General features: G+C 66.5%; 107 protein-coding genes, 1 tRNA gene and 2 riboswitches (2 of these 110 cut by a window edge). Of the genes, 46 read left to right on the top strand and 62 right to left on the bottom strand.

Annotated features, from left to right (window positions below):
* The 5 genes from WKB25_RS03860 to dtd all read right to left on the bottom strand — a co-directional run.
* Window positions 1-917 carry the 5' portion of a hypothetical protein gene (locus WKB25_RS03860; protein ID WP_340568811.1) on the bottom strand. The gene continues 46 nt to the left of window position 1, outside the view, so only the first 917 of its 963 coding nucleotides appear in the window; its start codon is at window positions 915-917; its stop codon lies beyond the left edge, outside the window.
* 614 nt (window positions 918-1,531) lie between these two features.
* Window positions 1,532-1,607 (bottom strand) — tRNA-Ile (locus WKB25_RS03855).
* Window positions 1,608-1,651: 44 nt separating this feature from the next.
* Entirely contained in the window at window positions 1,652-1,963 is a 312-nt protein-coding gene (locus WKB25_RS03850; RefSeq protein ID WP_340568851.1) for a hypothetical protein, read from the bottom strand.
* Window positions 1,964-2,256: 293 nt separating this feature from the next.
* Window positions 2,257-4,107, bottom strand: coding sequence for an RNA polymerase sigma factor RpoD (gene rpoD, locus WKB25_RS03845; protein WP_340568809.1), 1,851 nt, complete (start codon window positions 4,105-4,107; stop codon window positions 2,257-2,259).
* Window positions 4,108-4,197: 90 nt separating this feature from the next.
* Window positions 4,198-4,638 carry a D-aminoacyl-tRNA deacylase gene (gene dtd / locus WKB25_RS03840; protein ID WP_340568808.1) on the bottom strand — a complete coding sequence of 147 codons (441 nt, stop codon included), beginning with the start codon at window positions 4,636-4,638 and terminating at the stop codon, window positions 4,198-4,200.
* A gap of 60 nt (window positions 4,639-4,698) precedes the next feature.
* On the opposite strand from dtd, the gene WKB25_RS03835 reads away from it, so the two are divergent.
* From WKB25_RS03835 to WKB25_RS03820, 4 genes are all read left to right on the top strand, one after another.
* A complete protein-coding gene (locus WKB25_RS03835; RefSeq protein WP_340568807.1) occupies window positions 4,699-5,619 on the top strand; it encodes a lauroyl acyltransferase in 921 nt (306 codons plus the stop codon).
* A 75-nt stretch (window positions 5,620-5,694) separates the two neighbouring features.
* The gene (gene ribA / locus WKB25_RS03830) at window positions 5,695-6,828 is read left to right on the top strand and encodes a GTP cyclohydrolase II RibA (protein ID WP_340568806.1); all 1,134 of its coding nucleotides are present in this window, start codon (window positions 5,695-5,697) and stop codon (window positions 6,826-6,828) included.
* 76 nt (window positions 6,829-6,904) lie between these two features.
* Window positions 6,905-7,417, top strand: a complete 513-nt coding sequence (locus tag WKB25_RS03825) for a PH domain-containing protein (RefSeq protein WP_340568805.1) — start codon at window positions 6,905-6,907, stop codon at window positions 7,415-7,417.
* Window positions 7,414-8,955 (top strand): PH domain-containing protein, encoded by a 1,542-nt coding sequence (locus tag WKB25_RS03820; protein ID WP_340568804.1) that lies wholly within the window; start codon window positions 7,414-7,416, stop codon window positions 8,953-8,955. Before WKB25_RS03825 ends, WKB25_RS03820 begins: the two co-directional genes overlap by 4 nt.
* A 103-nt stretch (window positions 8,956-9,058) precedes the next feature.
* Here the strand turns inward: WKB25_RS03820 and WKB25_RS03815 are convergent, their stop codons facing one another.
* A complete protein-coding gene (locus WKB25_RS03815) occupies window positions 9,059-10,117 on the bottom strand; it encodes a CDP-glycerol glycerophosphotransferase family protein (RefSeq protein WP_340568850.1) in 1,059 nt (352 codons plus the stop codon).
* On the opposite strand from WKB25_RS03815, the gene WKB25_RS03810 reads away from it, so the two are divergent.
* Window positions 10,116-10,922, top strand: coding sequence for a glycosyltransferase family 2 protein (locus tag WKB25_RS03810; protein WP_340568803.1), 807 nt, complete (start codon window positions 10,116-10,118; stop codon window positions 10,920-10,922). The two genes, WKB25_RS03815 and WKB25_RS03810, sit on opposite strands and share 2 nt — an antisense overlap.
* 24 nt (window positions 10,923-10,946) lie before the next feature.
* Here WKB25_RS03810 and WKB25_RS03805 read toward each other — a convergent pair whose 3' ends face one another.
* The 5 genes from WKB25_RS03805 to def form a co-directional block, all read right to left on the bottom strand.
* Window positions 10,947-12,233 (bottom strand): O-antigen ligase, encoded by a 1,287-nt coding sequence (locus WKB25_RS03805; protein ID WP_340568802.1) that lies wholly within the window; start codon window positions 12,231-12,233, stop codon window positions 10,947-10,949.
* Window positions 12,234-12,355: 122 nt separating this feature from the next.
* Window positions 12,356-14,068: a glycosyltransferase family 39 protein gene (locus WKB25_RS03800; protein ID WP_340568801.1), complete on the bottom strand. Its 1,713-nt coding sequence runs from the start codon at window positions 14,066-14,068 to the stop codon at window positions 12,356-12,358.
* Window positions 14,069-14,090: 22 nt separating this feature from the next.
* Window positions 14,091-15,422: a 16S rRNA (cytosine(967)-C(5))-methyltransferase RsmB gene (gene rsmB / locus WKB25_RS03795; RefSeq protein ID WP_340568800.1), complete on the bottom strand. Its 1,332-nt coding sequence runs from the start codon at window positions 15,420-15,422 to the stop codon at window positions 14,091-14,093.
* A 3-nt stretch (window positions 15,423-15,425) separates the two neighbouring features.
* Window positions 15,426-16,349: a methionyl-tRNA formyltransferase gene (fmt, locus tag WKB25_RS03790; protein WP_340568799.1), complete on the bottom strand. Its 924-nt coding sequence runs from the start codon at window positions 16,347-16,349 to the stop codon at window positions 15,426-15,428.
* A 122-nt stretch (window positions 16,350-16,471) separates the two neighbouring features.
* Window positions 16,472-16,984 (bottom strand): peptide deformylase, encoded by a 513-nt coding sequence (gene def / locus WKB25_RS03785; RefSeq protein ID WP_025879059.1) that lies wholly within the window; start codon window positions 16,982-16,984, stop codon window positions 16,472-16,474.
* Between the two features lie 128 nt (window positions 16,985-17,112).
* On the opposite strand from def, the gene WKB25_RS03780 reads away from it, so the two are divergent.
* From WKB25_RS03780 to WKB25_RS03740, 9 genes are all read left to right on the top strand, one after another.
* Window positions 17,113-18,240, top strand: a complete 1,128-nt coding sequence (locus tag WKB25_RS03780) for a LysM peptidoglycan-binding domain-containing protein (protein WP_340568797.1) — start codon at window positions 17,113-17,115, stop codon at window positions 18,238-18,240.
* Between the two features lie 132 nt (window positions 18,241-18,372).
* Window positions 18,373-19,500, top strand: a complete 1,128-nt coding sequence (gene dprA / locus WKB25_RS03775; protein WP_340568796.1) for a DNA-processing protein DprA — start codon at window positions 18,373-18,375, stop codon at window positions 19,498-19,500.
* 43 nt (window positions 19,501-19,543) lie between these two features.
* A complete protein-coding gene (locus WKB25_RS03770; RefSeq protein WP_025879062.1) occupies window positions 19,544-20,017 on the top strand; it encodes a DUF494 family protein in 474 nt (157 codons plus the stop codon).
* A 40-nt stretch (window positions 20,018-20,057) separates the two neighbouring features.
* Window positions 20,058-20,792, top strand: a complete 735-nt coding sequence (locus WKB25_RS03765) for a GYF domain-containing protein (RefSeq protein WP_340568795.1) — start codon at window positions 20,058-20,060, stop codon at window positions 20,790-20,792.
* A 48-nt stretch (window positions 20,793-20,840) separates the two neighbouring features.
* Entirely contained in the window at window positions 20,841-21,770 is a 930-nt protein-coding gene (locus WKB25_RS03760) for an RDD family protein (RefSeq protein ID WP_265951936.1), read from the top strand.
* Window positions 21,771-21,992: 222 nt separating this feature from the next.
* A complete protein-coding gene (locus tag WKB25_RS03755) occupies window positions 21,993-24,470 on the top strand; it encodes a DNA topoisomerase I (protein ID WP_340568794.1) in 2,478 nt (825 codons plus the stop codon).
* 121 nt (window positions 24,471-24,591) lie between these two features.
* On the top strand, window positions 24,592-25,152 hold the full coding sequence (locus WKB25_RS03750; protein WP_340568792.1) for a Sua5/YciO/YrdC/YwlC family protein: 561 nt from the start codon (window positions 24,592-24,594) through the stop codon (window positions 25,150-25,152).
* 43 nt (window positions 25,153-25,195) lie between these two features.
* Window positions 25,196-25,903, top strand: a complete 708-nt coding sequence (locus tag WKB25_RS03745) for a DUF4124 domain-containing protein (protein ID WP_340568791.1) — start codon at window positions 25,196-25,198, stop codon at window positions 25,901-25,903.
* A 183-nt stretch (window positions 25,904-26,086) separates the two neighbouring features.
* Window positions 26,087-26,824, top strand: a complete 738-nt coding sequence (locus tag WKB25_RS03740; RefSeq protein WP_340568789.1) for a hypothetical protein — start codon at window positions 26,087-26,089, stop codon at window positions 26,822-26,824.
* 48 nt (window positions 26,825-26,872) lie between these two features.
* Here WKB25_RS03740 and WKB25_RS03735 read toward each other — a convergent pair whose 3' ends face one another.
* Window positions 26,873-27,649, bottom strand: coding sequence for an SDR family oxidoreductase (locus WKB25_RS03735; protein ID WP_340568788.1), 777 nt, complete (start codon window positions 27,647-27,649; stop codon window positions 26,873-26,875).
* 111 nt (window positions 27,650-27,760) lie between these two features.
* Here WKB25_RS03735 and WKB25_RS03730 point away from each other — a divergent pair, with 111 nt between their 5' ends.
* Window positions 27,761-27,964 carry a hypothetical protein gene (locus tag WKB25_RS03730; RefSeq protein WP_340568787.1) on the top strand — a complete coding sequence of 68 codons (204 nt, stop codon included), beginning with the start codon at window positions 27,761-27,763 and terminating at the stop codon, window positions 27,962-27,964.
* A gap of 107 nt (window positions 27,965-28,071) precedes the next feature.
* Here the strand turns inward: WKB25_RS03730 and sppA are convergent, their stop codons facing one another.
* The 4 genes from sppA to WKB25_RS03710 all read right to left on the bottom strand — a co-directional run bounded on the left by sppA (window position 28,072) and on the right by WKB25_RS03710 (window position 33,215).
* Window positions 28,072-29,994 (bottom strand): signal peptide peptidase SppA, encoded by a 1,923-nt coding sequence (sppA, locus tag WKB25_RS03725; protein WP_340568786.1) that lies wholly within the window; start codon window positions 29,992-29,994, stop codon window positions 28,072-28,074.
* Window positions 29,995-30,108: 114 nt separating this feature from the next.
* On the bottom strand, window positions 30,109-31,473 hold the full coding sequence (locus WKB25_RS03720) for an MATE family efflux transporter (RefSeq protein WP_032976478.1): 1,365 nt from the start codon (window positions 31,471-31,473) through the stop codon (window positions 30,109-30,111).
* A 181-nt stretch (window positions 31,474-31,654) separates the two neighbouring features.
* A complete protein-coding gene (locus WKB25_RS03715) occupies window positions 31,655-32,221 on the bottom strand; it encodes a DUF3106 domain-containing protein (protein ID WP_340568785.1) in 567 nt (188 codons plus the stop codon).
* Window positions 32,214-33,215 (bottom strand): hypothetical protein, encoded by a 1,002-nt coding sequence (locus WKB25_RS03710; protein WP_340568784.1) that lies wholly within the window; start codon window positions 33,213-33,215, stop codon window positions 32,214-32,216. The genes WKB25_RS03715 and WKB25_RS03710 overlap by 8 nt, the downstream gene beginning before the upstream one ends.
* Window positions 33,216-33,629: 414 nt before the next feature.
* Here WKB25_RS03710 and WKB25_RS03705 point away from each other — a divergent pair, with 414 nt between their 5' ends.
* Entirely contained in the window at window positions 33,630-35,819 is a 2,190-nt protein-coding gene (locus tag WKB25_RS03705) for a primosomal protein N' (RefSeq protein WP_340568783.1), read from the top strand.
* A gap of 84 nt (window positions 35,820-35,903) precedes the next feature.
* Here WKB25_RS03705 and WKB25_RS03700 read toward each other — a convergent pair whose 3' ends face one another.
* Complete coding sequence (locus WKB25_RS03700) at window positions 35,904-36,524, bottom strand: glutathione S-transferase family protein (RefSeq protein ID WP_340568782.1); 621 nt, start codon at window positions 36,522-36,524, stop codon at window positions 35,904-35,906.
* 165 nt (window positions 36,525-36,689) lie between these two features.
* On the bottom strand, window positions 36,690-37,484 hold the full coding sequence (locus WKB25_RS03695; RefSeq protein ID WP_340568781.1) for an NYN domain-containing protein: 795 nt from the start codon (window positions 37,482-37,484) through the stop codon (window positions 36,690-36,692).
* Window positions 37,485-37,605: 121 nt separating this feature from the next.
* On the opposite strand from WKB25_RS03695, the gene WKB25_RS03690 reads away from it, so the two are divergent.
* Together WKB25_RS03690 and WKB25_RS03685 are read left to right on the top strand one after the other, a co-directional pair.
* Window positions 37,606-38,886 carry an NAD(P)/FAD-dependent oxidoreductase gene (locus tag WKB25_RS03690; protein ID WP_340568780.1) on the top strand — a complete coding sequence of 427 codons (1,281 nt, stop codon included), beginning with the start codon at window positions 37,606-37,608 and terminating at the stop codon, window positions 38,884-38,886.
* Window positions 38,887-38,987: 101 nt separating this feature from the next.
* The gene (locus WKB25_RS03685) at window positions 38,988-39,308 is read left to right on the top strand and encodes a DUF2004 domain-containing protein (protein ID WP_340568779.1); all 321 of its coding nucleotides are present in this window, start codon (window positions 38,988-38,990) and stop codon (window positions 39,306-39,308) included.
* 81 nt (window positions 39,309-39,389) lie between these two features.
* Here the strand turns inward: WKB25_RS03685 and WKB25_RS03680 are convergent, their stop codons facing one another.
* Together WKB25_RS03680 and WKB25_RS03675 are read right to left on the bottom strand one after the other, a co-directional pair.
* Window positions 39,390-39,821 carry a nuclear transport factor 2 family protein gene (locus WKB25_RS03680; RefSeq protein WP_340568778.1) on the bottom strand — a complete coding sequence of 144 codons (432 nt, stop codon included), beginning with the start codon at window positions 39,819-39,821 and terminating at the stop codon, window positions 39,390-39,392.
* Between the two features lie 161 nt (window positions 39,822-39,982).
* Window positions 39,983-40,258: a GIY-YIG nuclease family protein gene (locus tag WKB25_RS03675; RefSeq protein ID WP_340568777.1), complete on the bottom strand. Its 276-nt coding sequence runs from the start codon at window positions 40,256-40,258 to the stop codon at window positions 39,983-39,985.
* A 40-nt stretch (window positions 40,259-40,298) separates the two neighbouring features.
* Window positions 40,299-40,388, top strand: a riboswitch (glycine riboswitch).
* A gap of 13 nt (window positions 40,389-40,401) precedes the next feature.
* Window positions 40,402-40,505: riboswitch (glycine riboswitch) on the top strand.
* Between the two features lie 83 nt (window positions 40,506-40,588).
* Here WKB25_RS03675 and WKB25_RS03670 point away from each other — a divergent pair.
* Window positions 40,589-41,206 (top strand): trimeric intracellular cation channel family protein, encoded by a 618-nt coding sequence (locus WKB25_RS03670; RefSeq protein ID WP_032952083.1) that lies wholly within the window; start codon window positions 40,589-40,591, stop codon window positions 41,204-41,206.
* Between the two features lie 170 nt (window positions 41,207-41,376).
* Here the strand turns inward: WKB25_RS03670 and WKB25_RS03665 are convergent, their stop codons facing one another.
* Together WKB25_RS03665 and WKB25_RS03660 are read right to left on the bottom strand one after the other, a co-directional pair.
* The gene (locus WKB25_RS03665) at window positions 41,377-42,450 is read right to left on the bottom strand and encodes a 3-deoxy-7-phosphoheptulonate synthase (protein WP_049467209.1); all 1,074 of its coding nucleotides are present in this window, start codon (window positions 42,448-42,450) and stop codon (window positions 41,377-41,379) included.
* A gap of 253 nt (window positions 42,451-42,703) precedes the next feature.
* Window positions 42,704-42,964, bottom strand: a complete 261-nt coding sequence (locus WKB25_RS03660) for a hypothetical protein (protein ID WP_340568776.1) — start codon at window positions 42,962-42,964, stop codon at window positions 42,704-42,706.
* A 1,092-nt stretch (window positions 42,965-44,056) separates the two neighbouring features.
* On the opposite strand from WKB25_RS03660, the gene WKB25_RS03655 reads away from it, so the two are divergent.
* The 3 genes from WKB25_RS03655 (at window position 44,057) to WKB25_RS03645 (ending at window position 46,005) form a co-directional block, all read left to right on the top strand.
* Window positions 44,057-44,416 carry a hypothetical protein gene (locus WKB25_RS03655; protein WP_340568775.1) on the top strand — a complete coding sequence of 120 codons (360 nt, stop codon included), beginning with the start codon at window positions 44,057-44,059 and terminating at the stop codon, window positions 44,414-44,416.
* Window positions 44,417-44,737: 321 nt separating this feature from the next.
* Window positions 44,738-45,481 carry a hypothetical protein gene (locus WKB25_RS03650; RefSeq protein WP_238379495.1) on the top strand — a complete coding sequence of 248 codons (744 nt, stop codon included), beginning with the start codon at window positions 44,738-44,740 and terminating at the stop codon, window positions 45,479-45,481.
* Window positions 45,482-45,510: 29 nt separating this feature from the next.
* Complete coding sequence (locus WKB25_RS03645; RefSeq protein WP_340568774.1) at window positions 45,511-46,005, top strand: hypothetical protein; 495 nt, start codon at window positions 45,511-45,513, stop codon at window positions 46,003-46,005.
* A gap of 488 nt (window positions 46,006-46,493) precedes the next feature.
* Here the strand turns inward: WKB25_RS03645 and WKB25_RS03640 are convergent, their stop codons facing one another.
* The 7 genes from WKB25_RS03640 to WKB25_RS03610 all read right to left on the bottom strand — a co-directional run bounded on the left by WKB25_RS03640 (window position 46,494) and on the right by WKB25_RS03610 (window position 51,611).
* Entirely contained in the window at window positions 46,494-46,835 is a 342-nt protein-coding gene (locus WKB25_RS03640; RefSeq protein ID WP_100462237.1) for a DUF6616 family protein, read from the bottom strand.
* A 119-nt stretch (window positions 46,836-46,954) separates the two neighbouring features.
* Window positions 46,955-47,692, bottom strand: coding sequence for a DNA alkylation repair protein (locus WKB25_RS03635; RefSeq protein WP_340568773.1), 738 nt, complete (start codon window positions 47,690-47,692; stop codon window positions 46,955-46,957).
* Window positions 47,689-48,189, bottom strand: coding sequence for a MarR family transcriptional regulator (locus WKB25_RS03630; RefSeq protein ID WP_340568849.1), 501 nt, complete (start codon window positions 48,187-48,189; stop codon window positions 47,689-47,691). The genes WKB25_RS03635 and WKB25_RS03630 overlap by 4 nt, the downstream gene beginning before the upstream one ends.
* A gap of 76 nt (window positions 48,190-48,265) precedes the next feature.
* Window positions 48,266-48,991 (bottom strand): Fic family protein, encoded by a 726-nt coding sequence (locus tag WKB25_RS03625; RefSeq protein WP_100462234.1) that lies wholly within the window; start codon window positions 48,989-48,991, stop codon window positions 48,266-48,268.
* Window positions 48,984-49,451, bottom strand: coding sequence for a hypothetical protein (locus tag WKB25_RS03620; RefSeq protein WP_100462233.1), 468 nt, complete (start codon window positions 49,449-49,451; stop codon window positions 48,984-48,986). The genes WKB25_RS03625 and WKB25_RS03620 overlap by 8 nt, the downstream gene beginning before the upstream one ends.
* 139 nt (window positions 49,452-49,590) lie before the next feature.
* A complete protein-coding gene (groL, locus tag WKB25_RS03615; RefSeq protein ID WP_025878650.1) occupies window positions 49,591-51,240 on the bottom strand; it encodes a chaperonin GroEL in 1,650 nt (549 codons plus the stop codon).
* 83 nt (window positions 51,241-51,323) lie between these two features.
* Window positions 51,324-51,611, bottom strand: a complete 288-nt coding sequence (locus WKB25_RS03610; RefSeq protein WP_089237231.1) for a co-chaperone GroES — start codon at window positions 51,609-51,611, stop codon at window positions 51,324-51,326.
* Window positions 51,612-51,964: 353 nt separating this feature from the next.
* Between WKB25_RS03610 and WKB25_RS03605 the strand changes: the two genes are divergently transcribed.
* From WKB25_RS03605 to WKB25_RS03585, 5 genes are all read left to right on the top strand, one after another.
* On the top strand, window positions 51,965-53,755 hold the full coding sequence (locus tag WKB25_RS03605; protein ID WP_340568772.1) for an endonuclease: 1,791 nt from the start codon (window positions 51,965-51,967) through the stop codon (window positions 53,753-53,755).
* A 68-nt stretch (window positions 53,756-53,823) separates the two neighbouring features.
* Window positions 53,824-54,162: a divalent-cation tolerance protein CutA gene (cutA, locus tag WKB25_RS03600; RefSeq protein ID WP_340568771.1), complete on the top strand. Its 339-nt coding sequence runs from the start codon at window positions 53,824-53,826 to the stop codon at window positions 54,160-54,162.
* The gene (locus WKB25_RS03595) at window positions 54,159-56,549 is read left to right on the top strand and encodes a protein-disulfide reductase DsbD domain-containing protein (RefSeq protein WP_340568770.1); all 2,391 of its coding nucleotides are present in this window, start codon (window positions 54,159-54,161) and stop codon (window positions 56,547-56,549) included. Before cutA ends, WKB25_RS03595 begins: the two co-directional genes overlap by 4 nt.
* The gene (locus WKB25_RS03590) at window positions 56,546-57,106 is read left to right on the top strand and encodes a TlpA disulfide reductase family protein (RefSeq protein ID WP_340568769.1); all 561 of its coding nucleotides are present in this window, start codon (window positions 56,546-56,548) and stop codon (window positions 57,104-57,106) included. The genes WKB25_RS03595 and WKB25_RS03590 overlap by 4 nt, the downstream gene beginning before the upstream one ends.
* A 664-nt stretch (window positions 57,107-57,770) precedes the next feature.
* A complete protein-coding gene (locus tag WKB25_RS03585; RefSeq protein ID WP_340568768.1) occupies window positions 57,771-60,296 on the top strand; it encodes a sulfite reductase flavoprotein subunit alpha in 2,526 nt (841 codons plus the stop codon).
* A 41-nt stretch (window positions 60,297-60,337) separates the two neighbouring features.
* On the opposite strand, the gene WKB25_RS03580 is transcribed toward WKB25_RS03585, so the two are convergent.
* Window positions 60,338-62,875 carry a methyl-accepting chemotaxis protein gene (locus WKB25_RS03580; RefSeq protein ID WP_340568766.1) on the bottom strand — a complete coding sequence of 846 codons (2,538 nt, stop codon included), beginning with the start codon at window positions 62,873-62,875 and terminating at the stop codon, window positions 60,338-60,340.
* Window positions 62,876-63,083: 208 nt separating this feature from the next.
* Between WKB25_RS03580 and WKB25_RS03575 the strand changes: the two genes are divergently transcribed.
* Window positions 63,084-63,917, top strand: a complete 834-nt coding sequence (locus WKB25_RS03575; RefSeq protein ID WP_340568765.1) for an arylamine N-acetyltransferase — start codon at window positions 63,084-63,086, stop codon at window positions 63,915-63,917.
* 31 nt (window positions 63,918-63,948) lie between these two features.
* Here WKB25_RS03575 and WKB25_RS03570 read toward each other — a convergent pair whose 3' ends face one another.
* Window positions 63,949-64,320: a VOC family protein gene (locus WKB25_RS03570; protein ID WP_340568764.1), complete on the bottom strand. Its 372-nt coding sequence runs from the start codon at window positions 64,318-64,320 to the stop codon at window positions 63,949-63,951.
* A gap of 110 nt (window positions 64,321-64,430) precedes the next feature.
* On the opposite strand from WKB25_RS03570, the gene WKB25_RS03565 reads away from it, so the two are divergent.
* Window positions 64,431-65,147 (top strand): transporter substrate-binding domain-containing protein, encoded by a 717-nt coding sequence (locus WKB25_RS03565; RefSeq protein WP_340568763.1) that lies wholly within the window; start codon window positions 64,431-64,433, stop codon window positions 65,145-65,147.
* Window positions 65,148-65,183: 36 nt separating this feature from the next.
* On the opposite strand, the gene WKB25_RS03560 is transcribed toward WKB25_RS03565, so the two are convergent.
* The 3 genes from WKB25_RS03560 to WKB25_RS03550 form a co-directional block, all read right to left on the bottom strand.
* Window positions 65,184-66,086, bottom strand: coding sequence for a LysR substrate-binding domain-containing protein (locus WKB25_RS03560; protein ID WP_340568762.1), 903 nt, complete (start codon window positions 66,084-66,086; stop codon window positions 65,184-65,186).
* 243 nt (window positions 66,087-66,329) lie between these two features.
* Window positions 66,330-66,884 (bottom strand): GIY-YIG nuclease family protein, encoded by a 555-nt coding sequence (locus tag WKB25_RS03555; RefSeq protein WP_340568761.1) that lies wholly within the window; start codon window positions 66,882-66,884, stop codon window positions 66,330-66,332.
* 67 nt (window positions 66,885-66,951) lie between these two features.
* Window positions 66,952-68,502, bottom strand: coding sequence for an alkaline phosphatase (locus WKB25_RS03550; protein WP_340568760.1), 1,551 nt, complete (start codon window positions 68,500-68,502; stop codon window positions 66,952-66,954).
* A 114-nt stretch (window positions 68,503-68,616) separates the two neighbouring features.
* Here WKB25_RS03550 and WKB25_RS03545 point away from each other — a divergent pair, with 114 nt between their 5' ends.
* Window positions 68,617-69,414 (top strand): serine hydrolase, encoded by a 798-nt coding sequence (locus WKB25_RS03545; protein WP_340568759.1) that lies wholly within the window; start codon window positions 68,617-68,619, stop codon window positions 69,412-69,414.
* Window positions 69,415-69,482: 68 nt separating this feature from the next.
* On the top strand, window positions 69,483-70,016 hold the full coding sequence (locus WKB25_RS03540) for a hypothetical protein (RefSeq protein WP_340568758.1): 534 nt from the start codon (window positions 69,483-69,485) through the stop codon (window positions 70,014-70,016).
* A 19-nt stretch (window positions 70,017-70,035) separates the two neighbouring features.
* Here WKB25_RS03540 and WKB25_RS03535 read toward each other — a convergent pair whose 3' ends face one another.
* Window positions 70,036-70,638: a TetR/AcrR family transcriptional regulator gene (locus tag WKB25_RS03535; RefSeq protein WP_340568757.1), complete on the bottom strand. Its 603-nt coding sequence runs from the start codon at window positions 70,636-70,638 to the stop codon at window positions 70,036-70,038.
* Between the two features lie 9 nt (window positions 70,639-70,647).
* Window positions 70,648-71,244: an NAD(P)H-dependent oxidoreductase gene (locus tag WKB25_RS03530; protein WP_340568756.1), complete on the bottom strand. Its 597-nt coding sequence runs from the start codon at window positions 71,242-71,244 to the stop codon at window positions 70,648-70,650.
* A 190-nt stretch (window positions 71,245-71,434) separates the two neighbouring features.
* Here WKB25_RS03530 and WKB25_RS03525 point away from each other — a divergent pair, with 190 nt between their 5' ends.
* Window positions 71,435-71,839 (top strand): response regulator, encoded by a 405-nt coding sequence (locus tag WKB25_RS03525; RefSeq protein ID WP_340568755.1) that lies wholly within the window; start codon window positions 71,435-71,437, stop codon window positions 71,837-71,839.
* A gap of 11 nt (window positions 71,840-71,850) precedes the next feature.
* On the opposite strand, the gene WKB25_RS03520 is transcribed toward WKB25_RS03525, so the two are convergent.
* Window positions 71,851-72,678 (bottom strand): isocitrate lyase/phosphoenolpyruvate mutase family protein, encoded by an 828-nt coding sequence (locus tag WKB25_RS03520; protein ID WP_340568848.1) that lies wholly within the window; start codon window positions 72,676-72,678, stop codon window positions 71,851-71,853.
* Window positions 72,679-73,067: 389 nt separating this feature from the next.
* Between WKB25_RS03520 and aroQ the strand changes: the two genes are divergently transcribed.
* The 4 genes from aroQ to accC are packed head-to-tail and all read left to right on the top strand — an operon-like array spanning window position 73,068 to window position 75,865.
* Window positions 73,068-73,520 carry a type II 3-dehydroquinate dehydratase gene (gene aroQ / locus WKB25_RS03515; protein WP_340568754.1) on the top strand — a complete coding sequence of 151 codons (453 nt, stop codon included), beginning with the start codon at window positions 73,068-73,070 and terminating at the stop codon, window positions 73,518-73,520.
* Window positions 73,517-73,939 carry a lysozyme inhibitor LprI family protein gene (locus WKB25_RS03510; RefSeq protein ID WP_340568753.1) on the top strand — a complete coding sequence of 141 codons (423 nt, stop codon included), beginning with the start codon at window positions 73,517-73,519 and terminating at the stop codon, window positions 73,937-73,939. Before aroQ ends, WKB25_RS03510 begins: the two co-directional genes overlap by 4 nt.
* 54 nt (window positions 73,940-73,993) lie before the next feature.
* Window positions 73,994-74,485, top strand: a complete 492-nt coding sequence (accB, locus tag WKB25_RS03505; protein WP_180165303.1) for an acetyl-CoA carboxylase biotin carboxyl carrier protein — start codon at window positions 73,994-73,996, stop codon at window positions 74,483-74,485.
* Between the two features lie 12 nt (window positions 74,486-74,497).
* Entirely contained in the window at window positions 74,498-75,865 is a 1,368-nt protein-coding gene (accC, locus tag WKB25_RS03500; RefSeq protein WP_099820474.1) for an acetyl-CoA carboxylase biotin carboxylase subunit, read from the top strand.
* Window positions 75,866-75,961: 96 nt separating this feature from the next.
* Here accC and WKB25_RS03495 read toward each other — a convergent pair whose 3' ends face one another.
* Both WKB25_RS03495 and WKB25_RS03490 read right to left on the bottom strand, forming a co-directional pair.
* A complete protein-coding gene (locus WKB25_RS03495; RefSeq protein ID WP_100462209.1) occupies window positions 75,962-76,336 on the bottom strand; it encodes a hypothetical protein in 375 nt (124 codons plus the stop codon).
* Window positions 76,333-77,298: a hypothetical protein gene (locus WKB25_RS03490; RefSeq protein ID WP_340568752.1), complete on the bottom strand. Its 966-nt coding sequence runs from the start codon at window positions 77,296-77,298 to the stop codon at window positions 76,333-76,335. The genes WKB25_RS03495 and WKB25_RS03490 overlap by 4 nt, the downstream gene beginning before the upstream one ends.
* A 150-nt stretch (window positions 77,299-77,448) precedes the next feature.
* Between WKB25_RS03490 and prmA the strand changes: the two genes are divergently transcribed.
* The 3 genes from prmA (at window position 77,449) to fis (ending at window position 79,552) form a co-directional block, all read left to right on the top strand.
* The gene (gene prmA, locus WKB25_RS03485; protein WP_340568847.1) at window positions 77,449-78,369 is read left to right on the top strand and encodes a 50S ribosomal protein L11 methyltransferase; all 921 of its coding nucleotides are present in this window, start codon (window positions 77,449-77,451) and stop codon (window positions 78,367-78,369) included.
* A 42-nt stretch (window positions 78,370-78,411) separates the two neighbouring features.
* Window positions 78,412-79,161, top strand: a complete 750-nt coding sequence (locus tag WKB25_RS03480) for a DUF3426 domain-containing protein (protein WP_340568751.1) — start codon at window positions 78,412-78,414, stop codon at window positions 79,159-79,161.
* Between the two features lie 115 nt (window positions 79,162-79,276).
* Window positions 79,277-79,552, top strand: a complete 276-nt coding sequence (gene fis, locus WKB25_RS03475) for a DNA-binding transcriptional regulator Fis (RefSeq protein ID WP_006397198.1) — start codon at window positions 79,277-79,279, stop codon at window positions 79,550-79,552.
* A 92-nt stretch (window positions 79,553-79,644) separates the two neighbouring features.
* Here the strand turns inward: fis and WKB25_RS03470 are convergent, their stop codons facing one another.
* The 6 genes from WKB25_RS03470 to WKB25_RS03445 are packed head-to-tail and all read right to left on the bottom strand — an operon-like array spanning window position 79,645 to window position 85,455.
* Window positions 79,645-80,640 carry a phosphatidate cytidylyltransferase gene (locus tag WKB25_RS03470; RefSeq protein ID WP_340568750.1) on the bottom strand — a complete coding sequence of 332 codons (996 nt, stop codon included), beginning with the start codon at window positions 80,638-80,640 and terminating at the stop codon, window positions 79,645-79,647.
* Window positions 80,637-81,266, bottom strand: coding sequence for a lysophospholipid acyltransferase family protein (locus tag WKB25_RS03465; protein ID WP_025878621.1), 630 nt, complete (start codon window positions 81,264-81,266; stop codon window positions 80,637-80,639). Before WKB25_RS03465 ends, WKB25_RS03470 begins: the two co-directional genes overlap by 4 nt.
* 12 nt (window positions 81,267-81,278) lie before the next feature.
* Window positions 81,279-81,716, bottom strand: coding sequence for a hypothetical protein (locus WKB25_RS03460; RefSeq protein WP_340568749.1), 438 nt, complete (start codon window positions 81,714-81,716; stop codon window positions 81,279-81,281).
* A complete protein-coding gene (locus tag WKB25_RS03455; RefSeq protein WP_340568748.1) occupies window positions 81,713-83,047 on the bottom strand; it encodes a phosphatase PAP2/dual specificity phosphatase family protein in 1,335 nt (444 codons plus the stop codon). Before WKB25_RS03455 ends, WKB25_RS03460 begins: the two co-directional genes overlap by 4 nt.
* Window positions 83,047-84,798, bottom strand: a complete 1,752-nt coding sequence (locus WKB25_RS03450; RefSeq protein WP_340568747.1) for a bifunctional alpha/beta hydrolase/class I SAM-dependent methyltransferase — start codon at window positions 84,796-84,798, stop codon at window positions 83,047-83,049. The genes WKB25_RS03455 and WKB25_RS03450 overlap by 1 nt, the downstream gene beginning before the upstream one ends.
* 39 nt (window positions 84,799-84,837) lie before the next feature.
* Window positions 84,838-85,455, bottom strand: coding sequence for a CDP-alcohol phosphatidyltransferase family protein (locus tag WKB25_RS03445; protein WP_340568746.1), 618 nt, complete (start codon window positions 85,453-85,455; stop codon window positions 84,838-84,840).
* Between the two features lie 212 nt (window positions 85,456-85,667).
* On the opposite strand from WKB25_RS03445, the gene purH reads away from it, so the two are divergent.
* The 3 genes from purH to purD are packed head-to-tail and all read left to right on the top strand — an operon-like array spanning window position 85,668 to window position 89,489.
* A complete protein-coding gene (purH, locus tag WKB25_RS03440) occupies window positions 85,668-87,251 on the top strand; it encodes a bifunctional phosphoribosylaminoimidazolecarboxamide formyltransferase/IMP cyclohydrolase (protein WP_340568745.1) in 1,584 nt (527 codons plus the stop codon).
* A gap of 17 nt (window positions 87,252-87,268) precedes the next feature.
* The gene (locus WKB25_RS03435; protein ID WP_340568744.1) at window positions 87,269-88,147 is read left to right on the top strand and encodes a hypothetical protein; all 879 of its coding nucleotides are present in this window, start codon (window positions 87,269-87,271) and stop codon (window positions 88,145-88,147) included.
* Window positions 88,148-88,205: 58 nt separating this feature from the next.
* Entirely contained in the window at window positions 88,206-89,489 is a 1,284-nt protein-coding gene (gene purD, locus WKB25_RS03430) for a phosphoribosylamine--glycine ligase (RefSeq protein ID WP_340568743.1), read from the top strand.
* A gap of 205 nt (window positions 89,490-89,694) precedes the next feature.
* Here the strand turns inward: purD and rpoH are convergent, their stop codons facing one another.
* The 6 genes from rpoH to rhlB form a co-directional block, all read right to left on the bottom strand.
* Window positions 89,695-90,570, bottom strand: a complete 876-nt coding sequence (rpoH, locus tag WKB25_RS03425) for an RNA polymerase sigma factor RpoH (protein WP_100462199.1) — start codon at window positions 90,568-90,570, stop codon at window positions 89,695-89,697.
* 253 nt (window positions 90,571-90,823) lie between these two features.
* The gene (ung, locus tag WKB25_RS03420; protein WP_340568742.1) at window positions 90,824-91,549 is read right to left on the bottom strand and encodes a uracil-DNA glycosylase; all 726 of its coding nucleotides are present in this window, start codon (window positions 91,547-91,549) and stop codon (window positions 90,824-90,826) included.
* A 9-nt stretch (window positions 91,550-91,558) separates the two neighbouring features.
* Window positions 91,559-92,401: a response regulator gene (locus WKB25_RS03415; protein WP_100553793.1), complete on the bottom strand. Its 843-nt coding sequence runs from the start codon at window positions 92,399-92,401 to the stop codon at window positions 91,559-91,561.
* Window positions 92,402-92,408: 7 nt separating this feature from the next.
* A complete protein-coding gene (ftsX, locus tag WKB25_RS03410; RefSeq protein WP_099820457.1) occupies window positions 92,409-93,356 on the bottom strand; it encodes a permease-like cell division protein FtsX in 948 nt (315 codons plus the stop codon).
* Between the two features lie 2 nt (window positions 93,357-93,358).
* On the bottom strand, window positions 93,359-94,045 hold the full coding sequence (ftsE, locus tag WKB25_RS03405) for a cell division ATP-binding protein FtsE (protein ID WP_025878609.1): 687 nt from the start codon (window positions 94,043-94,045) through the stop codon (window positions 93,359-93,361).
* A gap of 116 nt (window positions 94,046-94,161) precedes the next feature.
* A complete protein-coding gene (rhlB, locus tag WKB25_RS03400; protein WP_340568741.1) occupies window positions 94,162-95,892 on the bottom strand; it encodes an ATP-dependent RNA helicase RhlB in 1,731 nt (576 codons plus the stop codon).
* A gap of 512 nt (window positions 95,893-96,404) precedes the next feature.
* Here rhlB and trxA point away from each other — a divergent pair.
* The 3 genes from trxA to WKB25_RS03385 all read left to right on the top strand — a co-directional run bounded on the left by trxA (window position 96,405) and on the right by WKB25_RS03385 (window position 100,518).
* Window positions 96,405-96,734 (top strand): thioredoxin, encoded by a 330-nt coding sequence (gene trxA / locus WKB25_RS03395; protein WP_025878607.1) that lies wholly within the window; start codon window positions 96,405-96,407, stop codon window positions 96,732-96,734.
* A 228-nt stretch (window positions 96,735-96,962) separates the two neighbouring features.
* On the top strand, window positions 96,963-98,720 hold the full coding sequence (rho, locus tag WKB25_RS03390; RefSeq protein WP_340568740.1) for a transcription termination factor Rho: 1,758 nt from the start codon (window positions 96,963-96,965) through the stop codon (window positions 98,718-98,720).
* A gap of 223 nt (window positions 98,721-98,943) precedes the next feature.
* On the top strand, window positions 98,944-100,518 hold the full coding sequence (locus WKB25_RS03385; RefSeq protein ID WP_340568739.1) for a sensor domain-containing diguanylate cyclase: 1,575 nt from the start codon (window positions 98,944-98,946) through the stop codon (window positions 100,516-100,518).
* Window positions 100,519-100,576: 58 nt separating this feature from the next.
* Here WKB25_RS03385 and WKB25_RS03380 read toward each other — a convergent pair whose 3' ends face one another.
* The 3 genes from WKB25_RS03380 to aceK form a co-directional block, all read right to left on the bottom strand.
* Window positions 100,577-101,452, bottom strand: coding sequence for an energy transducer TonB (locus WKB25_RS03380; RefSeq protein ID WP_340568738.1), 876 nt, complete (start codon window positions 101,450-101,452; stop codon window positions 100,577-100,579).
* A 92-nt stretch (window positions 101,453-101,544) separates the two neighbouring features.
* Window positions 101,545-102,438, bottom strand: coding sequence for an energy transducer TonB (locus WKB25_RS03375; protein WP_340568737.1), 894 nt, complete (start codon window positions 102,436-102,438; stop codon window positions 101,545-101,547).
* Window positions 102,439-102,501: 63 nt separating this feature from the next.
* A complete protein-coding gene (gene aceK / locus WKB25_RS03370; protein WP_340568736.1) occupies window positions 102,502-104,232 on the bottom strand; it encodes a bifunctional isocitrate dehydrogenase kinase/phosphatase in 1,731 nt (576 codons plus the stop codon).
* Window positions 104,233-104,437: 205 nt separating this feature from the next.
* Between aceK and WKB25_RS03365 the strand changes: the two genes are divergently transcribed.
* Window positions 104,438-105,157, top strand: a complete 720-nt coding sequence (locus WKB25_RS03365; protein ID WP_340568735.1) for a KilA-N domain-containing protein — start codon at window positions 104,438-104,440, stop codon at window positions 105,155-105,157.
* A 64-nt stretch (window positions 105,158-105,221) separates the two neighbouring features.
* Here the strand turns inward: WKB25_RS03365 and WKB25_RS03360 are convergent, their stop codons facing one another.
* The 8 genes from WKB25_RS03360 to queF all read right to left on the bottom strand — a co-directional run.
* The gene (locus WKB25_RS03360) at window positions 105,222-105,581 is read right to left on the bottom strand and encodes a hypothetical protein (protein ID WP_340568734.1); all 360 of its coding nucleotides are present in this window, start codon (window positions 105,579-105,581) and stop codon (window positions 105,222-105,224) included.
* 52 nt (window positions 105,582-105,633) lie between these two features.
* Window positions 105,634-106,050 (bottom strand): roadblock/LC7 domain-containing protein, encoded by a 417-nt coding sequence (locus WKB25_RS03355; RefSeq protein WP_340568733.1) that lies wholly within the window; start codon window positions 106,048-106,050, stop codon window positions 105,634-105,636.
* Window positions 106,043-106,591: an ATP/GTP-binding protein gene (locus WKB25_RS03350; RefSeq protein ID WP_089237316.1), complete on the bottom strand. Its 549-nt coding sequence runs from the start codon at window positions 106,589-106,591 to the stop codon at window positions 106,043-106,045. Before WKB25_RS03350 ends, WKB25_RS03355 begins: the two co-directional genes overlap by 8 nt.
* Entirely contained in the window at window positions 106,584-107,531 is a 948-nt protein-coding gene (locus tag WKB25_RS03345) for a hypothetical protein (RefSeq protein ID WP_340568732.1), read from the bottom strand. Before WKB25_RS03345 ends, WKB25_RS03350 begins: the two co-directional genes overlap by 8 nt.
* A gap of 340 nt (window positions 107,532-107,871) precedes the next feature.
* Complete coding sequence (locus WKB25_RS03340) at window positions 107,872-110,094, bottom strand: NADP-dependent isocitrate dehydrogenase (protein ID WP_340568731.1); 2,223 nt, start codon at window positions 110,092-110,094, stop codon at window positions 107,872-107,874.
* A gap of 420 nt (window positions 110,095-110,514) precedes the next feature.
* Window positions 110,515-111,018, bottom strand: a complete 504-nt coding sequence (locus WKB25_RS03335) for a hypothetical protein (RefSeq protein WP_089237322.1) — start codon at window positions 111,016-111,018, stop codon at window positions 110,515-110,517.
* A 47-nt stretch (window positions 111,019-111,065) separates the two neighbouring features.
* Entirely contained in the window at window positions 111,066-111,359 is a 294-nt protein-coding gene (locus WKB25_RS03330) for a LysM peptidoglycan-binding domain-containing protein (protein WP_025878595.1), read from the bottom strand.
* Between the two features lie 172 nt (window positions 111,360-111,531).
* A protein-coding gene (gene queF / locus WKB25_RS03325; RefSeq protein ID WP_340568729.1) for an NADPH-dependent 7-cyano-7-deazaguanine reductase QueF crosses the window boundary here: on the bottom strand, window positions 111,532-111,570 show its 3' portion. The gene runs 780 nt beyond the window's last position; the window shows 39 of its 819 coding nt (coding positions 781-819); the start codon falls outside the window, past its right edge; the stop codon is at window positions 111,532-111,534.

Below are 111,570 nucleotides of genomic sequence, written 5' to 3'. Positions count from 1 at the left end.
CCCACGGCAAGTGCTGGTGCCGGGCGTTCGGCGGGGAATGCAGCCGCGATTGCCTTGGCTGCGCGATCAGCGTGCGGCTGGGCATACCATGACGAATCGCTGGACAGTACTTTCCCACGCACTTCCCGTTCGAACCGGTACTGGCCCCAGTAGATGGCCAACGGTTCTTCCAGTGCGTTCAGCGGATTGGGCAGGGCCAGCGCACTCGGGCACAGCCGCGCGAACGCCGCCGCCAGCGCCTCCCGGTTGGCTGCAGGCTGCCCAGCCGACAGGAAGTGCGCGTACTCATGCAGCACGATCGGCGCCCAGTCATCCTGCACGTGCTGATCCGAGAACAGCACAATGGAGCCACCGCGCAGCTTGGCCTGGGTGCGGTTCGAATACGGCCACCACACGAATCGCACATGAAAGGTGGGGGCGGCCTCCACACCGTAGAAGGTGCGCAGGCGCGCGGCAAATGCGGCGGCCATCGGCGCCGCCAGTTCCAGGGTCAACGTCTCCTGTTGCTGGCTGAAGCGCGCCGTCCCGGTCAGCAGCGCGCGTGCGCGGGGCGCAAAGCGTGCATAGAAACGCCTCAGCAGTTCCCGGTCACCAGCCGCCTGTGCGGCGATGGCGGCCTCGGTGGCGGCAGAGAATGATGCCGCGTTCTGGAAGTAGCCCGTGTATGGGTCGCCAATGCGTGTATCGCTGCCGGCAAACAGGCTGTCTGCCAGAGGCCGCTTACCCTCGTCATTACGGGCCATCGGGGAAGTGCGTTGACGAAACCGTGCGTAAGTCTCGAGCGCAGCACGATCCTTCGCGTCCAACCCGAACCTGCGCTCCCAGTCCTGCTGGTAGATCGCGTTGGTATAGCCCGGCAGCCAATCGGGCAGGTTGTCCAACAGATTGAACAGATCAAAAGCTTCGTCGTAGCCCACCGTTACCAATGGAGGCGCATGCCGCGTCGAGCCTCCCGACCCGGCGCGTGCCCACTGGGGCGCCAGCAGAAGAATGGCGATGCACGCGAAATGCACTGCCTGGGATCTGAATGACATCCGACATGCTCCTGGATGATCGGGTGGCCCGATTCGAGCATGGCGCCGAAGGTTCCACAACGTGACCATCGGCAGGGGCTGACAGGGCTCCGGCCTCGGCACTGCTCGTAGCCGATGCCGGCGCTGGCACGCCCCTCCCCCTCTTCACAACCCCGGGCAGATTGCCGCCGCGTATTTCATTGAAATGAAAACGTACGAAACGAAGGAGATCACGCTTTCCCGTCTCGGGGAACCCAGGCTCCAACGACACGAGCATCCAAGCAGGAGATGCGCTGATCGAGCCGCGCAGAACGAATCAGGATTGTGGATTTCCAGGATGAGGATCCATCGGAAGAAGGCCGCGCTGGCTCAGCTCCGAAGTGCAGCAGGGGCACGAGATGAATGGCAACCCCCAACACCGGCATGGGCGCCGTCGCGAATATAGGCACCAGGTAGGCATCAAACGTAAAAGGCACCGCCGAGCGGTGCCTTTTGATGGCCTAAGCCATTGAATGCAATGGTGGGCCCACCAGGATTCGAACCTGGAACCAAGGGATTATGAGTCCCCTGCTCTAACCGTTGAGCTATAGGCCCTGCGCAGCGTCACAGTGTAGTGGAGCACGGCCGGAATCGGCTACTCAGTCGGCAGCAGCAACCACTTCACCAACGCGCAGCAACCGTCTCTCCGCCATCCCCGCCAACCGCTCCATCTCCTGCAGATGCGCCTGGAACAGCGCCACCGCCTTCATGGCACCTTCCAGCCCCTTGCGGTTGCCACCGGCAAACCCCGCAACCAACTGCTCTCCCGATTGCGTCAGCAGCGCCAGCGTCGCCCGTCGGGCGAAGCCCAGCCGGTCTTCCCGTTCGTCCTGCATGACGTCCTCCCACGTCATCAACGGCGGGAAATCCAGGGCAGCGACAACAGGCACATCATGTTCGACAGCGTTCATGGCCAAGCTCCAATGCTCAACAGGGTTGATGCCGCAGATGCACGCAGTGCACGTGTCCCTGCAGCGCGTCCGCATCGGTGCCGGTGATCCGGCCCGCCCACGAGGTGTGTTGAGCACCTGCGACGCCAGAGTGCGTTTGTCGCCCCGGAACGTCAAAGGGCGGATGCGTCACCGCCAACGGAAGCCGAACACCGGCTCGGCCCTGCAACAGATCCCCCAAAGAAAAACCCCGCCAAGGCGGGGTTTTTCTCGACAGAAGCCGTTGCCGAGCATGGCTCGGCACTACCTGGAAATCAATCGATATCCAGGAAGCTGCGCAGCTGCTCCGAACGGCTCGGGTGACGCAGCTTGCGCAGGGCCTTCGCTTCGATCTGGCGGATGCGCTCGCGGGTCACGTCGAACTGCTTGCCGACTTCCTCGAGGGTGTGGTCGGTGTTCATGTCGATGCCGAAGCGCATGCGCAGCACCTTGGCCTCCCTCGGGGTGAGGCCGGCCAGCACGTCGCGCACGGTTTCAGACAGGTTGATGTTGGTGGTGTTCTCGATCGGGGACTCCACGTTGGTGTCCTCGATGAAGTCGCCCAGATGGGAATCCTCGTCGTCGCCGATCGGGGTTTCCATCGAGATCGGCTCCTTGGCGATCTTCATCACCTTGCGGATCTTGTCTTCCGGCATGTCCATTTCCTTGGCCAGCTCCTCCGGCGTAGCCTCGCGGCCGTACTGCTGGAGCATCTGGCGGGAAATGCGGTTCAACTTGTTGATCGTTTCAATCATGTGCACCGGAATACGGATGGTGCGCGCCTGGTCGGCGATCGAACGGGTGATGGCCTGGCGGATCCACCAGGTCGCATACGTGGAGAACTTGTAGCCGCGACGGTACTCGAACTTGTCCACGGCCTTCATCAGGCCGATGTTGCCTTCCTGGATCAGGTCGAGGAACTGCAGGCCGCGGTTGGTGTACTTCTTGGCGATGGAGATCACCAGGCGCAGGTTGGCCTCGACCATTTCCTTCTTGGCCTTGCGCGCCTTGGCTTCGCCGTAGGCCATGGCACGGCTGAGTTCCTTCAGCTCGTCCAGGTCCAGCAGGGTGACCTTCTCGATATCGATGGTGGCCTGCTGCTCGGACACGATCTGGTCCTTCACTTCACGCAGCGCCGAAGACCACTTCTGCTTGCGCTTCAGTGCGTCTTCCACCCATTCCAGGTTGGTCTGGTTGCCTTCCCAGGAACGGATGAAGTCCTTGCGCGGCATGCGGGCAGTGACGGTGGCCAGGTTCAGCACGCGGCGCTCATGGGCCTTGACGCTGCCCATGGTGTCGCGCAGCTGCTTGGTCAGCACGTCGGTCAGCGGCAGCGGCAGCTTCAGGGTGACGAACACCGCCGACATCTCCTCGCGGAGCTTCAGCAGGTTCTTCTTGTCGCCCTTGGCAACGGCCTTCTTGAAGGCGTTGAGGGCATCGCCCAGCGCCTGCATGCGCGCGGCGACTTCCTCTGGATCCGGGCCGGTCGGTGCGGCTTCTTCATCGCCGCCGTCGACGTCGTCTTCTTCCTCGTCGGCGTCGGCATCGGCGTCGTCTGCGTCATCGGCCACAACAGCAGCCGGGGCCGGCACTTCGTCGGACAGGTCATTGAAGCCGACGATCACTTCGGCAAGGCGCTTGCGGCCTTCCTTGTGCGCTTCGTAATCGGTCAGCAGCGATTCGACCGACACCGGGAACTGGCCGAGTGCGGCCTGGACCTGGGACAGGCCTTCTTCGATGCGCTTTGCAATGGCGATTTCGCCTTCGCGGGTCAGCAGCTCGACGGTACCCATTTCGCGCATGTACATGCGCACCGGGTCGGTGGTACGGCCACCTTCGGTGTCGAGCGCGCTCAGCGCGGCGGCAGCTTCTTCGGCTGCGGTGTCGTCGACCTCACGGTTGCCCGTGTTGCCGTCGTTGAGAAGCAGGGTTTCCACATCCGGAGCAACTTCATGGACATCAATGCCCATGCCGTTGATCATGCCGATGATGTCTTCGATCTGTTCCGGGTCGACCATGTCGTCCGGCAGGTGGTCATTGACTTCGGCATAGGTCAGGTAGCCCTGTTCCAGGCCCTTGCTGATCAGTTGCTTGATTTCGGATTGGGCAGGACGTTCGTTGGCCATGTAGTGCTCGCGCCACCGGCTAGGGGGAAATAGGGAACGTAGCATTATACCAGCCCGGGGCCCGGCCTGCCGGGCGGTGGTCCCGGTGGCCTAGGGCCTGAGGAGGAAGGTCACGGGACCGTCATTGACCAGGCTGACGACCATATGGGCACCAAAGCGGCCCGTTTCTACCCCTGGCGCGTGATTTTCACGACAGATGTCGACAAATCGATTGAACCCGCGTTCAGCCTCCTCCGGCGGTGCCGCGCTGGTGAAGCTCGGCCGCATGCCGGAACGGGTGTCCGCGGCCAGGGTGAACTGGCTGACCAGCAGCAGGCCGCCGCCGGTATCACGCAGCGAGCGGTTCATTCTGCCTGCCTCATCTGCAAACACACGGTAGCCGAGCACGCGTTCGGCCATCCGCTGCAGCTGGGCCTCGGTATCGCCCGGCTCCATGCCGACCAGGGCCAGCAGGCCGGGGCCGATCTGCCCTACCGCCTCCCCCTCCACATGCACGGCGGCCTGGCTGACACGTTGAATCAGGACGAGCATCGGCGGGCTTCCAGGCAAGGGCCGGCCACGATAGCAGCGCCCTTGGCTAAACTGGGGGTGATGAATCCACACCGCAAAGCCCGGCTGGTCTACCGCGCCACCACTCTTTTCGCCCGCCTGCCCTGGCCGCTGCTGCGCGGATTCGCGCGCGCCCTGGCCTGGACGTGGGTGCGCCTCGATGCCCGCGAAAGCCGCGTCACCCGCCGCAACCTGGAGCTGGCCTACCCCGAGCTGGACGCGCCAGCACGCGAACGCCTGCAGCGCGAACTGCTGCGCTCCACCGCCCTGCAGGCCATCGAGACCCTGCGCCTGTGGAGCCGGAAGCCCGAAGACAACCTGCGCCTGCACCTGAAGGAGCGCCACGGCCAGGCGCTGTACGACGCGGCGCTGGCCAGCGGCAAGGGCGTGATCGTGGCGGCCCCGCACTACGGCAACTGGGAGCTGCTGAACCAGTGGCTGGCCTCGCGCGGGCAGATCGCCATCGTCTACAAGCCGCCGGAGGACGAGGCCAGCGATGCCTTCCTGCAGATCGTGCGCGGCGGCGACAACGTGCAGCAGGTGCGCGCCGAGGGCCCGGCCGTGCGCCAGCTGTTCAAGGTGCTCAAGGACGGCGGTGCCACCGGCATCCTGCCCGACCAGCAGCCCAAGGCCGGCGACGGGGTGTTCGTGCCGTTCTTCGGCGTGCAGGCACTGACCATGACCCTGGTCAACCGCCTGGCCGAGCGCACCGGCGCGACCGTACTGTATGGCTGGTGCGAGCGCATCGGCCCGGACATGGAATTCGCCCTGCACATCGAGCCGACCGACCCGGCCGTGGCCGACCCGGACCCGCACGTGGCGGCCACCGCGCTCAACGCGGGTATCGAACGTATCGCCCGCCGCGACCCGGCGCAGTACCAGTGGACCTACAAGCGCTATACGCTGCGGCCACCGGGCAGCGGCGAGGAAGACCCGTACGCGACCGACGAACATCCGCACTGAGAGCCGCTGCACCCGGCCTGCGACACACCGTCGCAGCACGTTGAATACGACGCTGGCGCCCCCATAGAGACACCGATGTCCGCCTCCCCCGGTCCTGCCATGTCTGCTTCCTCCCTGTTCGGTGATCCGGCAGCGATCCGCTGCGAGCGCGCGGTCGCCGAACTGCGTGCCGGTCGTCCGGTCCTGCTCCACGATGGCCAGGGCCAGCGCCTGGCGGTGATCGCGCTGGACAGCGCCACTGCCAGCAGCTTTGCCGCCTTCGCCAGCGCCGCGCGCGAACGCCATTACCTCTATCTGACCGCCACCCGCGCCCGCGTGCTCGGCATGGAGGCACCCGAGGGTGCACGCCTGCCGCTGGCCGGCGTCGCCTTCGATGCCCTGCCCTCGCTGGGCTACCTGCGCGAACCCGGGCCGATGCCCGCGGCCTGGAGTGCAGGCGATGCGTTCGATGCCGGCGCGGTGGAACTGGCCCGGTTGGGCCTGCTGCTGCCGGCGATGGTGGCCGTGCGCCTGGATTCAGACGACGCCACGTTCGATGGCGCGGCCGAGGTTGCCCTGTGCGATCTGGCCGAAGGCGCTGCGCATGCCGCACATGATTACGAACTGGTGGCGCGTTCTCTGGTGCCGCTGCGTGATGTCGGCATGACCACGTTCGCGGTATTCCGCGGCGGCGTCGCCCAGCGTGACCAGGTGGCGATCATCGTCGGCGAACCGGACCTGTCCGCCGTGGTGCCGGTGCGCGTGCATTCGTCCTGCCTCACCGGCGACCTGTTCGGTTCGCTCAAGTGCGACTGCGGCGACCAACTGCGTCGCGGCCTGCGCAAACTGAAGGAACTGGGCGGCGGCGTGCTGCTGTACCTGGACCAGGAAGGCCGTGGTACCGGCATCGCCGCGAAGATGCGTGCCTACGGCTACCAGCATGACGGGCTGGATACCATCGACGCCGATGCGCAGCTGGGCTTCGGCGCCGACGAGCGCCGCTATGGCAGCGCGGTGGCGATGCTGCGCGGGCTGGGCGTATCCCGTGTTGCCCTGCTCAGCAACAACCCGACCAAGGCACAGCGCCTGCGCAATGCCGGCATCGAAGTGCTGGACTGCATTCCGGTCACCGGCGAGATCACCGCCGAGAACGAGCACTACCTGCGCACCAAGGCCGACCGCGCCGGCCACCTGCTGGATGTCGACGCGCTGATCCAGGCCGCCCAGTAGCGCGGACGACCTGCTAACGTCTGCGCGGTGCGGCCATCACCGCGCCTGCCCGCCCTGCTGCCCGACGGACGCCCGCGTGACCGAACTGCCCTTGCCCGTTGCCGCCACCGAAATGCCCCTCGACCACTGGCAACCCCTGCCGCGGCGCGCTGCCCGGTTGGCGGCGCTGGAGGGCGCCTTCGGCGGATTGTTCATCCCCGGCGCACCGCTGGCGGCCCTCTGGTGGTTCTTCGATCTTCCCGGTGGCCTGTGGGCAGCGATGCTGGGCCTGCTGGTCGGCCTCGTCTTCGGCGCCTGGATCGGCCATCGGCGCCTGACCCGCACCCGCTGGCGGCTGGACGCACAGGGCCTGGGCCTGCGCCGCGACCTGATGTGGCAGCTGGAGACCCGCATCCCCATTTCGCGCGTGCAGCACCTGGACCTGCGTCGCGGGCCCCTGGAGCGGCGCGCAGGCCTGGCCACGTTGATCGTGCACACCGCCGGCACCCGCCTGAGTGCGGTCACCGTCAACGGTCTGGACGAAGCCGATGCCGAGCGCCTGCGTGACACCCTGGCCCATCAGCTCGACCAGGACGCCGACGCCCTGTGAGCCTGCCGCCGCCCCTGCCGCCGTCGCTGCCCAGCGGTGGCGAAGAACATCGCCTGCACCCGTGGTCGTGGCTGTTCGTGCTGTTGATGCAGCTGCGCCACTATTTCCTGCCCCTGATCGCATTGCTGGTGTTCGGCCAACGCGGCGACCGCGATCCGATGTGGGCACAGTTGATCCCGTTGACCGCCATCGCCGCACTGGTGCTGGTCTCGGTACTGCAGTACCTCAGTTACCGCTATCGCATCGGCAACGATGCGATCACCGTGCGCAGCGGCCTGCTGGCGCGCAACCGGCGCGAGATTCCCTTCGCCCGCATCCACAACGTGGAAGTGCGGCAGAACCCGTTGCATCGGTTGTTCGGGGTTGCCGAGCTGCGCCTGGAATCGGCCGGTGGTGTGCGCCCGGAAGCGGAGATGCGGGTGCTGCGGCTTGATCAGGCGCTGGCCCTGGAACAACTGGTGCGCCAGCGTGGACAGGCACCCGAGCCAGCACCGGGCGACGCGCCGGCTGCCAGTGTCGTGCCCTCCGACGACGAGCAGGTCCTGCTGCGCCTGTCGAGCTGGGATGTGCTGCGCATGGGCCTGCTGTCCAACCGTGGCTGGGCACTGGCGATCGCTGCCTTCGGTGTCCTGTTCCAGACCGTGCCGCGCCAGGTGATGGACGATGCCATCCAGCGTGGCGGGCGCGAGGCCTTCGGCTACGCCAGCCATCTGCATGCCGGGGTGACCGGTGGGCTGGTGCTGCTGGCCGCGGCGTTGCTGCTGGGCTGGCTGTTGTTGCGGGTGCTGTCGGTGGTATTGACGTTGCTGCGCTACCACGGCTTCACCCTCAGCGAGCACGAGCGGCGCCTGACCGTCTCCACCGGCCTGCTCAGCCGCACCCGCAGCAGCGTCGCACGCCGCCGCATCCAGGCCTGGACGCTGGGTGAGAGCACCCTGCAGCGCTGGTTCGGGCTGCGCCAGCTGCGTATCGACAGCGCCGCCGGCGGCCCCGCGCGCGACGACGATCGCGCACTGCGCGAACTGGCGCCTCTGGCCGGCGCCAGCGCCTGCGACGGGCTGGTGCGCCACCTGCTGCCACAGCTGCAATGGCCGCCGCAGCAGTGGCAGCCGATACCTCAACGTGGATGGTGGCGGCTGTCGTTGTCCACGTTGCTGACGGTGCCGTTGCTGACCGCCGCGCTGTACTGGCGCTGGGGCCTGCCGGCGCTGGCGCTGCTGGCCTGGCTGCCGGTCAGCCTGTTGATCGCGCACCGGCAGATGGCACGGATGGGCTGGCACCTGGACGGCCAGTTCGTGGCGGTGCGCGGCGGCTGGTGGAAGCGCTGGTGGCGCTGGGCCGAGCTGGACAAGGTGCAGGGCCTGCGCCTGCAGCGCTCACCGCTGGACAAGCTGCTGGGTACGGCCAGCCTGCAGCTGGACACCGCCGGTGCGCATGGCGATGTGGCGTTGGCGCTGCGCTACCTGCCGCAGGCGCGTGCACAGGCGTTGATGGAAGAACTGGCCACGGCGCTGGCGCGGCGCAAGCTGCGCTGGTAAGCGGCCGAGCGTTGAATTGACCATCCACGCATGGCGTGGATCTACTGCGGTGCAGGGGTCGGATCCCAATCCGCAGGAATGGGATCCGACCCCTGCGCATCCATCACCGTTGCGACGGCCCCCAGTAGCCCAGGTCCTTGCGGATCTGCAGGTCACGCACCCAGCTGCCGAACGGCTTGCGACGCAGCACACCCATCTCGCCGGACAGGAAATCCTCGGTCGCGGCGATCACCCGCTCGCTGGACAGGCCATCGCGGTAGGGGTGGATGGCATCGGCGTAGCGCACGATCTCCGCCTGCAACGCCGCGTCGGGATGCAGCGCGCGCGCCAGCATGGCCGGCAGCTGCTGCGGATCGTCAAAATCGATCATGTGCGGCTTCGGCACGCGGTTGCGGAAGGTCACCACCGGCTTGTGCTGGACGATGAACTCGGAAACGATCGATGAGGTGTCCGACACCAGTACGTCGGCGGCGCGCTGGGCGGCCATGACCTGCTCCGGTTCGATGAAGCGCGCATTGGCGCCGGCCAGCGCGCGGTAGCGTTCGAACAGTTCCGGTGGGCACTTCGGGTGCAGGGTCAGCAGCCAGTAGTGCTGCCCGGCGGCGATGTCGGCCGCAATCTGCGCATGCAGGTGCGGGGCCGCACTCAAGCGCTCGGTGAAGGTTGAACCGAACAGGATCACTGGGCGACCGCCGGCCGCACTGCGCAGCGCGGCACTGTCGCCACCGTCGTCGCGGAACAGCGGATCCAGCTTCGGCCAGCCGGTTTCGGCCACGGCAAAATGGCCCTGCAATGCCGCGATCTCGCGGAACGGCGCGGTGGTGGCAGGGCCCTGCGTGCAGTAGAGGTCGAACATGCCGCGCACCCGGAAGTGGCCACGCGCGCTGTCGCGCTTTTCCACGTTGAAGCCGTGGAACAGCTGCACCTTGGCCCCCGACAGGAAGGTCGGCACCCAGTTGGCCGCGCTGAACACCGCCCGCGGGCGCATCGCCAGGGCCTGCTTCAGGCCGATGTTGGGAACGCCGGGCAGCTGGCTGCCGGCCGCACCATCTTCGAACCAGGCCGCCACTTCCTGGCCGGAAGCGTGCAAGGCCTGCACCAACGGGGCGAGAATAGGCAGCGCATAGCGCTCCGTCGCAAACAACAGGTACCCGGCCATCATGTCCTCCACGACCGCTCCCATCGAACGGCCTCGCATCTCGGCCTGCATTATCGCGTTCAACGAGGCCGGGCGCATCGGCGATTGCCTGGCCTCGCTGGCCTTCTGCGACGAGATCGTGGTGGTGGACTCGCTGTCCACCGATGCAACTGTGGCCATCGCCGAGGCGGCCGGCGCCCGCGTGCTGCAGCGCCCGTTCGATGGCTTCCGCAGGCAGAAGGCGTTCTGCGTCGAGCAGGCCCGCCACGACTGGGTACTGTGCCTGGACGCCGACGAGCGCGTCAGCCCGGAACTGCGCACGGCCATCGAGCAGGCCCGCGACGGCGGTTTTGCAGGTCATGCGGGTTACCGCTTCGCGCGCCTGTCGGAGTACTTCGGCAGATTCCTGCGCCACGGCAATGCCTATCCGGACCGGGTGCTGCGCCTGTTCGACCGCCGCCACGGCGGCTGGCGCGGCAAGCGCGAGATCCATGAGGCGGCCAGCGTCGATGGCACCGTCGGCACCCTGCGCGGGGACCTCATCCACTTCCCTTACCGCTCGCTGCAGCAGCAGCTGGCCAAGACCGAGAAGTACGCGCGGATGATGGCCGAGCATGAGTTCGCGCGCGGCAAACGGGCGACCCTCGGCAAGCTGGTCCTGGCGCCGGCCTGGCGGTTCTGGCGCGGCTTCCTGTTCCGTGGCGGCTTCCGCGACGGCTGGCATGGTCTGGTGTATGCCTATGTGCGCGCAAACTACGTGCGGCAGAAGACCATCATGCTGTGGATGCTGGGCAACGGTCAGGCTGTGTCCGATCCGCCACAGCCCTGAGGTGCACTAGAGCGTGGCTGGACGTTACCGCGCGCTCTTTGCCCGGTGCCGCGCCCCTTCCACGATCGACAGCCCGGTGAGCAGGCCGACGATGGTGACGTAGAAGCTGGCGGTCATCTGGTGGGCGAACATCGACTGGGTCAGTCCGCACAGGATGTAGGACACCACCACCATCACGCCGGCGACGGCCGGACCACGGAAGGTGGTGTGCCCGCTGCGTCGGTGCAGGCGCACGAACACCCACAGGGGCACGCCATACACGGCCAGCAGCAGCAACAGGCCGGGTACGCCCTGGGTTGCCGCCCATTCGGCGACATCGTTGTGGGCATGGCCCAGATGACAGCGCTGTTCCTGCGGATCCTCGCGACAGATCGGAACCCGCTGCATGGCGTTGTCGAAGTGGCCCACGCCCACCCCGATCAGCGGGTGATCGAGGAAGGTATCCCATGCCACCTGCAGGCGCTCGACGCGGGCACCTGCCGATGAGTCGCTGTCGCCCTGCTCCATGCGCTGCACATCGCTATGCAGTTCGGTCAGGCGCACCTGGTGGCGAAGTTCGGGCACCGACAGCAGCAGGGTCGCAGCAATGGCCAGCATGCCGGCAAGCACCGACAGGCGCGCCACGCCGGTGCGCCAGCGCAGGCTGAGTGCCAGCACCACCAGCAACGCCAGCAGCGCTGCGAACACACCACGGCTGCCGGTGAGGATGATGGTTCCACACCCGGCGGCCATGCCGACGATCACCAGCGACCAGCGTCGCGAGGGCCGGCAGAACACCAGCAGCACCATCAGCATCACCACGATGTCGGCGAGCACGATCGCGTTTGTGGACAGTTCCGCGCGCGGCGCGCCTCCCAAGACCTGCAACAACGCAAGCGCGAAGGTACCCAGCAGGCCCGCGAACGCACCACGCCACAACCAGCGCATGTCCGGCCGCAACGCGCAGACCCACACCGCGATCCACGGGATCACCAGGAATCGCGAGCGGTTGTCGACGTTGCGCAGGCCATGCTCGAACACGACCATCGAGAGCACGCCCAGGGCCAGCACCGCCAGCGTCAGCCAGGTCAACACCCTGATCGGTTGGGTATCCATGTGCCGCGCACGCCACAGCAATTCCGGCGCCATCAGCGTCGTGACCAGCAACACCAGGCCATACGGCAGCAGGTTGATGGGAATGGTCAGCACCAGCGCCGGCATGCAGAACAGGCCGATCTGCGCCAACCAGTGCGCAGCGCGCGGGCGACCACCAACGGGTACGCCCAGCGGATCACCGACCGTGGATTCCAGGTTGTTCTGTGAAGCTGCCACGTTGAAGAGTTTCGCTGCGAACCGATTGAATGAACGGGATCGCCGGCACGGCCGATCCCACACTGATGTTTTACTGCCTTTGCGGTCGCTTGGGCAGTCTGGACAAGCGCAGGCCTGGGTGGTTACTCCTCACGCTGCAGTCGCCGTTCACGTTCCCGCTCGTCGGCGCTGGCCACGCACAGCCCCTGGACCGCAGCGGCAGGCACCAGCCACCAACGGCGGCGGTTGGCGATACCGGCCAGTTCTGCACGGCTGCGGTCGATGCAGGGCAGCAGCGCGTCTTCGTGGACCAGCAGCCAGCGGCGCCGGGGCGCCAGCTGCTGCCACTCCACGGCCGCAGCCAGCTGAGCATCCCAAGGCTCGTTGAAACCAAAGGTGGCGGCCGGGCGGTCGGCCATCAACAGATTCTGCTCCTTCCAGGCCACCAGCCCCAGCTCGGCATCGGCGCCGATGCGCTGGCCGGTGTGCCGCATCAGGCCGCGCGCGGAACTTGAATCATTCAGCAGCGGATAGCCGATCAGGCTGTACAGCACCCACACGACAGTCAGGGTCGAGACCAGCGCCAGCTGGCGGCGGCCGCGCCCGAACAACAGCAGGCTGGCCACACCCCAGCCGCCCATCGCCATCGCCGCCCAGGCCAGGGCGTTCATCTCGCCATTGCCGATGCCGCGCGTCTGCATCAGCCGCGTTTCGAAGCCGGGCTTGCCCAGCAGGGCCGCCAGCCCGGCGGCCAACGTGCCCAGCGACAGCAGCAGGGTGAACGCGCCCAGCAGCCACTGCACGTCGCGCCGGCGCAGCAGCCCCGGCAGCAGCGGCGCCAACGCAAGGCAGAACATCGGCAGCGCGGGCAGGATATAGACGTCGCGCTTGCCATTGGGGATCGAGAAGAACAGCACGATCAGCGCCCACCAGCCCAGCAACAACAGATAGCGCGCGTCCCGACGCTGCAGCCTGCGCCGCCAGGCAGGGATCGCCCACGGCACGGCCAGGAAGGCGGGAATCCACATCGACGGCATGGTGCCCAGGAAGTACCACCAGGGCTGGTGGTGGTCCCATGATTGCGCATAGCGCTTGGCGGTCTGCCGGAACAGGATGTCGTCCATATAGGCCAGGTACTCGCCGGAGCGGGTCGCCAGCGCGGTCATCACCATCGGCACCAGCCACAGCGCGATGGCCAGCACGAACGCCAAAGGCGCCAGCCAGAAGCGCAGGTCGCGTGCATGCAGCCGCACCCGCGGCCAGTGCAGCGCCGAACCGATCACCGCTGGCACGATCATCAGCAGCGCGATCACGCCCACGCCCTTGGTAATCACCCCGATGCCAGCAAAGAACCAGCCCAGCCACCACCAGCGCCACGCGGGCCCCAGCAACAGGTGGCGCAGCAGACCGTAGTTGGCCAGGGTGATGAACAACACCACCAGCGGGTCGATCTGCGCCTTCTTCGCCTGGAAGGTGAACTGCAGGGCGAACAGCAGCGCCCAACCGGCATACAGGCCAACCTGGCGTGTCCACAGGCGCCGGCCGAGGTCGACCACGCACCACAGCGTGCCGAGTGCAGCGATCAGCGAAGGCAGCAGGAACGCCACACGCCAGTTGCCGATCACGCTGTACAGCGTGGCCTGCCACCACATCAGCATCGGCGGCTTGTCCGAGTACAGCTCCAGCCCGCGGTGCGGGAACAGCCAGTCGCCGCTGTCCACCATCTGCTTGGCGACCAGGGCGAAGCGCGGTTCGTCCGAGGGCCAGGGATCACGTAGTCCCAGGCCGGCGCCCAACACCAACAGGGCCATCACAACAAACAGCCACGTCTGGCGTGACGCACGGGTTTTCAGCATGGGGGCTCGGACAGCGGTTGGGTCAGGCCTTTTTTAGCAGACGCGCGTAGAAAAATCCGTCAGCATCGTTTTCACCGGGCAGGCGCTGGCGAGCGATACCGTCACAGTCCAGACCAAATGCGTCACCCAGCGCGACCGCTTCCGCATCCGCATGCCACTTCAGGAAGCCCTTGACCTGGTCGACGTTCTCCGCGCGCAGGATCGAGCAGGTGGCATACAGCAGCACACCGCCGGGGCGCAGCATCGACCAACAGGCTTCCAGCAACCGGGCCTGGATGCCGACCAGCGCATCGATGTCTTCCGCACGGCGATGGAACATCACGTCCGGCTGCCGCCGGATGACGCCGGTGGCCGAGCACGGTGCATCCAGCAGGATCGCATCGAACGGAGCGCCGTCCCACCATGCCCCCGGATCGCTGGCGTCGGCCACCAGGATTTCGGCGCCTTCGCCCACACCGGTGCGGGCGAACGTGTCCTTGGCGCGCGCCAGGCGACGGGCATCGATATCCAGCGCCAGCAATCGCAGGCTGGGGTCACGCTCGAGCAGGTGCGCCGACTTGCCACCCGGGGCGGCACACGCGTCGAGCACGCGGCTGCCGGTCGGCGGCGCCAGCGCGTCGGCGGCACATTGCGCCGACAGATCCTGCACCGACAGCAGGCCTTCGCCGAAGCCGGGCAACTGGTTCACTGGAACCGGCGCGGCCAGTCGCAATGCATCGGCGCTCAACGGGCTGGCTTCGGCGGCAATGCCCGCTTCGGCCAGGGCCGCCATCATCGTGTCTCGCCCGCCGTGCTGGCGGTTGGCACGCAGCCACAGTGGCGCCGGCTGCAGGCTGGCGGCGAAGATCGCCTCGGCCTGTGCCGGCCAATCGCGTTCGACGGCCTCGGCCAGCCAGACCGGAAATGCATCGCGTGCCGGTTGTTCGGGGAAGCCCTCGCGCTGGGCCCGACGAAGGATCGCGTTGACCAGGCCCGCCTGGCGTTCGCGGCCGAGTGCGCGTGCAGCGTCGACCGTGGCCGACAGCGCCGCATGAGCCGGCAGTTCCAGCACATCCAGCTGGGCGAAGCCCACCATCAGCAGCGTGCGCAGGTCGGCATCGCGTGCGGACAGCGGCTTCTGCATCCATTCCTGCAGGGCGGCGTCATAGGTGCTGCGTCGGCGCAGCACCGCGAAGCACAGTGCTTCAAGCAGCGCGCGGTCGCGGGTGTCGGCCAGCTTCGGCAGCGCCCAGGCCAGCTCCGCCTTGAGCGAACGACCACGGGTGAACACCTGCGCCAGCACGCGCGCGGCCAGCATGCGGGTGGCTGCGCCCGGCGCCGCCTTGGCGATGGACAAATCCTCTGCCTTGCTCACCGGTCAAACCCCCACGCGCAGGTCACGGCGGGCATTGAGGTAGTCGGCGGCGGTGATTGCCTTGCCGCCTTCCCGCTGCAGCACGCGCAGGCGCAGTGCGCCCTGCCCGCAGGCGATGTCGATGCCCTCGCGGCCAGCGGCGAGCACCGTGCCCGGTGCCTGGCCATGCGCCACATCCAGCGCCACCGCGCCGTGGATGCGTACGCGCTCAGCGGCCAACAGTGCCTCGGCAATCGGCCACGGATTGAACGCACGCACCGTGCGCGCCAGCGCTTCTGCGTCCTGCGCCCAGTCCAGTTTTGCCTCGCCCTTGTCCAGCTTGTGCGCGTAGGTCACGCCCTGCTCCGGCTGCGGCCGTGCGATCGGCTTGATACCAGCGCGCAGCAGGCCCAGCCCATCGGACAGCACCTGTGCGCCGAGCTCGGCCAGCTTGTCGTGCAGCTGGCCACCGGTATCGGTGGCGGCGATCGGCAGTTCCTGGTGCAGCAGCACCGGGCCCGTATCCAGGCCTGCTTCCATCTGCATCAGGCAGATGCCGGTCTTCTCGTCACCGGCCTGGATGGCACGCTGGATCGGTGCGGCGCCGCGCCAGCGCGGCAGCAGCGAACCATGCACGTTCCAGCAACCGTGGGTCGGGATGGTCAGCACCGCCTTGGGCAGGATCAGGCCATAGGCCACCACCACCATCAGGTCCGGCTGCAGGTCACGCAACTGCTGCTGGGCCGCTTCGTCCTTCAGCGTTTCCGGCTGGTACACGGGGATGCCACGGGCGACCGCTTCCAGCTTGACCGGCGAAGGCGCCAGCCCACGGCCGCGACCGGCCGGGCGATCAGGCTGCGTATAGACAGCCACCACCTCGTGATGACGCGCGGCCGCGCGCAGCGACGACACCGCGAATTCCGGCGTACCGGCAAAGACAATCCTCATGGCAACCCCACTTGCAGGATGAAATCGTGCAGGAAAAAAAACGGCGCCGTCGACCGGCGCCAGGCAGCCCGCGCGTCACGCACAGGCGCGAGCCACCCCGAAAGGGCGGCCCGCCACAACCATCACGCCACGTGCTTGCGCTGTTTGGCCAGCTTCTTGCGGACCATTTCGCGCTTCAGCGGCGACAGGTAATCGATGAACAGCTTGCCGTCCAGATGGTCCATCTCGTGCTGCACGCAGACCGCCAACAGGCCATCGGTGGTCAGTTCCTGCGGCTGCCCCTGGCGGTCCAGGAATTTGACGGTGATGGTGTCGGCACGGGTCACGTCGGCGAAGATGCCAGGCACCGACAGGCAACCTTCCTGGTACACCTGGCCCCCGTCCTTGGCGACGATTTCCGGGTTGATGAACACGCGCGGCTCGTTTTTTTCTTCGCTCACGTCGATGACCATGAAGCGCTGGTGCACGTCCACCTGGCTGGCAGCCAGGCCAATGCCGGGGGCGTCGTACATGGTCTCGAACATGTTGTCGAGCAGCTCCTGGAACGCCGGCGTGGTCACTTCGGCGGCATCGATCAACGCAGCCTTGGTACGCAGGCGCGGATCGGGGAACTCAAGAATGGGGAGTAAAGCCATGGCAGTTTCCGGGGTTGGGGCCGGGTTACGCCGGCATACGTCGCAGATTCTAGCTCCAACGCTTGCCTTGCGCCCCGGTTTCTGGACTATAGTGCGCGGACCTGTTGGGGAATCAGGGCTTCACACCTATGTTGCTTCGTTTTCGTACGGTCGTCGCCGCGGCGATGCTGACCGTGGCTGCCTATGCTACCGCCGTGGAAGTGAATGGCGGGCACCCGGACACCTATGTGGTCCGCAAAGGGGACACCCTGTGGGACATCGCAGGACGATTCCTGCAGAAACCATGGCTGTGGCCGGAGATCTGGCAGGCCAATCCGCAGGTCGCCAATCCACACCTGATCTATCCCGGTGACGTCCTCAGCCTGGCCTACCTGGACCGGGTGACGGCCCAGCCCGGCCCGCGCCAGGAAGCCCCGGTGACCGGCGTGCCGCTGGCCCAGGTCGAGCCGTTCCTGAAGCAGCTCAGCGTGGTCGACAGCATCGAACAGCTGCCGTATGTGGTCGGCCTGGAAGACAACCGCCTGCGCGCCACCGGTGGGCAGACCGCCTATGTGCGCCTGGCCGACACCCAGGTCGGGCAGCGCTGGGCCGTGGTCCGCCCGACCGTGCGCTACGCCCAGCCCAAGCCAACCGAGGACCTGACCGCCAACGGCGATGTCACCCCGGGCAGCGGCAACCTCTGGAAGGCCTTCAGCGCCCCCAACCACCGCCGTGGCGTACTGGGTTACGAGCTGGCACAGGTCGGCACCGGCACCATCACCAAGGTGGCCGGCGGCAAGACCGAAGCGTCGACCCTGGTACTGGACAACGCCAGCGGCGGCCGTGAAGTGCGTGCCGGCGACCGCCTGGTACCGGTCGAGGCCACGCCGTACGACCTGCAGTTCTTCCCGCATGTACCCGCAGCGGGTGTGGAAGGCGTCGACGTGCGAGTACTGGCGGTCACCGACATGTTCAACGCCGGCGGCCCGCGCGATGTGATCGCGATTTCCGCTGGCCGCGCCCAGGGCGTGGACAACGGCACTGTGTTCTCGTTGTGGCGCCAGGGCAGCCACGTGGCGCACCGGATGAAGTTCCCGGGGTCCTCGCGCATGGACGACTCGACCAGCACGGGCGCCGGCCGGGTCAGCCTGCCGGATGAGTACGCCGCGCATGCGATGGTCTTCCGCACCTTCGACAACGTCAGCTATGCGTTGGTGATGCAGGGCGTGAAGCCGGTGCGTGTGGGCTACAGCGCGCTGCATCCGGACGCGGAATGATCCGGCGCCGGGCCCCGCCCGGCCTCGGCAGATGGCGCCGGCCACATAGGCCGGCAACCTCCGGGATACCCTGACAGCAATACGCGAAGGCGCCCTAGGGCGCCTTTGTTGTGTGGGGCCGATAGTCGGGGGATGACTGAGCATGGACATGAGGCGCTGCTGCGCCTGTTGATCGCCGGTGGTTCCCTGGCACCCAGGCGCGCGCTGTTGCAGACCACCGGCAATGCGGATGCGGCGTTGGCACTGGGCGTTGCAGGCTGGCGGGCCCACGGCTGGACGCCGGAACAATGCGCTGCGCTGGAGCGTCCCGACACCCGCGCCCTCGCGATTGCGCAGCGCTGGCTGCAGCAGCCGGATCATCATCTGCTGGCCTGCAACGATCCGGCCTTCCCGCCCCTCCTGCTCGATGTACCCAATCCGCCCCTGGCGCTGTTCGTTGCCGGGGATCCGGCCATCGCCTGGCGTCCCGCGGTAGCCCTGGTCGGCAGCCGTTCACCCACCCCCGCCGGCCGTGCCCTGGCCGCCCGGTTTGCCACCTGCTTCGTCGAGGCCGGGCTGGCGGTGACCAGTGGATTGGCGGCAGGTATCGATGCGGCCGCCCACCAGGCGGCGCTGGACGCAGGCGGCTGCACGCTCGCGGTGATAGGCACCGGCCCGGACCGTGCCTATCCGACCAGCCACAGCCGTCTGCAGGCAAGAATCGCCGCCGAAGGTGTGGTGCTCAGCGAATACCTGCCAGGCACGCCCGCACGGCCGGGCCACTTCCCCGCACGCAACCGGCTGGTGGCCGGGCTGGCCCTGGCCACGGTGGTGGTCGAGGCCGCGCAACGCTCGGGCGCCCTGATCACCGCCCGGCTGGCAGCCGAAGCCGGCCGCGAGGTCTGCGCGATACCCGGTTCGGTGCTCAATCCGCGCGCCGCCGGCTGCCACCGGCTCATCCGTGAAGGGGTTGCCCTGGTCGAACGGCCCGAAGAAGTGCTGGAACTGCTGGCCCCAGCACTGCGTCACCAGCTTCCGGGCTTGCAAACCCGGCTTGCGACCCCCACTGAACAGGCAGCGCCGGCGGACCTGCCGGCATGCTGGGCGAACGACGCTGACTACCAGAGCTTGTGGCGGGCGCTGGAGCACGACCCAATCAGTATGGATTCCCTGATCACGCAATGTGGATTGACGGCGTCGGAGGTGTCCTCCATGCTGCTGGCCATGGAACTTGCGGGGATCGTGGTGTGCGTACACGGCCGCTACTGTCGACGTCCCTAGTTTCTTCACCTCCACAGCGTCGCGCGACGCAGGCCGAGGGGCAATGAAAGAGAGCATCCTGGATGTACTGTTGTACCTGTTTGAACACTATTTCAGCGAAGATGCGGACCTGATCCGTGACCGCGACTCACTGCAGAATGGCCTGATCCAGGCCGGTTTCAGCCCCACTGAGATCAACAAGGCATTCGAATGGCTCGATGCCCTGGCAGCGCAGCGCCCAAGCGCGGCCCAGGCCCGGGTCGATGGCCCGGTGCGCATCTATCACGGCCCGGAGCTGGACAAGCTTGACGTGGAATGCCGTGGTTTCCTGCTGTACCTGGAACAGCACGGCATCCTGGATGCCGGCCAGCGCGAGCTGGTGCTGGACCGGGCAATGGCCCTGGACCAGGACGAACTGGACCTGGACGACCTGAAATGGGTCGTGCTGATGGTGCTGTTCAACCAGCCCGGCGCCGAGGCGGCCTACGCCTGGATGGAAACGCAGATGTTCGTGGACGAGCCAGAACCCCTGCACTGACCGTACACTTGGGGGCCGTGCGCATTCAGGAGCGTCCCCCGTGAGTGAGTGGTTCCATGCCGAAGGCAACCGCCAGCAAGGCCCGTTGCCCTCGGAACAGTTGATCGAGCTGTTCCGTAGCAACCAGATCACCCTGGACACCTTGGTATGGCGCGACGGCTTGCCGCAATGGCAGCCGTTGCGCAATGTGGTCGACGAACTGGGCCTGATCGTGCCCGCCGTCGATGCACCCGCAACTGCGGCACCGCCGCCGCCTGTCGCCCCATTGCCGCCCACCCTGCCACCTGCCTCTCCGTACGCGACCACGCCGATGGATGCCGCGCCGGTCGCGAAGAAGGGCCTGTCCGGCTGCGCGTTGACCGCCATCATCGGCGGCGTTGCACTGCTGGTGGTGGTACCGATCCTGGCCATCCTGGCGGCTATCGCCCTGCCGGCCTACAACGACTACACCGTCAAGGCCAAGGTCGCTGGCGCGATCACCGCACTGCAGCCGCTGAAGGACAAGGTCCAGCATTTCGCCGATGACCAGGGCCGTTGCCCGGGCGCCAACGACGCCGGTTTCCCGGCCGTGGACGAATTCGCGGGCCAGGGCCTGTCGGCCGTGCATATCGGCCGCTTCAACAATGGCCACTGCGGTATCGAAGCGACGCTGGCGTTTCCGGGCAAGAGCCAGGATGGCGACCTGCTGTGGCTCGAGTACGACCGCGACAGCGGACGCTGGGAATGCAGCGGCGAAAGCGACGACAAGTATCTGCCCACGCAATGCCGCGGCTGAGCCGCGCACCGGGCAACCCACCAAGGACGACCCAACAGGGGACATGCAATGACTGAGTGGTACTACGCCGAAGGACAGCAACGCCAGGGACCGCTGGAGGTCACCGAGATCCGCCAGCGTTTCCAGCGCGGCCAGTTGAATCTGGACACCCTGGTCTGGCGCGAAGGCATGGGACAGTGGGCGCCGCTGCGGCAGATGGTGGACGAACTGGGCCTGCAGACCCTGGCCGATGCCAGCACGTCCAACGCCACCGGTGGCTTCGACCTGCGCAACGACTACGCCGCGATCGACAACGGCACCGCGCCCCTGCCGGGCACCGGCGCCCTCAGCAGCTCGCCGTACACCGCGCCCGGCGCGGGCGGCGGTGACTATTCGCAGCCGGTGCAGGGCGGCGAAGTGGTCTACGCCGGCTTCTGGAAGCGCTTTGCCGCCTACCTGATCGACTATTTCGTCCTGCTGATTCCCAGCGGCGTGGTCGGCGGCATACTGGGCTTCGTGCTCGGTGCCGGCATGGGCGCCACCGGCAGCGGCGAAACCGCGGTGGAAGTGGTCACCCAGCTGATCAGTGGTCTGGCTGGCCTGTTCATCGCCGCCGCCTACTACGGCTGGTTCCATGCATCCCGTGGCGGCGCCACCCTCGGCAAGATGGCCATCGGCATCAAGGTCGTGCGCGGCAACGGTGATCGCCTGACCCTGGGCCGCAGCATCGGCCGCTACTTCGCGACCATCCTCAGCGGCCTGACCCTGTGCATCGGCTACCTGATGGCTGCCTTCACCGAGCGCAAGCAGGGCCTGCATGACCTGATCTGCGACACCGTGGTGGTCGACCGCTGGGCCTACACCGACCAGCCGCAGCTGCAGCGCCGCGAGCTGGGCACGGTGACCATCGTGATCCTGGTGCTGGGCGGCCTGCTGATGCTGGCCGGTTTCGCCGCGATCATCCTCGCCGTCGGCGTCATCGCCAACATGGCGTCGTGATCCGGGATCGAGGGCCAATGCGCCGTCGCGGACGGCCATCCTCACGCCTCCCTGCTTGACAACGGCAGGCCGGGCGTGATTCCTCTAATAAGGTGAAACCTGAACGCCCGGCACAGTCCCGGGCGTTCAGTTTATTGATTTGCCCGTGGCCGCTTCACTAATGCGGCCGTTTGCTCCACCCTAGCGGCCCTTCCCCGCGGCTTACCCACAGACCCTGCTGCCATGCCCAAGCACCTGCTCATCGTTGAATCGCCGGCCAAAGCCAAGACGATCAACAAATACCTCGGCAAGGACTACACGGTCCTGGCCTCGTATGGGCACGTGCGTGACCTGATCCCGAAGGAAGGCGCGGTTGACCCGGACAACGGGTTCGCCATGCATTACGACGTGATCGAGAAGAACGAAAAGCATGTCGATGCGATCGCCAAGGCCGCAAAGGGCGCCGACGACATCCTGCTGGCGACCGACCCGGATCGCGAGGGTGAAGCGATCAGCTGGCATATCGCCGAGATCCTGAAGGAGCGCGGGCTGGTCAAGGACAAGCCGATGCAGCGCGTGGTCTTCACCGAGATCACCCCGCGCGCGATCAAGGAAGCCATCAGCCAGCCGCGCGAGATTGCCAGCGACCTGGTCGATGCCCAGCAGGCGCGCCGCGCGCTGGACTACCTGGTCGGCTTCAACCTGTCGCCGGTGCTGTGGCGCAAGGTCCAGCGCGGCCTGTCCGCCGGCCGCGTGCAGAGCCCGGCGCTGCGCATGATCGTCGAGCGCGAGGAAGAGATCGAAGCCTTCATCGCCCGCGAGTACTGGTCGATCGCCGCCGAGTGCGCGCACCCCTCGCAGCACTTCAACGCCAAGCTGGTCAAGCTGGACGGCCAGAAGTTCGAGCAGTTCACCGTCACCGACGGCGACACCGCCGAGGCCGCCCGCCTGCGCATCCAGCAGGCCGCACAGGGCGCCCTGCATGTCACCGACGTGGCCAGCAAGGAGCGCAAGCGCCGCCCCGCGCCGCCGTTCACCACCTCCACGCTGCAGCAGGAAGCCTCGCGCAAGCTGGGCTTCACCACCCGCAAGACCATGCAGGTCGCGCAGAAGCTGTACGAAGGCGTGGACATCGGCGGCGACGAAGGCACGGTCGGCCTGATCTCGTACATGCGTACCGACTCGGTGAACCTGTCGCAGGACGCGCTGGCCGAAATCCGCGACGTGATCGCCCGTGACTACGGCATCGCCTCGCTGCCCGACCAACCCAACACCTACCAGACCAAGTCCAAGAACGCCCAGGAAGCGCACGAAGCGGTGCGTCCGACCTCGGCACTGCGCACCCCGGCCCAGGTCGCGCGTTTCCTGACCGACGACGAGCGCAAGCTGTACGAGCTGATCTGGAAGCGTGCAGTGGCCTGCCAGATGATTCCGGCCACGCTCAACACCGTCAGCGTGGATCTGTCGGCCGGCAGCGAACACGTGTTCCGCGCCAGCGGCACCACGGTGGTCGTGCCCGGCTTCCTGGCCGTGTACGAAGAAGGCAAGGACAGCAAGAGCGCCGAGGATGACGACGAAGGCCGCAAGCTGCCGGCGATGAAGCCGGGCGACCGCGTGCCGCTGGAACGCATCGTGGCCGACCAGCACTTCACCCAACCGCCGCCGCGCTTCACCGAAGCGGCGCTGGTGAAGGCGCTGGAAGAATATGGCATCGGCCGTCCTTCGACCTACGCCTCGATCATCCAGACCCTGCTGTTCCGCAAGTACGTGGAAATGGAAGGCCGCAGCTTCCGTCCGTCCGATGTCGGCCGTGCGGTGTCCAAGTTCCTGTCCAGCCACTTCACCCAGTACGTCGACTACGACTTCACCGCCAAGCTGGAAGACGAGCTCGATGCCGTCTCGCGCGGCGAGGAAGAGTGGATTCCGCTGATGTCGCGCTTCTGGGGCCCGTTCAAGGAACTGGTCGAAGACAAGAAGGAATCGGTCGACCGTGCCGAGGCCAGTGGTGCGCGCGAACTGGGTACCGACCCGAAGACCGGCAAGCCGGTCAGCGTGCGCCTGGGCCGGTTCGGGCCTTACGCAGCCATCGGCAGCACGGCCGAGGATGCCGAGGACAAGCCCAAGTTCGCTTCCCTGCGGCCGGGCCAGTCGATGCACACCATTTCCCTGGAAGACGCGCTGGAGCTGTTCCTGATGCCGCGCGCGCTGGGTGAGGACAAGGGCGAGGACGTCAGCGTCGGCATCGGCCGCTTCGGACCGTTCGCCAAGCGTGGCAGCACCTACGCCTCGCTGAAGAAGGAAGACGACCCGTACACCATCGACCTGGCCCGCGCCGTGTTCCTGATCGAAGAGAAGGAAGAAATCGCGCGCAACCGGATCATCAAGGAGTTCGAGGGCAGCGACATCCAGGTGCTGAACGGCCGCTTCGGCCCGTACATCAGCGACGGCAAGATGAACGGCAAGATCCCCAAGGATCGTGAGCCGGCATCGCTGACCCTGGCCGAAGTGCAGCAGCTGATGGAAGAGACCGGCAAGCCGGTGCGCAAGGGCTTCGGCGCCAAGAAGGCCGCCGCGAAGAAGACCCCGGCGAAGAAAGCGGCAGTGAAGAAGGAAGCCGCGCCGAAGAAGGCCGCTGCCAAGAAGGCGCCGGCAAAGAAGGCGGCGAAGAAGGCCGCCAAGAAAGCGGTGAAGAAGGCCCCGGCCAAGAAAGCCGCCAAGTAGATCCACGCCATGCGTGGATGATCTGCCAAAGTGTGCGGACCAAGGTCCGCACCCACTGTTCCACCCGTTCTGCACGCAGCGGGGGGGATAATGAAAGCCCACGCCGGGCCCGGTCGCCGCCATGAAAGAACTCACACTGGACACCGCAGTCGCCACGCTTCGCAGTGGCGGGGTGATCGCCTACCCGACCGAAGCCGTCTGGGGCCTGGGGTGCGACCCTTCGCATGAGGCAGCAGTGCACCTGCTGCTGCGGCTGAAGCAGCGCCCGATCGAGAAAGGCATGATCCTCGTGGCCGCGGAACTGTCGCAGCTGCAGGACTGGGTGCGCCTGCAGGCGCTGCCCGATGCACGCCAGCGCGCGGTGCTCGCCAGCTGGCCCGGCGCCAACACCTGGATCCTGCCCGCCGGCGCACGCGCCCCCGGCTGGATCACCGGCGAACACAACGGCATCGCGGTACGGATCAGCGCCCACCCCTTGGTCGCGGCACTGTGCCAGGCCTGGGGTGGTCCTCTGGTCTCCACCAGCGCCAACCTTGCCGGCGAGCCACCTGCGCGCAGCCGTGAAGAGTTGGACCCGCGCCTGCTGCGCCTGCTCGACGGCATCCTCGATGGGCAGACCGGCGGCCTGGCCCAACCCACGCCGATCCGCGACGCGCTCAGTGGCAACGTACTGCGCTCCTGACAGGCTGATTGCGTCGGCGTTGCCGATCGCGCACGCTGCGCCCATGACCCTGCTGCGCCCTGTCCTGTGCCTGGCCCTGCTGCTGCCGTTGCCGGCACTTGCCGCTGACGACGTGCGGGTCTACCGCTGCGTCGGCAGCAATGGTGCCGTCGCCCTGCAGGACAAGCCCTGCACGGCCGGCCGCCAGGAAGTGCGCGACCTGCAACGTCCACGCGATCCGCCGCCGCGAGTGGTCAGCACCGATGCCGCAGTGCCCGCACCGGCGCAGACATCGCCGATGCGCGAGCGCGAGGTGCGCCATGTCTACATCCAGCCGCCACAGCCGATGTACGAATGCGTGAGTGAAGACGGCGACCGCTACACCAGCGACAACAACGAAGGGAATCCGCGCTGGGTACCGCTGTGGACCACGGTCTGGTATCCGCATGGTCATCCTGGCGGCGGGCGACCCGGACCGCATCCAGGGCCGCGCCCGGCCGGTAGCGGCAGCACCATCGGTGCCCCCATCGGCGGCGGGCCGCCGGTGTATCGCCCGCCGTCAGTGGGCGTCGGTGTCAACGTGCCTGCCGGCAACATCCTGGTCCGCGATACCTGCCACGCCCTGCCCCCGCAGGAAGTGTGCGCACGCCTGCGTGATCGTCGCTGGGAACTGGACCGGCGCTACAACAGCGCACTGCAGAGCGAGCGCACCGCGATCAGCAACGAGCAGCGTGGCATCGATGCCCGGCTGGCGCAGGACTGCGGCCGCTGAGCCCTGCGCTGAGCGCTGTGCCGCGCGCTTTGGTAGCTTCCCACCTTGGTGGGCACTGGCAGACAGCGGTGCCAACCAAGGTTGGCAACTACCAGGGCATGTGAGCCCTGCGCCCTGGCAGACAGCGGTGCCAACCAGGGTTGGCAGCTACCAGGGCATGGGCCACGGCTGTAGGCTGCTCGCATGAGAAGACTGATCTGGCTGGCCATCGGCCTGTTGCCCGGCAACGCGTTGGCCGATGACATGGTGATCTACCGCTGCACCTCAGCCAGCGACGTGCAGACCATCCAGCGCATGCCCTGTCCCGACGGCAGCACGCAGCGCGTGCAGCGGGTGGCCGATCCGGCTCGGGCGGCGCCCGTCGCTGCCACACCGGAAGTTCCGCCCCCCAGTCCCCGGGCCTTGCCTGTATCTCCCCCCACCTCAACGCCCAGCGCGCCCACCGCCGCGTCGGCCAGCCCGCGCGCCGGTGAGGAACGTCCGATCATGGAAGCCCGCATGGTCGACAGCGCAGAGGGAGACACCATCCTCGACAGCGCGACGCTGCACCAACGCGGTGATGGCGCTGCGACGGACAAGGACGCGCCACCAAAGCCTCCGTTACCGGCGATCTTCCAGTGCGTTGACACGCAGGGCGGTTCCTACCTGCATGAGTACGAGGCTGCGCCAGGTCGCTGCGAACTGTTGAACATACAGGGCCTGGGCGGGGCAACACCGGTCAACGCCGCCAGTTGCGAAGTGGTCCGCGACCGCTGCACCGAAGTTGCCGAAGCACAGCGCTGTGGTAGCTGGCAGCAGCGCTTCCGCGATGCACGGGGTCGCGAGCGGTTCGCCGCACCGGAGAATCAGCCGACGGCGCGTGGCGAACGCGAGCGCCTGCAGGCCGTGCTGGAAGCCAGCAATTGCCCGGTGCCGCAGTGAGGCATTCACGCAGCGCGCGGATCCTTCATCCGCAGTGATCAGCCGCGATCAGAACCCATAGCGCAGGAAGCCGCCATCCACCGCGATGCATTCGCCGGTGACATAGCTCGACGCCGGCAGGCACAGGAAGCCCACCGCCGACGCCACTTCTTCCGGCTCACCGATGCGCCGCATCGGCGTGCGTCCGATCACTTCTTCGTAGTAGTCGGTATCGGACAGCGGGCCGGAGGTGCGACGGGTGCGGATGTACCACGGCGCCACCGCATTGACCCGGATGCCATCCTCGGCCCACTCCACCGCGAGGTTGCGGGTCATCTGGTGCATCGCCGCCTTGGTCATGCCATAGACCACGCCACTGCGCACATGGGTCAGGCCGGACACGCTGCCAACGTTGACGATGGCCGATGACGCGTGGCGCGCGAGCAACGGATGCGCATAGCGCGACAGTTCGAACGCCGAGAACAGATTGGTTTCGAAAATGCCACGCCACTCGTCTTCGGAGTACTCCGTGGCGGGCTTGGTGATGTTGCCACCGGCATTGTTGACCAGGATGTGCACGCCATCGGCGTGGTCCTCGACCCAGTCCAGGATCTGCCGGCGGTCTTCGTCGTCGGACACATCGGCGGCCAATGCGTGCACCTGGTGCTGCGGATATACATCCAGCAGTTCGTCACGGGCACTCTCCAGCATATCCAGGTCGCGGCCGACGATCATCAGATCGGCGCCGAGACCGGCCAGTTCATGCGCGATCGCCAGGCCGATACCGGCGCTGGCACCGGTGATCAGGGCCGTCTGCCCATCCAGGCGCCACCGTTGCTGGGTCATATGTCCTCCGGGGCCGCGCCCACTGTGTTTCGATGTGGCAAGGATACGCGCTCACGGTCGTCCCCCGTCCGTGATGCGACACTTGCCCCACATCCCTCGTGGAGAGCTGCCATGCGCGTCCTGATTCCCATCCTGCTGTCGGCCGTCGTGCTGGCCGGGTGCCAGCGCCCTGCACCGCCGAATCCGGAACGACCACCGGAACCGCAGGCATTGGCCAAGGCAGTCAATCAACCCCTGGACCGCGCCAAAGGCGTGCACAAGACCATGGACGAGGCGGCCGAACGCGAGCGCAAGGCAGAGGCCGACGCGCAGTAGATCCCCGCATGCAACAACGCCCGGCCAAGGCCGGGCGTTGTGCGTTCAGTAGATCCAGGGCATGCGTGGACATTCCTGGTAGATCCACGCCATGCGTGGATGGGTTGTCAGAATCCGCAGAAGCAGTACGCCAGCGACTTCACCGGTGCACCGTTGCCCTTCTCGCGGGCCGCGTTTTCAACGAAGCGCAGCTGCGTATCGATTTCCGGCATCGTGCGCGCCAGCATCATCCGGCCCACGCCGGAATCGGCCAGCATCCAGGCGCCGGCGTGGCTGCCAGCGAAGCCGCTGACGAACTGCGCGAACGGCGTCGCCGCCTTCTCGATGTAACGCACACGGTACTTGTCGGTCGCACCCAGCTTGGCCCGACCGGCAGCGTCAGCCACGGCGTCCTTCAGGCCACCGAACGCATCGACCAGACCGCGCTCCTTGGCCTGCGCACCGCTCCAGACACGCCCACGGGCGACTTCATCGATCGCCTCGACTGGCTTCTTGCGGGCCTCGGCGACACGCCCGGTGAAATCGGCATAGCCCTTGTTGATCACCGACTGGATGACCTGGCCCACCGCCGGGTCCATCGGCCGGGTGACATCGAAGGCACCGGCGAAACGGGTGGTGCCGACGCCATCGGTGTGCACGCCGAACTTGTCCAGCGCACGGCTGAAGTTCGGGATCATGCCGAAGATGCCAATCGAACCGGTGATGGTCGATGGATCAGCGTAGATGCGATCGGCGTTCATGCTGATCCAGTAACCACCGGACGCAGCGAGGTCGCCCATGGACACCACTACCGGCTTGCCGGCGGCCTGCAGGGCCACCACTTCGCGACGGATCTGCTCGGAGGCGTAGACCTCGCCACCGGGCGAATCCACGCGCAGCACCACGGCCTTGACGTCGTCATCGTCGCGCGCCGCGCGCAGCAGCGCCGAGGTCGATTCACCACCGATGCGGCCGGCCGGCAGATCACCGCCGCTGATTTCACCGGAGGCCACCACCACCGCGACCTGCGGACGCGAATCAACCGGGTTGCGGCGCGCATCGAGCTGGGCCATGTAGGTGCCGAAATCGATGTTGCGGAAACCACCGTCGGCGTCGTCATCAGCCACGCCGCGCTCGATCATCAGATCCTCGAATTCCTCGCGGGTCTTCAGCGCGGTCACCAGCTTCTGCTGCAGGGCGAACTTGGCCAGGTCGCCGCCAGCGGCAGCCACACCTTCAGGCAGGGTATCGATGCCGGCCGCCAGCTGCGCCGGATCCAGGCGGCGGGCCTTGGCGATATCGCCGAGGTAGCGCTGCCACACATCGTTCATCCAGAACAGATCGGCTTCCTTGGAGGCCGGCGACGCCGCGTCGAGCACATACGGCTCGGCGGCCGACTTGTACTCGCCCACCTTGAACAGGTGCACGTCCACGCCCAGCTTGTCCTGCAGGCCGGTGCGGAAGTACTGGCGGTAGCGGCCCAGGCCTTCCAGCACCACCGAACCCATCGGGTCCAGGTAGACCTCGTCGGCCTGCGCGGCCAACAGGTACTGCGACTGCCCCATGCTTTCGCTGAAGGCCACCAGCTGCTTGCCCGAAGCGCGCAGTTCCTGCAGCGCAGCGGACACTTCGCGCAGCGAGGCGAAACCGGACGGCTGCAGCTTGTCCAGTTCCAGCACCACCCGCTCGATCTTCTTGTCGTCGCGCGCGCTCTCGATCACCCGGATCAGATCGCGCAGCTGCACTTCCTCGGCACCGTTGTCACCGACGGCCTTGGCCAGCGCGCGGCTGACCGGATCGGCACTGTACTGCTCGACCAGGCGGCCTTCCGGCGCGATCACCAGGGTGGTGCGGTCCTGCAGCGCCTTGCTGGCACCAGCGCCCATGCCCGCAGCGACGATGAACATCACCAGCACCAGCAGCAACAGGCCGAAGAACACCAGGTTGAGGATCAACCGGCGGGTGAAATTCATCACGTCCCACAGCCCGATGAAGAAGCTGGCGACTGGATTGCGGTTCGCCGGGGGCAGCGGCGGCACGGGTTGGTTCATGGAGCACTCCGGATGGCTTCTTGCCGTGGTGACAGCATAGCCGGTGCCGCGTGAGGCAGCATCGGACACAAGTCAGGGGATCGCCGGTCACGGTCTCCCTGGACCGGCGTGATGTCAGGCCAACGTGGACTGGCCGATGCGCTTGCTGCTGCGGCTCAGGCGCCAGCCCATCAGGATTGCCGCCGCGGTCAGGCCGACGATCAGGCCGATCCACATGCCCTGCGGGCCCATGCCCAGGCCGAGGCCGAGCCCGGCGCCCAGCGGCATGCCCAGGCCCCAATAGGCGAACATGGCGATGAACATCGGCACGCGGGTGTCCTTCAGTCCGCGCAGCGCGCCGGCCGACAGCACCTGGATGCCATCGGGGAACTGGAAGGTGGCCGCGTACAGCAGCAGAGTCGAGGCCAGCCCGGCCACGGCCAGGTCGTTGGTGTAGACGCCGACGATGGCGTCGTGGCCGAACAGCAGCGCTGCCGCCGACAGCGTCTGCGTACCCATGATGATCGCGTAGCCGGCCCACGCCGCACGGCGCACGCCGAAGCCATCGCCACGGCCGACCGCATGACCGACACGCACGGTGGTCGCCTCGGCCACGCCCATCGGGATCATGAAGCACAGCTGCGCCACGTTGATCGCGATCTGGTGCGCGGCCGCTTCATTGGCGCCCAGGCGACCAATCAACAGTGCGGTGACGATGAACAGGCCACCTTCCATCAGCACGGTGATGCCGATCGGCAGGCCGGTGCGCAGCAGGTCCCAGATCGCTGACCAGCGCGGTCCCTCGAAATGCGAGAACAGCTGCAGGTGGGCAAAGCGCTTGGTGAACCACAGGTAGGTACCAAAGGCGATCGCCTGCAGCCACATCATCACCGCCGAGGCGATGCCCAGGCCTTCGGCGCCCATTTCCGGGAAGCCCAGCTTGCCGTTGGCCAGCACGTAGCCCATCGGCGCAAGCACCAGCAGGCCGCCAAAACCGAGCAGCATGGTCGGCAGCGTCCAATGCATGCCTTCACTGAGATAGCGCATGCAGAAGTACAGCGTCAGCGCCGGTCCCCCCCAGCGCACCGCATGCAGGAACGCCGTTGCGCCGGGCACGATGTCCGGGGCGATGCCGAAGGCCGGCAGCAGCGGCGGCACCACGGTGAGGAAGGTGAACATGATCAGGCCAAGGCCCAGCGCCAGCCACAACGCCTGCCGGAACAGCGGGCCGATCTCGCGCTCACGGCCGGCGCCATGCAGCTGCGACACCGAGGCGGTCAGTGAGATCAGCGTACCGATCGGGATCAGCATCGGCAGCCACAGCAGCGCAGTGCCGATGGTCACTGCGGCCAGGGTGGAAGTCGCATGGTGGCCGGCAATCACGTTGTCGACGAAGGAGATCAGTCCGGTGGAGACGTGCCCGAGCACAAGCGGCAGGGCAAGCAGACCGGTAGCGCCGACTTCCTTGCTGAAGCGCGGCGTGGAGGTTGCAGTAGACATAAGGTGCTTGACGCGAACTACGGTTGCGCGCGAAGGGCACAGGCACCGGGTTGCGGCCGGCCATCTTACGCGCGCTGGACGGTCATTCCCATGACTGCCCCATAAAGGGTACGGAGGCAATTAAGTCGCATCCGGCACGATCGGGCCAGAAACGACTTAATTGCCTCCGTCCCCTTTTCGCTTATTGGCCGGCCTGGCGCTTGAGCCAGGTGTCGCGTTCGGCGGCGGGGACGGTGAGGAATGCGCTGCGCACGCTGTCGCGTTCCTGCGGCGGCGTGCGCTGCGCGACCAGGGCCAACTGTGCCAACTGCGCAGGGCTCAGCTGGCGCAGCACGGCAAGGACCGCGTCACGCTGTTGCGGCGGCACGAAACCGAACAGGCCGTGCAGCTTGGGGAACTCAGCGCCCAGTTGCGGGCCCAGACGCCAGCCTTCGCGGAAAGCCTGGTCCTGTGCCAGGAACTGCGTGCGCAGGCGCTGCTGCTGATCGGCCGGCAGGGCGGCGAAACGGCTGGCGGCCTGACGGATGCGTTCGCGCTCACCCTCTGGCAGGGCCCGCCACGCGGCGTAGTCGCTGCGACGCTGACGTTGCTGGGCGGGATCGAGTTGCGCGAATGCCGCCGCTGCGGTGGGCGCGACCGCCGACGTCGTGGCCGACGGCGCAGGCAGCGGCACGTTCAACGATTGCGGAGCAGCTGCCAGCGACAGCGGCAAGGCCAGCAGCAGGCCGGCGAAGGGGAGCTTATTCATCGGCAGCAGAGGTTTCCAGCGCTGCGCCGACCGGTTCCGGGCGGGTCGGCTTGGGTTGTGATTCGTCCACCGGCAACGGGCCACCGGCAGCACTCCAGGCATGCATGTCGGCCTCGGCCAGCAGCGGGTAGTCGCGGTCGGCCAGCATGGCGGCATCTTCGCTGGCCTGCGCATCGCCGCCTGCAGCGGGGCGGACATCGCTGGCGGGCAGCGCCTCGACGGTGACCGGCCCGGCCTCACCCACCACGCCCTCGGGCAAGGGGCCATCGGCCGTCAACGCGCGGCCCTGCCAATGGCGCCAGCCCAACGCAGCCAGCAGCAACACCGCCACGGTGATCAACAGGATCACCGGGCCACGCCAGCGCGGCTTGGCACTGGGGCGGCGACGCTTGCCGCTGGCAGGCACGCGTTCGTCGCGCGGCGGCGCACGCCAGCTGGAAGCAGGCGCCTGGTTGTTGGCCGCTGGCGCGGACGGTTGCGCCAGCTGCTGCAGACGCTTGGCCGGCAGGTCGCGGATACGCAACTGCACCTGTTCGGCCAGCGTCCGCCATGCGGCGGCATCGGGCTGGCCATCGGCATCGCGTGGGCAGGCCGTGGCCAGCAGGCGCTGGTAGCCCTCCTCGTCGACATCCAGAACGCGGGTGGCGATGCCCTCATCCAGGCTGCCGCCCACCCGCAGCAGCAGAGCCAGCCGCGGCAGGGGTGCCATGTCGGCCAACGCAGCAAGCGACGGCGGCCACTGACCGGTGGTCGGCTCGCGCAGCGCCTGGCGCTGGCCCAGCAAGGTCCAGAAGCGGCCGGGCCACTGCGCCATCGGCAGGTCGCTGGCGACGGCGGCGAAGGCGCGCATCACCGCCACCAGCGTTTGTTCGGCGCGGGCGGGGTCGCCGCACTGCAGTTCGGCCACGACCAGGGCACGGCGTTCGACGCCACGCAGAAATGCCGACAGCGCGCCGGCCGCGGTCGAGGAAACAGGGGCGGGCACAGCCGTCATCGGTCACTCCAAAGGTCTGCCGGCATGATAGCGGCAGCCCATCGCCGCCCGGCAGGACTTGCGATTCCAGACACTTCATGCTGCAGGTTGTGCACAGCATCACGCGGGAACCGGGCGATTCCTCGATGAATGGCTGAATTCACCCTGTTTCAGCAATGTTTCACACTTAAGCTATTGATTTTCATGGAATTTAAAGTGTGGCTATTTTTTGACCAACCCAAGCGTGAGGCCGTCGCCATCAGCCTCATGCGGCGCCATGAGCCGCTAACGCACAGACTTATCCACAGAAGATGTGGATAAGACTGAATCTCCAATAGACACCGATATTTAGGTGACATTTATGATTCGCTGGAGGGCATGCCGGTCGCATCTGCCTCTGCCATGCGCCCTCGCACGGGCCGTTACACTGAGCCGATGCTCGCCCCTGAATCCGGCCCTGTCCCGACCCTGCAGGTCGCCCTGCCCGTTCCCCTGCCGCGCCTGTTCGATTACCTGCCGCCGCAGGGCGAGGGCCCGACGGTGGCAGTCGGCTGCCGGCTGAAGGTGCCGTTCGGCAACCGCGAACTGATCGGCGTGGTGGCCGGCCACGGGCAGGCCGAGGACAGCCAGGGGCTGCGCCAGGCACTGGCCTGGTGTGACACGGCGCCGCTGCTGCAGGGCGAGCTGTGGCAGAGCCTGCAGTGGCTGGCCCGCTATACCCACGCCCCCCTGGGCGAGGTGCTGAGCACCGCCCTGCCCGGCCCGCTGCGGCACGGCGAACCGCTGCCCGACACCCATCACTGGGGCTGGCAGCTGACACTGGAGGGCCACGCCCAGCGCGAAAAGCTGCGCGCCGGCAGCCGACCACGGCAATTGGCCGAGCTGCTGGCCGACGCGGTGGTGGACGAGGATGTCCTGTCCGCGCGCATGCAGGACTGGCGGGGGGCCGCACGCAGCTTGGGCAAGCGCGACCTGGCCGAGCGCATCGCCCTGAGCGTGGCGCCGCAGCACGCTCAGCCCCTGCCCGGCCCCACCCTCAATGCGGAGCAGGCCGAGGCCGTGGCCGCGATTACCGCCGCCGAAAGCTTCCAGGCATTCCTGCTGGACGGGGTGACCGGCAGCGGCAAGACCGAGGTCTACCTGCAGGCAATCATCCATTGCCTGGCGCAGGGCAGGCAGGCGCTGGTGCTGGTGCCCGAGATCGGCCTGACCCCGCAGACCCTGGCCCGCTTCCGCGGCCGTCTCGGCATTGCGGTGCACGCGCTGCACTCGGGGCTGACCGACAACGAGCGCGCGCGGGTCTGGGCCGCGGCCTCACGCGGCGAAGCACGGGTGATCGTGGGTACGCGTTCGGCGGTGTTCATCCCGCTGCCGCAGCCCGGCCTGCTGATCGTCGACGAAGAGCATGACGGCAGCTACAAGCAGCAGGACGGCATCCGCTACCACGCGCGCGATTTCGCCCTGGTGCGGGCCAAGGCGCAGGGCATTCCAGTACTGCTGGGCAGCGCCACGCCCTCATTGGAAACCCTGCACAACGCCTACGCCGGCCGCTATGCGCACCTGCGCCTGAAGCAGCGTGCCGGTGATGCCCAACCGCCGCGCGTGCGCATCCTCGATGTGCGCAAGCGTCCGCTGCGCGATGGCCTTTCCGCCGACGTGCTGGCTGGCATCGGCGAGCACCTGCAGCGTGGCCAGCAGGTGCTGGTGTTCAAGAACCGGCGCGGCTATGCGCCGGTGCTGCTGTGCCACGACTGCGGCTGGACGGCACCCTGCAACCGCTGCGATGCACCGATGACCGTGCACGGCGGTGGCCGTCGCCTGCAATGCCATCACTGCGGTGCGCGGCAGCCGGCACCATTGGCCTGCCCCGCCTGTGGCAGCCTGGCGCTGCAGCCACAGGGCATCGGCACCGAGCGGCTGGAAGAACACCTGGTCAGTGCGTTCGCCGATTTCCCGGTGGTGCGCATCGACCGCGGCACCACCGCACGGCGCGATGCGCTGGAGCAGCAGCTGGCCAAGCTGGGCGACGAGCCCGGCATCCTGGTCGGCACGCAGATCCTGGCCAAGGGCCACGACCTGCCCAAGCTGACGCTGGTGGTGGTGGTGGGCATCGACGAAGGCCTGTTCTCGGCCGATTTCCGCGCCAGCGAAAAACTGGCGCAGCAGCTGATCCAGGTAGCAGGCCGCGCCGGTCGCGCGCGCGATCCGGGCGAAGTGTGGCTGCAGACCCATCATCCGGGTCATCCGCTGCTGGAGACGCTGGTGAACGGTGGCTACCACCCGTTCGCGCAGGCCGAATTGAACCAGCGCGAGGCAGCCGGGTTCCCGCCCTTCGCGCACCTGGCATTGATGCGTGCCGAAGCACAGCAGGTCGAGCACGCCAACGCATTCCTGCTCGCTGCGCGCAAACTGCTGGGCGAGCAGAACGTGGTGGAGGCCTATGGGCCAATGCCGGCGCCGATGCCGAGGCGTGCCGGTTACCAGCGCACGCAGCTGCTGTTGTCGGCAGCGCAGCGGCCACCGCTGCATGGGGTGCTGGCACAGCTGGTGCCGCAGCTGTACGCGCTGCCGGAGGCACGCAAGGTGCGATGGTCGCTGGATGTGGATCCGACCGACCTGTATTGAGGGGTGCCTGCCTTGTGTGGAGCCGCGCTTGCGCGCGGGTGCCGAGCATGGCTCGGCACTACAGGTGCCACGTTGGATCCACCGTTACGTCATCGGTGACATCACGCCGCGCTGGTACGCCGGGCGTTCGCGCAGGCGCGCATACCACTCGGCCAGGTGCGGCAGGTCCGGGCGCTGGATCGGCAGCTCGAACCACGCGTAGATCAACGAGCCCAGCGCGATGTCACCCATGGCGAATTTCTCGCCTGACAACCACGGCTGCGTGGCCAGGGTTGCGTTGGGCAGCGCCAGGAAATCACCGGCACGCACGATCGCCGCATTGATGCGTGACTCGTCGCGGTCGGCCGGTGCGGTGCGCATGATGCCCCAGATCAGTTCGGAGTACAGCGGCGCCATCCGCGAGGTGCTCCAGTCCATCCACTTTTCGGCCTGCGCGCGCTCCATCGGATCTTCGGCATACAGCGTGCCCAGCGAATAGCGCGCACTGAGGTAGCGCACGATGGTGTTCGATTCCCACAGCGGCAGGCCGTGGTCTTCGATCACCGGCACCAGCCCGTTCGGGTTCATCGCCACGTACTCCGGCGACTGCGTGCCACCGTGGCTGCCACCCACTTCGATGGACTCATACGGCAGGCCGATTTCCTCGGCACACCACAGCACCTTGCGGACGTTGCTGGAATTGCGGCGACCCCAGATCTTCAACATGCGGATTTCCTGGCTGGCAATGCGAGCGGCAACGATACGCCTGATCGGGCCGGGTGTGTGCGTGCGCAATGACTGCATTGGGCATCCGCCGGGCATGGCCCGGCGCTACCACATCCGCCTCCGGTCAGCGCCGGACGAAGCCTGGCGGCGCTGCGTCGCCGCGCGTTACCGGTTCTTCTTCGGCAGGGCGCGCACATAGGACGACTTGCCGTCCTTCTTCAACTCGAACAGGCCGATCGCGGCCAGCAGGTCGCTGAGCTTCCCGTAACCGTAGTTGCGCGGATCAAACGAGGCCTGGTTACCGATCTGGCTGCCGACCGGCCCCAGGTGCGACCACCCGTCCTCGCCCTCGGCCGAGGACACCGCACGGCGCAGCATCTTCACCAGCCGCGTGTCGCTGCGCATTTCCGCGCCGCTCTTGCGTGGGCGCGCATCATCGCTGCTGGCCTGCTCGCTGGGTGCCTGTCCGTTCGATGATTGCTCGTTCGCTGCCTGCTCCACATCCTGCACGCTGGCGTGGGTCTGGCCCAACGCTTCGAGGTAGGTGAACTTCGAGCACGCGTTGACGAAGGGTTCCGGCGTTTTCTTTTCGCCGAAGCCATAGACCTTCACGCCATCTGTCAGCAGGCGCATCACCATCGGGGTGAAATCGGCATCGCTGGACACGATCGCGAAGCCATCGAGGTTGCGCGCGTACAGCAGATCCATCGCGTCGATCACCATCGCCATGTCCGACGCGTTCTTGCCCTTGCTGTAGGCGAACTGCTGGATCGGCCGGATCGCGTATTCGTGCAGCACCGCCTCCCACCCTTTCAGCCGTGGGCTCTTCCAGTTGCCATAGGCACGGCGGACGTTGGCCACGCCATAACGGGCGACTTCGGCCAGGACCTCGTCAATCTTCGAGGCCGGCGCATTGTCGGCGTCGATCAACAGGGCGATGCGCTTTTCCGGTTCGCTCATGGACTCCTCACGGGCAATTGCCTGAACCCGAGTATCGCCGATCCGGATGCACGCTGACGTGACAAGGAGCGGCCGTGCGAAGATGCCAGGCACTTCCCCCATGCCCCCCTGGAGTGAGTCGATGAGTCGTGATCGCGTCCCCCACCTGGTCGTTGTCGGCGGCGGTTTCGCCGGCCTGTGGGCCACCCGTGCGCTGGCCCGCGAACGCATACGCATCACCCTGGTCGACCGTCGCAACCACCACCTGTTCCAACCGCTGCTGTACCAGGTGGCCACCGCGGGACTGTCTGCGCCGGATATCGCCGCACCGCTGCGCCACATCCTCGGCCACCAGCGCAACGTGGAGGTGCGGCTGGGCGAAGTGGTGGCCATCGACAAGCAAGCCCGCCAGGTGCGCATGGCCGATGGCAGCACGCTGGATTACGACAGCCTGCTGCTGGCCACCGGCGCCACCCACGCCTACTTCGGCCACGACGAATGGGCCGACGATGCGCCCGGCCTGAAGACACTGGACGATGCCATCGCCCTGCGCCGCAAACTGCTGCTGGCGTTCGAGCGCGCCGAGGCCGAGCCGGACCCGGCGAAGAAGGCTGCATGGCTGAGCTTTGCCGTGGTGGGTGGTGGCCCGACCGGCGTCGAGCTGGCCGGTACACTCGCCGAAATCGCCCGGCATACGCTGCGCAATGAATTCCGCCACATCGATCCGGCCAGCGCCAAGGTGCGGCTGGTCGAGGCAGGTCCGCGCGTGTTGTCCACCTTCCCCGAAGTGCTATCGCTGAAGGCACGCCGGCAGCTGGAAAAGCTGGGCGTGGAAGTGATGACCGGCACGCCGGTGAGCCACATCGATGGACAGGGCTTCAAACTGGGCGACCAGTTCGTGCCCGCACGCACCGTGGTCTGGGCCGCCGGCGTGGCCGCCTCGCCGCTGGCGCGCACGCTGGACGTGCCGCTGGACCGCGCCGGACGCGTGCAGGTACAGCCCGACCTGACCCTGCCCGGCCATCCCGAACTGTTCGTGGCCGGCGACCTGGCCGCACTGAGCCAGGCCAACGGCAAGCCGGTACCGGGCGTGGCTCCGGCCGCCAAGCAGATGGGCAAGTACGTGGCGGAAACGATCCGCGCACGCCTGCACGACAAGCCGGCACCTGGGCCGTTCAAGTACGCCGACTTCGGCAACCTGGCCACCATCGGCCGCATGGCCGCGATCGTGCACCTGGGCAAGCTGCAGCTGTCCGGCGTGCTGGCCTGGTGGTTCTGGCTGGCCGCGCACGTGTTCTTCCTGATCGGTTTCCGCAACCGCGTCGTGGTGCTGTTGAACTGGGCGGTGGCGTACTGGAGCTACCAGCGCAGCGCGCGGATCATCTTCGGCGATGACCGCGAAGACCGGCGACAGAAGCGGTAGATCCACGCCATGCGTGGATGATTGAATTGCATTGGGGTCGGATCCCTTTCCGCGGGAGAGGGCTCTGACCCCGCCTCCCAACCATCACTCAAAGGAATGCCATGACCACCCCTACCGCCCAGCAGAAGCGTGCGCGCACCGCCCTTGAACAGTTGCTGGGCACCGAGGAAGGCGAGGACAGCGTCGTCCTGTTCATCCAGCACCATCTGGACGAGATCGAAGCCGATTACTGGAGTGAGCAACTGGGAACGGCCACGCCGGCGGCCAGCGCGGTGCTGGGCCTGCTGCAGGCGCGCGAACCGTGGGAAAGCGATGGATCGGTGCACGTCGATTTCGCGCTGCCGGGCGACGTCTCGCAGTATGTGCTGAGTGTCGAGTTCGACGAGGACGGCGAAGTGCTTGGCGTTTCGATGGAGAGTTGAGCGCCGCGCACGGTGTGAACGAGCGCAGTGACGTCATCCACGCATGGCGTGAATCTGCTCTTCGTGCTGATTGCCTCTGCGCTAAGGCGCCTTCGGCTTCGGGTACCACAGCGCGTTGACGATGACCCAGCGCTGCCCGAAGCGGCCCATGTGGAAGTAGTCGACGAACCACGGAGTTTCCAGCCGTACCGAAGCCGCGTTGCCGGTCACGTCCAGCACCGTGCAGCGGCGGTCCCATTGCTCCTTCGGGGTCTTCAACGCACCCTGCCTGGTCAGCGCAACCAGTTCTTCCTTCGACATCCGGCGCAGGCCAAGGCGTTCGTCGGGTGTATCACCGAGCACCGCGCGCTTGGCCAGGTCCGGATGCAGGGAACGGGCGACGCGCTGCGGATCGGCTTCCAGCTGGCCGTCGACGTAGTCGTGGCAGGTCGCTTCGATGGCGGCGATCGTGGCGGCCTCTGCGGCGGGGCTTGCTGCTGCGGAAAGTGCGAACAACAGGGCAACGGTGGACATCCGGGTCTCCAGCGCTGAGGGCTGGGCGATCATGGCATGGCCGGACGCGCCCCATCCACGCATGGCGTGGATCTACCGGCGCTGTTGTAGAGCCGAGCCCATGCTCGGCTGATGCTTGTCGCCGAGTCCAGCAGCCGAGCATGGGCTCGGCTCTACAGACTCTACAGAACAGCCTCGGCCGGCGCCTGCAGCCACGCCAGCTTGCGTTCGCGCGGCTGCCGCTTGAGCTCCCATTCGGCGCGCGAGGCCGCTGCGCGGTCCGGGTACTCACGCACCGCCAGGACCCGCAGTGGCGGCCGCGACCGGGTGTATCGGGCCCCCTTGCCTGCCTGGTGGGCAGCAAAGCGGGCCTGCACGTCGGTGCTGATGCCGGCGTAATAGCTGCCGTCGCGGCATTCGAGCAGGTACAGGAACCACGGGCGGGAGGGAGAAACCATGGCCGGATTATGCCGTGCTGCACTGCAGCGGATATACTGCCGCCCGAATGCAGGAGAGAGGCGCCGCGCTGGCGCCCGCCGAAGGCGCAGGCTCCCATGATCGCTCAGGCCGGTGGGCTGGAATCCCACCAACCATGCATTCGACTCGCCGAGCTGGAGAGAGGTCACCGGGCATGCCCGGGACGATCCGCCGAAGGGGCACGCGGCTCACGCCGCTGAACTCTCAGGCAAAAGGACAGCGGGAGCGGCACCGGTCATCGTCATCCCGTCATTGCGCAGGCAATGGCGGTGGTCGCGCATGGCCGGCCCCACCGCGTCCGGAGCCTGTCCATGCTGCTGTCCATCATCTACCTGATCGCCATTTCCGCTGAAGCCATGACCGGCGCCCTGTCTGCAGGCCGCCGCCGCATGGACCTGTTCGGCGTGGTCATGATCGCCTGTGTCACCGCCCTCGGTGGCGGCTCGCTGCGCGACATCCTGCTCGGCCACTATCCACTGGGCTGGGTGAAGCATCCCGAGTACCTGGGCTTCACCGTGTGCGCGGCGCTGATCGCCACTTGGGTGGCGCGCTGGATGCATCACTTCCGCCGCACTTTCCTGGTGCTGGACGGGCTGGGCCTGATTGCCTTCACCCTGATCGGCTGCTCGATCGCGCGCGAGGCTGGCCATGCACTGCCGATCGTGCTGATCGCCGGCATGCTCACCGGCGCCTTCGGCGGCGTGCTGCGCGACATCCTCTGCAACGAGGTACCGCTGATCTTCCAGAAAGAGCTGTACGCGATCATCTCGCTGCTGACCGGCGCGGTGTATCTGCTGTTGCTGCACTGGGGCGTGGCCGATGCCACGGCGATCCTGTGCTGCCTGGGGGGTGGGTTCGCCGTGCGCCTGCTGGCCATCCACTACCGTTGGGAAATGCCCAAGTTCGTGTACCACGACGAAGTGCATTGAAGCTCGCCTTCGCCGGGATCCACCCCACCCCGGCGATGTACCTGGCACTGGCAAGGTTGCACAGCGCCAGGCGCATCGCCGGTGCAGACGGGCCGGTCTCCAACTCCGACCGGCCCTGATCGCGGCCGCACCCCCGCAGGCGCTGGCCGCCATCCACACACGTGCCGCCGTCAGGCAGCTTCTGACACCTTCACTTCGCGGCGGGCGCGCACCGCAGCCGCGAGCCGCTCCAGCACCGTCACGGTGGTGTCCCAGTCGATGCAGCCATCGGTGATGCTCTGGCCGTAGACCAGTGGCTGGCCTTCGACCAGCTCCTGGCGGCCACCGACCAGATGGCTTTCAACCATCACACCGACGATGCGCTGCTCGCCGTCTTCCAGCTGGGTGGCGATGTCTTCGATCACCTTCGGCTGGTTCTCATGGTTCTTCAGGCTGTTGGCGTGGCTGGCATCGATCATCAGCCGCGTCGGCAGCTTGGCCTTGGCCAGTGCCTGGCAGGCATCGGCCACGCTGGCCGCATCGTAGTTCGGCTGCTTGCCACCACGCAGGATCACATGGCAGTCCGGGTTGCCGGTGGTGGAGACGATGGCCGTGCCGCCCTGCTTGGTGACCGACAGGAAGTGATGCGGGTTCGAGGCCGCGCCCACGGCATCGGCCGCGATCTTGACGTTGCCATCGGTGCCGTTCTTGAAACCGACCGGGCACGACAGGCCCGACGCAAGCTCGCGATGCACCTGGCTTTCGGTGGTGCGTGCACCGATCGCGCCCCAGGCCACCAGGTCGGCGATGTACTGCGGCGAGATCACGTCGAGGAACTCGACACCGGCCGGCAGGCCGAGCTTGTTGATGTCGCGCAGCAGGCCGCGGGCGATACGCAGGCCCTTGTCGATCTTGAAGCTGCCATCCAGGTCCGGATCGTTGATCAGGCCCTTCCAGCCCACCGTGGTGCGCGGCTTTTCGAAGTACACGCGCATGACGATTTCCAGCTCGCCGGCCAGCGCATCGCGCAGCGGCTTCAGGCGCTGCGCGTACTCGATGGCGGCCTTGGGGTCGTGGATCGAGCACGGCCCGACCACCACGGCCAGGCGGTCGTCGCGGCCATGCAGGATCTGGTGCAGTGCCGCGCGCGAGGCGCTGACGGTGTCGGAGGCTTCGTCATCACAGGGCAGCATCGCCAGCAGCTGGGCAGGCGGTGTCAGCGGTTCGATGGTGCGGATACGCAGGTCGTCGGTGTGCGGGGGCATGGTGGGGGGTCTCTACGGAACGTTGGGGGTCCGCAGCGTGGCGACATGAAAAAAGCCGCCAGGTTCGCTGGCGGCTTTCGGGAATGCGTCTGAAGCTTTCTTCAGGGTGAGCGCAATCCTTCCTCCGCCGGGGGCTTCGGAAAGTAATACCAATAAAAGCTGGCGTGGGTTGCGCTCATGGGATCTATTGATAACACAGGGTTTTGGCAGGTGCCAACTGTTTCATCCGCAACTGCGGGCGCGGTTCAGCGGACTATCGGCTGCCATGCACTTCCACGTCCAGCAACAGCGTCTCGTGGATGTCCACCCAGCGCTCCACCACGCGGTCCAGTTCCTGCCTGGCCTCACCCAGCTGCTCGGGGTTGAGCATGGACCTGGCCGTATACAGATCGGACACCAGCTGCCGCAGGGTGGCTTCCTGGATGGCGACCACCGGCCCTTCCAGGCCGGGTACCTGCAGCGCGGGACTGCTGCCCAGCGCTCCGTACAACGTCACCTGGATCTTGCTCTGCATGCTCGACTTCCCTGCGAATGGACATGGGCAGGGCTCATCTTTACCGCGTATTGGTGACAGGCGCATGTGCCGTGGCGTGCCCAATCCAGAAACACGGATTTCCAGTACCGCCGTCGCGTAGTACGGCGTACCTCTGATGTATAGCTTCTGGTGCGCGTTGAGCATGACGGACTGCTGCTCGCTTCGCCGTGGTGCAGCGTCGGAGCCGCCGGGCGGATTGCATCTCATGAGGCTACGCGGGCTGTACGCTTTGGCCAGAAGCTCTTCGATCTCGGAGCACATCAGGCCATCTTTCTGCTTACGGGCATCCAGAACGTGCCGTATTTCACCGGGATCGTGCATGACCGCGTAGCAGTTCAACCGTAACCAGCCGTTCTCGTCACAGACTCGATCAACGTCATCGCACTGTTTGGGCGTGAGGAGGTATGAAAACGCGGGAGCATGCGCATCCTCTGCACCACCGGAGGTCTGCCGGTCGACGAATCGAACAAGCTCGCGAATGCAATCTGCGAGCACATATTCCTGGATGACTGACATGACGCTCGCCCTCCATGCGAGCTTCGACTTCCCGCCAACGTGGGCAGCCAGAAATTTTCCCAGAACACTTGAATTCATTCGCCGGGAAGAAGCGTCATTCCAGAAGACGCATCATTCGTGCGTTCATTGATCGTGTCGGGAATGACCTGCATTGAGGCACGCTGCGTGACGCATCCTTTCCTTCTCACGCGCGAATTTCAACGCCAGAAAAATGCAGGTGAAATAGCGGATTTCATGGCCTCCGGCGTATGTAATACTGCGGCGCGCTCTAATAGCTGTCACGGATGCCCTTGGTGCTACTCGCAGGCACGTGCACAAGATGGATTGCCACCGAAAACGGGTGGCCGGGTCTGGAAGCCCGTGCAACAGAAGGAACGTTTGCCAGCCGGCGCCGCGTGTTGCGGCGCCGGCTGGCATATCGTCCGCGTTCCATGGCGGGCGGTGCGTGGGGACCCAAGGGTCCACCGGTTTACTTCTGTTTCCCGGCTTCCAGACACGTACCGTCCGCCACCTCTCCCGGTGGCGCTGCCGTCTTCTCTGTACGGAGCACACGCCATGAACGCAAAACACGTCCCCTTCCCTGGTAGCGGCCACAACGACCCGGCCAACACCGAAGACGCTGCCCCTGATCCCCACGGTTTCATCGCCAACCTGCAGCGCATCGGCGCAGGCTGCGGCAGCGATGGCCGTCCCTGGCCCGAACCGAACCTGCCGATCGGCCGACACATCCAGTTGGCCGATGGCGATTGCGCTCTGGCCGGGCTGCGCATCGTGCATGAGGTCATGCTCGCCGCCGAGCGCAGCCGCCAGAACAGCGGCCCGGAGCATGATGTCGGCCCGCGCGTGATTGAGGGCCTGATGATGGCCTGTCTGGAACTGGGTACGCATGCCGCGGAGCGGGTGCGGCCGCGGTAGAGCTACAGCGCCAGTCGACGCAACAGCTGCCTGCCAGCCGTGCAGCATCCTGCACGGCTGGTGACTACGGCGTGGCTCGAATTCTTCCAAGCGCTGGCCTCTAGACATGCCGACCTCTGCCGTTGACGCATTCCACCAAAGATCGAACGTCGAGCGGCCTTCAGGTCCCACTGAGCGACGCACAGAATCGCAATTCAGCTCAAGTGAAATGCGGGTCAGCCTGCGTCAGATATTCCCTACTACACAACGAGCTTGACGATGGCTGGGGCATGCATCAGTTTCCGTCGCCACGAACGGTCAATAGAACTTCGGGAACAGCTAGTGAATGAAACCCATCGTTTCACGCGTTCAAGCAGCAGTGTCCACCTACTGGTGCTGACCTGCGTGCTCATGGTCTCTTTAGCCGGCTGCGCAGTAGATGGATCAAACGTGGGGGCTGCCCAGGACAGCAAAAGCCCTCCCATGATCCCGGTTGATGAAGTACGTAACCAGAGAGGCGACAAGAATCAGTCTGTCGCACCTGGAAGTGTTTCCTTGCCACGCGCAACGCGGCAAGGCATGGGCTTCGACGATGACCCTTGGGGTGCCACAAACCTGCAGGAGCAGCACTGGCTGGACCGGCATGGATACCCGAACAAGGAACAGCATGAGGCGTTTACCGGCGCCTCCGACGGCATCCTTTGGAGTGCAGCCAGCGCTGGGGACATCGTTGCCCAGGTCATGTTGGACACGCGGGCGTTGCCGGAGCGCGAAGCCCTGGATCGACTGTTGATCAAAGGCGCCGAGGGCAATCTCTATGCGCTGCAGTCTGCTGCGTCGTTCTTTGCGGGAAGCACACAAGGTGATGTGGTCACCGGCTACGCAATTGCACGAGTCGCCGAGATGAGAGGAGATACATCACTGGCACTGGCCAGGGAAATGATGTTCAGAGCCCCCTTGACCGTTGAACAGCGAATGCGTGGTGAAGCAGAAGCGCTGAAGCTCAGCAGAACGCTGGATGCAATACACCGGGAACGAACCGGAAACGAATTCGTCCCCGATCCTCGACCGCTACCGTCTGAGTAGCGACTCGTTTCATACGCAAGGAGCAAACGTTGAGAACGTCAGTAAAGCTGTGCCTGATTTCTGTTGGATGCTGCGCCGGCATTGCAATTGCCTGTTCGGAGCTACCCATTCCGCCTCTTCCTCCCTTGAAAGTTGATATCAAGGACATCTCAAAGGAGCGCGCCGCAGGCGCCAGCGATCCTTTTGCCTCGGCCTTCAACAAGAAGCTGGATGAAGCTGCAGAGAGAGTTGTTGGCGCCGCTGTTTGGCGCAACAACTACTTCAAAGGAAACGTGAGCTACACCACAAGGATCATGATGATGACCGGGCGCGCCATGATTCACGTTGAGAAGCCCTGCGGCCAACGTGCACAGGACTCATCGAATGATGGAAGCACTGCTGGACAACCTGGAGCCGGTGGTGGCGGTGGTGGCGGTGGTGGCGGCGGTGGTGGTGGCATTGGAGGCTGGCTGCCCGGGGGGGGAGGTTGTTACGGCAATTGCCAACCCCCTTATGGAGGGGTTGGGCCCATCGAGCAGGCTTGACGGCCCTCAGATCGCAACCATTGAACGGGGCTTGCTGCGAAGTCTGCAGTACAGCGAAGTGTAGCGACTGACGCGCCTGCGATTTATCGCAGGCGAAGTTCAACCGCAGGACGCCAGGCGCAAACGCCCGGCGTTTTCCTCTCAGCGCGGGTGCGATAGTACGCGGCGCGTTATCAATGCCGCAAACGCCCTCGACGTTCTTTGCAGGCATCTGCACAAGATGGATTACCCCGAAAAAGGTGGGGCGGGCTTGGAAGCCCTTGTGGCTGTAGTACTTGCGCTGCTCAGCCGCGTTCCATGGCGGCCCGGAGCGTGATGTCGCACCGCGCGTGATGGAATGTCTGTTGATGGCCTGCCTGGAACTGGTTACGCACGCGGCGGAGCGGGTACGTCCGCGGTAGCCAGGCCTTGGCGGAAGATTGGGGAGCCGCCGGGCATGGCCCGGCGCTACCGGTGCCGTGGGAGGTTCGTCCACGCGTGGCGTGAATCTACTCGTGGGTTGCCAGATCGTGCAGGTGCTGCGGCATGGCATCCACGGCACCTACCGTATTGGTGGTGGTGAAGTACTCATGCCAGCCTGTGGCGCTGATGCCGGCGACCAGTGCATCGGCGTCGGCGCGGCTGGCGCACTGCCAGACGGCGTAGAACTGCTCGGCGCTGGAATGGGGTACATCACGGGCGACGCGGCCCATTGCCAGCGGCGTGATGCTCGCCGCGTCGAACTGCTGCATGCCGGCGCCGATGCGGGCGAAGACGGCGTTGCGCTGTTCGGGCGGGAGTGCGGCCCAGGCGGGAGTGGCGGTGTAGTGCTCGATGAGGATGTGGGGCATTGGGGCCTTCCTTGGGTTGGTGGGTTTGCCGGCCAGCGGCCGGCACTACCGGGGTGCAGGGTTCTCCGGCCAGCGGCCGGCACTACCTGGGTGGTGGGTTCTTCGGCCAGCGGCCTGCGTTACCGGAGGGAGCGGTGGGCGCGCTTGCGGATGTACGCGTTTGCTGCGCTGCTGTGTTCGCGTTGCCAGCGCGCGCAGAGGTCGCGCACCCACTCGGGTTGCGTCTTGCTGGCATCGTTGAGCCAGTTGCCCACCGAGTCCTGCACGTAGCGCTCGGGATCGTTGGCCAGGGCGTCCAGCACCGGAAGTGCGCGCTGCGGTTGTTCCTTGAAGACTGAAATGTGCGTGGCCCATACGCCGCGCGGGCGCAGTGCTTCGCAGGCGAAGCGACGCAGGTAGGGCGAGGCTGCATCTGTCCACGGTAGCAGCAGCGTCAGCGCCTGCAGCGGCGCGGCCACGAGGTCGGCGCGCACGGCCAGCCACGCCCATTCGCGCACGCCGAAGTGCGGGTCATCGGCCAGTGGCTGTATCGCCTGCAGCTTTTCGCTGAGCCCCAATGTGGCATCACTGCCGATGAGGTAACACGCCCAACCGCGTACGGTGTCCGAGGGGTGCGACTGCCAGTGAATGACAGCCCCCTGCCCCGCTTCGCGCAGCAGTGCTGCCGCCAGCGCCATGCGCTGGGTAATGCCCTTGCTGGCGGCATCGCGCATGCGCTGCAGCGCGGCGTCTGGCAGCGCTGCAACCGTCTGCAGCAGGGTTGCAAAGTCCACCGCAAGGCACTCGGCCAGATGCGTGCTGGCGACCAGACCGGTGTCGAGCGCGTGCTTCCGCGCCACGCTGATGACTGGACTCACGGCGTCGCGCCACGGCCGCTGTCGGTGTGCAGCCAGACCTTGCCCAGCAGCTGCGAAAGCTGCGCCTGTTCGTTGGCGTCCAGCCCCTTGAACAGTCCACCGATCCACTGCGTGTGCTGGTTGAACAGTTCCTCGGCCAGGTGCTTGCCGCGGGCGGTCAGCACGACCTGCAGGCGGCGCCCGTCTTCGGCATCGTGCCTGCGCTGCAGCAGGCCCTCACGCTGCAGCCCGTCCAGCAGGCCGCTGATGGTGGCGCGGGTGACGCCTGCGCGTTCGGCCAGTTCGTGCGGCGGCAGCGTGCCGCCCGCACCATGCAGCAGGAACAGCACGATGAAACGGCCTTCGCTGAGGCCGTGCGGGGCGAGACGGGTGGCGCAGTCGCGGTCGATGGCGGTGGACAGGGAAAGCAGCTGGAAGCACAAGCGCAGCTGGTCCAGGTTGGCGTGGCCGCGGCGGGCGGCTTCTTCCATGAGTGCGTTGTGTTTTGCTTCCAGCATGACAGTCATAGCAATGATTAGGCGCCTAATTATATTGGCATGAGCTTATCAATCAAGCCTGTGCTCGTTCACTCCACTAGGGGATCGGGTAGTTGCGCGCCTGCTCGAATGCCTCGTAGTCCGCCTCAACCTGGGGATCCTGATACGAAGCGGCCAAGTCGGCGCCCGCGTTCTCACCGTCGAGCCCGCGCAGTTCCATGATGCTGCGGTTCCAGACATGTCTGCCAGCGACTGGGCCCAGATAGGGTGCGAGATAGGCATCGAGATGGCCTTGGCCAGGCTGTTCGATTTCCTCAGTCAATGCAGCCAGGTAGGCGTTCTTGCTTGTCCGCGTCCAGTCTACGGATATGCCCGCACGGTGACAGAGTTCGGAGTGGACAACCAGCATCGTGCGGCCATTCCCATCAAGAAATGGATGCCCATACGCGAAGATCCCCATGATCTCACCCGGGCATTCGCGCATCCTCTTCGTGTCATTTGCAAGCCGAAGCGCATACGCGACCGCCCGCCGGCACTCGGAAGGATGGCAGAAATGGACATCACCCTTGCTGACATGCTTTCCCGGCACAAGTGTCTGCCGATCCTGACCCGCCCACGGGTAGAGTCCCTCGAACAGGATCCGATGGACCTCCAGGAAAGCGTCATAGTCCACCTCCTCAACCTGCTCGAGAAAGGCAAGTGCGGCCGGCAGTTGCGCGCGGAACAGTTGATGTTCCGCAATCTTGATCAGATCGGGATCCTTCTCACCTTCGTGATTCCGCAGATAGCCTGCAGATGCGAAATCACCGAAGGGATCAAACATCCTTGAGCCTGCGATGATGCTCCATCACCAGCTTGACCATTTCGCGCGCTGGCAGCTTGCCATGGCGCGTCAATGCCACCAGTAGATCATCCGTCTCATCGCTGGCGACGCTATCGCCGGCGAGCGACGTCACCGCCGTCGCCCAGGCGTCCATGTAGCCGACCGTATGAACAACCCCCTCCTGCTTGGCGCGCATCCGCGCCCAACGCGTAACGCCGGTCAGTGGCGGTCGCTTCGAAGGGTGAAGCCCTGCCAAAAGCGTGTGGCGTCCCAATCTCGCAATCGCAGCGGGCCGCGCGTAGATACCGCGCTGGATGCGCTCCAGTTGTCGTGATTCCACCAGCGCCTTCAGTGCCGCCCCAACCTGGCGGCGCCCGCCCAGACCATCAAATTCCGAGCGAAGGAATGCCTCCGCTTTCCGGGGCCTGATCTTCCGAAGAATCTGACCTTTGATGTCCATGCAAGCATGCTAGCACAGCGAAGGTAAATTCATTTATATCAAGCAGTTGGAGGATTTCATGGCAGGCATCGCGATCCGCACCCATAAAAAAAACCCCGCCTTCCGGCGGGGTTTTTCATTACGTCGGGAACGCGTGGACTTAGAAGTCCATGCCGCCCATGCCACCCATGCCGCCCATGCCACCAGCGCCACCCATGGCCGGCTCGTCCTTCTTCGGAGCGTCGGCAACCATGGCTTCGGTGGTGATCATCAGGCCAGCGATCGAGGCTGCGTTCTGCAGCGCCGAACGGGTCACCTTGGTCGGGTCCAGGATGCCGAACTGCAGCATGTCGCCGAACTCGCCGGTGGCGGCGTTGTAGCCGAAGCTGCCGGTGCCTTCCTTGACCTTGTTGACGATGACCGACGGCTCTTCGCCGGCGTTGGCGACGATTTCGCGCAGCGGGGCTTCCATCGCGCGCAGGGCGATCTGGATGCCGTGGTTCTGGTCTTCGTTGGCACCCTTCAGGCCAGCCAGCGCGGAGACCGCACGGACCAGGGCAACGCCGCCGCCCGGAACCACGCCTTCTTCAACAGCCGCACGGGTAGCGTGCAGGGCGTCGTCGACGCGATCCTTCTTTTCCTTCATTTCGATTTCGGTCGAAGCGCCGACCTTGATCACTGCAACGCCACCGGCCAGCTTGGCCACGCGCTCCTGCAGCTTCTCGCGGTCGTAGTCCGAGGAGGTGTCTTCGATCTGGGTCTTGATCTGCGCAACGCGCGAATCGACCGCAGCCTTGTCACCCACGCCATCGATGATGGTGGTGTTTTCCTTGGAGACCTGCACCTTCTTGGCGCGGCCCAGGTCCTTGATGGTGGCCTTTTCCAGCGACAGGCCGACTTCCTCGGAGATCACGGTGCCGCCGGTCAGCACGGCCATGTCTTCCAGCATCGCCTTGCGACGGTCGCCGAAGCCCGGAGCCTTGACGGCCACGACCTTGACGATGCCGCGGATGGTGTTGACCACCAGGGTCGCCAGCGCTTCACCTTCGACTTCCTCGGCGACGATCAGCAGCGGCTTGCCGGCCTTGGCGACGCCTTCCAGCACCGGCAGCAGGTCACGGACGTTGGAGATCTTCTTGTCGTGCAGCAGGATGTACGGGTCATCCAGGTCAGCAGTCTGCGACTGCTGGTTGTTGATGAAGTACGGGGACAGGTAGCCGCGGTCGAACTGCATGCCCTTGACCACGTCCAGCTCGTTGTCCAGGCCCGAGCCTTCTTCAACGGTGATCACGCCTTCCTTGCCGACTTCCTTCATCGCGTTGGCGATGATCTGGCCGATCGACTCGTCCGAGTTGGCCGAGATCGTGCCGACCTGGGCAATGGCCTTGTCGTCAGCGGTCGGCTTGGAGATGTTCTTCAGCTCGGCGACGGCGGCCACGACGGCCTTGTCGATACCGCGCTTGAGGTCCATCGGGTTCATGCCGGCAGCAACAGCCTTGGCGCCTTCGCGGATCAGGGCCTGTGCCAGCACGGTGGCGGTAGTGGTGCCGTCGCCGGCGTCATCGTTGGTACGCGACGCGACTTCCTTCACCATCTGCGCGCCCATGTTCTCGAACTTGTCAGCCAGTTCGATTTCCTTGGCGACGGACACGCCGTCCTTGGTGATGGTCGGGGCGCCGAAGCTCTTCTCGAGCACGACGTTGCGGCCCTTCGGGCCCAGGGTGGCCTTGACGGCATTGGCGAGAACGTTGACGCCGCGCACCATGCGCGAACGGGCGTCTTCACCGAAACGAATATCCTTGGCAGCCATTGCAGTTACCTCATTGGTAGCGCCGGGCCATGCCCGGCGGCTGGGTGTTTGGAATCAGGGTATGAAGCAGGTCGCGCCGACGCTCAGCCGATGACGGCGAGCACGTCGTCTTCGCGCAGGACCTTGTACTCGACGCCTTCGCTCTTGTACGAGCTGCCGGCGTACTGGCCGTAGATGACCTTGTCACCGACCTTCAGCGACGGAGCGCGCACGGTGCCGTTGTCCAGCGGCTTGCCCGGGCCCACGGCCACGACTTCACCCTTGGTGGACTTTTCCTTGGCGGAGTCCGGGATCAGGATGCCACCGGCGGAAACTTCGTCGGCTTCGATCGGCTTGACCACAACGCGGTCGTGCAGCGGCTTGATGCTCATGTGGGACCTCTTAAGTTATTGATTGGTCTGAAAAAGTCCGGCGATGTTAGCACTCGCACCAGGCGACTGCCAGCAACGCGCGTGAAAAAGCCCGACAGGTCGGGAGCACGACAGAGATGGAGACCTCCGGAGGCCTTTCAAGGCCCGCCGCCGAAATTTTTCTGCGGAGACCCGGCGGCGCTCCATTCCTGCGCGGACGCCTTTATAGGGATGCGTCGCGGCAAGCCAAGGGGGAAATCGCGGACATTTGGTGACCGCCGTCTCACTGTCAGATATCTGGCGTTCATTTACGACAAAGTGTCACCAGATCGGCTTTAGGGTGGCCCGGCATTCCCAATCACAAGGAGTAGTCGATGCGATTGCTGTCCCCGCTCGCCGCCGCCTGCCTGCTGGCACTGGCTGCCTCGCCGGCCCAGGCCGAGGTCTTCATCAACGAACTGCACTACGACGACAGCACCGCTGCCGGTGACGTCGGCGAAGCCATCGAAGTGGTCGCCACCGCCGGCGAGGACCTGTCCGGCTACCGCCTGTACCTCTACAACGGCAGCAATCCGTCGGCCGCCACGGTCTACGCCAACAATGCGGTACCGGCGGGAACCGCGGCCAGCTGCGGCAGCGCCACTCTGGCCGTGGTCACCTACCCCACCAACGGCCTGCAGAACGGCCCCAATGACGGCATCGCCCTGGTCGACGCCAGCGGCAAGGTGCTCCAGTTCCTCAGCTACGAGGGCGCGATCACCGCCTCCGGTGGCCCCGCCGCCGGCATGACCAGCCAGAACATTCCGGTTGCCGAAACCAACAGCACCGCGGCGGGCACCTCGCTGCAACTGACCGGCAGCGGCAGCCAGTACGCGCACTTCACCTGGGCCGAATCGGCCAGGCAGACCTTCGGCAGTTGCAACAACAACCAGACCTTCAGCGGCGGTGGCACCCCGGGTCCGAACACGCCGCCGTCGGTGTCCACCACCACGCCGGCACAGGGCAGCAGCACCTTCCCCGCCGCCGCTGATCTGGAAGTGGTGTTCAGCGAAACGGTCAACCTTGCCAGCGGCGCCTTCGCGCTGAGCTGCGGCACCTCCGGCAGCATACCGCTGACCTGGCCGGCGAGTGGCAAGAGCGTGAAGCTGTCGACCAACACCGCGCTGGTCGGCGGTGAAGCCTGCCGTTTCGACATCCGTGCCGCACGCATCACCGACGCGCAAGGTGCCCACCCGGCCGCCGACAGCCGCATTGCCTTCACCGTGGCCAGCACCGGCGGCAATCCCGATCCGGGCAACCCTGGGGTGCCGGCGGGCTACTACTCCAAGGTCAATACCAGCAGCCCCAGCCAGCTGCGCTGCTCGCTGCATGCCACCATCAAGGGCCATACCGCGTACCCCTACAGCGGTACCGGCACCAGCACCTGGACCATCCTGGAGATCGCCGACGAGGATCCGAACAATCCGAACCGGATCCTGGATGCCTACCGGAACCGCAGCTACGCCAAGGTCAGTGACCGCGCGGGAACCGGCAGTGGCCTGACCTACAACCGCGAGCACACCTGGCCGAACTCGCTGGGCTTTGCCAGCACCACCGGCGACAAGGGCCTGCCGTACGCGCCCTACACCGACACCCACATGCTGTACCTGACCGACGCACAGTGGAATGCCGACCGCGGCAACAAGCCGTTCGCCAAGTGCGATGCCAACTGTGGTGAACGTGCCACCGAGGCCAACAACGGCCACGGCGGCGGCAGCGGTGGCTACCCGGGCAACTCGAACTGGGTGCGCACGCCGGATGGCAATGCCGGTACGTTCGAGGTGTGGGGCCATCGCAAGGGCGACATGGCACGTGCGGTGATGTACATGGCCATCCGCTATGAAGGAGGCAAGGATGCGGCCACCGGCCAGTCCGAACCGGACCTGGAACTGACCGATGACCGCAGCAAGATCGTCAAGACCAGCAGCTCGCCGGCCTACATGGGCCTGCTGTCGACCTTGATCGACTGGCACCTGTCCGATCCGCCGGATGCTGCCGAGCAGGCGCGCAATGACGTGGTCTACAGCTTCCAGGGCAACCGCAACCCGTTCATCGACCACCCCGAGTGGGCCACCCCGGGCCTGTTCACCTCGGCCAAGCCGGCCACCTGCCAGCTGGCCAACTGACCGCGCAACGCTGCGGTCCACTGCCGTCGCCGGGCCCTGCCCCGGCGACGGCCCTATACTCGACGGTCATGTCGACCGTCGATCCCGTCCTGCTGCTGTTGACCACCTGCCCGGACCGGGCCAGTGCCGAGCACATCGCGCACGCGCTGGTCGCCGAGCACCTGGCCGCCTGCGTCACCCGCCTGGACGGCGCACAGTCGACGTACCGCTGGCAGGGCGAGGTCACCACCGACGCCGAACTGCAGCTGCTGGTGAAGACCACCGCAAGCCGTGTCGATGAAGCCATCGCCCGGATCGTCGAACTGCATCCGTATGAACTCCCGGAGTGCATCGCGGTCGAAACCCGGGCCGGCCTGCCGGCGTATCTGGACTGGATCCGGGCACAGACCCGGGAGGACACTGATTGAAGACTCTGTTTGCGCGTGGCGCCGCCTTGTGCGCCCTGTTGTGGCTTTCGTTGCCGGCCTTCGCACTGGATGAGAAGGATCTGCTGCCGGTGGACCAGGCGTTCGCACTGACCGCCAGCGCGCCCGAGCGTGGCCAGATCCAACTGCAGTTCAAGATCGCCCCGGGCTATTACCTGTATCGCCACCGCACCACGGTGAAAGCCGACCCGGCCTTCAATGCCGCTGCGCTGCAGATGCCCGCAGGCAAGAAGCACCACGACGATTTCTTCGGTGAGGTGGAGACCTACCGCGAGCGCCTGCAGGCCACCCTGCCCGGTGCGCCCACCGATGCCGCCGGCACCATCAGCCTGGAAGTGCGTTACCAGGGCTGCGCCGATGCCGGTGTCTGCTATCCGCCGCAGAAGCGCGTGGTGCAGGTAACCCTGCCCGGCGCGGGCGGTGCGGCTGCTACGCTGCCGACCACACGCGCCACCGGCGCCAGTGCGTTCAACAACCCGCTGGCCGGCGCCGGCAATGGTGGCGGCCTGCGGCTCCCTGGCACCAGCAACAGCCAGGCGTTGCCGCTGCCGTCGGAACAGGCCTTCGGCTTCGATGCCATCGCCAGCGATGGCAACACCCTGCTGCTGCGCTTCAGCCCGGCACCGGGCTATTACCTGTATCGCGACCGCACCTCGCTGAAGCTGGAAGGCAGCGCCGGGGTACTGACCGACAAACCGCGTTGGCCGGCGGCGCAGTCGCACCGCGACGAGCACTTCGGGGATGTGGCGGTCTATTTCAACCAGGTGGAAGTGCCGGTACCGCTGCGCCGCAGCCGTGCCGAGGCCGTCGACAGCACGTTGGTGGTGACCTTCCAGGGTTGCCAGACCGATGGCATCTGCTACCCGCCGATGACCCGGCGGGTGAAGCTGTCGATTTCCGCCGGCAAGGCCAACGCCACCGGCGATGCACCTGCCGTACGCGACGAAGTGATCCGCTCGCTGCCTGCTTCGTCCGCTGCCAGCACCCGCGAGGGCGCCAACGGCACGCCGCTGCGCCTGCTGCCGACCGTGCCCAACGACACGCCGGCCAACACCGGTGCTGCCGACGCCAGCAGCGGCGCGCGCGATGCCTTCGCCGCCGACGCGCAGCAGGACAATGCGCTGCGTACCAAGGCCCCCAGCAGCGTGCCGAAAACCGACAGCTCGCTGCTGTGGGTACTGCTGCTGGCGCTGGGCGGTGGCCTGGTGCTGAATCTGATGCCCTGCGTGCTGCCGATCCTGTCGTTGAAGGTGCTGAGCCTGGCGCAGAGCGGCGAAAGCCCCGAGCGCGCCCGCAGCCACGCCATGTGGTACACGCTGGGCGTGCTGGTGGCCTTCGCGGTGATCGGCGCGCTGATGGTCGGCCTGCGCATGCTTGGCAACGCGGTCGGCATCGGTTTCCAGCTGCAGCATCCCGGCGTGGTCGCGGCGTTGGCCTACATCATGTTCGCGGTGGGCCTGAGCCTGTCCGGCGTGTTCACCATGGGCGGCGGCATCGGCAACTTCGGCCAGTCGCTGGCGCGACGCAGTGGTCCGGCCGGCGACTTCTTCACCGGCGTGCTGGCCTGCGTGGTCGGCAGCGCCTGCGTGGGTCCGTTCTTCGGCCCGGCGGTGGCCTATGCCTTCGTTGCGCCGCCGGTGGCGGCGATGCTGGTGTTCCTGTTCCTCGGCCTGGGCCTTGCCCTGCCGTTCCTGCTGATCGGCTTCGTGCCGGCGCTGGCCCGTCGCCTGCCCAAGCCGGGCCAGTGGATGGAAACCCTCAAGCACGTGCTGGCCTTCCCGATGTACGCCGCTGCGTTGTGGCTGCTGTGGGTGCTGGGCAAGCAGCGTGGCGTGGATGGCATGGCACTGGCACTGGGTGGCCTGCTGCTGCTCACCGGTGGCCTGTGGCTGTTCGAGCGCAGCCGCTGGCGCAGCCAGCGCGCGGCCGGGCTGCTGGGCGTGCTGCTGGTGATCGCGGCGCTGGTGCCGGTGTGGGGCGTGACCCAGCTGGCACCGCCGACACGTGCCGCGCAGGCGAGCAGCGAGAACGTGGTGGAGTATTCGCCGCAGATGCTGGACCGCCTGCGCGCCGACAACCGCGTGGTATTCGTCAACATGACCGCCGACTGGTGCGTGAGCTGCAAGGCCAACGAGCGCGCGGTGCTGTCGCGCCCGGAGTTCAAGGAACTGCTCAAGCGCACCAACGCGGTGTACATGCGCGGCGACTACACCAATGTGGACCCGCAGATCACCGCCTTCCTGGATGAGCACAAGGCCGTGGGCGTGCCGCTGTACGTGGTGTACGGCCCGGGCGCGCCGCCGATGGTGCTGCCCACCCTGCTGACCCAGGCGCTGGTGGAAGAAGCGCTGCTGCGCACCGCACGATGAAGTGGCAACGGCCAGCACTGCTGTGGACAGCGGTGCTGGCTGCCGGGCTTGGCCTGTGGGCCGGCAACCGGCTGGCGCCGCCGCCGATGGCGCAAACCGCAGCGCCTGTTGCCGTATCGCCGCCGGCGTTGCCGGTGCTGCGCCCTGGTGATCCGCTGCCGGCGCTGGTCCTGCCCGATGCTGAAGGCAACGCGCTGGATATCCGCGAACGCTTCAAGGGCCGGCCATTGCTGGTCAATGTCTGGGCCAGCTGGTGCGGCCCGTGCGTGGAAGAAATGCCCGAGCTGGCCCGCTTTGCCGAGGGCCAGGGCACGCGTGGCGTACAGGTGTTGGGCCTGGCGCTGGATACGCCGGACGGCGTGCGCGATTTCCTGCAGCGGGTGCCGGTGAACTATCCGATCGTGCTCGATACCCCGGGCCCACGCGATGCCAGCGTGCAGTTGGGCAACGCGCAGGGACTGCTGCCGTACAGCGTGCTGTTCGACGCGCAGGGACGGATGGTGAAGGCCAAGCTCGGACCGTTCGCGCACGGCGAGATCGAAGGCTGGGCGAAGTAGGTCGGCAGGGCTGCGCCCTGCACCTGCAGAGGCCGAAGCAACGGCAACAGCCGAAGCAACGGCAACAGCGGGCGTTCCGTGGGATGGCGCGGCGGTGTCGGAGTGCGGGGACGCCGCAAGTACGTCCTTGTAAGCTTGGCCGCGGCATCCATGCCGCGGACACCCCGTACTCCGACACCGCCCCACCTCTGACAGATTTCCGGCGTCTGATGGATCCACCTCATGCGTGGATGAATCTCCATTGAAATCGAAGATTTCGACAATTGGACAATTGAACGAAGAGCATCCACGCATGGCGTGGATCTACGTGTCGACCAAGGTCGACACCCACCAAGAGCAGGTCATGCCTTTCCGGCAGATCGCAGAAATCTGTCGAAGGCGGGGTGGGTCCGGTTGCGGGGGCGTGAGCCGCATGGATGCGGCGACCGAGCTTACATGGACGTACTTGCAGCGGCCCCCGCAACCGGTCCCACCCCGCCTACCCTCAGGAAACCAGCTTCTGCTGTTGCTTCGGCCGTTGCCGTTGCCTCTGCAGGTGCAGGGCGCAGCCCTGCCGGCAAACTCTCCTTGACCGCAGCGGCCCGCGACCCGGAGAATTACGAGATTAATTCTCATTTGCTGTTGCGCAGGATGCGGGCGGCAGCCTCGACGGCCCTCGATCCCGATGTTCAAGAACGTCCTGTTCCAACTGCACTGGCTGCTGGGCATCAGCGCTGGTGCCATCCTGGCCGTGATGGGCCTCAGTGGTGCAGTCCTGTCGTTCGAGGATGAACTGCTGCGCGCGGCCAATCCCGGCTTCGCCGAGATCGCCGAGCACCATGCCGACAACCAGCAGCCGCTCGCCCTGAGCGAGCTGGTGCCGTTGCTGCAGGCAGGCAGCGAGCGGCCGCTGCAGCGCCTGCGGGTGGATGCCAGCGGCCAGCGCCCATCGGTCGCACGCTTTGCCGGTGGCAAGGACCACTGGGTCTATTTCGATCCCTACAGCGGCGAGCGCTTCAGCGCGCTGCGCGGACAGGCTTTCTTCGATTTCGTCGAGGACCTGCACCGCCATATGGTTGCCGGCGAGCGCGGCTCGTGGATCACCGGCAGCTGCGCGATCGCCCTGCTGTTCTTCACTTTGTCCGGGTTGTACCTGCGCTGGCCGCGTCGCTGGTGGCACTGGCGCAGCTGGCTCGCCGTGGAGTGGGCGCGCAAGGGGCGTGGCTTCCTGTGGAGCCTGCATTCGGTGATTGGCACCTGGGTGCTGCTGATCTACCTGATGAGCGCGCTGACCGGGTTGTGGTGGTCGTTCGACTGGTACCGCAACGGGCTTACCCAGCTGCTGGGTGTCGCGCCCCCCGCCAAGCACAAACTCGCCACCGATCTGTCCCTCGATCTGCACAACGTCGAGGCCACGCTGTATGCGCTGCCCGGTGTGCGCCAGGGCTTCGTCGACCTGCGCCTGCCGGAGGAGCCCGGTCAGGCGCTCAACGTGAGGGTGATGTCGGCTGACCCCGCTCAACGCGGTGGCCATCACGACCGGGCGCATGACCTGCTGCAGCTCGACCCGGCCACCGGCGCCGTTCTCGACGCGCGCCCCTACACGCGCCAGGGGGCCGGCGGCCAGCTCACCACCAGCATGTTCGCCCTGCATTCGGGCAGCTTCTTCGGCATGCCCGGACGCATCGTGGTGATGCTCAGCAGCCTGGGCATGTGCCTGTTCTTCATCACCGGTTGGCTGCTGTACCTGGACCGCCGCCGCGGCCAGCGCGCCGCGCGCGCGCTGCGGCAGACCGTTCCGGCAGCAGCACGCCACGCCGGCGGCACGCCGTGGCTGGTGGTGCATGCCAGCCAGAGCGGCCTGGCCGAACAGTTGGCCTGGCGTGCGGCGGCACAGCTGCAGGCGGCCGGCCACGGGGTGCAGGTACTGCCGCTTGCGCGCGCAACTGCCACGCAGCTGCAGGCCACCACACAAGCGCTGTTCGTGCTCAGCACCTTCGGTGATGGCGAACCACCAGACAACGCAAGGCGCAGCGCGCGCCAACTGCTGGCACAGTTGCCGGACCTTTCCGGGCTGCGCTACGGCATGCTCGCGCTGGGTGACCACCAGTACGCGCAGTTCTGCGGGTTCGGCATGCAGATGGATGACTGGCTGACCCGCGCGGGTGCACAGCCGCTGTTCGCGCGAATCGATGTCGATGCAGCTTCGGTGACGGCACTGCGCCAGTGGCAGCTGCAGCTGACCGCGCTGACCGGCATCGACACCGATGACAGCGTGCTGCCAGCCGCCACGGTGATGCACGACTGGCGCCTGCTCGGCCGCACCCTGCTCAACGCCGGCAGCGTCGGTGGCCAGATCTGGAAGATCCGCCTGGCACCACCGGCCGACGTCGATTGGCGGGCCGGCGACATCCTGCATATCGCGCCACGCCACGACGCGCTGCATGTGCACACGGTGCTGCGGGCGCATGGCCTGGATCCCCTGCAAACGGTACTGATCGACGGTGCTGCGAAAATGCTGTTGGAACCGGCCAGCGAACGGGTGCTACCCGAAGCCGGCAGTGCATTGCGAGTACAGGATGCAGGCCTGTGGTTGTCAGGCCTGCCGTCGCTGCCTGGGCGTGAATACTCCATCGCCTCATGCGCCGCCGATGGCGAGGTGGAGCTGGTGGTGCGGCTGGTCCACGACGCAGCCGGCCGCACCGGCCTGGGCTCGGGCTGGTTGGCGCTGCACGCGCCGTTGGAGGGTGCGGTTGCGGCCCGCGTGCATCGCAACCCTGGCTTCCATCGGCAGCCAGGTGTACCAATGGTGCTGATCGGCAATGGCACCGGCATCGCCGGCCTGCGCAGCCTGCTGCGCGAAGCGGCGCATCACGGTGAGCACGGTCATTGGCTGCTGTTCGGCGAGCGCCAGCGCGCGCACGACTTCCTGTTCGCCGAGGAAATCATCCGATGGCAGGCTGACGCACACCTGCTGCGGTTGGATCAGGCCTATTCGCGTGATGTGGACGATGGCAGCTACGTGCAGCATCGCCTGCGCGCTGCGGTGGATGACCTCCATGCGTGGCTGGCACGCGGTGCAGTGATCCATGTGTGTGGATCGCTGCACGGCATGGCCGAAGGCGTGGACCAGGTGCTGCGCGAGGCACTGGGTGATGAAGCAGTGGAAACGCTGCTTGAGAACGGACGTTACCGGCGCGACGTGTATTGAATCCGCTCGCCGGGCATGGCCCGGCGAAGGCGATCAGGCCATCACGCCGCCGCGCGCGGGCGTCGCTCGGGCAGTAGGCGGAACGCGCCCACCGCTTCGGCAAGTGCCTGCACCTGGGCCTGCATCTGCGCAGTCGATGCGCCGGCTTCTTCCACCAGGCTCGCATTGCGCTGCGTGCTGGCCTCCATCTGCACGATGGTCTGGTTCACCTGGGCGATGCCCGCATGTTGCTCGTGCGAGGCACTGCGGATACCGGCCAGCAGCCCGGCCAACCGCTGCACGCTGCTGACGATCTCGTCCATCGTCGTGCCCGCCTGCTCGGCCTGCGTACTGCCTTGACCGACCCGCGCCACCGAATCCTCGATCAACCCCTTGATCTGCTTGGCCGCATCCGCACTGCGCTGGGCCAGCAGGCGTACTTCGGCCGCCACCACCGCGAAGCTACGGCCCTGCTCGCCTGCACGCGCGGCCTCCACTGCAGCATTGAGGGCCAGAATATTGGTCTGGAACGCGATGCCATCGATCAGCTGGATGATGTCGCCGATGCGCCGCGACGACGCGCTGATGCCCTGCATGGTCGCCACCACCTGGCCGACCGCAGCGCCGCCACGCTCGGCAACCCTGGCGGCGTCGCGTACAAGTCCATCGGCTTGCCCCGCCGCGTCGGCATTGTGGCCGACGGTGTCGGTGAGTTCATGCAGGGATGCCGCGGTTTCTTCCAGGTTGGCCGCTTGCTGCTCGGTGCGCTGTGAAAGATCGTGATGGCCGGCAACGATCTCGCCCACGCCCACATCCAGGCGCACTGTGGCCTGCTGGATACGGGTGACGATGTGGCCCAGCTGCGCAACAGTGGCGTTGGCATCGTCACGCATGCGGGCGAACACGCCCTGCAGGTCGCCCTCCATGCGCACGCTCAGGTCGCCGCGTGCCAGCGCGGCCAGCAGCGCCTGCAGGTCGCCCAGGTTGGTCTCGAAAGTGGACAGCAGGCGATTGATACTGGTCGACAGCGTGCGTACGAACCCCTGCTTGCCCTCCAGCGCGATGCGCCCCTGCAGTTCGCCATGCGCCGCCGCATCGACCAGCGCCGCCACTTCGGTTTCCAGCAGCGTTTCCAGCGCGCGACTGCGCCATTCCACCGCGACGCCAAGAAAGTGGTCGTCCTCGACGATGGCATTGGCGATCAACTGGTAGCGGGTGCCGGCGTGGCCGATCTCACGCTCTTGGCGCTGACGAACGCCGATCAGGCCCGCCAGCGCCGGATGCAGGCGGACCGCGTCGCTGCCAAGCAATGTCTCTGCGGGAAGATCCAGCAGTTGCAGCAGCGCTGGATTGGCGTAGGCCACCTGCCCTTCCGCATCAACCACCATCAAGCCGGTCTGGGCACTGTCCAGCGCCTGCCGCACGCGCGTGTTGCCGCGTGCCACCGCGCGTTCGGTCTCGGTCCGCGCACGCAGGCGTTGTTGCATGTCGACCAGGCGCTGCGCGAGCTGGCCGATCTCATCATTGGCGTTGTGCACGCGCAGCGTGGTGTCGAGCCGATCATCCGCGATATCGCCTGCAAAGCGCAGCGTGTCCTGGATCGGCCGACGCACCGCGCGTACCACCAGCACCAGGCTGGTGATCAGCACACCGGCCACCAGCAGCAGGGTGGCCACGAACAGCACGCTGGCCATCCTTGCGCCCGATCGTTGGCGCAGTTGTGCCTGTTCCAGTGCCGCAACCTGGGCCTGCTGGAAGGCGACCAATGCCGGGCCGACGGCAGCCGCGGTCTCCAGCAGCGACTGCGCCTCCACGTCCAGGCCGACGCGGGCGGCGGTATAGCCCAGCAACGCGGCCTGATAGGCTTCCATGCCGTTGCGCACGTGCTCCTGCACCTCGGCTGGCAAACCGGCCAATGCCAGATCGAAGGGCAGCTTTTCTTCGCTGGCACGATCGGCGTGGGTGGAATCACCATCGAGCAGCAGCAACGCTTCCTGGCGCCGCATCCGCTGCACATGCAGGGACAGCGCTGGCCGCTCCAGCGCATCCACCTGCGCCTGCAGCGCGTCGGCCGCCTGCTGCAGCTGCGCGGCCAGGCCGGCGTCGCCGCGCCCCATCTCATCCACCCGCTCGAACAACGCGGCGATGCCCTGTGAGAATGCGTCGACGGCCTCGGCCATCGCCTGCAGCACCTTGCGCCGGCCCGCGTCCATCGGCATTTCCCGCAACGCCTGCAGGTCCTGCTTCAACATCTGCTGCGTGGCCAGCAACTGGCTGCGGTCCGCATCATCGAAACTGCGCGCATACTGAGTCTGCAGGCGCCGGGCCTCGGCCACCCGGGCCGCCAGCGAAGCAACGCGGTCACTGCCGTGCTGGTAGCTGGCCTGGTCGCGTGCTGCCTGCGTACTCGCGTGGCTGGTCCAGGCATGGACGGCGGCGATGGCCACCAGCCCCAGGCTGCAGACCAGTAGTGTCGCCTTGAGCTTGTCGGCGACGCTGAGCCGATGGGGCTGCAACCAGCGCAGCAGGCCAGGGAAATGGGAACGCAACCCGACAACGCGGCTACGCAGGGACCGAAGGTGGGGAACGACGGCCGACATGACAGACTCCAGGCAGAAGAACGCACCTGTATCGACCGGTTCTGGCGGAACTTTAGCGCTGGATTGAATCCTGCCGCGGACAGTGGCCAGTCGTCGCTGTTGTACCGGCCGCAGGCGACGGGGGGATGACACCGGCGAGGCACGCTTGACCTCAACCCCGGTTGCGGTAGCACAGTTGAGCCCCCCCCCCCCGCGCTTGGTGCCTGCCATGTCCATCGACGTCCCCCGTTACCTGCAGCGCCTGCAGCTGGACGCCCCGCCACCGCTTACCCTGGCCGGGCTGACCCTGCTGCAGCAGCGCCATAACGCCCTGCTGCCATTCGAGACCCTTACCAGCCTGCTGCGCGATGCGGTCGCCATCGACCTGGACAGCGTCCAGCACAAGCTGCTGCACGCGCAGCGCGGCGGCTACTGCTTCGAACTCAATGGCGCGTTCCTGGCCCTGCTGCAGGCCTTGGGTTTCGATGCGCAGCCACTGAGCGCACGTGTGCTGTTGTCAGCCGCCGATGGCGAGCTGACCGCGCGTACGCATCTGCTCCTTCGGGTGCGTCTGCAGGAAGCGGACTGGCTGGTCGATACCGGCTTCGGCAGCCTGACCCCGACCGTGCCACTGCGCCTGCATGAGACCGCAGTGCAGGACACACCGCATGAGCGCTACCGCGTGCGTCGGCTGGACGATGGCGACTTCTTGCTTGCCGCCGAAGGAGGGGATGACTGGCGGGCGCTGTACCGCTTTGACCTGCAGCCACCGGCGCCGATCGATAACGAAGTGGGCAACTGGTACGTGTGTACGCATCCGCAGTCGAGCTTCCCTGGCCAACTGCGTGCATCACTGACCGGACCGGATTGGCGACGCACCATCGGCAGCGGCAACTACACCGAGTACCGCCCGGGCCAGGTACCGGCCAAGCGCCCGCTGCGCGATGTGCAGGACGTGCGCGAGGTGCTGCAGCAGGGCTTCGGCATGCGCCTTCCGGACGATCCGCGATTGGATCCGGCCATTGCCGACTGGCTGCAGCGGTCACGGGCCACGTCCGTGTAGAGCACGCGATGTAAGACTGCTGACCTCAGGGCTATGGTGTGACGAGCGCCTGCAGGGCGATCCGGTTGCCCTCGCTGTCGCGGATCTCGGCCACCCGCCAGTCACCGGCCACGTCCGGGCCAAAGCACAGCACCGCGCCAGCCTGAAGGGCACGCTGCAGGCTGTCATCCAGATCGTCCACGCCCATGTAAATGCGCGGGCCCTGCTGCGACGGCAGGTAGTCCGCGCCGTGCACCAGCGCCATGCTGGCACCCGCGTCCCTATCGTTGAATGGCAGGTACGCCATCCGGCAGTCATGCACGTTGATCGGCACAGCGATGTCCACCTGCAGCCATTGCCGGTAGAACGCCATGGCACGGTCCAGGTCGGCAACGGGAACTTCAACGTGCAGGATGGGATTCATGGTGATCAGGCTGGGCGTGCAGGCGGATGAAACGCAGGATCGCAGCTCTGCACACCACACGCTACGGCCACAGCTGGCATGCTGGACCGCCCGCCGTAACGGAGTCCATCATGTCCCTGGCCGATCACCGTCATGCGTTGGCCCCACTCGGCTACCTGCGCGTTGCCATCAACCTCGGCAACCCGGTGCTGGCCCAGGGCGACGCCAATGCGCCACGCGGGCCATCGGTGGAACTGGGCACCGCGCTGGCGCAGCGGCTGGGTGTGCAGGCCCGCTTCAGTTGCCACGACGCGGCCGCATCGGTGGTGGCAGCGGCGAGCGACGATGCGTGGGATCTGGCCTTCCTGGCGGTGGACCCTGCACGCGCCGACCGCATTGCCTTCAGTGCACCGTATGTGGAGATCGAGGGAACCTACCTGGTGCGCAATGACAGCCCAGCACGGCAGGTTGCAGATCTCGATCGCGACGGGCTGCGCATCGCGGTGGGCCGCGGCGCCGCCTACGATCTGTTCCTCAGCCGCGAGCTGCAGCAGGCAACGATTGAACGTGCCGACACTTCGGCCGGCGCCATCACCCTGTTCGACCAACAGCAGCTGGATGCAGCGGCCGGCGTACGCCAACCCCTGCAGGTCTGGGCACAGGCGCATGCCGGCCATCGCGTGCTGGCCGATCGCTTCACCGTGATCCAGCAGGCGGTCGCAGCGCCCGTTACACGTTCCGCGGCGGCGTTGCAGGCACTGTTCGCCGAAGTGGAAGCGATCAAGGCCGGGCCACTGCTGGGCGAGGCCTTCGCACGTGCCGGGCAGGCGGTCACGCTGGTGCGCTGACGCACACGCCACAGCATCGCGCCTGCGCGACGGGTGCTATCCCGCGTCGGCAGCCTGCATGTGCCGCACGTGCTCGGCGGCCTGCGCGTGCAACCATTCGCGGAAGGCCAGGAAACCACGGTGGCGTACCGAGCGCTGCGGGTACACCAGCCAATGCGGCCATGCGGTTTTCAGGCGCAGGTCCGACAACGCAACCAACTGGCCGGAATCCAGCAGCAGCCGCGCCCGCGTGACCCGCCCAAGCGCAACACCAACGCCGTCCAGTGCAGCGCGATGGTGGGCCTCGGAATCATCCAGCACCGCCACGAACCGCGCGGGTGGGCGCTGCCCGGTCAGCGCGAACCAGGCGCCCCACGCGCCGTCAGGATCTCCCAGCAGCGGCCACTGCGCCAACGGTACGTGGCCGATGCCGCCCATGCGCTCGATCAGTGCGGGGCTGGCCATCGGCAGCAGCCATTCGTCGAACAACGGTTCCACCACCAGCCCCGGCCATTGTCCGCTGCCCAGCCGCAGCGCTGCATCGAACTGCAGTTGCCGGTCGAAGTCGATCAGTCGTTCGCTCGATTGCAGATTGATTTCGATCTGTGGATGCGCCGCCACGAAATTGCCCAGCCGTGGCACCAGCCATGCGCTGGCCATCGACGGCACGGCGCTGAGGGTGAGCACATGCTCGGGTCGCGCAGCGTAGGGCTGGAAGGCTTCGTTGATCGCATCCAGGTGGGGGCCGACCTGATCCAGCAGGCGCTGTCCTTCCAGGGTCAAGGACACACCGCGTGCCTGCCGGATCAGCAGCGGCTGGCCCAGGCGTTCCTCGAGTTGTCGCATCTGATAGCTGAGCGCACTGACCGTCAGGTTCATCGACGCGGCGGCGCGGGACAGGTTGCCCAGGCGTGCGGCAGCGACGAAGCCCTGCAGGGCATGTAGCGGTGGGCGGGACATAAGCCTTGAATTCCTCTCAAGCCGACCTTGCGGAAATGTCGCTTTTTGCGTCCCCATGCTGCCCGTATCGTGCATTCCACTCAAGTGGAGGCACGATCATGAACATCTTCAGCGGTCTGTTGTTCCTGCAGGGTTACGTGACCAACGTTGCCCTCGCCCAGCGCCTGGCCGAACCGGTTCCCGCAGCGCCCGATGCGCGCCGGGCACCGCGGCCAGCCAACGTCCCCGCCACCTCGGGAAGTGTCACCAGCCGCGCTGCAGGTGCTGCGGCAACCACGGCTCCGGATCGATAGCGAGCGCGCGGTACGCATCGATGGCTTCGCGCAGTGCGCCCACACCGATGGCGGTGCGCAGGCTTTCCTCTTCCGGTACCTGCGTTGCGGCCCAGTCATGCAGCCGGTCCAGACGCTGAACCATCGCCACCCGCAGCCACGGCCGCAGCGGGCAGGTGCGATACCCCTGCTGCGCCAGCGCGCACACCGCCTCGGCCAATGCGGCGTTGGCCCCGCGTACCCATTCGGTGCGCCCACCGGCCTTGTCCTGCACCGTCATCGGTGCCGGCGCACGATGCAGCTTGAAGGGCCGGCGCAACTGCAGTTCCAGGTCACGCGCATCCCGCTCTGATTCGGCCTCGACCAGCGACCCCGCTTCCAGATCGAAGAACTCGAACCAGCGCCGATGCAGCGCACTGATCCGGCCCAGCGGATCGCGCGAGAAACCAATCTTCGCGTAGTCCTCCCAGGCACAGGGAAAGACGTAGGCGAACACGCGGCCATCGATGCGGATATCGGAGTCCATCGCTGCACGATGACGATGCCCGCATGTGCGGAACGTGCAGGCGTCGTGCAGGCGGGTGCGCGGTCGGTCAACGTCGCTGCAGCGCTTCCTGTATCGCAGCGGCCACATCGGTGTTGTCGATGTAGCTGCCGTCGTTCAAGCGCACATGCTGGCGATAGCCGTCGTCGACGCCTCGCACGCGTTTGCCCAGCAGTTCGGCGCCGTTGCCCTTGGCCCACAGCGGCACCAGGCCGTTTGCATGATTACCGGTGGGGCGGAAGCTCATGCCCGGCATGCGCCCCCGGCCATGGTTTCGCACCGGCTCGAAGGCCACCTGCTGTGCATCCGGGCCCATCGGCATGCTGTTGTCGTGGTCGGTGGTGACAATCAGCAGGTTGCGCTCCCAGCCACCGTTCTCCTCGATCCACGCCATGACCGCCGACACGGCATCGTTGAACTCGACGGTCTCTTCGATCAGACGGCCAAACTGCGGCTGCCCGGTGCAGGCGCCGTAGTGCCATTCACTGCCGCAGGCGCTGGTGTGCGCTGCCCAGTCGGTGGCGCCGCCTTCAACCATCAAGAACAGGCCCCTGGTTGAGCGTTGCTGCAGGAACTGCAGCGCGCCACGGGTCATCGTCGCCAGGTCCGGCACGCTGTCGATCTTCTTCACTCCCGATGGTGTGCTCGCGTCTTCGCCCAGTACCTGCAGCTGCCGCGCCTGTTGCAGGGTGTTGGCCACGCGCGGGACACCGATCAGCGGCCGGTCGGAGGGCACCAGGCCCTGCGTCAGTGCAACGAACTCGGCCTTGCTGCGGATCAACCGCCACGGGCCCGATGGATTTCCGGCAATGGCCGTGCCCGCCTCAAGCTGCTGCCAATTCTGCTGCGACACCCACTCCCAGGGGTTCCCGCAGCCCTCGGCCACCGGGCTCTGTGGCCTGTCGACGCAGGCTTGTCCATTGACGCTGTAGCCGGGGCCGCCGGTCCCCATCACCAGATCCATGTGGCCCTGGGCCAGCATCTGGTGGGCGATCTGGTGATAGCTGTTGCGTGATTCGGCCTGCGCAGCGAAGGCAGCCGGCGTGGCATGCGCGAATGGCACCGAGGTCACCACGCCGGTGGCCATGCCCAGGCGTTTGGCACGCAACGTGTTGAACTCCACCGGTACACCGTCGTTGTCGACGTTGATGGCGTTGTTGTAGGTCTTCACCCCCGAGGACAGCGCCGTGCCGGCCGCCGCGCTGTCGGTGGCCACCGCAGCCAGATACTGATACCCAGCGAAGGGCAGATCCGCCGCAGGCACGGGCGTGGCGTCCCACGCTTTCTGCGCGTCATAGCCGAGGGTCTGCGCTGCATCGTGCGTCGGCTGGCTGCTGGCGTTGAGCGGGAACGTTGTCACCGCCAACCGCTGCGGGAAGTCGGCATAGGGGGCGCCCTCGCGGCTGCCATATTGCCAATAGGCCGCGGCATCCCAGGTGCCCCAGCCGGCGCCATCGTTGATCATCACGATGACGTTGTGCGGCCGTCCCTGCGCCGGTTCCGGCTTTTCGATGCGCACATCGTGGTGGCAACCGGTGATGGCAACCAGCGCTGTCAGGATGGCCGGCCGCCACCAGCCCCCGAGGTTCGTTTTTTTCATCAGCAGTCCCAGCAGAAAGCGAAGTGATCCAGCCTCATTTGCGACGTTATATCATTTCAATATTTCAGAAGCAGTCATCCACCGCGGGCGCGGGCGCCGTTACGCTGTCGCCGTATGCCCTCCATGACGACTTCCCGCCCCCCTGCGTCATCGATCACGATCGATGCCCTCTCCCTCGACATCCTCCAGCAGCAGCACGCGGAGCTGCGACGACCGCCGGCCTCGCTGACCAAGCTGATGACTGCCTACACCGCGTACGACCTGCTCGCGCAGTCGGGCGGTTCGTGGTCGGACACCATCACCATCGATCCGCGCGATGTGCACGAGGTGGCCGACGATGAAACGCGGATGGGCCTGGTGCCCGGCGAACGCATCGCCCTCGACAAACTGCTGGAGGGCCTGATGGTGGTCTCGGGCAACGACGCAGCGCTCGCTCTGGCCCGTCACCTGGCCGGATCGCAGGCAGCGTTCGCGCAGCACATGAACCACCACGCGCAGGCGCTGGGCCTGCACGATACGCACTTCATCTCCGCGTCCGGCATCACCACCCCGGGCCATTTCTCGACCGCACGCGACATGGCGATGCTGGCCGCGCACCTGCTCGCCCGCTACCCCGACCTGCTGGCGATCACCGCACAGCGCAGCTCCGCGCACCGCACCCTGCAGAAGGCAAACCAGAACGCCCTGCTCGGCGAGAACGGCGTGGACGGCTTGAAGACCGGTTACACCCAGGCTGCGGGTTTCTGCCTGGCGGCCACCGCCCGTCGCAGGTGCGCTGGCCACGCCCTGCCACTGCGCCTGATCAACGTGGTGCTGGGGGCTGATTCCCGTGCGTCGCGCGATGAACAGGTGCGGACGCAGCTTGATGCGGGCTTTGCCATTGCCGCAGTGGCCGAGGCCCAGCGTGCGTGACGGGCAGACCGGGCAGACACCACGGGCAATGCGCTCTATAGTCCAGCGCCCGAAGGAGTACCCCATCGATGGATCGACGTCTCTTGTGCTGGATGCTTGCGCTGTTCTGCACGTTCGCCGCTGCACTCACCCATGCCGGCGAACTCAGCCCTGCCGAGACCGACGCGCGGCAGAAGGACGTGCGGTCGCTGCTGTCCACGTTCGCCGGCGGCGATACCGATGCCATGATCGCGCGCACGCATCCCAGCGTGAAGCGGCTTGCCGGCGGCGATGCGGCCTATGCGAAGGCCGCGCGCGAAACGATGAAGTCGCTCGACGACATGGGCGTGAAGGTCATCAGCGATGATGTCGGTGAACCGACCCGCACCTATGCTGCCGGCGACGAAGAAGTCTGCTTCGTGCCGCGGACCACGGTGTTCACCGTCGACGCGCAGACCGTGAGAAGCCTCGCCTTCATGGTCGCCATCCGGCGCGTCGGTGAAACGCAGTGGCGCTACATCGATGGTGCCGCGATGCAGGCGATGCCGGAGCTGCTGCGACAGCTGTTGCCGGACCTGCAGCCTGACGTGCCACTGCCTCGGGTCAGCGTCGAGCCACTGTAGGCCGCTTCGCCCATGCCTTTCAGGCGCCGCGCTTGACGATGGCGACGATCACGCGCTCCAGCTCGGCCTCGGCAGCCGCGTGTTCCACCGCGCCGACCGAAACGGCTTCAGACAGGGTTTCGGCGGCACCGAGGATGGCCCACAGGCCGGAGGCCGGCACGACCCCGCCCACTGCGAACGGGCCCAGCCACTGCGCGCACTTGTCGATGAAGTCCTGCTGATAGCAACGGCGTACCGCCCGCAGTTCCGGCGATCCCGCCAGCGCAGCGAGGATGTCCTGGATCTCGCTGCCCTGTGACAGCACGCAATCGATATAGCCGGATGCGATGGCATGCGCGCGATCCTTCAGCCGCGCCTTCGCACTGCCGATGCGCTCGTCGAAGACCGCGGTCTGCTTGTGGTCATAGTCGGCATAGAGCGCGGCCAGCAGGCCGTTGCGGGTTTCGAAGTGATCATAGGCCAGCGGCTTGGTGACACCGGCAGCCTCGGCCAGGCGGGCCAGGGTCAGCGCATCGGTGCCCTCATCGCCGACCAGCGCCCACGCCACGTCCAGCAGCTGGCGGGCGCGCTGTTCACGGGTCAGGCGGCGACGGGGCTCGGGCGCGGCAGGTCTGGAAGGCAAAGGAGATCGTCAGGGCGCGGGGGTTCCGATCTTACGTCCGATGTTCACTGCCGTCTGCAGATGCGCTTGGGCCATGCCGCTGTCGGCATCCAGCAGCAACGTGGATGACAGCACCGGCGCTCCGCAGTAATCGAAGATGCCCTGGTCGATCTGGGTCTTCATCGCCTCGCCATAGCCACGCCGGTCGATCATCTGCTGGCCGGCGCCGCCCAGCCCCACCAGATGCACCTGCAGCCGCTGCAGCTTCTTTTCCACCTTGCCATCGGCGCCTTCGTCATAGGCCCAGCCCTGGGTGAAGACGCGATCGATCCAGCCCTTCAGCAGCGCCGGGAACGACCACCAGTAGAGCGGGTAGACCAGCACGAGCGTGTCGGCCGCATCCAGCCGCGCGTGCTCGGCGGCGACATCGGCCGGCAGCGTGGTGGTCCTGCGGAAGAACGCATGGTCCTGCGCATTGAAGCGTGGATCGAAGCCTTCCGCCATCAGATCCACGGTGGTGACCGTGTTGCCGGCATCGGCGTTGACGATCGCCTCGCCGATCCGCGCGGCCACGGCATGGGTGAGCGAGGAGGGTTCAGGGTGGGCTACGACGATATGGGTATGCATGACGGGCTCTGGTAGTTCATTAGTTACCAATGGTAACTATGATTGCCACCAGCACCAGCACCATCGGTGGAATGCTGTCGCGCATCGCGGCCACGCTTGTGCACATCACAGCCACGCCGGGCTGCCATCGTCTTGATGCCTGTCAGGGGATGCTTGCCGGACCAACGCAGCATTCGCACGACATCACACCATGCAAAGCAACAATGAACGACCCGCGACGCTTCCGCGCCTGCTCCTTGTGGAAGACCAGCTCGATCTGGCCGATCTGATGGAACAGGCCCTGACCGACGAAGGCAATGAGATCGCCCACGCCAACAGCGTCTTCGAGGCATTGGGCATGCTCGACAGTGGCCACTTCGATGGCGCCGTGCTGGACGTGGAACTTCGTGACGGCGTGGTGTTTCCCGTTGCCGATCGGCTGCTCGAGCTCGGCATCCCCTATCTTTTCGCTTCGGCGGTATACGACCAGCTGGTGCCAGTCAGGCATCGGCGTGCGCCGTTCCTGGCCAAGCCGTTCCATGTGCAGGGCCTGCAGCGCGCGGTACGTGAAGCGCTCGGCAGGACGGCCGCCGCCTCGCCGACGCCGCCCCACTAGTCTGCACGCACCTATGGCTTGAACAACCCATTGAGCTCGGCACCGGACGGGGTGGCCGGCAGCGCATCGAATGATCCATCGGCAAGCATCTGCCGGGAGGCGTCGAGAAAGCCGGACCACGCACTGCGGGCCAGCGCTCCGCCGACGCTGACCCGGCGCACGCCCAGACTGGCCGCCTGCTGCAGCGTCATCTGGCCGGGCGAACCGATCAGCAGGTTGACCGGCTTGCCACCGGCCGACTCCACCACGGCGCGGATCTGCTCTGCGGTCCGGATGCCTGGCGCATACAGGCAATCGGCACCCGCCTGCGCATAGGCGCGGATGCGGGCCAACGTATCGTCCAGGTCAGGCCGCCCGACGAAGAAGTTCTCCGCGCGCCCCACCAGCATCACGTCATGCCCGCTTTCATCGATGGCACGGCGCGCGGCCCTGAGCCGAGCCACGCTGTCTTCGATGCTGCGCAGTGGATGCTCCGCATCGCCGGTGGAATCCTCGATCGACAGGCCGGCCACGCCGGTGGCGATCGCCATCGACACACTCTCGTGCACCGCCTCCGGGCTGCTGCCGAAACCATCTTCGAAGTCGGCGTTCACCGGCAGATCGGTTGCCGCCACCATCGCCTGCAGGTGGGCCAGGATCTGGCTGCGCCCCATCGCCCCGTCAGGCTGCCCATGGGCCCAGGCATGGCCGGAGCTGGTGGTGGCCAGTGCCTTGGCACCCAGCCGCGCCAGCGCCACCGCACTACCCACGTCCCACGGATTGGGCAGCAGGAAGCAACCGGATGCATGAAGCGCCCTGAAAGCGGCACGGCGGTTCTGGATCGCGTCGGCATTCATCACGGACTCCTGGTTGATCGTTACGCGTTTCCGGTCCACCAACAGTGCAGTGGTCCTCTGGCAGCGCGCCGCACGGCGGTGCTGCCCGGTTCCACTGTCTTCCGCGTTGGCAGGCCCTGCAACACCGCGTTGTCCAGCGTCACCGCCACGCCAGCACTGCGCCCGGCCAGACGGGGCCACCGGGCACGGAGGTCCGTGAACGCCGGGGGGATGGCAGGCACGGGCAATTTCCACTATCTATCTATAGTCAGCCTTCCAGCACCCGGCCGCCATGCAACCACGCGGACTAAGGCATTTTTCAAACAATTGTTTTAAACACCACTAATTTCGCCGAACTGGACAGCATCCTCAGCTTCCGCCAGACTGCCGCCCTTTCCCGTCAATCGGATCCCATGGCGAAGCTGCTGGTCCTGCATGGCCCCAACCTCAACCTGCTCGGCAGCCGCGAGCCGGAGGTCTACGGCCACACCACGCTGGCGGACATCGACCAGGCGCTGGCCGCCCAGGCCGCTGCCGCAGGTCATGCGCTGGAGAGCCTGCAGTCCAACGCCGAGCACGTGCTGGTGGATCGTGTTCAGGCCGCACGCAACGACGGAACCGCCTTCATCCTGATCAACCCGGCCGCCTTCACGCATACCTCGGTTGCCTTGCGCGATGCGCTGGCGGCGGTGGCCGTGCCGTTCATCGAGATCCACCTGTCCAACCCACATACCCGCGAGCCCTTCCGCCAGCACAGCTATTTCAGCGACAAGGCGGTTGGCGTGGTGTGTGGCTTCGGTGCCGACAGCTACCGCTATGCAATGGACGCGGCATTGGCACGCGTGCAGGCTGCCGCCGCGTCATGAGCCTGTCGCGCGTCCTTGCCAGCGTTGTGCTGTGGGCCGGCCTGTGCGGCGTTGCCGCCGCGTCCGACCGTGAGGCCGAAGGCATCGACTGTGCGCATCCGACCACCACGATGGAGAGCGACCTGTGCGCCTCGGACGTGGCAGCGGCCGCCGACGTCGAACTCAATGCCGTCTACGCCCAGGCCCGCAGGCAGCTGCGCACGCCGGCCAACGGTGGCAGCTGCAGCTACTGCGGCAACGCCGAACAGGAACTGGTGCTGGCCCAGCGCGCATGGATGCAGCTGCGCGACCACGACTGCCAGGCGGTGTACGCCCTCAATTCCGACGGCACCGCGCGCAATGGCGCACAGATGCGCTGCCTGATCACCCAGACGCGCGACCGCACCCGGCAGCTGCGCGACTTCTACGAACTGCTTTGACCCGAGCGCAACGCGCTTCCCACCACACTGACATCAAAGAGCAAAGAGGCCACCATGGATCTCCGCAAAATCAAGAAGCTGATCGACCTGCTGGAAGAGTCGAACCTGGCTGAAATCGAAATCAAGGAAGGCGAAGAGTCGGTGCGCCTGTCGCGCGCTCCTGTGTCCGGCTACGGCATGATGCAGGCCCAGCCGCAGATGATGATGGCCGCCCCGGCCGTCGCCCAGCCGGCCACCCCGGCAATGCCGATGCAGTCGCCGACCGAAGCCTCCACCGGCGGCACCGCCAAGCCGGGCAACGCCCTGCCGGAAGGCCACGTACTGCGCTCGCCGATGGTCGGCACCTTCTACGCCTCGTCCGCACCGGACAAGCCGGCGTTCGTCAGCATCGGCCAGCAGGTCAAGGCCGGCGAGACCCTGGCCATCATCGAAGCGATGAAGATGTTCAACCCGATCGAAGCCGATGCGTCGGGCACCATCGTCGCCATCCTCGGCGAGAACGGCCAGCCGGTGGAATTCGACCAGCCGCTGTTCGTGATCGGCTAAGGGGCGGCTGCCATGCTCGACAAAGTCGTCATCGCCAACCGAGGGGAGATCGCGCTGCGCATCCTGCGCGCGTGCAACACCCTGGGCATCCGCACGGTGGCCGTGCACTCCACGGTCGACCGCAATCTCAAGCACGTGGCCATGGCCGATGAATCGGTCTGCATCGGTCCGGCGCCGTCGGCGGAAAGCTACCTCAACATCCCGGCGTTGATCGCCGCGGCCGAGGTCACCGACGCCCAGGCCATCCACCCGGGGTATGGCTTCCTGTCCGAGAACGCCAACTTCGCCGAGCGCGTGGAAGAGTCCGGCTTCATCTTCATCGGCCCGAAGGCAGACACCATCCGCCTGATGGGCGACAAGGTCGAAGCGATCCGCGCCATGAAGTCGGCCGGCGTGCCGTGCGTACCCGGCTCGGGCGGCCCGCTGGGCGATGACATCGTCGCCAACACCAAGATCGCCCGCGAGATCGGCTATCCGGTCATCATCAAGGCCGCCGGTGGCGGCGGTGGCCGCGGCATGCGCGTGGTGCACGCCGAAGCCTCGCTGAAGACCTCCATCGAGACCACCAAGAGCGAGGCCAAGGCCGCGTTCGGCAATGGCGAGGTCTACATGGAGAAGTTCCTGGAGAATCCGCGCCACGTGGAGATCCAGGTACTGGCCGACGGCCAGGGCAATGCCATCCATCTCGGCGAGCGTGACTGCTCGATGCAGCGTCGTCACCAGAAGGTGGTCGAGGAAGCACCGGCACCGGGCATCACCACCGAGCAGCGCGAGCAGATCGGCAAGGTGTGCGTGGAAGCCTGCATCCGCATCGGCTACCGTGGCGCCGGCACCTTCGAGTTCCTGTACGAAGACGGCCGCTTCTACTTCATCGAAATGAACACCCGCATCCAGGTGGAGCATCCGGTCACCGAAATGGTCACCGGCATCGACCTGGTCGCCGAACAGCTGAAGATCGCTGCCGGCCAGAAGCTGTCGATCAAGCAGAGCGACGTGGTGCTGAGCGGCCATGCGATCGAATGCCGCATCAACGCCGAAGACGCCGAGACCTTCGTGCCGAGCCCGGGCACCATCACCGGCTTCCACGCACCGGGTGGCCCCGGCGTGCGCGTCGATACCCACATCTACAGTGGCTACCGCGTGCCGTCGAACTACGACTCGATGATCGGCAAGCTGATCGTGCACGGTCCGGACCGCGAGACCGCCATCGCCCGCATGCGGGTGGCGCTGAGCGAGATGGTGGTCGATGGCATCAAGACCAACATTGCCCTGCAGCAGCGGATCATGCGTGACAAGGGCTTCCAGGCCGGTGGCCAGAACATCCACTATCTGGAAAAGCGCCTTGCCGAGCGCAAGAGCAAGCCGATCGCGTTGACCTGATCGGCAGCTGCTGTCGCTGCATATGAAAAGGGCGGGGATTTCCCCGCCCTCTTCTGTTTACCGTCCGGCAGCGCCGGGCATGGCCCGGCGCTACCTTCAACGCTTGTCGGCGACTTCCGCGGGAATCTGCGAGTTCGCCAAAGGACGCACGCCGTTCGGCGAGGTCGGATCGACGATCACCATGGTCTCGCTGGAGCCATCCGGCCACACCACCTGGAAGGTGCTGCCAGCCGGCAACGACGAGAACGGCACGCCACTCTGCGCGCGGTAAACGGCGGCAACCTGGCTGGCGCCTGCACGGCGCACGTCTTCCTGTGTCTTCACCGAGGTCAGCTCCACCTTCGACAGACGCCGGTAGCGGTCCTCGTAGGTGTCGATCATCAGCAGGCCCACGGCACCGGCCGAGTACGCCACGAACAACACCACCCAGAACCAGAACTTGGCCCCATGCAGGAATCGACGGTAGTTCATCGTCCGTCCCTCGTTCCAATCAATCGCTTGATCCATTCCTTCATTTTCCCCGCACCTTGCCGCGAAACCGCGGCGTCATACACAAAATCACGGAAGTCCTGCGTTCCATCCGGCGAACAGATCCCTCCATTCGCACAAAAACTGTTGACCAGCACACTGTCGGCTCCACAGGGAAGACCGAGTTCGCAGGCCGCAACCCGCCATGCCAGTTCACTGAGCTGTTCTCCGGCGACCATGCCGACGAGCGCCTTGTCGCCGGCCGCGCGCAATCCCATGCCCGGCGCGATGGCCATATAGGCTTCCGGATCGCGCGAGGTACGCACGCGCTCGACCAGGTCACGACGGTACTGCTCGTTGTCGTGCAGCGGCTCACCTTCGGCAAACAGCGCCGCTTCGGCAGCGAGGTTGCCCTGCTGGGCCGCACGACGCCGCTCGCCGAGCACCAGCGCCGGCCCCAGCTTGTCGCCGGGCACGAAGCCACCGCAGCGCTGCGCCACCCGCTCGCGCGCCTCCACCATCTCCGGTGCAGCACTCAGGCCAAGGCCGGACAGCACGCTGTTGTCCAGGCGGTAGCCACCCGGATCAACCGCGTACTGCGCGCAGTAGTCATAGACCCGGCTGAGCATCCAGCGCGCCTCATGGTTGCCCTGGTCGGCCTGCACGCGCAGGCGCTGCGCGTAGGCGTACAGATCGGTGGCACCTTCGATGTCGGCGCGGATATCCAGCGGCAGGCCCGAAGGCAGCGCGGTGCCACGTTCGAAAGCAGCCAGGCGGCGTGCCAGCGCTTCCGGCATCACCGGTGCCAGCGCCCCCTGCGCGTCGCTGGTCTGGGTAACCAGCGGCACGTCGACGCGCGCGTCCATGTCCCGTCCGTGGCCATTGGCCCGATAACCGGCCACGCCCAGCACGGCCACGGCCGGCAGGACGAGCAACCAGGTTTTCAGGGGCGGGGCGAAAGCCATCGGCAACGGTCGGTGGTACGGCGCACAGGAAAGCGTCGAGTTTAGCAAGGCCCGTGAGGGCTGTCTGAATCGGCTTCGTTCATCTCAAGGCATACGGAGACGCCGTGATGGTCTAGCATGGCTCCCTTTCCCGCGATTGCCCTCACCGCCATGCCGTTCCTGGAACTGACCCTGCGTTGCACCGAAGCCACCCAGCCCCGCTATGAGAATGCGCTGGAGGACGTCGGCGCGCTGGCGGTGACCCTGCTTGATGCCGAAGCCGACACCAGCAACGAGCAGGCCATCCTGGAACCCGGCGTGGGTGAGACTCCGCTGTGGGACACCCTGGTGCTCAGCGCGCTGTTCCCGGCCGACAGCAACGCCCTGCTGCTGCTGGCCGCGCTGGAAGCCTTCGACCCGGAGCTGGACTGGAGCAACGGCAGCTTCCGCGCCGTGGAAGACCAGGACTGGGAGCGCGCGTGGCTGGACCAGTTCCAGCCGATGGACTTCGGCAGCCGCACCTGGATCGTGCCGTGGAACCATGAGCTGCCGGAGGCCGCGCAGGCTGCCGACGCCGCCATCGTGCGCCTCGACCCGGGCCTGGCCTTCGGCTCGGGCACCCACCCGACCACCGCACTGTGCCTGCGCTGGCTGGACCAGTTGGCCGTCGATGGCCAGCTGCAGGGCCAGCGCGTACTCGATTTCGGCTGTGGCTCGGGCATTCTCGCCCTGGCCGCGCTGAAGCTCGGTGCCGCCGAGGCCATCGGCGTGGACAACGACCCGCAGGCGCTGATCGCCACCGCCGACAATGCCGAACGCAATGGCGAACAGGCACGCATGCAGGTGTACCTGCCGCAGGACGAACCGGTCGCCACCTACCCGATCGTGGTCGCCAACATCCTGGCCTCCGCGCTGGACGCACTGGCCGAACTGCTGGCCACCCGTGTCGCCAGCGGTGGCCGCATCGCCCTGTCGGGCATCCTGCATGGCCAGGAAGACGAACTGCTGCAGCGCTATGCAGCATGGTTCGAGGACCTGCAGGCCACCCAGGATGGCGACTGGATGCGCATCACCGGCATGCGCCGCGCCTGATCGTGGTTGAATGACTGCTGGATCCGAGCCCGCGCCCAGAGCATGTCCGAGCCGAACCCACCGCGTCGCCCCCTGGCCACGTTCCTGCGCACCGCGCCGGGGCGTGATGCCGCGCCTGAAGCCACGGAACCGCGCGAACCGGGGCCGAGCGATGCAGCGCCGGTGATCGACGACCTCGACCCGGCAACGGACATCGCGGCGGCAACAGAAACAGAACCGCCGCCCGCCGATGATCCAATCATCGAGCCGGCGCCCACTGCCGCATCCGGCATCGTTGCCACCGTCGCCGATGCGCCCAGCTTCCTCGGCGTGCGCCCGCGGGCGCTGCCAACGCCTCGCTGGCATTGGCTGCTGGTGGCCGCGCTGGCGCTGCTGCTGTTGCTGCAGAGCGTGCTTGCCGATCGTGCGCGGCTGGCGGCCGATGCCGGCACCCGGCCATGGATTGGCGCGCTGTGCGGCGTGCTGCGCTGCACGCTGCCCGCTTGGCGCGAGCCCACTGCGTTCACCATGACCAGCCGTGAAATCCGGCCGTTGCCGGCCCAGGCGGGCGTCCTGCAGATCCAGGCCAGCATCCGCAACGACGCGCGCTGGCCGCAGGCATGGCCTGATCTGCGCCTGTCGCTGTCCGATGCCGATGGTCGCGTGATCGGCACCGGCGTGTTCACACCGGCGCAGTATCTCGGGGAAAACCCCGGGGCAGCCCCGCTTGAACCGGGTCAAAGCGCGCGCATCGCCTTCCGCGTACAGGAGCCTGCCGCATCCACGGTCGCATTCACCTTCGAGTTCCTTTGACCTTGGTCGGACCGTCCGGCCGTGGCAGGTCGGGCACGCTCGCGCTAGACTGACCGCCATCACCTCATCCGGTCCGGCGCCCCGCGTGCATGGACCAACCAGATCGGGAACCCCCTTGAACGCTGTCCTTTCTCGTCCTGACAACAGTCGTGGCGCTGCCCGGCCACCGCTGCGCGAACACGTGGCCCAGTCCGTGCGCCGTTACCTGCGCGACCTCGATGGCTGCGATGCGGACGATGTCTACGAGATCGTGCTGCGCGAGATGGAGATTCCACTGTTCGTGGAAGTGCTCAACCACTGCGAAGGCAACCAGAGCCGCGCGGCCGCGATGCTGGGCATCCACCGTGCCACCCTGCGCAAGAAGCTGAAGGAATACGGCATCAGCGCGTAAGCGCAGCACGCCGGGCATGGCCCGGCGCTACCGGTTCCGGGGCCACCTGGTTCCAGTAGATCCACGCCATGCGTGGATGGAAGCCCGCCGAATCACCCGCCGCCGCCAGCGTTCCAGTAGTACCGCACCACATGGAAGAACACCGGCGCGGCGAAGCACACTGAATCCAGCCGATCGAGCATGCCGCCATGGCCCTCGATCATGTTGCCCCAGTCCTTGATGCCGCGGTCGCGCTTGATCGCCGACATCACCAGGCCGCCCCAGAACCCCATCAGGTTGATCAGCAGCGACAGGCCGAACGCCTGCAGCGGCGTGAACGGGGTGATCCACCAGAGCGCGGCGCCCAGCGCGCTGGCACAGAGCACGCCACCGACGAAGCCCTCCACCGTCTTCGACGGCGACAGCTTCGGCGCGATGAGGTGCTTGCCCAACAGCTTGCCCCAGATGTACTGCAGCACGTCCGACGACTGCACCACGATCACCAGGAAGGCGAACAGCAGCACGTTGCGCGCCGGATCGTAGCCTGGCACACGCAGGTTCAGCAGCAGCGGTACGTGCGAGATGCAGAACACGCAGATCATCAGGCCCCACTGCACCTTCGACGTGCGCTCCAGGTAATGGGTAGTATCACCACCGATGGTGGCCAGGATCGGCAGGAACAGGAACGCGTACACCGGGATCAACAGCGTGTACATGCCATACCAGTCGATCCACACCAGGTAGTACTGCCACGGCAGCACGATGTAGAACGCGGCCAGCAACGCGTAGTAGTCACCTGACCGTGTGGGCGCCAGGGTGATGAATTCGCGCAGTGCGAACAGCGAGATGATCGCGAACAGCACGATCACGCCGGCGCGTCCGAAGAACAGCGCCAGCCCCACCACGATGGCCATCACCCACCACGCGCGGATGCGCGAGACCAGGTTGGCGATCACCGCGCTGGGCTTGCCGCGCTGGCGCCAGCGCAGCGTCTCGGCCACCAGCGTGGCCAGCACCAGCACCGCACCCACACCGGCGAACAGCAGCCCGGTCTGCTGACCCACACTGCGTGCGGCGAGATCACCGGACACATCGATCATGAAGCTCATGCGCGGCCTCCGTTCGGGGCCAGGGCCAGCAGCGCCTGCCGGCTGCGCGCCAGGAACGCGGCCTTGTCCTCATCGGCCTGCAGCCGCAGCGGCGTACCGAAGGTCGCCGTACACAGCAGCGGCAGCGGCAGGAAACGCCCCTTCGGCATCACCCGCTTCAGGTTGTCGATCCATACCGGCACGAACTCCAGCTCCGGGCGTTGCCGGGCCAGGTGGTAGATGCCGCTCTTGAACGGCAGCAGCGGCTCATCGCCGATGTTGCGCGTGCCTTCCGGAAACAGGATCAACGAACAGCCCTCATCCACCGCGTCACGCAGCACCTGCAGCGGATCCTGATGACGGTTGCCCGCCTCGCGTTCCACCAGCACGCCATTGAATACCGCGTCGATCAGATAACGACGCAGACCATCGCGCTGCCAGTACTCGGCGGCGGCGACCGGCCGCACCTGGCGCCGCAGCGCCGGCGGCATCGACGACCAGATCAGCACGAAATCACCATGACTGGCGTGGTTGCCGTAGTAGACGCGGTGCTCGCTGGACGGCGCGCAGCCGACCCACAACGCGCGTGCACCGGTCACCACATGGATGGCCGCGCTGCAGGCGCGGGCGATCAGTTCAGCGAACATCGGCACCTCCGGTCAGGTCTGTGGCCACAGCACGGCCAGCAGCAGGGCAGCGAACTGCAGCAGCGTGGCCACGTACTGGCGCATCAGCAGGCGGCGCATGCCGGTCCAGCGCGTATCCCAGCCACGCGTCGGCGCCTGTGCGTCCAGCCTGCGCAGGCCAGCGGCGTGCAGCGCCTGGTCCACCCGCTGCGCTGCGTCTTCACCCTGCAGGCCCTCCTGCTGCAGCAGGCGCAGCAGGCTGGCGTCCAACTGCACCCGCACCGCGTAGTACGCCTGCACAACGCCTGCAACCAGGCTCAGCAGCAGCAGGCCAGCGGCGAACATCGCCAGCGCCGGTTCGATGCCCAGCAGCAACAGGGCCACCAGCAGCAAGCCCAGCGACAACGCGGCAGGCAGACGTCCCTGCCGCAGCAGCAGATGCATCATCGGCAGATCGGGCACGGCGCTCATGCAATGGACTCCTGCGCGGCAGCGGCCGCGATCACCTGTAGATGAACGTCGTGCAGCACGATGCTCGGCCGCGCGGAGCGTACGATCGCCACCGCTTCGGCCACATCGCACGCACGGCCGGTGCGCAGCAACCACGTCGCCACACTGGCCGCGCTGCGCGAATAGCCCAGCGCACAGCAGACCAGAACGGGGCCCTGGTCGCGCAGGCGTTCGATGGCGTCCGCCGCGGCACGCAGCTGCGCCGCCGTTGGCACCACCAGGTCCAGCATCGGCACGCTGGTGTACGCTGCCCCTGGCGCACGACAGGAGAGCTCGGCACAGGTGTCGACCACCCCCACCAGCGGCACCGCCAGTGCGGTAGCCGGCAGGCGACCCAGCCAGACCTCGTCGATGACCGGCATGGGCTGCGGCGCGCGCCGCGTCCACAACCGCGAGTTGATCCACGCCGCACCCAGGTACGGTGCCAGCAGCCAGCGCGCGGCCATCGTCAACCGGCCATCGGCGCGCTTCTGGAACACTGCCGTGCCCAGCCCCGCATAGGCCAACGACACCAGCAGCAACGACGCCGTCGGCCACAGCAGCCACAACGCAGCGCCACGCAGCATCACCACCGGCACCAGCAGGAGGCCGGCAGCGAGCGCATACAACGCCGCCAGCCACCAACGTTTCGGGTCACCCGTGGCCTGCCACGCGCGTAACGGCGGTGTGCCCTGCTCCGGCCACAGCCACACGCACAACCAGCCGACCAGCAGCCCGGTGGGAATGTCGATGAAGTGATGCTGGAAGGTGGTCAGCACCGAAATGCCGATCAGCAGCGCCCATACATGCAGCAGCAGCCGCCAGGCCCCGTGCAGGTATTGCGCGAACTTCACCCACAGCACGATCAGCAGCACGATGTGCAGCGACGGCGCCTGGTTGAATGGCTTGTCGAAGCCCAGCAGCACGTCGAACAACCAGCCGAACACACCGCCGATTTCCGGTCGCTCGAAACTGAAGCGCAATGGCCACAACAGGAAGCAGGCCACCGCAATCACCTGCGCACTGAGCAGGCGCAGCGCGTGCCGGTCCAGCTCCAGCCGACGCCGGCACAGGAAGAACGAGATCGCATAGAACAGGTCGATCGACCAGTACGGCACGATCGTCCAAGGCACGAACGGAATCCGTGTTTCCCAGGCGAACGCCAGCACCGGCAATTCGGCGTGGCGACCAGCCATCCAGTTGGCGAAGCCATAGCTGGCGAAGAAGAACGGACCGAGCAGGGCCAGCCACAGCAGGGCGCGCCGCCACGGGCGCGCCTCGCTGGGTGATGCGGTTGCCGCCAGTGTCGCCATCACGCGATCCGGCGTGCCAGCGATACGGTGAAGATGCCGAAGTCATCGATACGCTGGGCCACCTTCTGGAAGCCGGCCAGGCGCACCAGTTCGTCCATCTCGTGCTGGGTACGGCGGCGCATCACCCATGCCGCGCCACCACGGTGGCTGGTCAATGCACGCGCGATGAACTCCAGCTGCGGATGCCACGGCTGCCCGGTATAGGCCAGGTAACCGCCCACCGGCACGGTCGCGGCGATGCCCTGCAGCGAACGCAGCACCGCATCGTTGTCCGGGAACAGTTCGTACAGGCCGGATACCACCGCCAGCGTCGGCGCCGGGTCCACCGATGCCAGCTGTGCCGGATCGAACGCATCGCCCTGTTCGAAGCGGGCGATGTCGGCCGCGCCGAGGCGCTCGATCAAGGCCTTGCCCTGGGTCACGTTCAGATCGCTGAAATCGCGCAGCACGATGCGGTCGGCACGCTGTTCGCCCTGGCCGAGTGCTTCCAGCACGTAGCGCCCATGGCCGGCAGCCACGTCCAGCACGCGCACCGGCGCGCCCTGCCCGCGCAGTCGCTGGGCGGCGTCGCGCAGCAGTTCCTGCAGATGCTTGCCGCGCACACGGATGCCGCGCCAACCGATCGCATCCAGATAATTGCGATCGACCATCCGGCCCAGCGGGCCCTTGCCCCGCGCTTCATCACGGTAGATGTAGTCCAGCGTGCTGCCCGAGTCGAAACCGGTCTGCAGGCCCAGCGCGATGCCCTCGGACAGCGTGCCACCGAAGCGCAGTCCACCGCGCACCACGCGCCAGCGCAGGTCGGCCAGGCTGTTGCGCTCCGGCGGCCACGACAGGATCTCCGATTCTTCGAAGGTCGGGCCGTGCCGATGCGCATCGCGCCGCGACAGCTCCTGCAGCGGTTCGGCAAAGCGTGCCTGGATGAAGCTGCGCACGCGAGCCAGTGCCGGTGCACGGTCGCGCTCGCCCAGGGTGTCGTGGAAGAAGCCCGGCAGGTGCACGCGCTCCTTGATCGGGCTGGACAGGCGTTCGTAGAAACGGTCCTGCGGGCCGCGATGCACCACGAAGTCCGAGCCGGACACCAGCAACTGCACCGGCACGCTGATCGCCTGCGCGTCGGCCACGATGCGGTCGGCCGCTTCGTACAGGCCCAGCAGCACGCGCACGGAGATCGGCCGGGTGATCAGCGGATCGGTGCGGTAGCTTTCCACCCGTGCCGGGTCGTGAGTCAGCCACTGCGGCTTGACGTAGCTGTTGACGAAGAAGTTGCCGCGCAGCTTCTGCATCAGCGTCAGCCCTGCGCGTGCGAACGGCACGTACAGCTTCACCTTGAACGCAGGCGAGGCCATCACCAGTGCGCGCAGGCGCGGCGCGTAGTCGTGCACCCAGGTGGCAGCAACCACTGCACCCACGCTCTGCGCGATGACCACGATGTCCTCGATCGCGATGCCGTGCTCGGCACCGATGTGGGCGATGAAACTGTCCAGGTCGCGTACCAGCGCCGGGAACCCCGGTGCGTCGCCGCGCGTGCCGGGCGAGCGGCCATTGCCGCGCGCGTCCCACGCAAAGAAGGCCGTGTCGGGCAGGTCCAGTTCGTCGACCAGATGGGTGACCCGGCCGGAGTGTTCATGGCCGCGATGCAGCAGCACGATGGCCCTGGCCGGCGTGGTTGCCATGGTGCTCGGCCAGTACCGGTAGAACAGCGGTACCTGGTCGAAGCTGTGGAATTCCCGTTCCTGCGCCTGACGCATGCAATCTCCGTATTGGAATGGCGTGTGGTCGTATTGTGTTTACTGCGGCGAAACCGCCGATTCCTTCAATCCCCGGCGTACGCGGTTGACCATCGTCATCCCGCACAGCACCGCCATCGCAGCGGCCACGCCGCTGACCGTCATCGCACCGCCCCAGCCGAACGCCAGCAACAGACCCAGCACGCCGATCACGAACGCGCGGTCGCTCTTGCCCATCGGGCCGTCATAGCGGCGGCTGGCGCCGACCATCAGGCCCAGTACGCCGGCGTACTCGCTCAGCGCGGCGGCCCAGGCCAGCAGCCACAGTGCCTCCGCACGCACGCCCGGCACGCTGAGCAGGCTCAGGTACAGCGCCGCGTCGGCGATCACGTCGCACAACTCGTTCAGATAGGCGCCCAGCCGCGATTGCTGGCCGAACTCGCGGGCCAGCATGCCGTCGACCGCGTTGAGGGCCATGCGCAGCAGCATCCACAGCGGCAGCGCCAGATACAGCAGCGGCTGCGCGGGTGCACAGCACCACACTGCGGCAGCCACCAGCAGCGAGACCACGGCCGCAGCCACGGTCACCGCGTTGGCGGTGACGCCCATGCGGTACAGGCCGTGTACGGCCGGACGCAGCAGGTCCTGGAAACGTCCTTTCAATGCATAGATCGACACGATCTGAACCCGCTAATCCTTGGCAGTGCGGGCACAGCCTACCTGATTGCGACAGCGCCACGTATCGAATCGCTCCCAATGCCGGTCCATGCAGGCGCTGCCGAGCGGACCGCGACGGGGGCTGCACCGGCCAATTTCCCCCACCAGCGCCCGCCACCGGCCCCCACCGCCTACAATATCGGCCCCGCTCCGCTGCCGATTGCCCTGTCCCCATGACTGCTGATCTGTTGCCCGTCCGCCGGGCCCTCCTCTCCGTTTCCGACAAGACCGGCCTGGTCGAGCTGGCCACCGCGCTGGCTGCACGCGGCGTGGAACTGCTGTCCACCGGCGGTACCGCCAAGGCGATCCGCGATGCCGGCCTGGCCGTGAAGGACGTTGCCGAGGTCACCGGTTTCCCGGAAATGATGGATGGACGGGTCAAGACCCTGCATCCAATGGTGCATGGCGGCCTGCTGGGCCGCTCCGGCCTGGACGACGCCGTGATGGCCGAGCACGGCATCGGCGCCATCGACCTGCTGGTGCTGAACCTGTATCCGTTCGAAGCGGTCACCGCCAAGGCCGACTGCACCCTGGCCGACGCGGTCGAGAACATCGACATCGGCGGCCCGGCCATGCTGCGCTCGGCGGCCAAGAACTTCGCCCGCGTGGCGGTGGCCACCGATCCGTCGCAGTACGCCGAACTGCTGGCCTCGCTCGACGCCAACGACGGCCAGCTGTCGGCCGGCACCCGTTTCGCTTTCTCGGTAGCCGCGTTCAACCGCGTCGCCCAGTACGACGCGGCGATCAGCAACTACCTGTCTGCCGTCACCGCCACCGACGCTGCCGTGCCGGCGCGTGCCGAGTACCCGGCGCAGATGAATTCCACCTTCGTGAAGGTGATGGACCTGCGCTACGGCGAAAACCCGCACCAGAGCGGCGCGTTCTACCGCGACCTGCATCCGGTGCCGGGCACGCTGGCCACCTTCCAGCAGCTGCAGGGCAAGGAGCTGAGCTACAACAACCTGGCCGATGCCGATGCGGCATGGGAATGCGTGCGTCAGTTCGATGCGCCGGCCTGTGTCATCGTCAAGCATGCCAACCCGTGCGGCGTGGCCGTTGGCGCCGGCAACGGCGATGCCTACGAGCTGGCCTATGCCACCGACCCGACCAGCGCCTTCGGCGGCATCATCGCCTTCAACAAGCCGCTCGACGCTGCGACTGCGCAGGTGATCCTCGACCGCCAGTTCGTGGAAGTGCTGATCGCTCCGGATTACGAGCCGGCCGCGCTGGAATACGCGCAGAAGAAGGCCAACGTGCGCGTGCTGCGCATCCCGCACGGCGATGGCCTGAACAACTTCGACAACAAGCGCGTGGGCTCCGGCCTGCTGCTGCAGTCGTCGGACAACCGCGGCATGACCCGCGACGAACTGAAGGTGGTCAGCAAGCTGGCGCCGACCGACAAGCAGTTCACCGACCTGCTGTTCGCCTGGAAGGTCGCCAAGTTCGTGAAGTCCAACGCAATCGTCTATGCCAAGGACAACCGCACCATCGGTGTGGGTGCCGGCCAGATGAGCCGCGTGTACTCGGCGCGCATCGCCGGCATCAAGGCGGCCGATGCGCACCTGGTGGTGGAGGGCTCGGTGATGGCCTCCGATGCGTTCTTCCCGTTCCGCGATGGCATCGACGCTGCAGCCGCGGCCGGCATCAAGGCGGTGATCCAGCCGGGCGGATCGATGCGCGATGCCGAAGTCATCGCCGCCGCCGACGAGCACGGCCTGGCCATGGTGTTCACCGGCGTCCGCCACTTCCGCCACTGATTATCGGAGCGACACGGATGTCTGCAGTCTCTTTGAAACCGCTCGCCGTGCTCGCCTTCATTGGCACCACCCTGCTGGCCGGCTGCAAGCCGGCCGCCGAACCCGCCTCTGCCCCGCAGGCAGAGCCTGCAAAGGCGGCCACCGCCGAGCCGGCCGCCCATGTCAGCCGCACCGCGCGGCTGCAGGCGTTCCTGACCGAGCGTTACGGCAACGACGCCAAGCTGTCGGGTGAGTGGCGCGGCACCTGGGCCCAGGAAAGCGAAACCCGTCCCATGGACTGGCAGGTCTGCGCCGAGCAGCCGGTGGTGACCGGCGACAGCTGGCAGCAGCTGCTGGCAGTGTGCGGTGCGCTGGCCGATGGCGCGCACATCGACCCGGGAACCATCGACTTCTTCGTGCTGCATCCCAAGGGCGAAGGCTTCGAAGTCGTGAGCGAACTGACCGGAGAGCGCTTCGGCAGTGGCGGTCAGCCCGGCAGCGCCAGCATCATCCGCGCTGGCAGCGATTTCTACGGCTTCCGCGTCGAAGATGGCTGGTTCGGCCAGGGCTTCTCGCTGCTCTCGCAGTCACTGATCCTGCCGGGGCCGAAGGGACTGGTCGCCACCGGCAACGTGCGCAGCCACATCGACAACGACGCCCAGTACGAATGCGAGAACGTCGACGCGGCCGCCGACCCCGACACTGCCGAGGACTGCCGCACCCGTCGCTTCAGCATCGACTTCGCGCTGCGCTTCGACGACAGCGATCGCAACGCGCGCGTCTGGCCGCTGCTGATCGAGGAAACCGGCAGCACCTGCGGTGGAAAGCAGGTACGGCAGGAACATCGCTTCATCCTGGACCCGAAGTCCTGGACCTACCCCTTCCCCGAATCGCTGCACCGCGAAGGCTGCGAGTGAACCACGCGCGCCGCCGGGGATATCCACCTACCCTTCCCACGCAATCTGGAATCTCGTGATGAACGTACTTGTCATCGGCTCTGGCGGCCGCGAACACGCCCTGGCATGGAAGCTGGCCCAGTCCTCCCGTGTCACTGAAGTGCTCGTGGCGCCCGGCAATGCCGGCACTGCCAACGAAGACAAGTGCCGCAACGTCGCGGTGAAGGTCACCGACATCGATGGCCTGCTCGCCCTGGCCCAGGCAGAAGGCGTAGCGCTGACCGTGGTCGGCCCGGAAGTGCCGCTGGTGGCCGGCGTGGTCGACCGTTTCCGCGCCGCCGGCCTGCGCATCTTCGGGCCGACGGCTGCCGCCGCGCAGCTGGAAGGCAGCAAGGCCTACGCCAAGGATTTCCTGGCACGCCACAACATCCCCACCGCGTTCTATTCCGTGCACACCGAGGTGGACGCGGCACTGGCCTACCTGCGCGAGAAGGGCGCGCCGATCGTGGTCAAGGCCGACGGCCTGGCCGCCGGCAAGGGCGTGATCGTGGCGATGACGCTGGCCGAAGCCGAAGACGCGGTGCGTGACATGCTTTCGGGCAACGCCTTCGGCGATGCCGGCGCGCGCGTGGTGATCGAGGAGTTCCTCGACGGCGAGGAAGCCAGCTTCATTTCGATGGTCGATGGCGTGCATGCACTGCCGATGGCCACCTCGCAGGATCACAAGCGCGTCGGCGACGGCGACACCGGCCCGAACACCGGCGGCATGGGTGCGTACTCGCCGGCCCCGGTGGTGACACCTGAAGTGCATGCACGTGTGATGCGCGAGGTGGTGAACCCGACCGTGCAGGGCATGATCGCCGATGGCATTCCGTTCACCGGCTTCCTCTACGCGGGCCTGATGATCGATGCCAGCGGCGCGCCGAAGGTGATCGAGTTCAACGTGCGTTTCGGCGACCCGGAAACGCAGCCGGTGATGCTGCGCCTGCAGTCGGACCTGGTGGAGCTGGTGGAAGCGGCGATCGATGGTCGCCTGGACCAGGTGGACGCGCAGTGGGATCCGCGCCCGTCACTGGGCGTGGTGCTGGCAGCCAAGCCATACCCGGAAGCGCCCATCACCGGTGAGGTGATCTCCGGCCTGGATGAGGTGCCGGCAACGGCCAAGGTGTTCCATGCAGGTACGACGCTGGACGCGCAGGGCCAGGTGCTCAGCGCCGGCGGCCGCGTGCTGTGCGTGGCAGCGCTCGGCGACAGCGTGCGCGATGCGCAGGCAAACGCGTACGCGGGCGTGGCGAAGGTGACCTGGGCCAACGAGTTCCACCGCAACGACATCGGCTGGCGCGCGATCGCGCGCGAGGGTTGAGGTCCACGCGGCATCGGGACATCCACGCATGGCGTGGATCTACTGGATCTTGCCGCCTCCACACATGGGGTGGATCTACGGTGCGATTCGTTCATGCAGGGTGTGGGCCCGTAGTAGATCCACGCCATGCGTGGATGAAGGCACCGCCGAAAAGAAAAGGCCCGGCAATGCCGGGCCTTCTCTCTTCTTCAACGCCACCCGCGCCTTACGCGGTAAACAGCGCCTTCATCTTCTTCAGCGCGTTCGCTTCGACCTGGCGGATACGCTCGGCCGACACGCCGTACTCGTCCGCCAGCTCCTGCAGCGTCACCTTGCTGTCGGCATCCAGCCAACGGCGGCGGATGATGTCGCGCGAACGCGCATCCAGTTCCGCCAGGCCTTCGCGCAGCAGCTGCATCTGGTTGTCTTCGCTGTCCTCGCGCTCGTAGGCCATCGACGGGTCTTCGTCGTTGGCCACCAGATACGCAGCCGGCGACGGCGGCGCGTGGTCGTTGTCTTCATCGGTCGGCGCATCGAAACCGATATCGCGGCCGGACAGGCGCGATTCCATTTCCAGCACTTCGCGCTCGGACACGTTCAGGTCCTTGGCCACCGCAGTGACTTCGGCCGCGTTCATCCAGCCCAGGCGCTTCTTCGACTTGCGCAGGTTGAAGAACAGCTTGCGCTGCGCCTTGGTCGTGGCGACCTTCACGATGCGCCAGTTCTTCAGGATGAACTCGTGCATCTCGGCACGGATCCAATGCACGGCGAAGGACACAAGGCGCACGCCCATGTCGGGATCGAAGCGCTTGACCGCCTTCATCAGGCCGATGTTGCCTTCCTGGATCAGGTCGCCCAGCGCAAGGCCGTAGCCGTTGTAGCCGCGGGCCACGTGCACCACGAAGCGCAGGTGCGAATGCACCAGCTCACGGGCAGCGTCCAGATCATTGCCGTCGCGGAAACGACGGGCCAGGTCCTGTTCGTTGTCGACCGACAGCACCGGGATCTGGTGCACGGCACCGATATAGGCGTCCAGCGAACCGAGCGCACTGGGAATCGGCAGATTGTTTGCCACAAGGGCAGTAGAGGTGTTCTGGCTCATAGGCACCCATCTTAGCAGTCTGGGATTTGGACTGCTAAAGGAGGAAAAAGTTCCAGCATTCCACTGATGAAACACTGGTCCCAACAGAAGCCTACCGTAACGCGATTTGATGACAGTGGCGAGCGCGCTTTTCGGGATACACAATCCCTTGGAATTCAACCCACTAGCCCGAAAAACACGGCCATTCCGGGTCAAAGGCAGCTGAACAGGCGGCGGTTTCGCCCCTCAATCACCGGGCAGCGTTGCCCAGCGTTCAGCCCGATGGCGCCAGCGACGCCCGTGGCGGCAGCGACCAGTCGATCGGGGCCTGCCCGCGGCGCTGCAGGTACTCGTTGGCCATCGAGAAATGACGGCAGCCAAGGAAGCCACGGTGGGCCGACAGCGGCGACGGATGCGGCGCTTTCAGCACGCGATGGCGGCCAGTATCGATGACCTTGCCCTTCTGCTGCGCATAGGCGCCCCAGAGCATGAACACCAAGCCCTCGCGCTCGCGGTTGAGCACGTCCACCACGTGGTCGGTGAAGCCTTCCCAGCCGCGCCCCTGGTGGGCACCGGCCTTGCCCTCTTCCACCGTCAGCACGGCGTTGAGCAGCAGCACGCCGCGCTGTGCCCACGGGATCAGGCAGCCGTGGTCCGGGCGGGCAATACCGAGGTCACCCTCGATTTCCTTGTAGATGTTCAACAGCGACGGCGGCACCGGCACACCCGGCTGCACCGAGAAACTCAGGCCATGGGCCTGCCCACGGCCGTGGTACGGGTCCTGGCCGAGGATGACCACTTTCACCTGGTCGAACGGGGTGGCATCGAACGCGGCGAAGATCTGCGGGCCGGGCGGGAACATCGCGGCACCGCTGGCCTTGCGCTGCCGCAGGAAGCTGGACAGCTCGCGCATCTGCGGCTGCAGCAGGTAATCGCCCACACGCTGTTTCCAGCTCGGTTCCAGCTGGATCGCCGGGGTGTCCACTACTTCATCGATCATCGCAACACGTCATCGCAACAGGGGGCCATCATTCAACCGGGCCAGCCGCAGCTGGAACAGCACCTTGGTGATCAACAGGCGCTCTTCGATCGGCTTCAGCACCAGGTCGTTGGCGCCAGCCTGCAGCAGGCCGGTCTGGTTGTGCGGATTGCCATCGCCGGTCATCACCAGCACCGGCAGGCGGCGCTTGCCGTAGCCGAAGTCCACGCGCACGCGCTGCACCACGTCGCGGCCGCTCAGCTCTCCCTTCAGGGTCACATCGGTCAGCACCAGATCGATGCGATGGCGGCTGCGCCCAAGCGATTCGGCGGTCAGCAGGGTGAACGCTTCTTCGGCGCTGACCACATGCATCACGTTGAGCTGCTGGCGCTCGAGCATGCGCTTGGTCGCCTCGGCCACCACCCGGCTGTCCTCGATGTAGAGGATGGTCGCGCCGGGAATGGTCTGCGGCTGCACGTAGCCGCGCACGAACGTCGCCAGGGCCTCGTGGCCCAGCGATTTGTCGAAGTAGTCGGTGACGTACTCGGTAAAGCGGCGCTGCTCCAGGTGCTGCTGGGCATCGCCGGAGACCACGATCACCGGCACATAGGCCTGCCCGGCAGCTTCACGCACCGTCCGTGCCAGCGCCAGGCCGTCGCCATCGCGCAGGGTCAGCGAGGTGGTGACCAGATCGACCGGGCCCTGCGCCAGCGCATGCTGGGCGTCTTCGATGCTGTCGCAGCCGATCACCTCCACGCCCGGCAGATCGCGCTGCAGGACGTCGGCGATCAGCTTGCGCACCAGCTTGGAGCCGTCAACCACCATCACCCGCGTCGCGGGCCCTTCAAGGTGCTTCAGCGCTTGCGGTTGCATGCCGGTCTCAGGTGTCGGTCGGGCGGGTCTGGCGGAGGAAGTGCCCGGTCACCAGCCATGCACCCAGCCAGCCCAGCAACAAGGTGCCAAGCAGCACCAGGCTGCCATGCAGAAGGTCCAGGCCATGCAGCACGAACGGGCTGCCGTAGCTGCGCGACAGCTCGGCCAGCGGCGCGCGCAGGGCGGCACCGGCAATGCCGATCAGGCCCAGCGCGACCGCACCGGCGCCCAGGCCATACCAGGCGCCCAGATACAGGAACGGGCGGCGGATGAAACCATCGCTGGCGCCGAGCAGCTGCAGTACGCCGATTTCCTCGCGGCGGGCCTGGATGTCCAGGCGCACGGTGTTGCCCACCACCAGCGCAGCGCCGGCGCCGAGCAGCACCGACAGCACCTGCACCAGCCGCGCGCCGAAGGCGAGCCATGCATCCAGGCGCTGGCGCCACAACGCGTCATGCTGGACCAGGTCCGCCCCAGGCAGGCTTTCCAGCGCGCGTGCCAGCCGCGCATCGTCCTGGCCTTGGCCGGGGGTGATCACCAGCAGCGAGGGCAGCGGATTGTCGTTGAGTGCGTCGATGGCTTCGCCGAGACCGGCCTGGCGCAGTTCCTCAAGGCCCTGCTCCGGCGTGCGCACGGTGACGCTGGCCACATCCGGGCGATCACGCAGTTCACCGGCCAAGCGCAGCGCACCGGGGCCGTCGACGTCGGCCTTCAGGAAGACGTTGATATCGCGCGACTGCTGCACGCTGCCGGCGAACTGCTTGAGGTTGTCCAGCGCGATCGACAGGCCCAGCGGCAGCGCCAGGGCCAGCGCCATGACCATCACGGTCAGCAGCGTCGCCCACGGTTTGCGGCAGGCGCGGCCGAGGCTGAACACCACGCTGTGCACGTGATGCTGGAACCACACGCCCAGGCGCGACGGCGCAGCGGCTTCGGTGTTTTCGTTCTTGGCCATGGTTACTCCGCCAGATCCTGCGGCGAGATGTCGTCCACCAGCCGGCCGTGGTCGAGGATCAGCACGCGCTTGCGCATGTGGCGCAGCAGCGGCAGGTCATGACTGACCACCAGCACGCTGGTGCCGCGCGCGGGCAGCTCGGCGAACAGGGACATGATTTCCGCCGCCAGGGTCGGGTCGAGGTTGCCGGTCGGCTCGTCGGCCACCAGCAGTTTGGGCTCGCCGACGATCGCACGGGCAATGCCGACGCGCTGCTGCTCACCGGCCGACAGCTGCGAAGGCAGCGCCTTCTCGCGGTGGCCCAGGCCCATGCGCTCGAGCACCGAACGCACGCGCTTGTTGATGTCGCCACGGCGGGTGCCGCGCAGGATCAGCGGCAGGGCCACGTTCTCGGCGATGGAGCGGTCCATCAGCAGGCGGTGGTCCTGGTAGACCGCGCCGACCGCGCGTCGATGCCGCGGCACATCGCCGCCGCGCACCTTCAGCAGGTTGCGCTCGTCGAACATCACCGCGCCGCGGCTGGGCCGCTCGTCGAGGTGGATCAACTTGAGCAGGGTGCTCTTGCCCGCCCCGGAGTGACCGGTGACGAACAGCATTTCGCCCGGCGCGACCTCGAAGCTGACATCGGTCAGGGCTTCGTGGCCACCGGCGTACTGTTTGCTGACATTGTCGAAGCGCAGGACACTCATGCCCCGATTATGCAGGACCGGCGCGACAGATCGGTAGCGCCGGACCGCATGGAGGGTGCCGACCGTTGGTCGGCACATCCTTGATGCCACCCGACCAACGGTCGGGTGCTACCGGATCAGTTGCCCGACAGCATCCGGCGGATCTTCCGACCGATACGGGTCAGGAACGAGTCACCGGCATCGGCGCTGGTGCGCACCGGCTTGGCCATCACCTGCACCGGGGTGACCGGGCTGGTGCCGTTGCCGGCGTTGCTTGCCACGCCCTCGGCACCCTCGACCGGACGGCCGTGGCGACGACGACGACGTTTGCGCGGCTTGCGCTCGCCGTCCACTGCACCTTCCGGCGCAGCGTCAGCGCGCGGCGGACGCGGGGCCTGCACGGCAGCGGCTTCAGCCGTCACCGCACCCTCGACGGCTGCGGCAGCAACCTGCTCGCCTTCCACACGCGGCTTGCGCGGGCCACGCGGACGGCGTTCGCCGCTGCGCTCGCCATCACGGCCACCACGTCCAGCGCCGGCACCGCTGCCGGAGCGACCGCCACTGCGGCCGCCGCCACGACGCTCTTCCTCGGCGGCACGCGCTTCGCGTGCTTCGCGGAAGATCTGGCCGACGCTTTCGTTCTCGTCGCCTTCCTCGCCCGGTGCCGGGGCGGCACGCTCAGGGCGCGGCAGCGAAGTCAGGATCTCGCTGGTGACCGCTTCGACCGGGATCTTCTGTTCGATGTAGGCCTCGATGTCCGGCAGGCCCATCGCGTAGCGCTCACAGGCGAAGCTGATGGCATCGCCTTCCTCGCCCAGGCGGGCGGTACGGCCGATGCGGTGCACGTAGTCTTCGGCGTCGAACGGCAGATCGTAGTTGTAGACGTACTTGATGCCGTCGATATGCAGGCCGCGGGCGGCCACGTCGGTCGCCACCAGGATTTCCAGCTGGCCCTTCTGGAAGCGGTTGAGCAGGCTCTCACGCTTCTTCTGCGGCACGTCGCCGGACAGCACGCCGACGCGGTAGCCGGAACGCTCCAGCGAACGGGCCACGCGCTCGACGAACACCTTGGTGTTGACGAAGACCATGGTGCGCGCGCCCTCGCTGCGCGACAGCAGGCCCAGCAGCAGCGGGATCTTCTCTTCGTCGGCCGGGAAATAGATGCGCTGACGCACACGTGCGGCGGTGATGGTCTCCGCTTCGACCACCAGCTTCTGCGGCTCGTTCATGTGCTCATAGGCCAGCTCGAGCACGCGGTGGCTCAGGGTGGCGCTGAACAGCAGGGTCTGGCGGGTGGAGCGCTCGGGCATGCGGCGCAGCAGGAAGCGGATGTCCTTGATGAAGCCCAGGTCGAACATGCGGTCGGCTTCGTCCAGCACGCAGATCTCGCATGCGTGCAGCGAGACCACCTTGTGCTGCTTGACGTAGTCGATCAGGCGGCCGGGGGTGGCGATGATCACGTCCACGCCCTGCTGCAGGATCTCGCGCTGCTTGTCGTAATCCACGCCGCCGTACACCAGGGCGAAACGCAGGCCGAGGTCGGAACCGAACTTGACCGCATCCTTGTGGATCTGGATGGCCAGTTCGCGGGTCGGGGCCAGGATCAGCGCGCGCGGATCTTCCGGCTTGCGATCGGCCAGCGCCGGACGCGTCAGCAGGCGGTTCACGACAGCGACCAGGAAGGCCAGCGTCTTGCCGGTGCCGGTCTGGGCCTGGCCGGCGACGTCGCCACCGGGCAGCGCGACCGGTAGGGTCAGCGCCTGGATGGGCGTGCAGCGGGTGAATCCGGCTCCTTCAAGACCGGCCTGCAGGGCCGGATGCAGATCGAAGGAGGAAAAAGTCAAATCGGTCAGCGGTTTGTCGCTCATGTGTCCGTCTTGGTATGGCCACGCGCCTGCGGGCGGCGGCACTGAAATCTGTCTGGGGCTCCGTCGCAAACTGCGGCCCCTGCGGCGGGTCGGGCTGGCCGGGACCCCTCGGGTCCGCGCGCCGCACAATGCCCCAGTTTACCGCACTCGGGCCGGCAAACCGGAACCACGCGTCTCAGAGCTTAGGGAGACGCACCTCTTCACGCCGCAGTACCGCGCTTGAACAGCGGCGCATACACCCATGGCCTACCGCGTCAGCACCCCCATTTCAGCCATGGACAGTGAAATCGGACACATACCGTGCTCAGCCCCGATCACGATACGCTGGGTTCCAGCCAGCACCTGTCCGCGCCCTGCGATAGGGGTACACTGCCGGCCGTGAGCGTCCAGGCATCCCGCCGAACGCACCGTGGCGGTCCGCCGCGAGGCAACGACGAGGGTCACGCCACCGGGCATGGCCCAGTTCACCCACCTCCGGCCTGGCCGGGTGCAATCCAAGACGAGAAACCAAGATGAGCGACAAGGTTGTACACGTCGGCGATGCCGACTTTGATAGCGCCGTACTGAATTCCAAGGAACCGGTCCTGGTCGATTTCTGGGCCGAATGGTGTGGCCCCTGCAAGATGATCGCCCCGGCACTGGACGAACTGGCCGATGCCTACCAGGGCCGCGCCAAGATCGCCAAGGTCAACGTGGACAACAACCGCGCGCTGGCCGCCAAGTACCACGTGCGTTCGATTCCGTACCTGGTCGTCTTCAAGGACGGCGAGAAGGTCGGCGAGCAGATTGGTGCCGTTGGCAAGGCCCAGCTGGCCGGCCTGCTGGACAAGGCCCTGGCCTGATCCTGCGCGTTACCGGCAGCCGTTTTCCACGGCTGCCGGGTGGGCGCCCCGGCGCCTGACTGAATACCATACCCGGCGACCCTTGCGTGGCGCCGCGGGCCGATGATAGTGTCGGCACATCCGGCCGCGTTCGCGTGCCGCATCTTCTGGACGCAGTTTCTTCCAGACCCATTCCCAACGTTCGCCGCCCCGCCGGGCGCTCGCACCTTCAAGCGAGGAATAACGCTCTTGTCCGATAACACTCCCGAAACCGGTAGCGCTGATGCGCCCGCCGAAAAGCGCGTGCGCAAAGCCCGTGTAACCAAGGCTGCCGCTCCGGCCGCCGCCGAAACCAGCGCCGCCCCGGCGCAGCCTGCCCTGCCGCTGGCAGCCGCGCCCGAAGCGCCGGCACCGGCCGCAGCGCCTTCCGCGCCGAGCGCACCCGCCGCCGAGGCCCCTGCCAGCAGTGGCGGTGGCGAAGGTGGTGAGGGCCGCGAATCCGGCCAGGTGCGGCAGAACAACCAGGGCGGTGGCCAGAACCAGAACCCCTACAACCAGGGCGGCCAGCAGGGCCAGGGCAACCGCCGTGACCGTTTCCGCAACCGCCGCGACCGTGATCGCAGTGGCGGCGGCGGCGGTGGTGGCAACGGCGGTCGCTTCCGCGATGACGGCATGCCCAACGACAACGGCGAACAGCAGCCGTTCGTACCGCGTCCGCACGCCAACGTGCCCGAAGGCTTCCCGGTCTATTCGCTGAGCGACCTCAAGCGCATGCCGGCCCAGAAGCTGCTGGATATCGCCGAGCAGCTGCAGATTTCCGAAGGCGTGGCCCGTGCCCGCAAGCAGGACGTGATCTTCGCGCTGCTGAAGGTGCTGACCCGCCACGGTGACGGCGTAGCCGCCGACGGCGTGCTGGAAATCCTGCCGGACGGCTTCGGCTTCCTGCGCGCGGCCGAAGCCAGCTACCTGGCCGGCCCGGACGATACCTACATCTCGCCCAGCCAGATCCGCCGCTTCAACCTGCGTACCGGCGACCACCTGTCCGGCCGCATCCGCTTCCCGAAGGACGGTGAACGTTACTTCGCGCTGTCGATCGTGGACACCATCAACGGTGAGCCGCTGGAGGCGTCGAAGAACAAGGTGCTGTTCGAGAACCTGACCCCCCTGTTCCCGCGTCGCCGCTTCACCCTGGAGCGCGGCAACGGTTCCTCGGAAGACATCACCGGTCGCATCCTCGACCTGATGGCACCGCAGGGCAAGGGCCAGCGTTCGCTCATCGTTTCCCAGCCGAAGGCCGGCAAGACGATGATGATGCAGCAGGTCGCCACGGCCATCACCACCAACCATCCGGACGTGCACCTGATCGTGCTGCTGATTGATGAGCGCCCGGAAGAAGTGACCGAAATGCAGCGCACCGTGCGCGGCGAAGTCATCAGCTCGACCTTCGATGAGCCGGCCGCACGCCACGTACAGGTCGCCGAAATGGTCATCGAGCGCGCCAAGCGCCTGGTCGAGCACAAGAAGGACGTGGTGATCCTGCTCGACTCGATCACCCGCCTGGCACGCGCCTACAACAACGTGGTACCGAGCTCCGGCAAGGTGCTGACCGGTGGTGTGGACGCCAACGCCCTGCACCGTCCGAAGCGCTTCTTCGGTGCCGCACGCAACGTGGAAGAAGGCGGCAGCCTGACCATCATCGCCACCGCGCTGGTCGATACCGGCTCGAAGATGGACGAGGTGATCTACGAAGAGTTCAAGGGCACCGGCAACAGCGAAGTGCACCTGAGCCGCCGCATCTCTGAAAAGCGCGTGTTCCCGGCCATCGACATCAACCGCTCGGGCACCCGTCGCGAAGACCTGCTGATCGAACCGGAACTGCTGCAGAAGATCTGGATCCTGCGCAAGCTGCTGCACCCGATGGATGAAATGACGGCGATGGAATTCCTGCTGGACAAGATGAAGAACACCAAGTCCAACGACGAGTTCTTCGGTTCGATGAAGCGCTGATCGCGCGGCATTGATGCACTACGAAAAGGCCCCGCGATGCGGGGCTTTTTCTTTGGGCGGCGGCAGGACAGACGGCTTCACTTCGCGGGCCGGCGTTTTGGCGATAATCTGCGGGACAAATGCCTGACTCTCCGCTCCGGCCGTGCTGGCCGGGCCGCCGATTCCCGCTGTCGCCCCATCCGGAGGATCCGGCGGGTCCAGCCCTGCCCGATCCTTCAACCGCATGCGCACACTGTCCCCCCGGCTCAACCTGGGCAAGCTGATCCTTGCCCTGGCACTGCTCAGCGCCGTCATCGCCCTGGCCAACACGCTGCTTGCCAGCTATCGCGTGCAGCGCGACCAGCTGGTGGGCAACACCCTGGAAGCCAACCGTGTGTACGCCACCAAGCTGGCCGAGACCACGCAGAACTTCCTGCTGGCCGCGCAGCAGCAGCTGGCCTATGCCGCAACCCGGCTTGGCAACAGCGACATGGATCCTGCCCAGGCGCAGGATGAGGCCAGCCGCCTGCAACTGCAGTCCAGCAGCTTCAACTCCTCGCTGGTGGTGGCCAGCGATGGGCGGGTGATCGCGACCTCGCCGCAGAGCCTGCAGCTGCAGGGCGAGATACTGCGCAGCGCCGGCAGCAAGGCGGCACTCGATCGGCGCGAGCCGATGATCAGCGATCCCTACCAGTCGGCCACCGGCAAGCTGCTGATCTCGATATCGCACCCGGTATTCGACCGCAGCGGCCAGTACCGCGGCTATGTCAGCGGCACCCTGTACCTGCGCCAGCGCAGTGCGCTCAACACCCTGCTGGGTACGCACTACTACCGTGATGGCTCCTACCTGTATGTGGTGGACCGCCATGGACGCCTGATCTATCACAACAACGCCAAGGAAGTGGGCACCTACGCGTTGAACAACCCGGCGGTGAAAGAGGTGATGCGCGGCCAGCGCGGTGCGCAGCAGGTGCTCAACAACCACAAGGTGGCGATGCTGGCCGGTTACGCGCCCGTCGCGGCGACCGGCTGGGGCATCGTCGCGCAGCGCCCGACCGAGGCGACGCTGCAGCCGCTGTCACGGCTGATGTCGGCGGTGATCTGGAATGCCATTCCGCTGGGCGTGTTGTCGCTGCTGATCACCTGGTGGTTCGCCCGCCGTATTTCGCTGCCGCTGTGGCAGCTGGCGCGCAACGTGCAGGACGGCGAAGACACCGGCAACGCGATCAGCCACGTCAATGGCATCCGCGCCTGGTACTTCGAAGTAGCGCAGCTGAAACAAGCGGTGCTGTACAGCTTCAATGCGCTGCAGGACCGGATCGGCACGCTCAACCGCGCCAGCCGCACCGATCCGCTGACCGGCCTGCTCAACCGTCGCGGACTGCAGCAGGCGCTCGACGCACTGCAGGCCCAGGGCCTGCCGTTTGCGATCCTGACGCTGGATATCGACCGCTTCAAGTCGATCAACGACAGCCACGGTCACGACGTCGGTGATGCGGCCATCGTGCATATCGCCGAACAGATGCGCCGCCATTCGCGCGAGACCGACGTGCTGTGCCGCGCCGGTGGCGAGGAGTTCCTGGTGCTGCTGCCGGGCGTTGGCGTCGAAGCGGCCCGGCAGACCGGCGAGCGCCTGCGCCAGGCCATCGCCGACGAACCCTTCGCTCCGGTGGGCACGATCACCGTGTCCTTGGGCGTGGCCCACTTCCCCAGTTTCCACACCGATCCGGAACAGGCACTGCGCCTGGCCGACAAGGCCCTGTACCTGGCCAAGGAACAGGGCCGCAACCGGGTCGTGGTGTACCCGCACGCCGATTGAGCACCTCGATTCAAGCGGGATGCGCCGCGACAGAGCCGGCGCATCCCGCAATGACGCATCAGCCCAGCGGGGTCAGCAGGCGCGGGCCTTCCTGCGCGCGACCGACCATGTACACACCGCCTTCGGGCAGCAGGTCGGTCCCGGCGACCAGGGTTTCCTCGCCGGTCTTCCACGGCGCCCGCTGGCGTGGGCCTGGAATGTAGGCGGCCCAGCGACCGTAGCGCTCGCTCTGTTTGTCAAAGAAATAATTGACCGGTACGCGCACGGTCCAGAAGTCCCGGTCCTTGTCCTCGCCGGTAGTGGGTGGGTTGAAGGTCCAGTCGCGGGCGCTTCTGACGCTGGCTTTGGCCAGCACATCACGCAGTTGGTTCATCGTGCGCTCGGAGCCGACCACGGTCAGGTTGGTCTGCTCGGCGATCACGTCTGCGACCTTGCCGTCCCGCCCGACCCTGACCAGCAGCAGCACGGTGCCCTGGCCGCGGATCGATGCCGCCTGCGGTGGGTAGGCCGGTGCGCGCATCTTCGCCCCGGTTACGTCATCGGTACTCGGCTGCCTGGAGTCGCTGAGTTTGCCGAAACGGGCATCGGCCACCCGTACCTGCATGCTGCCGGCCTCCAAGTTGTCCGCAATCAACCGCAGGCGGACGGTGGTACGGGCCGGTACCGGCTTGCCATCGACCAGCGTCGGCTCGAAACGCCAGCTCTGTACTGTTTTATCGACAAAGCCCGCCACGCCGGCGTCGACCTTCTCGCGGTGATCCAGCTGGAACCCCTCAACCTGTCCTTCGCGGCCGATGTCGATGACGCCGCTGAGGGTCATGCTGGCCTCAGCCTGCTTACGCACCTCGCGCGCGGTCTGCGCATCAGCGGTATCGACCAGGGCGGCACCGCCACCCACGGCAAGGGCCAACGCCAGGAAAAGAGAAGAACGCATCACACCTGCTCCTTGTGCATTTACGAGTGACCGACCCTAGCGCATCCCTGAAGGCCGTTCACGCCAAGGCAGGCCATGCGTCACGCTCTGATTCAGCCTTGCCCGAGTGGCGTCAACAGACGCAGGCCCCGGTGTGCAGCATCGACCATGTAGACGCCGCCGGCTGGCAACAGGTCACTGCCGACCTGCGCGGCATCGTCGGTGGTGCGCCACGGGGCCTGCTGGCGCGGGCCGGGAATGTAGGCCTGCCAGCGCCCGTAGGGGTTGGGCGGGTGCTTGCTGCCCTTCTCGCTCAGCGCGAAGGTGACCGGCACGCGCACGGTCCAGAACGCCAGGCCTTTGTCCTGACCGGAGGTCGGCGGCGTGAACGTCCACTTGCGGGCCTCGCTGATGCTGGCCTTGGCCAACATGTCGCGCATCTTCTTCATTGCGTGTTCGGGTGCGACCACGCCCATGTTCACCTGTTCGGCGACGACATCGGCAACCGCGCCGTCACGCTCGACCTTGACCAGCAGCATCACCTCGCCCTGTGCACCGACGCGGAAAGCCGCTTCCGGATAGCGCGGAGGCCGCATCTGCTCGGCAGTCACCGCGTCGGTGGCCTTGTCGTCGTACTCGCTGAAGTCCACGCTGGTCATGCGCACTTCCGTGTTGCCGTCGGCCCCGGGCCGGCCCAGCAGACGCACGCGCAACGGTGCATGTTTCGCCACGGGCTTGCCGTCCACCAGGGTGGGCTCGAACTGCCACTTGCGGATCGTACCGTCCACGAACGCAGCGATGGCAGGCGCGATCGACGCCCGCTGATCGAGCACCAGGCCAGTGACCGCGCCATCTGCGGCGACATCGATGTTGCCGGTCAAGACCATGCTGGCTTCAGCGGTGGTACGCACCGCGCGCGTACTCTGCGCTGCGGCATCGGTGCTGAGCAGGGAGCCAGCGGTACCGATCGCAAGCGCGAAGGCAAGAAACAGTGGAGAACGCATCATTGCCCGATCCTTGGTGATGAAGGTGCCGAGATTACCCGAGTTCCCCGCCGTCGGTACAGCCGATCACGCCAACCGCTGTGCAGCCGAATACGGTGGTGTGTCCGGATAATCACCCGCCGCAAAACGCGCCTGTAATCCCTGCCACCAGGCGGGGTCGAACAGATGCCGATAATGCTCGCGTACCGCCGCCAGCTCCTGCGCCGGCAAGCCCATGAACGGCCCGAACCGCTCCGGGAACACATCGCGCGGGCCGACATGGAACCAGGGCTCATCGGCCATCGCTTCTTCGGCGGAGCTTGGCTGTGGCCAGGCACGGAATACGCAGTCGCTGACCAGGCACAACTCGTCGTAGTCGTAGAACACGGCACGGCCGTGGCGCGACACGCCGAAGTTCTTCGGCAGCATGTCACCGGGGAATATGTTGTTGCGCGCCATGTCGGTGATCGCCTGCGCATAGTCGAGCACGGCTGCACGCACGGCCTCACCAGCCTGCTCGCGCAGGTAGAGGTTCAGCGGCCGGAAGCGACGCTGCACGTAGCACAACGCGATCTCCACTTCGTCGCCATCCACGCGCACGCTCTGCGCGCACTGCTGCAGCAGCTCGTCCAGCAACGCGGGGGCAAAGCGTTCGCGCGGGAAACGCAGGTGCCGGTAAGGCTGTGCGTCAAGCAGGCGACCGACGCGATCGAGGTTGAACACCAGCGCGTACTTTTCCTCCACCTGCTGACGCGACATCGCCTTGGGCCAGGCGAAGCGGTCGCGGATCAGCTTGAACACCAGCGGATAGCTGGGCAGGGTGAACACCGCCATGACCATGCCCGGCGTGCCTTCGGCATGCGCCAGGCGCTCGTTCTGGTGTTCATTGAAGTGGCGGAAGAACGTCCGGTAGCGCTCGGTTTTGCCCTGCTTGGCGCGTCCGAGCACGGTGTAGATCTCGTCAATCGGCTTGCCCGGCAGCAGGCTGCGCAGGAACACCACGGCATCGCCAACGGTGCCCAGGTCGGCCTGGAAGTAGCTGCGTGACACGCCGAACAGGTGGGCCACGTCGCGACGCCGGGTCAGCACGGCGTCAGCACGCAGGCCCTGGTCATCGTTGACCAGCGCGATCACGCACGGCGAGAAACGGTGTTCGCCGAACACGCGGCCGACCAGATAGGCGCGACGCTCGCGGTAGAACACGGTATCGAGCAGCTCGATGCTGCGTACTGGCGTGTCGCCCCAGTGCGCCAGATCGTCCTGCAGTCGCACGGCGATGGCGGCGGCACAGCGCAGCTGGTGTGCATACGGAACATCAAAGCGGTAGTCGGCCAGCACCCGCTGCAGCGCCTCCACCGGCCGCATCGGCGAAATGGCATAGGTATGCCGCGCCACCGGATGAGTGATTGCATCGGAGGGCTCGACATCGAAGGCGATGAACTCAACTTCCGGATCGACGCCACGGATGGCGAACAGCCGCCGCGACAGGGTGTTGTAGAAGGTCTTGTACAGCTCTGCGTCGATCAGGCCCTGCAGCAGGGCGCTGTAGTGCGCGTGCACCTGCAGCCACAGTGCGCGTTCGCCGATGGCCTCACCGGCCAGCCGCCGCAGCGCGTCCATCTGCTCGGCGATGCAGTGGTCGTAGAGGGCAATGCGCTCCACCGCATCGTGGCGCGCCGCTGCCCAGTCGCGCTGCTCGAAGCGCTTCCGCGCGCGGGCCGTGATCACCGCGAAACGGGTGTGGTACTGCTCGAAACCATCGCGGATGGCACCGGCAATGCGCGGCGCCAACTCGGCAGCGATGTCAGGCTTGGACATGCACAGCTCACCCGGGAGGACCGGCTCCACCATACGCTGGCGTGGGGCAGCTTGTGTAGCGCCGAGCCATGTTCGGCTGCTTCTGCCTGGGAGAACCAGACAAACGCAACCATTCCTACAGACCCGGCGCCTCCCTGCTGCTTACCATTTCACGCCAAGTAACGGCAAAAGGTGACGCATGCAGCAAATGACCCTGATCCCACGCATGGAGGAAGGCAACGTAATCCCGCAGCGCGCCCGCGACGGCTATATCAGCGCTACCGCGCTCTGCCAGTCCGTCGGCAAGCGCTGGTCCGACTACCGCGCATTGAAATCGACCGGCGAGTTCATCGAGGAGTTGACCACGCAGACCGGGCTTGCGGAGGACCAGCTCATCCACGTGGTGTCCGGGGGCAATGCGGCGATGCAGGGCACCTGGATCCACCCGTACCTGGCCATCAATCTCGGCCAGTGGCTGTCGCGCAAGTTCGCGGTGAAGGTATCGCAGTGGGTGGTGGAATGGCAGCAGGGCCGGGCGAACGCGGTCATGCCCGCCCACATCGAGCGCTACATGCAGAACCGCTCGAAGGTGCCCTACACGCATTTTTCAATGTTGAACGAGCTGACCCTGAACCTGATCGCGCCGCTCGAACAGGCCGGCTACACCCTGCCGCAGGAGCTGGTGCCGGACATCTCCGAGGGCCGGTTGTTCTGCAGGTGGCTGCGCGATCACAAGGGCATCGAGCCCAACGACTTCGACACCTATGAACACAGCTACCCAGACGGTCGCAACGTGCAGGCAAAGCTCTATCCGAACGAGCTCTACGAGGACTTCCGCCGGCACTTCAACGAAACCTGGCTTCCCCTGCACGCGCCCAGATACTTTGCTGCGCGCGACAAGCAGGCGCTGGCGTTCGTACGCACGCTTCTGCTGCCTTCGACGTGACATCGCACCGGAGTGATCCCTGGCTTGCCGTACAGCAGCCAGGGATCGACGCCATCGAGCCGGTTCAGATCGCCAGTTCGGACTCCACGTCCTGCACTTTGCGCCGCGCCAGGGCGAGGTTGGACTTGGTCCGGTCCAGCACGATATAGAAGAACAGGCCCTTCTTCTTCGCCACCGGGCGCATGATGTGGTACGCCTTGCCGAGCGAGATCAGGATGTCCTCGATGCCATCGTTGAGGTTCAGCGAAGCGGCGGTTTTCATCTTCGCGCGGATCACTTCGGTATTGCCGGCCGCAGCCACTTCCATGTCCATGCCCGAACCGGCTTCGCCCAGCAGCATGCCGCTCTCGTAGTCGACCAGCGCCACGGCCTGCGCGCCATCGATACCCATCAGTGCAGTCAACGAATCATTCAATCCAGCCACGTTGCACCCCTCTCAATGTTGGTTCGAGCCCCTCGTTCCCCTGCGGCCGGGCTCACGATCCGCTGAGTTCGGCCAGGATCGCCTGGCCACATTCCCTGCTCTGCCACAGCACCTGGCCGATCACGCTGCGCTGGTCGCAGGCGGCCATCAGCAGCAGCGGTGCTCGACCTTCGGCCTGGATGGCCAGCATCAGCACCTTGCCGCCGGCGGCCTCCAGCATCAGCGTCTGCAGATCGCCCAGTGCCAGCTCGCGCCCCACCGCCGCAGCCAGAGCCAGCATCGCGCTGGTCATCGCCGCCAGTCGCTCGCCGCGCCCTTCCGCACCGGCGCTGACCAGGGCAAAGCCATCGACACTGGCCAGCACCACGGTCCGTACCCCTTCCACCCGTTGCTGCAGGTCCTGCAGCAACGGGTGCAGGCGCTCGCGCTGCTGCGCGTCCGGCAACAGCGCGCCTTGTCCATCAGCCATGCGCGGCCACCAGTGCGTGCGCTTCCATTTCGCTCATCAGTACATCCATCAGCAGCAGTCCTTGTTCGCGATCACGGGCATCCACGGCCAGCAACGGCAGCGGCTGGCCATCGAGCCGGGCGCGATCAGCCCAATCATCCAGCGCCGCTGCCGGCACCTGGTCAAGATGGGTCACCGCCACCACCAGGGCCAATGCCGGACCGAACGGACGCAGCACCTGCAGGTAGGCATCCAGCTCAGCGGCCACCCCGGCCCGGCGCGCGTCCAGCAGCAGCACGGCACCGCGTGCGCCCTGCAGCAGGATCGGCCACAGGAAATCAAAGCGCTGCTGGCCGGGCGTTCCATACAGGCGCAGCCTTTCGCCGTTGGGCAGGTCGATATCGGCGTAGTCCAGCGCCACCGTGGTTGACGCCTTGTCCGCACCCGCGCGGTCGCTGTTGGCTACGTCGGTGTCGACCACCGCGCCGGCGGCGATGCTGCGTACCAAGGTCGATTTGCCGCTGCCCATGCCACCGAGCACCACCACCTTGTGCTCACGCATCGCGGTCACTCCCGCGCAGCGTGCGCCACAGGCGTGCGAGCAGGCCGGTATCGGCAGTGTTGGCACGCGCGCCCGACAGCGGTGCGGTAGGCGCGACCTGCAGCTGTGCATAACCGCACAGGTAGGCGGCGTGGATGAAATCGCGCACGGCGGCAGCGGGAAGATCCAGCAGCATCGCGCATTCGTCCACCGTGCAGGCACGCTTGAGCAGCAGCGAACACAGACGGAAACCATCGTGATCGTGGCCGAGCACGCGGAAATCCGGCCAGCGCAGCAGCTTCACCGACGCCCCGCGCAGGCGCTCATCCAACGCCTGCCAGTGGCGGCTGCGCTGTGCCCATTGCCACAGCAGCGGACGCAGCGGCAATCGCGTGCGGCCACCCGCCAGTACCTGCAGCTGCGCCGGCAGCAACGCATCCAGATACAGATGCTCGAAGCCCTGTGCCAGCCGCTCCACCAGCACCGTGGCCGGCTCGTGCAGCAGGACTGCCTGGTCCTGTTCCAGATCCAGCAGCAGCAGCGGCTCTGCGCCCTCGCCCAACAACGCCTGGCCCTGCCGCGATGGCAGGCGCTCGCGCAGCAGACGGGTGATCGCGTGCGCGCCGTCCGCCAGGCGGATCGGTGTCGCTTCGGTACCGGCCTGCATGCCGCGCAGTGCCCGCCCTATCGCGCCATCATCCAATACGTCCTGGCCGCCATCGCCCTCGCGCAACTGGCCACCCAGGTCCTCGATCCAGCAGTGCAGCCTCGGGCGTTGCTGGCGCATGCGCAGTGCCGCGTTGCGCAGCGCTGGCGTATCGCGGATCACCAACAGGTCGCAGTCGTCCAGGTCCTGGCTGCGGCGGATCTGCCCGTCGGGCAACGCCGAGGCCAACCGCAGCCGTTGCAGCAGGGCCTGTTCGCCCTGGATGTCGGTTCCTACTACGAGCACGCGTGCCATCCGTGTTCCCCGTGCGACCACCTCCCCGGCGGTCTCGCAGCGCCAAGGCTAGGCCATGGCTTGCCGGCATCGTCGTGATCGACTGCTCATATTGGCGGCAGCAGTGAACATGCACGCGCCCGTTCTGCGACGCCCATCGCGGGCAAGTTTCATGCCGTGTTGACGACATTCCGACAGCCGACGGATTTCACGGTTCTGGGCCCGAGTACATCCACGCCATGGGTGGATACGCGGGCCGGGGGTCAGATCCCTCTGCGGTGCACAGGAATCTGACCCCGACCCGCAAAAAGAAACCCGCGCCAGAGCGCGGGTTTCCAGGTCACCACCAGGCGGCGATGGATCAGCCGCGCAGCTGCTCCAGCGCGGCGTTGAAGGTCGCGCTCGGACGCATCGCGGCAGCGGCCTTGGCCACGTCCGGACGGTAGTAGCCACCGATGTCCACGGCCTTGCCCTGCACCGCGATCAGCTCGTCGACGATCTTCTGCTCGTTGTCGGCAAGCGCCTTCGCCAACGGAGCGAAGCGTGCCTGCAATGCGGCGTCTTCGTTCTGCGCGGCCAGCGCCTGCGCCCAGTACAGGGCGATGTAGAAGTGGCTGCCACGGTTGTCGATGCCACCCAGCTTGCGCGACGGCGACTTGTCGTTGTCCAGGAACTGGCCGTTGGCCTCGTCCAGTGCCTTGGCCAGCACGCGGGCAGCAGCGTTGTCGTAACGATTGCCGAGGTGTTCCAGCGATGCGGCCAGGGCCAGGAATTCACCCAGCGAATCCCAACGCAGGTAGTCCTCTTCGACGAACTGCTGCACGTGCTTCGGGGCCGAACCACCGGCGCCGGTCTCGAACAGGCCACCACCGGCCATCAGCGGCACGATCGACAGCATCTTGGCGCTGGTGCCCAGTTCCATGATCGGGAACAGGTCGGTGAGGTAATCGCGCAGTACGTTGCCGGTCACCGAAATGGTGTCCTCGCCCTTGCGGATGCGGGCCAGCGAGAACGCGGTCGCTTCCACCGGCGGCAGGATGCGGATGTCCAGGCCGTTGGTGTCGTGGTCCTTCAGGTACGTCTCGACCTTGGCGATGACCTGCGCGTCGTGGGCACGGGCGGCGTCCAGCCAGAACACGGCCGGGGTGCTGCTCAGGCGGGCGCGTTCGACGGCCAGCTTGACCCAGTCCTGGATCGGCGCGTCCTTGGTCTGGCACATGCGCCAGATGTCGCCCGCTTCCACGGCGTGTTCGAACACCACCGCACCGGCGTCGTCGGTGACCTTGACCACGCCGTCGGCAGCGATCTGGAAGGTCTTGTCGTGCGAACCGTACTCTTCAGCCTTCTGCGCCATCAGGCCGACGTTGGGCACCGAACCCATGGTGGCCGGGTTGAAGGCACCGTTGGCCTTGCAGTCGTCGATGACGGCCTGGTACACACCGGCGTAGCAGCGGTCCGGAATGACCGCCTTGGTGTCCTGCAGCTTGCCTTCGGCATTCCACATCTTGCCGGAGTCGCGGATCATCGCCGGCATCGAGGCGTCGACGATCACGTCGCTCGGCACGTGCAGGTTGGTGATGCCCTTGTCCGAGTTGACCATGGCCACGCCCGGACGCTGTGCGTACTCGGCAGCCAGGTCGGCTTCGATGGCGGTGCGGGTGGCTTCGGGCAGCGACGGCAGGCGCGCGGCCAGGTCACCGATGCCGTTGTTGGCATCGAAACCGGCCTGCTTGAGCACGTCGGCGTGCTTGGCCAGCACGTCCTTGTAGAACTCGTTGACCGCCACGCCGAACATGATCGGGTCGGAGACCTTCATCATGGTCGCCTTCAGGTGCAGCGAGAACAGCACGCCCTGGGCCTTGGCATCGGCAATCTGCTCGCCGATGAAAGCGGCCAGCGCCTTGCGGCTCATCACCGCAGCGTCGACGATCTCGCCGGCCTTGACCGCGGTCTTTTCCTTCAGCACGACGGTGCTGCCGTCCTTGCCGTGGAAGGTGATCTTCAGCGAACCGGCGTTGGCCAGCGTGGCCGACTTCTCGCTGCCGTAGAAATCACCGGCGGCCATGTGCGCGACGTGCGACTTCGAATCGGACGCCCAGGCGCCCATGCGGTGCGGATGCTTGCGGGCGTAGTTCTTCACCGACAGCGGCGCGCGCCGATCGGAGTTGCCTTCGCGCAGCACCGGGTTCACCGCGCTGCCCTTGACCTTGTCGTAGCGCGCCTTGTAGTCGCGCTGCTGATCGTCAGCCGGGGTTTCCGGGTAGTCCGGCAGCGGATAACCCTGGTCCTGCAGTTCCTTGATGGCTGCCTTCAGCTGCGGCACCGAGGCGGAGATGTTGGGCAGCTTGATGATGTTGGCGTCGGGGGTGGTCGCCAGTTGGCCCAGCTCGGCCAGGTCATCGTTGACCTTCTGCGCATCACTCAGCAGCTCCGGGAACAACGACAGGATGCGGCCGGACAGCGAGATGTCACGGGTTTCCACCGCGATGCCGGCGGTGGAGGTATAGGCGTCGACGATGGGCAGCAGCGACTGGGTGGCCAGGAACGGTGCTTCGTCGGTCAGCGTGTAGAGGATCTTGGACATGGGGGACTTGGACTCTGTAGCAGTGCTCAGGGGAAGGCCGGCGCCAGCGCCGGGCCACGTGCAACCGTGTCGCTTTCCTCCGCCGCCGTCAGGGTGGGCGCGCGCCGGAGAAACCCCTGCATTGTCGCGTTTTCAGCCGCGCGGGGCAAAGCCGCGCCATACGCGGCGGTACTGCGTCCAGGCAACGCTGTGATCCATCCACGCATGGCGTGGATCTACGGAAATGCGGCCGCGCGTGGATCGGCAGGTATCCCGCATCAGTAGATCCACGCCATGCCTGGATGGAAATGCCGCGTGCCGTGCTCCGGTAGATCCACGCCATGCGCGGATGGAGCCCTCCCGTAAAATCCACAAACAAAAAAGGACGCAGCCTCGCGGCTGCGTCCATCGTGAGTCCAACCGGGAGAGAGTCGGCGGGACTTACTTGACCTCGAACTCCTGCGGCGTTCCGGCCGCCTTACCATCGACCATGACTTCGGCGCGGTACTTGCCGGCCGGCCAGCCATTGGCATTCTTGAAGGTGATGTTGGTGGTCTCTGCACCACTGGTGTTCAGGGTCGCGTTCTGCTCACCGGCCACCTGGCCATCCTGGTAGGTCAGCTTGGCGCCGACGGTGACATTGTTGGCCGCGCCATCGGTCTTCACCGAAACGATGACCTCGTCCTTCGGCGCGAACAAGGCGGCAGTGGTCACCGACTTGTCAGCAGCGGCAGACTTGCCGACGGTGACGGCCGACACCGCTACGGCCGATGCAGCCATCGGCGGCGGCGCGCCGGTCATCGGCGCGGGCGCCTCGGCCGGCGTGGTTGCCGCCGGAGCCGCGTTGTTGTCTGCGGTTTCTTCCTTCTTCTTGCAGCCCACCAGGGCGACACTGCCGAGCAGCGCGGCCAGCAGGGCATTCTGAAGCGGGGTCGTCTTGATCATTCGGGGTTCCTCACAGGGATTGTCGGACGGCGATTGGATCGCCGGCATTACTTCGGCGGCAGTTTCAGGGTCTGGCCCGGGAAGATCTTGTCCGGGTCGTCGAGCACATCGCGGTTGGCTTCGAAGATCTTCTTCCAGGCGTTGGCATCGCCCAGGTGCTGCTTGGCGATCTTCGACAGCGAATCACCCTTCTGCACGGTGTAGGTGCCACCGCTGACCACCTCGGCGGTACTGTCCACCGAGGCACTGACGCCGGAGAAGTCCGCCTTGGGGACCTGCTGGGCGGTACTGTCGACGCTGCCACTGACGCCGGAGAAATCGGCTTTCTTCTCGGTACTCATCCACACACTCCCGTCTGTATGACTACATGGCTGGCACAGTGTCATAGAGGTTGTTAAATGGGGATGGTGCCGATGTGAAGCCGCCCCCCGGGGCGGCTGAACAATCGAGGCGGAACGCCGCCGCTGCGCTCGCCGGGCACGGCCCGGCGCCACCTGTAACCGCCTGCGGCGGTTATTGGCGCAATTCGCGGTAGGTCACGGCCGGGGCGGC

The sequence above is a fragment of the Stenotrophomonas sp. G106K1 genome (genome assembly GCF_037969685.1).
Classification (GTDB): domain Bacteria; phylum Pseudomonadota; class Gammaproteobacteria; order Xanthomonadales; family Xanthomonadaceae; genus Stenotrophomonas; species Stenotrophomonas lactitubi.
The sequence above is the reverse complement of the archived record's forward strand: the minus strand, read 5'-3'. Positions and strand labels throughout refer to the sequence as shown.

Excerpts from the sequence above, each read along its gene's own strand:
- WKB25_RS03850 (WP_340568851.1), bottom strand. The coding sequence starts at position 1,963 with ATGAACGCTGTCGAACATGATGTGCCTGTTGTCGCTGCCCTGGATTTC.
- rpoD (WP_340568809.1), bottom strand. The coding sequence starts at position 4,107 with ATGGCCAACGAACGTCCTGCCCAATCCGAAATCAAGCAACTGATCAGC.
- dtd (WP_340568808.1), bottom strand. The coding sequence starts at position 4,638 with ATGCTCGTCCTGATTCAACGTGTCAGCCAGGCCGCCGTGCATGTGGAG.
- WKB25_RS03835 (WP_340568807.1), top strand. The coding sequence starts at position 4,699 with ATGAATCCACACCGCAAAGCCCGGCTGGTCTACCGCGCCACCACTCTT.
- ribA (WP_340568806.1), top strand. The coding sequence starts at position 5,695 with ATGTCCGCCTCCCCCGGTCCTGCCATGTCTGCTTCCTCCCTGTTCGGT.
- WKB25_RS03810 (WP_340568803.1), top strand. The coding sequence starts at position 10,116 with ATGTCCTCCACGACCGCTCCCATCGAACGGCCTCGCATCTCGGCCTGC.
- WKB25_RS03815 (WP_340568850.1), bottom strand. The coding sequence starts at position 10,117 with ATGATGGCCGGGTACCTGTTGTTTGCGACGGAGCGCTATGCGCTGCCT.
- WKB25_RS03800 (WP_340568801.1), bottom strand. The coding sequence starts at position 14,068 with ATGCTGAAAACCCGTGCGTCACGCCAGACGTGGCTGTTTGTTGTGATG.
- fmt (WP_340568799.1), bottom strand. The coding sequence starts at position 16,349 with ATGAGGATTGTCTTTGCCGGTACGCCGGAATTCGCGGTGTCGTCGCTG.
- def (WP_025879059.1), bottom strand. The coding sequence starts at position 16,984 with ATGGCTTTACTCCCCATTCTTGAGTTCCCCGATCCGCGCCTGCGTACC.
- WKB25_RS03780 (WP_340568797.1), top strand. The coding sequence starts at position 17,113 with ATGTTGCTTCGTTTTCGTACGGTCGTCGCCGCGGCGATGCTGACCGTG.
- dprA (WP_340568796.1), top strand. The coding sequence starts at position 18,373 with ATGACTGAGCATGGACATGAGGCGCTGCTGCGCCTGTTGATCGCCGGT.
- WKB25_RS03770 (WP_025879062.1), top strand. The coding sequence starts at position 19,544 with ATGAAAGAGAGCATCCTGGATGTACTGTTGTACCTGTTTGAACACTAT.
- WKB25_RS03760 (WP_265951936.1), top strand. The coding sequence starts at position 20,841 with ATGACTGAGTGGTACTACGCCGAAGGACAGCAACGCCAGGGACCGCTG.
- WKB25_RS03755 (WP_340568794.1), top strand. The coding sequence starts at position 21,993 with ATGCCCAAGCACCTGCTCATCGTTGAATCGCCGGCCAAAGCCAAGACG.
- WKB25_RS03750 (WP_340568792.1), top strand. The coding sequence starts at position 24,592 with ATGAAAGAACTCACACTGGACACCGCAGTCGCCACGCTTCGCAGTGGC.
- WKB25_RS03745 (WP_340568791.1), top strand. The coding sequence starts at position 25,196 with ATGACCCTGCTGCGCCCTGTCCTGTGCCTGGCCCTGCTGCTGCCGTTG.
- WKB25_RS03740 (WP_340568789.1), top strand. The coding sequence starts at position 26,087 with ATGAGAAGACTGATCTGGCTGGCCATCGGCCTGTTGCCCGGCAACGCG.
- WKB25_RS03735 (WP_340568788.1), bottom strand. The coding sequence starts at position 27,649 with ATGACCCAGCAACGGTGGCGCCTGGATGGGCAGACGGCCCTGATCACC.
- WKB25_RS03730 (WP_340568787.1), top strand. The coding sequence starts at position 27,761 with ATGCGCGTCCTGATTCCCATCCTGCTGTCGGCCGTCGTGCTGGCCGGG.
- sppA (WP_340568786.1), bottom strand. The coding sequence starts at position 29,994 with ATGAACCAACCCGTGCCGCCGCTGCCCCCGGCGAACCGCAATCCAGTC.
- WKB25_RS03720 (WP_032976478.1), bottom strand. The coding sequence starts at position 31,473 with ATGTCTACTGCAACCTCCACGCCGCGCTTCAGCAAGGAAGTCGGCGCT.
- WKB25_RS03715 (WP_340568785.1), bottom strand. The coding sequence starts at position 32,221 with ATGAATAAGCTCCCCTTCGCCGGCCTGCTGCTGGCCTTGCCGCTGTCG.
- WKB25_RS03710 (WP_340568784.1), bottom strand. The coding sequence starts at position 33,215 with ATGACGGCTGTGCCCGCCCCTGTTTCCTCGACCGCGGCCGGCGCGCTG.
- WKB25_RS03705 (WP_340568783.1), top strand. The coding sequence starts at position 33,630 with ATGCTCGCCCCTGAATCCGGCCCTGTCCCGACCCTGCAGGTCGCCCTG.
- WKB25_RS03700 (WP_340568782.1), bottom strand. The coding sequence starts at position 36,524 with ATGTTGAAGATCTGGGGTCGCCGCAATTCCAGCAACGTCCGCAAGGTG.
- WKB25_RS03695 (WP_340568781.1), bottom strand. The coding sequence starts at position 37,484 with ATGAGCGAACCGGAAAAGCGCATCGCCCTGTTGATCGACGCCGACAAT.
- WKB25_RS03690 (WP_340568780.1), top strand. The coding sequence starts at position 37,606 with ATGAGTCGTGATCGCGTCCCCCACCTGGTCGTTGTCGGCGGCGGTTTC.
- WKB25_RS03685 (WP_340568779.1), top strand. The coding sequence starts at position 38,988 with ATGACCACCCCTACCGCCCAGCAGAAGCGTGCGCGCACCGCCCTTGAA.
- WKB25_RS03680 (WP_340568778.1), bottom strand. The coding sequence starts at position 39,821 with ATGTCCACCGTTGCCCTGTTGTTCGCACTTTCCGCAGCAGCAAGCCCC.
- WKB25_RS03675 (WP_340568777.1), bottom strand. The coding sequence starts at position 40,258 with ATGGTTTCTCCCTCCCGCCCGTGGTTCCTGTACCTGCTCGAATGCCGC.
- WKB25_RS03670 (WP_032952083.1), top strand. The coding sequence starts at position 40,589 with ATGCTGCTGTCCATCATCTACCTGATCGCCATTTCCGCTGAAGCCATG.
- WKB25_RS03665 (WP_049467209.1), bottom strand. The coding sequence starts at position 42,450 with ATGCCCCCGCACACCGACGACCTGCGTATCCGCACCATCGAACCGCTG.
- WKB25_RS03660 (WP_340568776.1), bottom strand. The coding sequence starts at position 42,964 with ATGCAGAGCAAGATCCAGGTGACGTTGTACGGAGCGCTGGGCAGCAGT.
- WKB25_RS03655 (WP_340568775.1), top strand. The coding sequence starts at position 44,057 with ATGAACGCAAAACACGTCCCCTTCCCTGGTAGCGGCCACAACGACCCG.
- WKB25_RS03640 (WP_100462237.1), bottom strand. The coding sequence starts at position 46,835 with ATGCCCCACATCCTCATCGAGCACTACACCGCCACTCCCGCCTGGGCC.
- WKB25_RS03630 (WP_340568849.1), bottom strand. The coding sequence starts at position 48,189 with ATGCTGGAAGCAAAACACAACGCACTCATGGAAGAAGCCGCCCGCCGC.
- WKB25_RS03625 (WP_100462234.1), bottom strand. The coding sequence starts at position 48,991 with ATGTTTGATCCCTTCGGTGATTTCGCATCTGCAGGCTATCTGCGGAAT.
- WKB25_RS03620 (WP_100462233.1), bottom strand. The coding sequence starts at position 49,451 with ATGGACATCAAAGGTCAGATTCTTCGGAAGATCAGGCCCCGGAAAGCG.
- groL (WP_025878650.1), bottom strand. The coding sequence starts at position 51,240 with ATGGCTGCCAAGGATATTCGTTTCGGTGAAGACGCCCGTTCGCGCATG.
- WKB25_RS03610 (WP_089237231.1), bottom strand. The coding sequence starts at position 51,611 with ATGAGCATCAAGCCGCTGCACGACCGCGTTGTGGTCAAGCCGATCGAA.
- WKB25_RS03605 (WP_340568772.1), top strand. The coding sequence starts at position 51,965 with ATGCGATTGCTGTCCCCGCTCGCCGCCGCCTGCCTGCTGGCACTGGCT.
- cutA (WP_340568771.1), top strand. The coding sequence starts at position 53,824 with ATGTCGACCGTCGATCCCGTCCTGCTGCTGTTGACCACCTGCCCGGAC.
- WKB25_RS03590 (WP_340568769.1), top strand. The coding sequence starts at position 56,546 with ATGAAGTGGCAACGGCCAGCACTGCTGTGGACAGCGGTGCTGGCTGCC.
- WKB25_RS03585 (WP_340568768.1), top strand. The coding sequence starts at position 57,771 with ATGTTCAAGAACGTCCTGTTCCAACTGCACTGGCTGCTGGGCATCAGC.
- WKB25_RS03580 (WP_340568766.1), bottom strand. The coding sequence starts at position 62,875 with ATGTCGGCCGTCGTTCCCCACCTTCGGTCCCTGCGTAGCCGCGTTGTC.
- WKB25_RS03575 (WP_340568765.1), top strand. The coding sequence starts at position 63,084 with ATGTCCATCGACGTCCCCCGTTACCTGCAGCGCCTGCAGCTGGACGCC.
- WKB25_RS03570 (WP_340568764.1), bottom strand. The coding sequence starts at position 64,320 with ATGAATCCCATCCTGCACGTTGAAGTTCCCGTTGCCGACCTGGACCGT.
- WKB25_RS03565 (WP_340568763.1), top strand. The coding sequence starts at position 64,431 with ATGTCCCTGGCCGATCACCGTCATGCGTTGGCCCCACTCGGCTACCTG.
- WKB25_RS03560 (WP_340568762.1), bottom strand. The coding sequence starts at position 66,086 with ATGTCCCGCCCACCGCTACATGCCCTGCAGGGCTTCGTCGCTGCCGCA.
- WKB25_RS03555 (WP_340568761.1), bottom strand. The coding sequence starts at position 66,884 with ATGGACTCCGATATCCGCATCGATGGCCGCGTGTTCGCCTACGTCTTT.
- WKB25_RS03550 (WP_340568760.1), bottom strand. The coding sequence starts at position 68,502 with ATGAAAAAAACGAACCTCGGGGGCTGGTGGCGGCCGGCCATCCTGACA.
- WKB25_RS03545 (WP_340568759.1), top strand. The coding sequence starts at position 68,617 with ATGCCCTCCATGACGACTTCCCGCCCCCCTGCGTCATCGATCACGATC.
- WKB25_RS03540 (WP_340568758.1), top strand. The coding sequence starts at position 69,483 with ATGGATCGACGTCTCTTGTGCTGGATGCTTGCGCTGTTCTGCACGTTC.
- WKB25_RS03530 (WP_340568756.1), bottom strand. The coding sequence starts at position 71,244 with ATGCATACCCATATCGTCGTAGCCCACCCTGAACCCTCCTCGCTCACC.
- WKB25_RS03525 (WP_340568755.1), top strand. The coding sequence starts at position 71,435 with ATGCAAAGCAACAATGAACGACCCGCGACGCTTCCGCGCCTGCTCCTT.
- aroQ (WP_340568754.1), top strand. The coding sequence starts at position 73,068 with ATGGCGAAGCTGCTGGTCCTGCATGGCCCCAACCTCAACCTGCTCGGC.
- WKB25_RS03510 (WP_340568753.1), top strand. The coding sequence starts at position 73,517 with ATGAGCCTGTCGCGCGTCCTTGCCAGCGTTGTGCTGTGGGCCGGCCTG.
- accB (WP_180165303.1), top strand. The coding sequence starts at position 73,994 with ATGGATCTCCGCAAAATCAAGAAGCTGATCGACCTGCTGGAAGAGTCG.
- accC (WP_099820474.1), top strand. The coding sequence starts at position 74,498 with ATGCTCGACAAAGTCGTCATCGCCAACCGAGGGGAGATCGCGCTGCGC.
- WKB25_RS03495 (WP_100462209.1), bottom strand. The coding sequence starts at position 76,336 with ATGAACTACCGTCGATTCCTGCATGGGGCCAAGTTCTGGTTCTGGGTG.
- WKB25_RS03490 (WP_340568752.1), bottom strand. The coding sequence starts at position 77,298 with ATGGCTTTCGCCCCGCCCCTGAAAACCTGGTTGCTCGTCCTGCCGGCC.
- prmA (WP_340568847.1), top strand. The coding sequence starts at position 77,449 with ATGCCGTTCCTGGAACTGACCCTGCGTTGCACCGAAGCCACCCAGCCC.
- WKB25_RS03480 (WP_340568751.1), top strand. The coding sequence starts at position 78,412 with ATGTCCGAGCCGAACCCACCGCGTCGCCCCCTGGCCACGTTCCTGCGC.
- WKB25_RS03470 (WP_340568750.1), bottom strand. The coding sequence starts at position 80,640 with ATGAGCTTCATGATCGATGTGTCCGGTGATCTCGCCGCACGCAGTGTG.
- WKB25_RS03465 (WP_025878621.1), bottom strand. The coding sequence starts at position 81,266 with ATGTTCGCTGAACTGATCGCCCGCGCCTGCAGCGCGGCCATCCATGTG.
- WKB25_RS03460 (WP_340568749.1), bottom strand. The coding sequence starts at position 81,716 with ATGAGCGCCGTGCCCGATCTGCCGATGATGCATCTGCTGCTGCGGCAG.
- WKB25_RS03455 (WP_340568748.1), bottom strand. The coding sequence starts at position 83,047 with ATGGCGACACTGGCGGCAACCGCATCACCCAGCGAGGCGCGCCCGTGG.
- WKB25_RS03450 (WP_340568747.1), bottom strand. The coding sequence starts at position 84,798 with ATGCGTCAGGCGCAGGAACGGGAATTCCACAGCTTCGACCAGGTACCG.
- purH (WP_340568745.1), top strand. The coding sequence starts at position 85,668 with ATGACTGCTGATCTGTTGCCCGTCCGCCGGGCCCTCCTCTCCGTTTCC.
- WKB25_RS03435 (WP_340568744.1), top strand. The coding sequence starts at position 87,269 with ATGTCTGCAGTCTCTTTGAAACCGCTCGCCGTGCTCGCCTTCATTGGC.
- purD (WP_340568743.1), top strand. The coding sequence starts at position 88,206 with ATGAACGTACTTGTCATCGGCTCTGGCGGCCGCGAACACGCCCTGGCA.
- rpoH (WP_100462199.1), bottom strand. The coding sequence starts at position 90,570 with ATGAGCCAGAACACCTCTACTGCCCTTGTGGCAAACAATCTGCCGATT.
- ung (WP_340568742.1), bottom strand. The coding sequence starts at position 91,549 with ATGATCGATGAAGTAGTGGACACCCCGGCGATCCAGCTGGAACCGAGC.
- WKB25_RS03415 (WP_100553793.1), bottom strand. The coding sequence starts at position 92,401 with ATGCAACCGCAAGCGCTGAAGCACCTTGAAGGGCCCGCGACGCGGGTG.
- ftsX (WP_099820457.1), bottom strand. The coding sequence starts at position 93,356 with ATGGCCAAGAACGAAAACACCGAAGCCGCTGCGCCGTCGCGCCTGGGC.
- ftsE (WP_025878609.1), bottom strand. The coding sequence starts at position 94,045 with ATGAGTGTCCTGCGCTTCGACAATGTCAGCAAACAGTACGCCGGTGGC.
- rhlB (WP_340568741.1), bottom strand. The coding sequence starts at position 95,892 with ATGAGCGACAAACCGCTGACCGATTTGACTTTTTCCTCCTTCGATCTG.
- trxA (WP_025878607.1), top strand. The coding sequence starts at position 96,405 with ATGAGCGACAAGGTTGTACACGTCGGCGATGCCGACTTTGATAGCGCC.
- WKB25_RS03385 (WP_340568739.1), top strand. The coding sequence starts at position 98,944 with ATGCGCACACTGTCCCCCCGGCTCAACCTGGGCAAGCTGATCCTTGCC.
- WKB25_RS03380 (WP_340568738.1), bottom strand. The coding sequence starts at position 101,452 with ATGCGTTCTTCTCTTTTCCTGGCGTTGGCCCTTGCCGTGGGTGGCGGT.
- WKB25_RS03375 (WP_340568737.1), bottom strand. The coding sequence starts at position 102,438 with ATGATGCGTTCTCCACTGTTTCTTGCCTTCGCGCTTGCGATCGGTACC.
- aceK (WP_340568736.1), bottom strand. The coding sequence starts at position 104,232 with ATGTCCAAGCCTGACATCGCTGCCGAGTTGGCGCCGCGCATTGCCGGT.
- WKB25_RS03365 (WP_340568735.1), top strand. The coding sequence starts at position 104,438 with ATGGAGGAAGGCAACGTAATCCCGCAGCGCGCCCGCGACGGCTATATC.
- WKB25_RS03355 (WP_340568733.1), bottom strand. The coding sequence starts at position 106,050 with ATGGCTGATGGACAAGGCGCGCTGTTGCCGGACGCGCAGCAGCGCGAG.
- WKB25_RS03350 (WP_089237316.1), bottom strand. The coding sequence starts at position 106,591 with ATGCGTGAGCACAAGGTGGTGGTGCTCGGTGGCATGGGCAGCGGCAAA.
- WKB25_RS03345 (WP_340568732.1), bottom strand. The coding sequence starts at position 107,531 with ATGGCACGCGTGCTCGTAGTAGGAACCGACATCCAGGGCGAACAGGCC.
- WKB25_RS03340 (WP_340568731.1), bottom strand. The coding sequence starts at position 110,094 with ATGTCCAAGATCCTCTACACGCTGACCGACGAAGCACCGTTCCTGGCC.
- WKB25_RS03335 (WP_089237322.1), bottom strand. The coding sequence starts at position 111,018 with ATGATCAAGACGACCCCGCTTCAGAATGCCCTGCTGGCCGCGCTGCTC.
- WKB25_RS03330 (WP_025878595.1), bottom strand. The coding sequence starts at position 111,359 with ATGAGTACCGAGAAGAAAGCCGATTTCTCCGGCGTCAGTGGCAGCGTC.